At 47.1% G+C, this 115,343-nt stretch carries 96 protein-coding genes and 1 riboswitch (1 of these 97 running past the window's edge); of the genes, 33 read left to right on the plus strand and 63 right to left on the minus strand.

Annotated features, from left to right (window positions below; translation table 11 throughout):
* The coding region (locus BLQ44_RS06135) for an Ig-like domain-containing protein (protein WP_176757445.1) at positions 1–693 on the plus strand (693 nt) is incomplete at its 5' end.
* A 76-nt stretch (positions 694–769) separates the two neighbouring features.
* Here the strand turns inward: BLQ44_RS06135 and BLQ44_RS06140 are convergent.
* The 6 genes from BLQ44_RS06140 to BLQ44_RS06165 all read right to left on the minus strand — a co-directional run bounded on the left by BLQ44_RS06140 (position 770) and on the right by BLQ44_RS06165 (position 9,375).
* Positions 770–1,141 (minus strand): hypothetical protein, encoded by a 372-nt coding sequence (locus tag BLQ44_RS06140; protein WP_093193006.1) that lies wholly within the window; start codon positions 1,139–1,141, stop codon positions 770–772.
* A gap of 166 nt (positions 1,142–1,307) precedes the next feature.
* Entirely contained in the window at positions 1,308–2,771 is a 1,464-nt protein-coding gene (locus BLQ44_RS06145; protein ID WP_093193007.1) for a Na+/H+ antiporter NhaC family protein, read from the minus strand.
* A 1-nt stretch (position 2,772) separates the two neighbouring features.
* Positions 2,773–4,209, minus strand: coding sequence for an O-antigen ligase family protein (locus BLQ44_RS06150; RefSeq protein ID WP_093193008.1), 1,437 nt, complete (start codon positions 4,207–4,209; stop codon positions 2,773–2,775).
* A 167-nt stretch (positions 4,210–4,376) separates the two neighbouring features.
* Positions 4,377–7,064, minus strand: coding sequence for a phosphodiester glycosidase family protein (locus tag BLQ44_RS06155; protein ID WP_093193009.1), 2,688 nt, complete (start codon positions 7,062–7,064; stop codon positions 4,377–4,379).
* A gap of 199 nt (positions 7,065–7,263) precedes the next feature.
* Positions 7,264–8,847 carry a DUF4855 domain-containing protein gene (locus tag BLQ44_RS06160; protein WP_093193010.1) on the minus strand — a complete coding sequence of 528 codons (1,584 nt, stop codon included), beginning with the start codon at positions 8,845–8,847 and terminating at the stop codon, positions 7,264–7,266.
* 90 nt (positions 8,848–8,937) lie between these two features.
* Positions 8,938–9,375, minus strand: coding sequence for an RrF2 family transcriptional regulator (locus BLQ44_RS06165; protein WP_093193011.1), 438 nt, complete (start codon positions 9,373–9,375; stop codon positions 8,938–8,940).
* 153 nt (positions 9,376–9,528) lie between these two features.
* Here BLQ44_RS06165 and hmpA point away from each other — a divergent pair, with 153 nt between their 5' ends.
* From hmpA to BLQ44_RS06210, 9 genes are all read left to right on the plus strand, one after another.
* Positions 9,529–10,716, plus strand: a complete 1,188-nt coding sequence (gene hmpA, locus BLQ44_RS06170; RefSeq protein ID WP_093193012.1) for an NO-inducible flavohemoprotein — start codon at positions 9,529–9,531, stop codon at positions 10,714–10,716.
* A 350-nt stretch (positions 10,717–11,066) separates the two neighbouring features.
* The gene (locus BLQ44_RS06175; RefSeq protein ID WP_093193013.1) at positions 11,067–12,443 is read left to right on the plus strand and encodes a S8 family peptidase; all 1,377 of its coding nucleotides are present in this window, start codon (positions 11,067–11,069) and stop codon (positions 12,441–12,443) included.
* Positions 12,444–12,467: 24 nt separating this feature from the next.
* Positions 12,468–14,201: a hypothetical protein gene (locus BLQ44_RS06180; protein ID WP_093193014.1), complete on the plus strand. Its 1,734-nt coding sequence runs from the start codon at positions 12,468–12,470 to the stop codon at positions 14,199–14,201.
* Positions 14,202–14,498: 297 nt separating this feature from the next.
* Positions 14,499–15,323 (plus strand): glutamine ABC transporter substrate-binding protein, encoded by an 825-nt coding sequence (locus BLQ44_RS06185; protein ID WP_093193015.1) that lies wholly within the window; start codon positions 14,499–14,501, stop codon positions 15,321–15,323.
* A gap of 79 nt (positions 15,324–15,402) precedes the next feature.
* Complete coding sequence (locus BLQ44_RS06190) at positions 15,403–16,059, plus strand: amino acid ABC transporter permease (RefSeq protein WP_093193016.1); 657 nt, start codon at positions 15,403–15,405, stop codon at positions 16,057–16,059.
* A gap of 5 nt (positions 16,060–16,064) precedes the next feature.
* Complete coding sequence (locus BLQ44_RS06195) at positions 16,065–16,787, plus strand: amino acid ABC transporter ATP-binding protein (protein WP_093193217.1); 723 nt, start codon at positions 16,065–16,067, stop codon at positions 16,785–16,787.
* A 190-nt stretch (positions 16,788–16,977) separates the two neighbouring features.
* Positions 16,978–17,958 carry a GMP reductase gene (gene guaC / locus BLQ44_RS06200; RefSeq protein ID WP_093193017.1) on the plus strand — a complete coding sequence of 327 codons (981 nt, stop codon included), beginning with the start codon at positions 16,978–16,980 and terminating at the stop codon, positions 17,956–17,958.
* Positions 17,952–18,053, plus strand: a riboswitch (purine riboswitch). It overlaps the preceding gene by 7 nt.
* A gap of 74 nt (positions 18,054–18,127) precedes the next feature.
* Entirely contained in the window at positions 18,128–18,715 is a 588-nt protein-coding gene (locus BLQ44_RS06205) for a xanthine phosphoribosyltransferase (protein ID WP_093193018.1), read from the plus strand.
* Positions 18,712–20,004 carry a nucleobase:cation symporter-2 family protein gene (locus BLQ44_RS06210; protein WP_093193019.1) on the plus strand — a complete coding sequence of 431 codons (1,293 nt, stop codon included), beginning with the start codon at positions 18,712–18,714 and terminating at the stop codon, positions 20,002–20,004. Before BLQ44_RS06205 ends, BLQ44_RS06210 begins: the two co-directional genes overlap by 4 nt.
* A gap of 44 nt (positions 20,005–20,048) precedes the next feature.
* Here BLQ44_RS06210 and BLQ44_RS06215 read toward each other — a convergent pair whose 3' ends face one another.
* On the minus strand, positions 20,049–20,837 hold the full coding sequence (locus BLQ44_RS06215) for an Ig-like domain-containing protein (RefSeq protein WP_093193020.1): 789 nt from the start codon (positions 20,835–20,837) through the stop codon (positions 20,049–20,051).
* A gap of 133 nt (positions 20,838–20,970) precedes the next feature.
* On the minus strand, positions 20,971–21,381 hold the full coding sequence (locus tag BLQ44_RS06220; RefSeq protein WP_093193021.1) for a VanZ family protein: 411 nt from the start codon (positions 21,379–21,381) through the stop codon (positions 20,971–20,973).
* A gap of 61 nt (positions 21,382–21,442) precedes the next feature.
* Between BLQ44_RS06220 and BLQ44_RS06225 the strand changes: the two genes are divergently transcribed.
* On the plus strand, positions 21,443–22,342 hold the full coding sequence (locus BLQ44_RS06225; RefSeq protein ID WP_093193022.1) for an acetamidase/formamidase family protein: 900 nt from the start codon (positions 21,443–21,445) through the stop codon (positions 22,340–22,342).
* Between the two features lie 35 nt (positions 22,343–22,377).
* Here BLQ44_RS06225 and BLQ44_RS06230 read toward each other — a convergent pair whose 3' ends face one another.
* A complete protein-coding gene (locus tag BLQ44_RS06230; protein WP_093193023.1) occupies positions 22,378–23,019 on the minus strand; it encodes a YczE/YyaS/YitT family protein in 642 nt (213 codons plus the stop codon).
* A gap of 349 nt (positions 23,020–23,368) precedes the next feature.
* Here BLQ44_RS06230 and BLQ44_RS06235 point away from each other — a divergent pair, with 349 nt between their 5' ends.
* Positions 23,369–24,877 (plus strand): BCCT family transporter, encoded by a 1,509-nt coding sequence (locus tag BLQ44_RS06235; protein WP_093193024.1) that lies wholly within the window; start codon positions 23,369–23,371, stop codon positions 24,875–24,877.
* A 66-nt stretch (positions 24,878–24,943) separates the two neighbouring features.
* Here BLQ44_RS06235 and BLQ44_RS06240 read toward each other — a convergent pair whose 3' ends face one another.
* The 3 genes from BLQ44_RS06240 to BLQ44_RS06250 all read right to left on the minus strand — a co-directional run bounded on the left by BLQ44_RS06240 (position 24,944) and on the right by BLQ44_RS06250 (position 29,049).
* Positions 24,944–26,212: an aspartate aminotransferase family protein gene (locus tag BLQ44_RS06240; RefSeq protein ID WP_093193025.1), complete on the minus strand. Its 1,269-nt coding sequence runs from the start codon at positions 26,210–26,212 to the stop codon at positions 24,944–24,946.
* A 15-nt stretch (positions 26,213–26,227) separates the two neighbouring features.
* On the minus strand, positions 26,228–27,613 hold the full coding sequence (locus BLQ44_RS06245) for a YjiH family protein (RefSeq protein WP_093193026.1): 1,386 nt from the start codon (positions 27,611–27,613) through the stop codon (positions 26,228–26,230).
* 143 nt (positions 27,614–27,756) lie between these two features.
* Positions 27,757–29,049, minus strand: a complete 1,293-nt coding sequence (locus tag BLQ44_RS06250; protein ID WP_093193027.1) for an acetamidase/formamidase family protein — start codon at positions 29,047–29,049, stop codon at positions 27,757–27,759.
* Between the two features lie 119 nt (positions 29,050–29,168).
* Between BLQ44_RS06250 and BLQ44_RS06255 the strand changes: the two genes are divergently transcribed.
* Positions 29,169–29,618: a hypothetical protein gene (locus BLQ44_RS06255; protein WP_143004703.1), complete on the plus strand. Its 450-nt coding sequence runs from the start codon at positions 29,169–29,171 to the stop codon at positions 29,616–29,618.
* Between the two features lie 29 nt (positions 29,619–29,647).
* Here BLQ44_RS06255 and BLQ44_RS06260 read toward each other — a convergent pair whose 3' ends face one another.
* The 6 genes from BLQ44_RS06260 to BLQ44_RS06285 all read right to left on the minus strand — a co-directional run bounded on the left by BLQ44_RS06260 (position 29,648) and on the right by BLQ44_RS06285 (position 34,986).
* Positions 29,648–30,145 (minus strand): PepSY domain-containing protein, encoded by a 498-nt coding sequence (locus BLQ44_RS06260; protein ID WP_176757446.1) that lies wholly within the window; start codon positions 30,143–30,145, stop codon positions 29,648–29,650.
* 94 nt (positions 30,146–30,239) lie between these two features.
* Positions 30,240–30,752: a PepSY domain-containing protein gene (locus tag BLQ44_RS06265; protein WP_093193030.1), complete on the minus strand. Its 513-nt coding sequence runs from the start codon at positions 30,750–30,752 to the stop codon at positions 30,240–30,242.
* A gap of 45 nt (positions 30,753–30,797) precedes the next feature.
* The gene (locus tag BLQ44_RS06270; RefSeq protein ID WP_093193031.1) at positions 30,798–32,144 is read right to left on the minus strand and encodes a sensor histidine kinase; all 1,347 of its coding nucleotides are present in this window, start codon (positions 32,142–32,144) and stop codon (positions 30,798–30,800) included.
* On the minus strand, positions 32,141–32,812 hold the full coding sequence (locus BLQ44_RS06275) for a response regulator transcription factor (protein WP_093193032.1): 672 nt from the start codon (positions 32,810–32,812) through the stop codon (positions 32,141–32,143). The genes BLQ44_RS06270 and BLQ44_RS06275 overlap by 4 nt, the downstream gene beginning before the upstream one ends.
* Positions 32,813–32,923: 111 nt before the next feature.
* A complete protein-coding gene (locus BLQ44_RS06280) occupies positions 32,924–33,565 on the minus strand; it encodes a hypothetical protein (protein ID WP_093193033.1) in 642 nt (213 codons plus the stop codon).
* An 83-nt stretch (positions 33,566–33,648) separates the two neighbouring features.
* On the minus strand, positions 33,649–34,986 hold the full coding sequence (locus BLQ44_RS06285; protein ID WP_093193034.1) for a DUF2252 domain-containing protein: 1,338 nt from the start codon (positions 34,984–34,986) through the stop codon (positions 33,649–33,651).
* Positions 34,987–35,194: 208 nt separating this feature from the next.
* Here BLQ44_RS06285 and BLQ44_RS06290 point away from each other — a divergent pair, with 208 nt between their 5' ends.
* Positions 35,195–37,573 carry a sensor domain-containing protein gene (locus tag BLQ44_RS06290; protein WP_093193035.1) on the plus strand — a complete coding sequence of 793 codons (2,379 nt, stop codon included), beginning with the start codon at positions 35,195–35,197 and terminating at the stop codon, positions 37,571–37,573.
* Positions 37,574–37,647: 74 nt separating this feature from the next.
* Here BLQ44_RS06290 and BLQ44_RS06295 read toward each other — a convergent pair whose 3' ends face one another.
* A complete protein-coding gene (locus BLQ44_RS06295; RefSeq protein WP_093193036.1) occupies positions 37,648–38,637 on the minus strand; it encodes a CAP domain-containing protein in 990 nt (329 codons plus the stop codon).
* A gap of 437 nt (positions 38,638–39,074) precedes the next feature.
* Here BLQ44_RS06295 and BLQ44_RS06305 point away from each other — a divergent pair, with 437 nt between their 5' ends.
* The 7 genes from BLQ44_RS06305 (at position 39,075) to BLQ44_RS06335 (ending at position 50,140) form a co-directional block, all read left to right on the plus strand.
* On the plus strand, positions 39,075–40,796 hold the full coding sequence (locus BLQ44_RS06305; protein WP_093193038.1) for a polysaccharide deacetylase family protein: 1,722 nt from the start codon (positions 39,075–39,077) through the stop codon (positions 40,794–40,796).
* Entirely contained in the window at positions 40,789–42,078 is a 1,290-nt protein-coding gene (locus BLQ44_RS06310) for a glycosyltransferase family 2 protein (RefSeq protein WP_093193039.1), read from the plus strand. Before BLQ44_RS06305 ends, BLQ44_RS06310 begins: the two co-directional genes overlap by 8 nt.
* Positions 42,079–42,089: 11 nt before the next feature.
* Entirely contained in the window at positions 42,090–43,172 is a 1,083-nt protein-coding gene (locus BLQ44_RS06315) for a hypothetical protein (RefSeq protein ID WP_093193040.1), read from the plus strand.
* Between the two features lie 119 nt (positions 43,173–43,291).
* Positions 43,292–45,511, plus strand: coding sequence for an EAL domain-containing protein (locus BLQ44_RS06320; RefSeq protein ID WP_093193041.1), 2,220 nt, complete (start codon positions 43,292–43,294; stop codon positions 45,509–45,511).
* A gap of 362 nt (positions 45,512–45,873) precedes the next feature.
* A complete protein-coding gene (locus BLQ44_RS06325; RefSeq protein WP_093193042.1) occupies positions 45,874–48,102 on the plus strand; it encodes an EAL domain-containing protein in 2,229 nt (742 codons plus the stop codon).
* A 13-nt stretch (positions 48,103–48,115) separates the two neighbouring features.
* Entirely contained in the window at positions 48,116–49,750 is a 1,635-nt protein-coding gene (locus BLQ44_RS06330) for a thiamine pyrophosphate-binding protein (protein WP_093193043.1), read from the plus strand.
* 3 nt (positions 49,751–49,753) lie between these two features.
* Positions 49,754–50,140, plus strand: a complete 387-nt coding sequence (locus tag BLQ44_RS06335) for a carboxymuconolactone decarboxylase family protein (RefSeq protein WP_093193044.1) — start codon at positions 49,754–49,756, stop codon at positions 50,138–50,140.
* 58 nt (positions 50,141–50,198) lie between these two features.
* Here BLQ44_RS06335 and BLQ44_RS06340 read toward each other — a convergent pair whose 3' ends face one another.
* From BLQ44_RS06340 to xylA, 7 genes are all read right to left on the minus strand, one after another.
* Positions 50,199–51,257, minus strand: a complete 1,059-nt coding sequence (locus BLQ44_RS06340) for a hypothetical protein (protein WP_093193045.1) — start codon at positions 51,255–51,257, stop codon at positions 50,199–50,201.
* Between the two features lie 84 nt (positions 51,258–51,341).
* Complete coding sequence (locus BLQ44_RS06345; protein ID WP_093193046.1) at positions 51,342–52,490, minus strand: MFS transporter; 1,149 nt, start codon at positions 52,488–52,490, stop codon at positions 51,342–51,344.
* Between the two features lie 121 nt (positions 52,491–52,611).
* On the minus strand, positions 52,612–54,297 hold the full coding sequence (locus BLQ44_RS06350; RefSeq protein WP_093193047.1) for an endo-1,4-beta-xylanase: 1,686 nt from the start codon (positions 54,295–54,297) through the stop codon (positions 52,612–52,614).
* Between the two features lie 114 nt (positions 54,298–54,411).
* Entirely contained in the window at positions 54,412–55,398 is a 987-nt protein-coding gene (locus BLQ44_RS06355; protein ID WP_093193048.1) for an aldose epimerase family protein, read from the minus strand.
* Positions 55,398–56,375 carry an aldo/keto reductase gene (locus BLQ44_RS06360; protein WP_093193049.1) on the minus strand — a complete coding sequence of 326 codons (978 nt, stop codon included), beginning with the start codon at positions 56,373–56,375 and terminating at the stop codon, positions 55,398–55,400. Before BLQ44_RS06360 ends, BLQ44_RS06355 begins: the two co-directional genes overlap by 1 nt.
* Positions 56,376–56,385: 10 nt before the next feature.
* Entirely contained in the window at positions 56,386–57,867 is a 1,482-nt protein-coding gene (xylB, locus tag BLQ44_RS06365) for a xylulokinase (RefSeq protein WP_093193050.1), read from the minus strand.
* Positions 57,868–57,871: 4 nt separating this feature from the next.
* Positions 57,872–59,197: a xylose isomerase gene (gene xylA, locus BLQ44_RS06370; protein ID WP_093193051.1), complete on the minus strand. Its 1,326-nt coding sequence runs from the start codon at positions 59,195–59,197 to the stop codon at positions 57,872–57,874.
* A gap of 102 nt (positions 59,198–59,299) precedes the next feature.
* Here xylA and BLQ44_RS06375 point away from each other — a divergent pair, with 102 nt between their 5' ends.
* A complete protein-coding gene (locus tag BLQ44_RS06375) occupies positions 59,300–59,893 on the plus strand; it encodes a YesL family protein (protein ID WP_176757447.1) in 594 nt (197 codons plus the stop codon).
* Here the strand turns inward: BLQ44_RS06375 and BLQ44_RS06380 are convergent.
* The 3 genes from BLQ44_RS06380 to BLQ44_RS06390 are packed head-to-tail and all read right to left on the minus strand — an operon-like array spanning position 59,890 to position 62,964.
* The gene (locus tag BLQ44_RS06380) at positions 59,890–60,711 is read right to left on the minus strand and encodes a carbohydrate ABC transporter permease (RefSeq protein WP_093193053.1); all 822 of its coding nucleotides are present in this window, start codon (positions 60,709–60,711) and stop codon (positions 59,890–59,892) included. The two genes, BLQ44_RS06375 and BLQ44_RS06380, sit on opposite strands and share 4 nt — an antisense overlap.
* 16 nt (positions 60,712–60,727) lie before the next feature.
* Positions 60,728–61,606, minus strand: coding sequence for a carbohydrate ABC transporter permease (locus BLQ44_RS06385; protein ID WP_093193054.1), 879 nt, complete (start codon positions 61,604–61,606; stop codon positions 60,728–60,730).
* A gap of 59 nt (positions 61,607–61,665) precedes the next feature.
* Positions 61,666–62,964, minus strand: a complete 1,299-nt coding sequence (locus tag BLQ44_RS06390) for an extracellular solute-binding protein (protein WP_093193055.1) — start codon at positions 62,962–62,964, stop codon at positions 61,666–61,668.
* Positions 62,965–63,110: 146 nt separating this feature from the next.
* On the opposite strand from BLQ44_RS06390, the gene BLQ44_RS06395 reads away from it, so the two are divergent.
* The 3 genes from BLQ44_RS06395 to BLQ44_RS06405 all read left to right on the plus strand — a co-directional run bounded on the left by BLQ44_RS06395 (position 63,111) and on the right by BLQ44_RS06405 (position 68,056).
* Positions 63,111–64,295 (plus strand): ROK family transcriptional regulator, encoded by a 1,185-nt coding sequence (locus BLQ44_RS06395; protein WP_093193056.1) that lies wholly within the window; start codon positions 63,111–63,113, stop codon positions 64,293–64,295.
* A gap of 18 nt (positions 64,296–64,313) precedes the next feature.
* Positions 64,314–65,918 (plus strand): glycoside hydrolase family 43 protein, encoded by a 1,605-nt coding sequence (locus BLQ44_RS06400; RefSeq protein WP_093193057.1) that lies wholly within the window; start codon positions 64,314–64,316, stop codon positions 65,916–65,918.
* A gap of 125 nt (positions 65,919–66,043) precedes the next feature.
* A complete protein-coding gene (locus BLQ44_RS06405) occupies positions 66,044–68,056 on the plus strand; it encodes an acyltransferase family protein (protein ID WP_093193058.1) in 2,013 nt (670 codons plus the stop codon).
* Positions 68,057–68,241: 185 nt separating this feature from the next.
* On the opposite strand, the gene BLQ44_RS06410 is transcribed toward BLQ44_RS06405, so the two are convergent.
* The 7 genes from BLQ44_RS06410 to BLQ44_RS06440 form a co-directional block, all read right to left on the minus strand.
* Positions 68,242–69,366 (minus strand): glycerate kinase family protein, encoded by a 1,125-nt coding sequence (locus BLQ44_RS06410; protein WP_093193059.1) that lies wholly within the window; start codon positions 69,364–69,366, stop codon positions 68,242–68,244.
* 77 nt (positions 69,367–69,443) lie between these two features.
* Positions 69,444–70,748, minus strand: coding sequence for an Ig-like domain-containing protein (locus tag BLQ44_RS06415; RefSeq protein ID WP_143004704.1), 1,305 nt, complete (start codon positions 70,746–70,748; stop codon positions 69,444–69,446).
* Positions 70,749–70,764: 16 nt separating this feature from the next.
* On the minus strand, positions 70,765–71,673 hold the full coding sequence (locus BLQ44_RS06420; RefSeq protein WP_093193061.1) for a sensor domain-containing diguanylate cyclase: 909 nt from the start codon (positions 71,671–71,673) through the stop codon (positions 70,765–70,767).
* A 147-nt stretch (positions 71,674–71,820) separates the two neighbouring features.
* Positions 71,821–72,618 (minus strand): TasA family protein, encoded by a 798-nt coding sequence (locus BLQ44_RS06425; RefSeq protein WP_093193062.1) that lies wholly within the window; start codon positions 72,616–72,618, stop codon positions 71,821–71,823.
* A 54-nt stretch (positions 72,619–72,672) separates the two neighbouring features.
* Positions 72,673–73,245 carry a signal peptidase I SipW gene (sipW, locus tag BLQ44_RS06430; protein ID WP_093193063.1) on the minus strand — a complete coding sequence of 191 codons (573 nt, stop codon included), beginning with the start codon at positions 73,243–73,245 and terminating at the stop codon, positions 72,673–72,675.
* Positions 73,214–74,377: a hypothetical protein gene (locus tag BLQ44_RS06435; RefSeq protein ID WP_093193064.1), complete on the minus strand. Its 1,164-nt coding sequence runs from the start codon at positions 74,375–74,377 to the stop codon at positions 73,214–73,216. Before BLQ44_RS06435 ends, sipW begins: the two co-directional genes overlap by 32 nt.
* 372 nt (positions 74,378–74,749) lie before the next feature.
* Positions 74,750–75,913 (minus strand): Ig-like domain-containing protein, encoded by a 1,164-nt coding sequence (locus tag BLQ44_RS06440; protein ID WP_093193065.1) that lies wholly within the window; start codon positions 75,911–75,913, stop codon positions 74,750–74,752.
* A 377-nt stretch (positions 75,914–76,290) separates the two neighbouring features.
* Between BLQ44_RS06440 and BLQ44_RS06445 the strand changes: the two genes are divergently transcribed.
* From BLQ44_RS06445 to BLQ44_RS06465, 5 genes are all read left to right on the plus strand, one after another.
* Entirely contained in the window at positions 76,291–78,411 is a 2,121-nt protein-coding gene (locus tag BLQ44_RS06445; RefSeq protein ID WP_093193066.1) for a BglG family transcription antiterminator, read from the plus strand.
* 2 nt (positions 78,412–78,413) lie between these two features.
* Complete coding sequence (locus tag BLQ44_RS06450) at positions 78,414–78,680, plus strand: PTS sugar transporter subunit IIB (RefSeq protein WP_093193067.1); 267 nt, start codon at positions 78,414–78,416, stop codon at positions 78,678–78,680.
* A 33-nt stretch (positions 78,681–78,713) separates the two neighbouring features.
* Positions 78,714–80,078 carry a PTS ascorbate transporter subunit IIC gene (locus BLQ44_RS06455; protein ID WP_093193068.1) on the plus strand — a complete coding sequence of 455 codons (1,365 nt, stop codon included), beginning with the start codon at positions 78,714–78,716 and terminating at the stop codon, positions 80,076–80,078.
* Positions 80,079–80,291: 213 nt separating this feature from the next.
* Positions 80,292–80,933, plus strand: coding sequence for a nuclease-related domain-containing protein (locus BLQ44_RS06460; RefSeq protein ID WP_176757448.1), 642 nt, complete (start codon positions 80,292–80,294; stop codon positions 80,931–80,933).
* Between the two features lie 423 nt (positions 80,934–81,356).
* Positions 81,357–82,409, plus strand: coding sequence for a hypothetical protein (locus tag BLQ44_RS06465; RefSeq protein WP_093193070.1), 1,053 nt, complete (start codon positions 81,357–81,359; stop codon positions 82,407–82,409).
* Between the two features lie 221 nt (positions 82,410–82,630).
* On the opposite strand, the gene cudC is transcribed toward BLQ44_RS06465, so the two are convergent.
* From cudC to betB, 3 genes are all read right to left on the minus strand, one after another.
* Positions 82,631–83,200, minus strand: a complete 570-nt coding sequence (cudC, locus tag BLQ44_RS06470; RefSeq protein ID WP_093193071.1) for a choline uptake/conversion transcriptional regulator CudC — start codon at positions 83,198–83,200, stop codon at positions 82,631–82,633.
* Positions 83,201–83,284: 84 nt separating this feature from the next.
* Complete coding sequence (gene betA / locus BLQ44_RS06475) at positions 83,285–84,970, minus strand: choline dehydrogenase (RefSeq protein ID WP_093193072.1); 1,686 nt, start codon at positions 84,968–84,970, stop codon at positions 83,285–83,287.
* 29 nt (positions 84,971–84,999) lie between these two features.
* Positions 85,000–86,466, minus strand: a complete 1,467-nt coding sequence (gene betB / locus BLQ44_RS06480) for a betaine-aldehyde dehydrogenase (RefSeq protein WP_093193073.1) — start codon at positions 86,464–86,466, stop codon at positions 85,000–85,002.
* A 583-nt stretch (positions 86,467–87,049) separates the two neighbouring features.
* On the opposite strand from betB, the gene BLQ44_RS06485 reads away from it, so the two are divergent.
* Positions 87,050–88,708: a sodium:solute symporter family protein gene (locus BLQ44_RS06485; RefSeq protein WP_093193074.1), complete on the plus strand. Its 1,659-nt coding sequence runs from the start codon at positions 87,050–87,052 to the stop codon at positions 88,706–88,708.
* Between the two features lie 231 nt (positions 88,709–88,939).
* Here the strand turns inward: BLQ44_RS06485 and BLQ44_RS06490 are convergent, their stop codons facing one another.
* Genes BLQ44_RS06490 through BLQ44_RS06515 form a run of 6 tightly spaced genes read right to left on the minus strand, consistent with a single transcriptional unit; the run spans position 88,940 to position 95,289 of the window.
* Positions 88,940–89,830 (minus strand): ROK family protein, encoded by an 891-nt coding sequence (locus BLQ44_RS06490; protein WP_093193075.1) that lies wholly within the window; start codon positions 89,828–89,830, stop codon positions 88,940–88,942.
* A gap of 10 nt (positions 89,831–89,840) precedes the next feature.
* On the minus strand, positions 89,841–90,662 hold the full coding sequence (locus BLQ44_RS06495; RefSeq protein ID WP_093193076.1) for a MurR/RpiR family transcriptional regulator: 822 nt from the start codon (positions 90,660–90,662) through the stop codon (positions 89,841–89,843).
* On the minus strand, positions 90,655–92,232 hold the full coding sequence (locus tag BLQ44_RS06500; RefSeq protein ID WP_322787518.1) for an FAD-dependent oxidoreductase: 1,578 nt from the start codon (positions 92,230–92,232) through the stop codon (positions 90,655–90,657). The genes BLQ44_RS06495 and BLQ44_RS06500 overlap by 8 nt, the downstream gene beginning before the upstream one ends.
* On the minus strand, positions 92,232–93,212 hold the full coding sequence (locus tag BLQ44_RS06505; RefSeq protein ID WP_093193078.1) for a zinc-dependent alcohol dehydrogenase: 981 nt from the start codon (positions 93,210–93,212) through the stop codon (positions 92,232–92,234). Before BLQ44_RS06505 ends, BLQ44_RS06500 begins: the two co-directional genes overlap by 1 nt.
* Positions 93,209–94,273, minus strand: a complete 1,065-nt coding sequence (locus tag BLQ44_RS06510; protein ID WP_093193079.1) for a dihydrodipicolinate synthase family protein — start codon at positions 94,271–94,273, stop codon at positions 93,209–93,211. Before BLQ44_RS06510 ends, BLQ44_RS06505 begins: the two co-directional genes overlap by 4 nt.
* Entirely contained in the window at positions 94,273–95,289 is a 1,017-nt protein-coding gene (locus tag BLQ44_RS06515) for an NAD-dependent epimerase/dehydratase family protein (RefSeq protein WP_093193080.1), read from the minus strand. The genes BLQ44_RS06510 and BLQ44_RS06515 overlap by 1 nt, the downstream gene beginning before the upstream one ends.
* Positions 95,290–95,382: 93 nt before the next feature.
* Here BLQ44_RS06515 and BLQ44_RS06520 point away from each other — a divergent pair, with 93 nt between their 5' ends.
* The gene (locus BLQ44_RS06520; RefSeq protein ID WP_093193081.1) at positions 95,383–96,732 is read left to right on the plus strand and encodes a GTP cyclohydrolase IIa; all 1,350 of its coding nucleotides are present in this window, start codon (positions 95,383–95,385) and stop codon (positions 96,730–96,732) included.
* On the opposite strand, the gene BLQ44_RS06525 is transcribed toward BLQ44_RS06520, so the two are convergent.
* The 3 genes from BLQ44_RS06525 to BLQ44_RS06535 all read right to left on the minus strand — a co-directional run bounded on the left by BLQ44_RS06525 (position 96,725) and on the right by BLQ44_RS06535 (position 100,015).
* The gene (locus tag BLQ44_RS06525) at positions 96,725–97,528 is read right to left on the minus strand and encodes a carbohydrate ABC transporter permease (protein WP_093193082.1); all 804 of its coding nucleotides are present in this window, start codon (positions 97,526–97,528) and stop codon (positions 96,725–96,727) included. The two genes, BLQ44_RS06520 and BLQ44_RS06525, sit on opposite strands and share 8 nt — an antisense overlap.
* Before the next feature lie 24 nt (positions 97,529–97,552).
* Positions 97,553–98,431: a carbohydrate ABC transporter permease gene (locus BLQ44_RS06530; RefSeq protein ID WP_245688123.1), complete on the minus strand. Its 879-nt coding sequence runs from the start codon at positions 98,429–98,431 to the stop codon at positions 97,553–97,555.
* A 318-nt stretch (positions 98,432–98,749) separates the two neighbouring features.
* Entirely contained in the window at positions 98,750–100,015 is a 1,266-nt protein-coding gene (locus BLQ44_RS06535) for a sugar ABC transporter substrate-binding protein (protein WP_245688112.1), read from the minus strand.
* A 249-nt stretch (positions 100,016–100,264) separates the two neighbouring features.
* Here BLQ44_RS06535 and BLQ44_RS06540 point away from each other — a divergent pair, with 249 nt between their 5' ends.
* Entirely contained in the window at positions 100,265–100,882 is a 618-nt protein-coding gene (locus BLQ44_RS06540; RefSeq protein ID WP_176757449.1) for a YesL family protein, read from the plus strand.
* A 2-nt stretch (positions 100,883–100,884) separates the two neighbouring features.
* Here the strand turns inward: BLQ44_RS06540 and BLQ44_RS06545 are convergent, their stop codons facing one another.
* The 15 genes from BLQ44_RS06545 to BLQ44_RS06615 form a co-directional block, all read right to left on the minus strand.
* Positions 100,885–102,285: a hypothetical protein gene (locus BLQ44_RS06545; RefSeq protein WP_093193085.1), complete on the minus strand. Its 1,401-nt coding sequence runs from the start codon at positions 102,283–102,285 to the stop codon at positions 100,885–100,887.
* Positions 102,282–104,096 (minus strand): glycoside hydrolase family protein, encoded by a 1,815-nt coding sequence (locus BLQ44_RS06550; RefSeq protein ID WP_093193086.1) that lies wholly within the window; start codon positions 104,094–104,096, stop codon positions 102,282–102,284. The genes BLQ44_RS06545 and BLQ44_RS06550 overlap by 4 nt, the downstream gene beginning before the upstream one ends.
* Complete coding sequence (locus BLQ44_RS06555; RefSeq protein ID WP_093193087.1) at positions 104,093–104,800, minus strand: N-acetylmannosamine-6-phosphate 2-epimerase; 708 nt, start codon at positions 104,798–104,800, stop codon at positions 104,093–104,095. Before BLQ44_RS06555 ends, BLQ44_RS06550 begins: the two co-directional genes overlap by 4 nt.
* Positions 104,801–105,074: 274 nt before the next feature.
* On the minus strand, positions 105,075–105,689 hold the full coding sequence (gene hxlA, locus BLQ44_RS06560) for a 3-hexulose-6-phosphate synthase (RefSeq protein WP_093193088.1): 615 nt from the start codon (positions 105,687–105,689) through the stop codon (positions 105,075–105,077).
* Between the two features lie 4 nt (positions 105,690–105,693).
* Positions 105,694–106,644, minus strand: coding sequence for a sugar kinase (locus BLQ44_RS06565; protein ID WP_093193089.1), 951 nt, complete (start codon positions 106,642–106,644; stop codon positions 105,694–105,696).
* Positions 106,641–107,288: a ribose-5-phosphate isomerase RpiA gene (gene rpiA / locus BLQ44_RS06570; RefSeq protein ID WP_093193090.1), complete on the minus strand. Its 648-nt coding sequence runs from the start codon at positions 107,286–107,288 to the stop codon at positions 106,641–106,643. Before rpiA ends, BLQ44_RS06565 begins: the two co-directional genes overlap by 4 nt.
* Positions 107,285–108,586: a TRAP transporter large permease gene (locus BLQ44_RS06575; protein WP_093193091.1), complete on the minus strand. Its 1,302-nt coding sequence runs from the start codon at positions 108,584–108,586 to the stop codon at positions 107,285–107,287. Before BLQ44_RS06575 ends, rpiA begins: the two co-directional genes overlap by 4 nt.
* Complete coding sequence (locus tag BLQ44_RS06580) at positions 108,571–109,068, minus strand: TRAP transporter small permease (RefSeq protein WP_093193092.1); 498 nt, start codon at positions 109,066–109,068, stop codon at positions 108,571–108,573. The genes BLQ44_RS06575 and BLQ44_RS06580 overlap by 16 nt, the downstream gene beginning before the upstream one ends.
* Positions 109,069–109,116: 48 nt before the next feature.
* Positions 109,117–110,151, minus strand: a complete 1,035-nt coding sequence (locus BLQ44_RS06585; RefSeq protein ID WP_093193093.1) for a TRAP transporter substrate-binding protein — start codon at positions 110,149–110,151, stop codon at positions 109,117–109,119.
* A 20-nt stretch (positions 110,152–110,171) separates the two neighbouring features.
* Complete coding sequence (locus BLQ44_RS06590; protein ID WP_093193094.1) at positions 110,172–110,795, minus strand: bifunctional 4-hydroxy-2-oxoglutarate aldolase/2-dehydro-3-deoxy-phosphogluconate aldolase; 624 nt, start codon at positions 110,793–110,795, stop codon at positions 110,172–110,174.
* Positions 110,796–110,806: 11 nt separating this feature from the next.
* The gene (hxlB, locus tag BLQ44_RS06595) at positions 110,807–111,358 is read right to left on the minus strand and encodes a 6-phospho-3-hexuloisomerase (RefSeq protein ID WP_093193095.1); all 552 of its coding nucleotides are present in this window, start codon (positions 111,356–111,358) and stop codon (positions 110,807–110,809) included.
* Between the two features lie 14 nt (positions 111,359–111,372).
* Positions 111,373–112,377 (minus strand): LacI family DNA-binding transcriptional regulator, encoded by a 1,005-nt coding sequence (locus BLQ44_RS06600; protein ID WP_245688113.1) that lies wholly within the window; start codon positions 112,375–112,377, stop codon positions 111,373–111,375.
* Between the two features lie 178 nt (positions 112,378–112,555).
* Positions 112,556–114,073 (minus strand): xylulokinase, encoded by a 1,518-nt coding sequence (xylB, locus tag BLQ44_RS06605; RefSeq protein WP_093193096.1) that lies wholly within the window; start codon positions 114,071–114,073, stop codon positions 112,556–112,558.
* Between the two features lie 21 nt (positions 114,074–114,094).
* Positions 114,095–114,826: a sugar isomerase domain-containing protein gene (locus BLQ44_RS06610; protein ID WP_176757450.1), complete on the minus strand. Its 732-nt coding sequence runs from the start codon at positions 114,824–114,826 to the stop codon at positions 114,095–114,097.
* Between the two features lie 11 nt (positions 114,827–114,837).
* A protein-coding gene (locus tag BLQ44_RS06615; protein WP_093193098.1) for an MBL fold metallo-hydrolase crosses the window boundary here: on the minus strand, positions 114,838–115,343 show its 3' portion. 235 nt of this gene lie beyond the right edge of the window; the window shows 506 of its 741 coding nt (coding positions 236–741); its start codon lies beyond the right edge, outside the window; it ends in the stop codon at positions 114,838–114,840.

Consider the following 115,343-nt stretch of genomic DNA (forward strand, 5'->3'; position numbering starts at 1 on the left):
GCTGACGATGAGGACGATGCCGAAGACGAAGAATCTGATGCTGACGATGAAGACGATTCCGAAGATGAAGAATCTGATGCTGACGATGAGGACGAGGATTCTGTAGTATCTGAAGAAGAGGAAGAACAGGAAGAGGAAGAACTCGACCGTATGGACGATGGAGTCAATAGCCTTTCCGGAAAACTTGGTGCTCAGGAAAACAAACTGGGAGCTGTAGAAAATCAGCTTAGCGCCCTTAAGGATTGGGTCAATAAAAAAATCGGTTCAGAAACGGAGCTTGAGTTCATGACGGAGCTTGAAGAAGAACTCACAGAAAAACGTCAGGACGTCAAAGAATTACAAGAGCTTTTAAAAGAAAATGAGCAAGAAGTGAAAGAAAATGTAGAGCAGGAAGAGAAAAAAGAGATAGATGAAAAAGAAACGACCGATGAACATAAAGCATGGAGTGTTCAATTCAGCACAGCTATGAGCCAGGAAAAAGTCGATGCACTGAACTTCTTCGTGTTCGATAAAAATATGGAACTGGTCAGTGTCGATGCCGTTTATAACGCTGAAGAAGATGTCGTAAATGTTGTTCCGGATCAGCCTTATACTAAAGGAGAGCAATACACGCTTGTAATTGCACAATCCTTTGATCAGCAGGAAAACGTGAACTTGAAACAAGCTGTCCAGATGAACTTTACGATCAAATAAAATAGCAGTTCCAAAAAGGAAGCAGCACCGCACATAGCGCGGTGCTGCTTTCTATTTCGAACTCAAGTTCTAAACATCAGCTGATGTCTTTTTCTACTACTCCTAAACTCAAGAGCAATGTCTTTGCATCATTATTCAAATATCCTCTCGTTTCTGATTTCAAGAAAAGCTTTTCCTTGCCTTTCAGGAACATCTTGAGCGCCCTTACATCGAATCTACGGGCATAGGTATTAACGACTTGAATCTCTCCGATCTCCTCTCTAGTTAAAGATTCTTCCCCTTTTTCTCTCTGATTCAAAATGTGTTCTAAAATTCCCCGTGCATTCCTGCTCAGTTTATGTTTTTGGTCTGTCACTTCGGTCAGATTTACTTCGATATATTTTCTGGCAGAAGAAAAATCAAGTTCTTCCGTCTTCTCATTGATTGTTTCTATTACATTTTTCTTCATTCTCTTCATCCCTTCTACGGTACGAGGTCTTCATTTAAGTATATAATACCACTCCAAAAGTCATTGAAACTCGATATATAAATCAATTTACTCTAACACGGTTCTTATCGACTGATTCCTTATAACTATTTAGTGGAAAAGAAAAATTCCTGTCGATAGACAGGAATTAATCAGGTTTCACTTCTTCTCCATGTTTTCCTTTATAACGGAGTCCCCAACCAGTCCATGCAGCGACGAACATGACAATCAGTAGCCCCCACCCCTGGAATACAAATGGGAAGACCTCTACTGGTGAAACAACGGGAACAAATTCATAGTTCTCCGCTGCACTCTGGATCGTCGTCCAAGCGATGAGTACTCCTGCACTCCACGGGAAGATATAACCAAGTGCCGATGTAACCGTATCAAGGAAATTCGCGCGGCGATAAGGGTGGATATTCATCTCTTCCCCTATTTTCCTTACAAACGGCGCTGCCGCAATCTCAGCAGCTGTATTGATTGTTATGAACATATTGAGGAAAGCGACAATCCCAAACATCGTAAGTTCCGCTCGACGCGCAACGTTTTTGATGATGCCGAGAAAGAAGTCTTTGATTTTATCCATCGTACCTGCCGCTTCCATCAGATGAGCAGCAGCCATGATGAATAGAATCAGAATCGCCATGTTGAAGTATCCACTGATTCCTTCAATCAAAGCACCTTCGATGACAGCATCACCGGATGCATTCTGGTAAATGTGCAGCACGTCCGTCAGTGGAATGTCCATAAACAGAATAAATACAATGACTGCAAGGATTCCCCATGTGAGGGACGTAATCAGATGCTGGCCGCTCAGCGCAAGGTAAAGAACGAGAGCGAACGGGATCAGCATAAGCAGCCCGCTTGCAGTAACTTCATTTTCAAGCTGGTTGATAAGGGCGGCATCTCCCATATCTCCGCCTCCACCTGTGAGGAAAAACAGGATGACGGCAGGAATCGCAGCAGTCACCGAATACTTGAAACGGGATCGTACAACTCCGGGTACATCTGCATCCTGTGTCGTCGCAGAAACGATCGTCGTATCAGACACTGGAGCCAGGTTATCACCGAACACAGCCCCACTCAATATCGCAGCGAGCAGGATGACGGGGTCAGCCCCGAGTACGATACCAGCGGGATACATCAGTATACCGAATGTAGCAACCGTCCCGTACCCGGTACCGACAGCCGTCGAAAATAAAGAAGCCAGAAGGAAGGTGATTGCTACATAAGCTCCTCCCTCAAGACCTGTCTGAAAACCGAACCAGATCAGTCCGTCGACCAGTCCCCCTGCAGATAGCAGTGTTGCAAACATACCAGCCCAGAACCAGGCGATGATGGCAACAATCCCTACCGGTTGTGCCATACCGTTGATAAGCGCTTGTGCGTAATCCGCCCATTTGGACTTTGTGAAAAATAGACCAATGGCGACTCCAATGACGATTCCGAGAATCAGTGCCTGTTCGGTAACCAGATTCGTCAGGCTGAGCGTGATCGCCCATATAATGAAAAAGACGAGGGGGATGGTGGCAGCGAATACCCCGCCACGGAAATCCAGCCGCTTCACTTCGCGGTCCCCTGTCGCTTCATTGATTGTATCCTGATCAGACATCTTACTCCCCTCCTCTATTCAGCAATGGCCATTTCGATTTGAACCTAGTGAACACATAGCCAAACAGCAAGAAATACATCGTAGAGAATGCTTTATCTTCCCATAGATTATACACAAGAGAACTAACGTATACCCCGAGGAGGAGCGCCAGAACCAGTGGTGCTTCTTTCACATCTTTTCTGGCTTTCCACAACACTGTAAGCATTCCAAGGAGGAATACAGCAAAAGCAATTACCCCGAGAACCCCGGTTTGGGCGATGATCTGAATATACTGGTTATCCGAATAAGTATCGCGAGGAATACCGTAATCTTCATACAGCGGAGATACATAGCTTTTCGTAGCGGAATCTCCGAATGTCCCAAACCCTGAGCCGGCTACAGGGTAGTCTCTGAATATCTCAAAACCTTTCATAACGATGAATAGTCTTCCGGAAGTCATACTTAATTCCAACGTACTCCGGTCGAACGTTTCTTTTAACCGGTCAGAATCGGAATCATCTTCAGCCTTACGATCCACCTGTCCGCGATCCGTCGTAGCTACCCAGTCTGCAACGGTATTCGTCGGCAGAACGACAAGAACATAGGCTATAATCATTGCTCCCGCCAGATATGCGATTCCCTTCCAGTGTCTTGTAAGAACAAAGTAGACGACAACTCCTACGCCGATCCCTATAAAGGTTCCACGTGAATAAGTCATGATCCATGCACCAGCCATAAGGACGAGAGCAATACCGATAAGTACTTTGAGAGCTGTCTTATGTTGCTTGAATAACAATCCGACCGTAACAAGCAGACCGAACGTCAGGAAAGTCGCCAGTACGTTCGGGTTGTCCATCAATCCATAAATACGGGAACTGTTCGTCGGAGAAAGGAACCTTTCCACCCACGCTTCCGGCATAAGCAGCGTTCGAGTCGACATCTTTTCGATGATCCCCTGAATACTCAAAAGAAGTGCCGAGAAAAAGGTGACCCACATCAAGCGTGTTTTGTCCCCTTCTTTTACACCGATCAGACGTACGATATAAAAGACGAAGTATGTGATCATAAACGCGCGGACTTGAAATACCAGAGCGACTGGAGAGACTCCCGTCAGGAACCCTGCTCCGAATCCGATTATCAGAAAAGCGAAAAATCCGTATTCAAACGGGTGAAAGGAAAACCAACGTTTCCATTCTTTCCTCGTATCCCACAACACGCGGGCAAGCGCGGCCAGAATCATAAGATCCCCGGTAAGGCGTAATGCCGGCGTCAATTCCTTCAAAAAGGATCGCGTAGCAAAATAGGGAATCAGCGCCAGCAAACTCTCCCGCGGCTTCAAAAACGAGAGTACGACGGCCGCTAACGTTACAGCGTATCCGACCATCGGAACCGGTATAATAACTCCTATCAGAAACAGGGCGACAAATACAAGCACCCATTTGTAATCCATCCATTTCATGTTTAAAACCCTCTCTAAAAAACTTTGCTTCTTCTATCTACTTTTGCAGACGAAACATCAACCTTTCGTCTGCAAAGAAAATACCAGACTTCATTATAAATCATTTAGTCTGTGTTATCAGCAAAAAATTAAGGTCAGGTTCCTTTTCAGGAGACCTGACCCTTCACTTACTGTAAGGCACGGTACAGAAACACACTGAATTCTGTTCGAGTCAACGGTTCAGACGGACGATAAGTCCCATCATTGAACCCCTGGGTGATGTTATTTGCTGCCAGAGCCCTGATCGCATCATAAGCGAAACTGTTACTGTTATTGTCTGAGAAGTACGATTCCCCGTCACTCTCCAGATTGAAAGCCCGTTGCATGATCACTGCCATCTCTGCTCTGGTCAAAAGACCGGTACGATCATAAATCTCACCGCCCTGCTTCCCTTGAATGATTCCGGCTTCGTAGGCAGCTGCGATGTAATCATAAAAACGATAGCTCTCAGGCACATCAGAGAATCCCGGAGACGCCACATCTTCTGTATCAAGATCCAATGCTCTTGTCAGAAGAATTGCCGCCTGCAGGCGATCGAGCGGACGATTCGGCTTGAACGTTCCGTCCGGATACCCACTGATGACACCCTGATTTACAAGGGTCGAAACTTCTGTTTCCGCCCAGAAAGAAAGTCCCGTATCTTTATACGAAGCTTCTTTATAGTCCATATCGTAAATAGCTTTCACATCATCGAGATACACATGACCTTCCTGGGATCCTGAAAGGTTCAGGGAATCTATAGAAATCGGGAGATCCATCGATTCCGGAAGCGTAGCTTCTACGTACTTCCAGCCATTCCAGTTTACATTCTCGGTCAACGTAATCTCGGCTGTTTCTCCGTCTGTATCTTCGAATACCGCAGAAAGCGTTTCTCCCTGAGCATTTCCGAATACGCGGAGACCCAGTTTTTTCACAGGGCCACTGAGGCGATAGTTATCTGCGAAAGAGATTGCAGCTGTACCGTCCGCAGTATCATAACTCCATTTCACGGAATAATTTCCTTCGTAAGAGAACTCTTTCTCTGATAGAGAGAGTGTCGAGTCTGCATCTCCTTCTATGAATTTCAATGTTTCCATATTATGAAGATTACTTGCTTCCCCACCGACTTTCACCGGGATCCTTTTTGTAATATTTCCGTAGGAAGCGACGATTTCACCTTCCGCCGGGTAATTAACAGCCTCAAAAGTCCCATTCTGGATGGATCCGATATCACCTTTGGTAGTCCATTCAATTGAACTTGCTCCGGTAACCACTTCGGAACCGTCCTTGGCTGTAGCACTCACCTGAAGCATTTCAGTCTGCCCGGGAGCTACATTCAAGGCAGAAGGAGCGACGGTGAGCGATTGCAGCTCGTCGACGACCTCAACACCAAACTCCCGAACCGCTTCACGGTAGGTGGCTGTAATCGAACCCTGACCTGTTGTTTGGGCTGTAAACGTGTTCCCGTTAAAGTTCCCTTCGATTCCACTCACGTCGTAATCAAGTTCACTGATATTGAAATCAAGCGGATTCCCATATTCATCCATCACGTAATGAGGGGTAAAAGAAAGGCTGCTTCCTTTCAGCATCTTCTTCGTATGGGACGGAGTGATGACCAAGTTCTCCGCATCGCCTTCAGGTGCAGTCGATACTCCCATCAGAATCGTGGATACGTATCTCTCCTGCCCATCCGACGGACTGTTAGATACAACAACATTCTCTTTGCCGAGCTGACGGATGGCCATAGTTGTCGAACCGCCACCGTCCATATTGAGTGCCGCTTCAGCTCCTAATTCATTTGCGATATAATCCGCAAACTGGGAAAGATTCATCCCGTTGCTGTGGGATTGGCGTCCATCGACGGTGACAAAGTATACTTCTCCTCCGTCCTCATCCACAGCTACTGCCGACCGTGGAGCAACTTCTCTGGCACGGGAGCTTCCCGGATCTATCGAGAGATCCACTCGCCCGTCTTTTACAAGCTGAGGTCCTCCGGCAAGCATGAAGGACGATTCTTCCCATTTCTCATCGATATCCACGGAAAGCTCGATCTCATCACCCATGGCCAAAGGGCGTAAACCTACCAGACCCTGACCGTGAGCAGAAAGGACGAAGCCATTTTCAGGAATCGTAGCCGACTGCGTCGTGCCGTAATCCCGGAAGCCGACAACTTCCGCTTCGATGGTAGAGCCGAATTCAAGATCCATTTCTTCTCCTTCCGTCACTTCAAACACAACTTCTTTTCCGTAAGGGTTCGTTTCTGTTGTGCTTGACGGATTGCTCGGAGTGAACATGATCAGGCTATTGTCCGAACGCTGTTTGTTTGTACTTGTAATTGTATATGTTTCTTCATTGAAATCGAAGGAAAGGTCGAGATCGTAATGGTCGATCATCCCCTCCCCGTTTCTGTCTATACCGAATGCAATCGGTTCATTTACATACTGATCGCGACCGGAAGCCACAATACCTGCATTTACAAGTCGATTCTTATACGAAATCAGATACATAGGCAAAAGATCCGTATTGAAAAATGAACCGTTCATCGCTGAAACTACCTGCCTCTGTGGCTGTATGTATGAATTCGCGTGATCCGATGTCCGCTGTAACCTGTCTAAAGGATTCGGAATACCGACATGAACCTCTGTAAAGGGATCCGTAATATCCATCGTCGAAATCTGCACTGCATCTCCAGAATACCTGTCCTTCGTGAACGTTACTCCGTCACTGATAGATACCGTCGAAGCTTCAGCAACCCCTGTACCAGCAAGCGGGAGAATAGCTAAAACTACAAGCAGCATCCATCGCAACATGACTCTTCTTTGTTGTCTTTCTCTCACACGTTTGTCCTCCTTTGATAATTGACGACTATAATAGACGTTTTTCCTATTAAATTATAAACCTATCTCCAGATAAATCCAATAGGTCGAAAGCCGATTCCTTGAAGATCATTCAGGACTTCATGCATGTGTCCTTATAATGTAGAGGATTCTATCGTCTTCCAGACAAAAAATAGAAGCTGCCTCATAGGGCACGCTTCTATTTCAAGGTTTCATATAATTTTTGGTAAAGCTCCCGATATCCCGGGTAGGAATCTTTGGCTAAACGATAAATTTGCTGGAAATCCTGATACACAAGGGTAGATTGATCGTTCACTTCATAGTTCTCGAGAAAGTCGAGATACCTATTGAAATTATCGACTCCCTCCTCATATTCGGCAGGTTTATGAGAAGGTATTTCTATATTGATATTCGTTCCATACATCTGCACCATTTGCATGATTTCGTGAAGTTTCATAGCAGATGCTTTCCCATGTTCTCTAAAAGCGTTCGGTTGTAAGTATGCGCCGTCAAACCCATATAATTCCCACTCTTTCAGATTAGTGGTTTTCGCATGCGGGGAATAGATGAAAGAATGACCACGAGCTTCTAGCTCCGCACTTACATCCATGACCAGAAGTTCGTCCTCTGCGGAAATGACCGTTTCGTTCGCCCAATAAAAACCTTTAAGTTCAAGGTTGTCGTAACCGGTTTTCTCCCACATACTTTCTGCTTTCTTCACATACCAGTCTACCCAGGATGCCCTGGCAGTTCTCGTGTTCGTGATGCGTTCATTGTTTTCTCCTATGATAACCCCCTCATCTTTCGGATAAGGAATCATCAGGTACACCTCTCTCGATTCGCCCAATGCACCGGCTGCCCGGTTAAGAGAACCCAGCATGGAAGTTGAGAATGCCTGATTCAGAAACACCTGCCAATCCCTATAGTTCAGGTCATTCGAATCCTCTTCCAAATATCCTTTCTGAGCATCGTTGTATCGATCCAGGACGATAAATGTATCGAAGAAATCGCCGGCGTAGCTTCCATCCTCTTCCTGATAGTTGATGTAAGGCTTCAATTGCTCCGGCGTGTAGTTCCCTTCATATAATAAGACACCTTCATCAAAAGGAGCAGAAACTTGTGCCAGAGCTCCCGCTTTCATATCAGGACGCACAATCGCACCTTCCTGATCAGAGGCAGCATCAATGGCTTCCTGACGAGTTTCGAATGTTCCCGCAGATTTTCCTTCCTTGAACACTTCATATTCAAAAGGTGTCTGGAAAACTCGCGTCATAAACGTAGCAAATTGTGCACGATTCACCGGAACTTCCGGCTTGAATTCTCCATCGCCGTATCCTTGAGTAATAGCGAACGTATTCATGGCATCCACATACTTGTAATAAGGGTGTTTTTCAGATACATCGGGAAAATGGCTGTGAGCGTTGCCTTCGATGTTGTAAGCTTTAGCCAGCGCACGAGCCATGTCTTTCCTTTTCAACGCTTCATATGGACGGAATGCGGAATACGGTTCGTGAAATAAATTTTCATCCAATACGGCGCGGACCGGGTCTCCCTCATAACCGAGAGCCCGCTTCAGCATAATAGCTGCCTGTTTTCTCGTTATGTATGCCCTCGGCTTGAAATCTCCTGTACTATATCCATTGATGATCCCTTTTCCTGATAGGAACTCGATTTCATCATGAGCCCAGTGATGGAAATCTACATCCGTAAAAGATTCTTTCGCAGATACCGGACCAGTGCCAAGCAATATCCCGGTCAGTACCAGCATAATTATTTTTTTCATATCTATCCCCCCTCCACTATTTATCGTATGAAAGATGTAAAAATGAAGACATCCCGCTTCAAATAATCATCAAAAAAGGATCGACTATAATCAGTCGATCCCCATCAAATCTTTCAGTTCATCTTTGTTTTCAAGGATATCTGCTAGTGTATAAGCATCCAGGACCCTCAAGAATTCACGAAGGGCCTTCCCGACGACGCGCTTCAGCTTACAGGCGGGTGAAATGACACAATAATCCGTTTCACAGCTGAAACACTCGAACATCTGAAAATCATCTTCCATCAAGCGTACGACAGCGCCGATATTTATATCTTCCGGATCTTTGGCGAGACGGATCCCTCCACTTCTCCCGCGTACCGTTTCAACATAGCCTTCCTTTTGAAGTTCATGCACGATTTTTGCAAGGTGGTTCAAAGATATATGGAAAACTTCGGAGATTTCCTTCTTGCTGGAGAGTTCCTCCCCCGGTTTCGATGCTGTATAAATGAGCACGCGTAAGGCGTAATCGGTATATTTTTTCAGTCGCATGGCACATTCCTCATTTTTTCTTCATTTTATCATATCCGCCATTTAAGCGTTAACAAAATAGTCATAAAAGATGTATTTTGAATATTGCTTTTATAATGACCATCCTCTACCATTAAATATACATTGAAAATATATCTTTTAGGAGGATATGTCATGACTACAACAGTTACAAGCAAATTGGATGAAAGAACAAGGGATATTGTAAAATCTACCGTTCCGGTTCTTGCGGAACACGGCGAAGCGATTACGACACATTTTTATAAAAGGTTACTCGAAGACCATCCTGAATTGAAAAACGTCTTCAACATGACTCACCAGAAAGAAGGGAAACAACCGAGAGCTCTGGCCAATGCAGTCAATGCGGCAGCTCAGAACATCGATGATTTGACCGCGATCGCTCCGGCAGCGGACACGATTGCAGAGAAACATGTCAGCCTCAACATTCAGCCTGAGCATTATCCGATTGTCGGCGAATACCTTCTGAAGGCTATCAAAGAAGTCCTCGGAGATGCTGTGAATGAAGAAGTTCTTGAAGCCTGGGGAGCAGCTTACGGGGAAATCGCTGATGTATTCATTGGAATGGAAGAGAAGAAATACGAAGCAAGTGCCTGGACTGGCTACAGAAACTTCACCGTTGAAAAAAAAGTAAAAGAAAGTGAAGAAATCACTTCCTTTTACCTTCAACCGGAAGATGGCGGGAGTATCCCTTTCTATCGTCCCGGGCAATATATCGGATTGAAAGCTGATATTCCGGACTATCCCCATACCCAACTTCGTCAGTACAGTCTGTCCGACGAACCTGGAAAAGGATATTTACGGATCAGTGTAAAACGGGAAGATGGAACGGACGAACTTCCGGCTGGCCTCGTATCCACCTGGTTACACAAGGATGTTCAGGAAGGGGACGTGCTTCCGGTCAGTGCCCCGGCCGGTGATTTCTACCTGGACGAATCCAGTAACCGCCCGATCGTTCTGCTCAGTGGTGGCGTCGGACTTACTCCTTTGATGAGTATGTACAACAAAGTTCGGAATGAAAAAGAAGTGTATTTCATCCATGCTGCCAGAAACGGAGGCGTACACGGATTGAAAGAGGAAATGGCCGGGAAACAGTCCTACGTCGTTTATGAAACACCATCAGAAGAAGACAAAACGCTGGGTGTTTATTACAAAGCGGGATATGTAGACCTCGACTGGCTCCGCACTGTCGTACCGAAAGATGCGGATTTCTACTTCTGTGGTCCGGAAGGGTTCATGCGTGCCGTGAACGGAGCCCTTCATGAATGGGGAGTCCCTGCAGGACAGATCAACTATGAATTCTTCGGACCAAAAGGAACGCTGTAATAGAAAATTGGAGAGACATCGTCCCCGGGACGATGTCTTTTTTTGATGATGCGTTTTCCGGAACGTCTATACCTGTTTCACGGTGCTGAGCGGTTCATTTCTTTTGAATTGAACCATTAAGCACTAGTGAAAACTCGTCGAACTGTCCGTTTACATATTAATGGACCGTTCACACTTGTTGCGTGGTGCCGAACGGTTCATTTCTTTCGTAATGGACCCTTCACCGCCGACATGACCCTCCCACAAATTCACAGAATGTCGCCGCTTTTCCTACGACGAAATCCCTATTTCTACTCAGTTGTTCTTTGCCGATAATAGAAGGAACATCCAAGAGAAGGGAGACAACTTTGATGAGAATTTCATTGTTATTATTCATCTATTTTTTACTTATACCTGCTCACCTTATGGCAGAAGAGACCATCCATATGCCCGAGGATCCTGGGGATAACCCCCAAAACCTCCCCGCTGATGCGGAATATCTGTCGGAACTTAATATGTGGATCACTTCTGAGAAAGCTTCACAAAGCGACGTCATCTCTGAAGAAAGTGTGACCCGCAGACATTCAGATATTGCCTTGAATGATCCCTATACATATCGGCAATGGCCGTTGGATACCTACTCCTTTGAAGAAGCCTTTCCTTATGAGAAAGAAGCTTCCAACACCGTAACAGTAGCTGTGATCGACAGCGGTGTTTCTGCCGTTCATCCGGACCTCAAAGGAAAAGTGAGGTCTGACGGCTATAATTTCATCGACGACAATACGAACACTAGAGATACGAATGGCCATGGGACCCGTGTAGCAGGAGTGATCGCTGCCAACTCAGGCAACGGCATCGGAGTCACTGGCTATACCGGAAATTATGACATAGATATTCTCCCCATTAAAATTATGGATAAAGAAGGGAAAGGAACAAGCTCTGATATCATCCGGGCCGTAAATTTCGCTCTTGAAAACAATGCGGATATCCTTCATCTGAGTCTCGGGTCGGATACATATTCGAGGGCCGAAGAAAGGACGATGGAACTCGCGGCGGATCAAGGGGCAATCGTAATCGCTTCAGCGGGAAACGAAGGAAATTCTTCCCGCATGTACCCCGCTTCCCATGACTCCGTTTTTTCTGTCGGGTCGCTGAACGACAACCTTACCCATTCTGATTTTTCTAATTACAACTCTTCAGTCGATTTTGCAGCTCCGGGCGAATACATTTTTACAACCGATCCCGGTGGCACCTACAGTTATCAGAGCGGTACTTCTTTTTCCGCGCCTTTGTTCACGAGCATCGCTGCTATGGTTGCAAGCATCGATCCCGACCTTTCCATGGAAGAGGTAGAAGATATCATGAAGGAGGCAGCCGTTGATCTCGGGACCCCCGGCAAAGATGTCTACTACGGCTATGGCACTGTATTTCCCGCAGTTGCTGTAAGAGAAGCACTCTTCGAACGTTTCAGCGAAGCGATGACAGTAGAAGAAGATAAAACATGGACAGTAACGTTCAACCAACCCGTCGCCCCCTCTTCTTTGGAAGGGAATGTTTATGTCACGGATCAAAAGGGTAATAAGGAGAGGATTAGTATCTCCTATGCGGATGAATTCATACGAGTGGCTCCTCCCTTTTTCGGCTATGAACGAAACCGATCGTACACTCTTTACGTAGAAGATGATATACGGACGGAAAGCGGAGAAACCATCAATACGGCCGTTCAACAAGAGTTTGTTATCCGCTAAGAATAATAAGAATGAGGTGAATGAATGAACTGGAGAATTACAGCTATTATTCTATTTCTATTTCTTTCGTTTCCGGTAATCATCAACGCTGAGGATACGTGGAGTGTCACCCCTGACAAAACCTGGACGATCGATTTCAACAAAAATATGGATACGGATCGCCAGCCTTTTCTCGAAGCAGCCCGGGAGCATGTTTACGTCAAGGACTCTGAAGGTTACGAGCATCCCGTGAACATTTCCGTACCTGACCTCGACCGTCTCAAAGTAGCACCTCAGGAGAGTTATACAGTAGGAGAGTCTTACACACTAGTCGTACAAAAAACACTCCGGGACAGCAACGGACGTGAATTGGTCAGTCGTGCTTCCAGAACTTTTGATGTACATCCATATGGAGAGCACCTTGGATCTTTCACATCGGATAAACCCTTACCTTCATACGCCAAAAACACGACGATTGATGCACTCCACTCCCTTCCTTACTGGGAATGGGTGGAAAAGGACCGTACTTACCTGAAACAGGAGATTTCAAAGCAACAGCTCTTTGGAGAGATGGAACAACTGCAGGAAGAACTCGAAGAAGTTAGCAGTAATTATCTTGAAGTCAATGGCTTTCATTTTTACACTTCAGCTATCCATTCCAAATTGGATGCCCTGAAACGTGCTATGAAAGCAAGATATAACCTGCTTTACTTCAACCAGTATAACTATCCGGCTACTTCGGTGACGTATAACGAAGAACAAGCTACTCTGGAAGCGGATGATAGGAACGAAGGCTCTTTTGAGGTGGATAGAAAAATATACAATGCATTGCTGGACTACCCATATGATACGTCCTACACGGATAACATCACGGTAGTAAGCACTCCTTTCACTTTTGAAGGAATCAATGGCTTCGCCAAAAGTTCGGACAGTACAATTTATCTCTCTGCTCTTCAGGAGGATCCGGTGAAAACCTTTTATCACGAGCTTGGACATATGTTCGATTACTTTTTCGAACCGCCAAGACAGAGATACGAAGAGATACGTAATTACTCCTCCTTTGATGATACCTACGAGAACTCTTACACAGAGAGCTTCGCCGAAGACTTCAAAGTCGTCCGCTATCCTTATGAAGGAGTCCTTGCAAACCTGAATGACATAGGAACACCAAAGGAAGAGACAAGGGTAGAACTGGAATCCTTTTTCAAAGAACAGGAACAAAAGGAAGATCCGGAAGTACCTTCCCTTCTCATCAACGGCACCCCTATTTACAGCGACATTCAGGTGGCACAATCGGAAACGGTGACGTTCTCCGGAGAGAATTTATACGGAAGTATCCAGGTAGAAACACCAGCGGGTGAACAGGACAGTGTGGAATTAGGAGATACCTTCACCTTTTCAGAGGAAGGTGTTTATACATTCAGTACACCTATCGGGAAGGTTCTCTTCCTTTTTGACAAGGACGGTGTCTGGTCGCCAAACGAAGAAGGACCCCTCCAACGCGTTACAATGGGGCAACTCACTGGTGAAGTTTATGAATGGGCATCAGCTCTCGAGTTTGAGCCGGGAATCTTCAAATATAATCGTGACTATTCTATCTTAATGATTAATGCTGGGTATTATCAGCCGTTTCAGATAACGGATAAAACGATCACTTCAGACGAAATCAGACTGGAACTGGCAAAAGGACAAGAAGATTATTATATTTTTGCTCTACCTGAATCGATGCAGGATAAATCGGTGATTATCGAAAACAATTTCCTCAATATCCCAGGTTAGTACTATCAGGGATAACAGACCTCTCAGCAAAGTTTCCTGAAATTTTAACAACGAGCTTTCTCTAACTGAAGAGAAGTTCGTTGTTATTTTTTCTTCCTTCTCTCCTTTTATCAGTCAAATCACTATCATTATGTAGTAATACGTAGTTATCCTTCGCATTTCAAACAAAACTGCTTAATTTTCTTCTCTAACCTGTTGATAAGCTAGATTTTACTTGATTTTTAAATTATTCAGAATATTTACATTATTGCTAAAGTTTGTGATAATAGTAGGTATCTTAGTTAAGGGGGAACAGAAATGAAGAAATGGTTGGGTCTTTTCACATTATTTTTACTTGTTACGCTGCTTGCTGCATGCGGATCATCCGAAGAAGGTGGATCTGATACCAGTGGTGAAGGCGGCGACTCTGGCGAGGGAAGTAGCGGAGATACATATACCGTCGCTACGGATAATAACTTTGTACCATTTGAATTCCTGAATGAAGAAACCGGAGAAATGGAAGGGTTCGATATGGATCTTATCCGCGCTGTCGCTGATGAAGCCGGATTTGAAGTGGATATTGAATCGATGAAATTCGACGGGGTAGTCGCCGGAATGCAGACGGGTCGTTATGACATCGGTATCGCCGGTATGACGATTACGGAGGAACGTGCGGAAACAATCGACTTCTCCGACCCTTATTATGATGCCGGACTTATCATTGCGGTACAGGAAGGAAATGAAGACATCCAATCCGAAGACGACCTTGCTGGTAAAAAAGTAGGTACACGCTCCGGAACGACAAGTGAAACGTATTTGTCGGAAAATCACCCGGAAGCGGAAATCGTGACATTCCCAGGAATCGTAGAAGCTTACATGGATCTCCAGGCAGGCCGTGTGGATGCAGTTATGTATGATGTACCGAACGTACAATACTATGTAAATAACGACGCTAAAGGCGAACTGAAAACCGTCGGTGACATCCTTCAGGGGGAACAGTACGGGATCGCTTTCCCACAGGATTCCGAACTTGTAGAGCCTGTAAACGAAGCACTTCAGACATTGATCGATAACGGCACCTATGATGATATTTATGAAGAATGGTTCGGTGAGCGTAAATACGGCACGGAATCTTCGGAATAACACAGAAAGCGTAACAGTTCTCTGTTGCGCTTTCTCCCTATCACTTAAAATTCAGTCATAATGAAGGAGCGACGTACACATGGAAGCGATTATGGATTCCCACTACATACGGGTCCTCCCCTTTCTATTCGAAGGGTTGGTCTGGACCCTCATCATCACAGGGGTCGGCCTTTTCTTCGGCTTCATTCTCGGGGCGATTTTCGGCCTGGCCCGTCTTTCAAAAAATAAACTGATTTATATCATATCTTCTATCTATGTAGAAGCTCTGCGCGGGACGCCGATCCTGGCTCAGATTCTATTCATCTACTTCGGTTTGCCGGATCTCATAGGGTTCAACATCGATAAGATCACTGCCTCTATCATTGCGATTGCACTGAACGCAGGGGCTTATATTGCGGAGATTGTCCGTGGTGCCGTTTATTCTATCGATAAAGGACAGAACGAAGCCGGCCGATCTATCGGTCTGACGAGAGGACAGACGATGAGATACATTATCTGGCCCCAGGCATTCAAACGAATGATCCCTCCACTCGGAAACCAATTCGTCATCAGTCTGAAAGATACTTCCCTCTTCTCTGTCATCGCCGTCGGAGAACTCCTTTACATGGGTCAGCAATATTACGGTACAACGTTTGCCGCTTTCGAGGCACTTACGATGGTCTGCCTCATGTATCTGGCAATCACAGTACCTACTGCCCTGTACCTGCGTAAAGTGGAAAGGAGACTCGATGTATGAGTAAAATGATTACGGTCAAAGACTTGCATAAATCTTTCGGAAAAAACGAGGTCCTGAAAGGCATCGACTTGGAAGTTCACGAGCAGGAAGTCGTATGTGTCATCGGTCCTTCGGGATCAGGGAAAAGTACCCTTCTCCGCTGCCTGAACCTTTTGGAGGAAGTGACGTCCGGAGATGTATATATCGAAGGGGATAATCTTACAGACAAAAACGTCAACATCAATGAAGTACGGACTCGTGTAGGGATGGTATTCCAGCACTTCAACCTCTTTCCCCACATGACAGTCATGGACAACATCACGCTCGGTCCGATGAAAATCAAAGGGGTATCAAAGGATCAAGCACGTAAAGATGCTATCCCGATTTTACAGAAAGTCGGCCTGGAGGAAAAAGCGGATGTGTATCCCGAGAGTTTGTCCGGTGGTCAGAAACAACGTGTCGCCATCGCACGTTCCCTCGCGATGAATCCGAAAATCATGCTGTTCGACGAACCCACATCCGCTCTCGACCCGGAACTTGTCGGCGATGTTCTCGAAGTTATGAAAGACCTTGCCAAAGAAGGGATGACGATGGTCGTCGTTACTCACGAAATGGGTTTCGCCAGAGAGATGGGTGACCGCGTTATTTTCATGGATGAAGGTATTATCATGGAAGAAGACGAGCCGGAGAATCTCTTCGGTAATCCTCAGAACCCGAGGACCCAGGAGTTTCTCAGCAAAGTTTTATAATAATTCAAGGAAGGCGTCCATAATCGGGCGTCTTTTTCATGTTTCACTCTAAAAGACGAACAATAAAATAAAAAACCTAAAAAACAATCGTTTTTCACTTTGACAAATACTTCATTTTCCTTTACATTAATCATTGTACGAACATTAAACATCACATAATAAATATTATTCGTTTTTAGAGGTGAACCATGTGGAAAATGTTTTTGATTATGAAGATATCCAGTTAGTCCCTTCCAAATGTATTGTAGAAAGCAGATCCGAATGCGATACATCCGTAACGCTCGGCAAGCATACGTTCAAACTTCCCGTCGTCCCTGCAAATATGCAGACGGTCGTGGATGAAGAGCTTTCCAGAAAACTTGCAGCTAATCAGTATTTCTATATCATGCACCGTTTCGAACCTGAGAAACGCAAGAGTTTCATTAAAGCAATGAAAGATGAGAATCTCATCTCCTCTATCAGTGTAGGGGTAAAAGATGAAGAGTATAAATTTCTGGAATCGTTGGTCGAAGAAGCACTGACCCCTGATTACATGACGATTGACATTGCACATGGACATTCCCAGGCCGTCATCGATATGATCCGCTTTATTAAACAGCATATGCCTGAAACGTTCGTGATTGCCGGAAATGTCGGCACACCGGAAGCAGTACGTGAACTTGAAAATGCGGGAGCGGACGCTACCAAAGTCGGGATTGGACCCGGAAAAGTTTGCATCACGAAAATCAAAACAGGTTTCGGCACCGGAGGCTGGCAACTGGCAGCTGTTCGCTGGTGTGCGAAAGCAGCGAGCAAACCTGTCATTGCAGACGGCGGAATCCGTACCCATGGCGACATCGCGAAATCTATCCGTTTCGGTGCATCCATGGTGATGGTCGGCTCCCTTTTCGCAGGCCACGAAGAATCTCCCGGCGAAACGAAGGATATCGACGGAAAGCTCTATAAAGAGTACTTCGGCTCCGCATCCGAGTATCAAAAAGGCGAGAAGAAAAACGTGGAAGGCAAAAAGATCGTCGTCGAACATAAAGGAAGCGTCAAAGACACGCTTCAGGAAATGGAACAGGATCTTCAGTCCGCCATTTCCTACTCAGGTGGCAACTCTCTCGAGGGGTTACGTCACGTGGATTACGTTGTTGTGAAAAACTCCATATTCAACGGAGACAGAATTTAAAAAATCTACTTTTTCATATAATAGCGGGGATAAGGCCTGCGAGTTTCTACCGGTTTACCGTAAATGAACCGACTATGAAAAAGCATTGATGTGTGTGAATGGGACACGTCTGCTTTTTCATAGCAGGCGTGTCTTTTTTATTTCTTTTTACATATTGGAGGTTCGAATTATGGAAGCATTGAAACGAAAAATCCGAGAAGAAGGTACCATCCTCTCCCCTTCTGTCATAAAAGTGGATGCTTTTCTGAACCATTGCATTGAGCCATCGTTCATGCAAGAAATAGGAGAGGTCTTTGCAGACAAGTTCAACAATGAACCTGTAACCAAAATCATTACACTCGAGTCTTCAGGGATCGCACCTGCGACGATGACCGGTCTAATACTTGGCGTCCCTGTCATCTTCCTGAGAAAACAGAAGTCCCTCACGATGCAGAATAACTTGTTGACCGCAACCGTCTATTCCTACACGAAGCAGACGGAAAACACCATCAGTATCGCTGAAAAATATCTTTCAGAAAAGGATCATGTTCTTATCATCGATGACCTTCTTGCAAATGGAGAAGCGCTGCAGGGCATGGTCGATATCGTTCAAAAAAGTGACGCAAGCCTTGCCGGATGCGGCGTAGTGATCGAAAAAGCCTTTCAAGCCGGAGGAAAATCATTAAGGCAGAGAAACATCCGCGTGGAAGCTCTTGCTTCTATCGCTTCGCTCGAGAATGACACCATTACATTTACAGAACAGGAGGCGACACATTGAAAACAGCAGCACTCGGCTTTCAGCATCTTTTAGCTATGTATACAGGAGCGGTTCTGATTCCTCTTATCGTCGGAGGAGCACTCGGACTTACATCGGAACAACTCACTTACCTTGTAGCCATCGATATTCTTATGTGCGGCGTAGCCACCATTCTTCAGGTGTTACGTACGAAATGGTTCGGAATCGGACTCCCGGTCGTCCTCGGATGTACGTTTACGGCGATTGGTCCGATGATTGCCATCGGCGGGCAATACGGCGTGTCCGGCATTTATGGTTCAATCATCGTCTCCGGACTTCTCGTCGTTGTACTCGCCCGCTTCTTCGGAAGTCTCGTCCGCTTTTTCCCTACAGTGGTAACAGGAACGGTGGTTACCGTAATCGGGATCACTCTGATTCCTGCGGCCATCAAGAATATGGGTGGCGGGGAAGGAGCAGAAGACTTCGGTTCCGGTGCCAATCTTCTACTCGCTTTCGGGACACTTTTATTCATCATTCTTCTTTACCGGTTCGCTTCCGGATTCGCCAAGTCCATCGCTATTATGCTTGGTCTCGTCGCTGGTACCATCGTCGCTTCGTTTTTCGGAAAAGTCGATTTTTCTGCCGTAGGAGAAGCGAATATCTTTCATATGGTAGAACCTTTCTATTTCGGCATGCCTACCTTCCACTGGTCCGCGATTCTCACCATGACGCTGGTCGCTATGGTTTCTGTAGTAGAATCCACTGGTGTCTATTTTGCCGTGAGTGATATGAGAGATGAGAAACTGGATGAAAAAGACCTGGCCCGCGGCTATCGTGCAGAAGGGTTGGCAATCGTTCTCGGAGGAATCTTCAATGCGTTCCCTTACACCGCTTTCTCTCAAAACGTCGGACTGATGAACATGACTGGAGTCAAATCGAGAAAAGTGATCCTTACTACCGGCGTAATGCTTATAACTCTAGGCTTCATTCCTAAGATTGCCGCTATTACAACCATCATCCCCACCCCGGTTCTCGGTGGTGCGATGCTCGCTATGTTCGGAATGGTCATTGCGCAAGGAATCAAGATGCTCAGTCCTGTCATTCAGAATTCAGCGGAGAATTCGATGATCGTCGCCTGCTCTGTCGGTATGGGGCTCGGCGTAACAGCAGTACCTGAACTGTTCGCAAGTCTTCCGGAAGGTGTGCAGATTCTCACGAGTAATGGTATTGTAGCCGGGAGTCTGACCGCTATCGTCCTTAATATTGTATTCCACGCTTCTCCCCGCAGGAAAAGTCACGCACAGAACCTGGAAACCAGAAAAGCTTCCTGAATGATAAAAACCCGCTCACCTTTTAGATGAGCGGGTTTCTTGTATTATAAATAGTCAACCAAACCTACAGCAGTAACAGATCCATCGATACCATTGCCTTCATACGTAACGACTAGTTGATACTCACCTACCAGGTAAACTGCGGCTGTCTGATTTTCTTCTTCCCTATACTGGGTGATCATTTCATTTCCGAACATTTCCTCTACATCACTACGATCATACGTATCAGCCGGAAGCTGTTTGATGATCGCTTTCAACCCTTCTTCTTCTGCATTCGGATCCCAGCCAAAAGCATAATCTGTGTAATACTTAAATTGAAAACCGAGCAGTTCCTGATTTTCGTAGTTCGTGCCGATTTGTTCATCCGGTGCATTGATAGAATTACCAAGAGACAAAGGAGCACCTTTCAACTTCCCTTTAGCAAGACCTTCTTCTAGCTCTGCATCAAAATAACTGCCTTCGTTTCCACTTGAATCATCCGTCTGAATCGTAAAAGGCATAATCAAGTTATTCTGATACATCTTGCCATTTTCAAAAGCCAGCTCCTCTGTAATATGTAACTCGTAGCTCTGGCCCGCTTCATAGAGATTATTTGCGTAAATGGTCGCTTTCTTGCCATCCAGGGAAACCCCGTTTTCCAGAACTTCTCCACTTTCCGTTTGCACAAAAATGAAGTTTTTGTTTTCTGTCGTGTCCTCAAGTGGAACGTTGAATTCCACTGTCCAATTCTTATCGGCATCCACTCCGTTTTTCTCTTCCCACTGAATTTCTTCAGCCGAGGCAACGAATGGAATAGCGATAACTAACAATACTGCTAAAACCAATGTTCTCATTCACTTGTCCTCCTTAACCTCAGTACTATTACCCATGTTATCACGGTTTCTGTAAGAATTCCCTCAAAGTCGGCACAACTAAACCGTACAATACCTTCTACCAGTGAAAAATGCCGTGCAGTCTCCCCTGTAATCATTCAGAAGAGGCACTCTGCTTTTTTCTATAGAAGACTGCAAAAGTGAACACTCCCAGTATGACCCCCAAACTATCTATACCTACATCACTGATTTGCCCGCTCCTCCCAGGAATAAACTTCTGATGAAACTCATCACTCATCGCATAGATTACGGAGATCACCAAAGCCACATACCATTTCCGTGAAGCTGAATAAAAAAGAATAGCCAGCAGGAAATAAGCAAACACGTGCGCCCCTTTTCGCACCAGGTAATGCAACTGATCTTCCGGCAGAGGTATCACGGAAAAAACAGCTGCAACTATCGAACTCAGCTCTCCAGATTCCTCTCCCGGCTGATGAGATAAATAAAAAATGGTCGCCATCCATCCGATAGCGAGAATCCATGGAATATTCAGACTCTTTGACATGACCCGATCCGTCCTTTCCTATATAATAATACCTAATAATGGGAAAGGAGTCGATGATTCTATGAAACAACTCGAAAAAGAAAAATTCGTCTACGCCATGGATAAAGAAAATGAACCCGCTTTTCACATTTCCTCCGGAGAACAGGTGGTCGTCCATACATACGACTGTTTTGAAAACCAGATCCAGAAGGAATCTATTGAAATGGATACACTGGACTGGAATCGCATCAACCCGGCGACAGGCCCGATCCATGTCGAAGGAGCACAACCAGAGGATGTGTTGAAAGTTCGCATCGACAACATTGACCTCGGAGACCAGGGAGTTATGCTGACAGGACCGAACCTTGGAGTCATGGGACATCGTATGGAAGATTTCCAAGTGAAAGTTCTCCCGATCGAGAATGGAAAAGTCGTGTTTGATGATAAACTATCTCTTCCGTTGAACCCGATGATAGGGGTGATAGGAGTAGCTCCTGAAGGCGAAGGAGTGAACTGTGGCACACCGGATGCTCACGGAGGAAACATGGACACGAAACGGATCACTACTGGTGCGACTCTCTACTTCCCTGTTTTTCAACCAGGGGCATTGTTGGCTCTCGGGGACTTGCACGCAGCCATGGGAGACGGGGAGATTAGTGTGTCAGGAGTTGAAATCCCAGCAGAGGTGACGCTTACCGCAGAAGTCTTGAAAGCGGAGTCGCTCGCTTATCCGATGCTTGAAGACGATGAAGGGGTGGCGACAATCGTTTCCAAAGAAACGCTCGATGAAGCGGTGGATACAGCAGTCGAAATGATGATCGACCGTATCCTCCCTCATGTGGACATGACGACTTCAGAGCTTACGATGCTTATGAGTGCTGCAGGCCAGGTGGAAGTCAGCCAGGTCGTGGATCCACTGAAAACGGCGCGTTTCTTCGTACCTCGCTACATCCTCGACGCTTATGATATTCATCTTTTCTGATATACAAAAAGCTGCCCTTCGTCGGGCAGCTTTTTTTAAAGCATTTCTTCTTCGAGCTCTTTGCCGATTGACGGATGGTAACGATAATACAGCGTGTAGCTTCTGGTATAGAACCACTGGATCCATGGACCGAGCATAATCATCGGTGCCAGTGTGCCAAGACCGACAGGACCACCGATAATGAAGGCGAGAGCAGTCATGGTTGCCGCTACCGCCGTCTGACCTACCTGCAGGCTTAAATTGAAACGATGACTCACGGCAAGAAACAGTTGGTCCACCGGCGCCCGTGGGAATTGCGGCAGAATATACACAGCGACACCAAGACCGATGATCATCACTGCTACCAGTAAGATGGCCAGTTGAACGGCAAACGGATACACAGCAAAGTTCACAGAGGCGAATACAATCTCCAGCCAAAAGTCGAGGATCAGACTTTCCATTACGATAGGGATAACTGCTCTGATTTCAGGCGCCTGTTTCATAAGCAAGGCGTTCACGAACACAATCAGAAACTGGAATACCCCGTACCAGAAACCCACAGTAAATCCGAGATGGTCTGAGACCCCAATGAAAAAGGCGGTCCAGAATCCAGCTCCAAGTGCAGCGTTGATTAACAATGCCACCCCGAAAAAATTGATAAGCATGCCGAGGACGTACACACCGGAACGGTACAGCATGACTCTCCCTCCTTTCTTTCTCTACATTCATTCTTCGGTCATTCTAATAGAAGATATAGAAAGATACAAGGAGAAAAACTTAGATATATCTATCATTTATGATTGAAAACGTTATATTTACGTACAAATCGCCTTATATTTATTTTTTCGAGGAAAAATGACTACATTTTCGTAAATTCATCCCCTTGAACCTATTTGTGTTTTGTCAGGAATTACGTATAATGACAAAGGTGAAATACTTTCAGTAGAGCTTCTCATGTTCTTACTAGACGAACAATCCAGCTTTACGAAAGTATTTTTTATTTGTGTTCATTTGTTGTCATCACGCCATAATTTTTTAGGAGGAACCATGAAAAGCGTATCCAGAGTTTTTTTCATTACACTTGCATTAGTTGTTACCACCGTTATATTCGGGGCTTTGTTTCCTGATCAGTTCGAAGAAATAACGGGGACCATTAAATCTTATGTCGCTACGACATTCGGCTGGTATTACCTGCTACTTATGTCCGCCCTCGTCATCGTAGCCATTTCCATCTCCATCAGCCCCTGGGGGAAAATACGTCTCGGGAAAGACGGAGAAAAACCTGAGTTTTCTTTACCTACCTGGACAGCGATGCTGTTTTCAGCAGGGATGGGGATCGGCCTGGTATTCTACGGAGCTGCTGAACCTCTTTTCCACTATATGTCGGATTCACCTACAGCGGAAACAGGAAGCGGCAAAGCTTTCAAAGAAGCCCTTGTCTACTCTTACTACCACTGGGGTATCCATATTTGGGCTATGTACGGCGTCACAGCGCTCGCTTTAGCCTTCTTCCAGTTCAGAAAAGGGGAGCCCGGCCTCATCTCCACGACCCTGAAACCGTTGTTCGGAGAAAAGATGAACGGTCCACTCGGTACCCTGATCGACGTCCTGGCTGTCTTCGCAACCGTATTCGGTGTGGCTACTTCTCTTGGTTTCGGGGCAGTCCAGATTAACGCAGGGCTCTCCCATCTATTCGGTTTCGAAGTCGGTTTCACTTCCCAGTTCATCATCATAGTCGTGGTCACGCTGCTATTTCTGATTTCGGCCTGGACGGGATTAAGCAAAGGGATCAAATACTTATCCAATACAAACCTGGTGCTTTCTGTCACCCTGCTGGTACTTGTGCTGATTCTCGGTCCGACGATACTGATTCTGAATATGTTCACTGAAACATTCGGTATGTATATCCAGAACTTCATTGAAATAAGTTTCCGGACAGCTCCTCTTGAAAGCGACAATCGCAGCTGGCTGGACAGTTGGACCATCTTCTATTGGGCATGGTGGATTTCGTGGGCCCCGTTTGTCGGTATGTTCATTGCCCGGGTCTCCCGCGGACGCACGATTCGTCAATTTCTCACCGGCGTCCTGACGATTCCGTCATTACTCATCTCCATCTGGTTCGCTGTCTTCGGGACGACTTCCGGAGATCTTCAAAATAAGGGGTCCGAACTTACACAGTATGCAACGGAACTTGTATTGTTCAATATGTTCGATCAACTCCCGTTGTCGCTATTGCTATCGTTGATAGCTATATTACTTATCGGCTCGTTCTTCATTACGTCCGCCGATTCTGCCACTTTCGTACTTGGTATGCAATCGATGCACGGCTCACTTGTACCTGCGAACAGAATCAAAATCATATGGGGAATCGCTCAATCGTCGGTAGCCCTGATTCTTCTTTATGTGGGGGGACTCCAGGCCATTCAGAATACGATCATCGCCGCGGCCCTCCCTTTCTCCTTTGTCATGATTCTCATGGTTATTGGTCTCTTTAAAGCACTGAACCAGGAGTACAAACAAATGGAAGAGCAAAAGAACAGAAATCAGAATCTATAGACATACGAAAAGCCAGTCTGCTTCAATGAAAAGCAGACTGGCTTTATTTATCAGGAGATCATGACTCTACTTGCTGTTTCTCCGTTCGATCAATGTCTCCTCGAATAAATTGAGACCCTGGTCGATTTCTTCTTTAGTTATCGTAAGCGGAGGAATCATCCGCATGATTTCCGTCTGATTCCCTCCGAAATAGAACAGCACCCCTTTTTCAAGAGCACGGTCGAGACATTCAAAAAGAACGTCACTGCTCGGTTCTCCCGTTTCAGGATCGACCATTTCGATGCCGATCATCAGACCGAGCGCGCGGACACGTCCGATTTCCGGATACTTCTCTTTCATATAAAGAAGTCGGTCGTAGGCGTAATTCCCCTGTTCCTTCGTATTCGCTAAAAGGTTCTCTTCTTCAATGACATCAAGGACCGCATTCGCGGCGTGACAGGCGATCGGGTTGCCCCCAAATGTCGTCGCATGACTCCCGAGCGGCCATTTCTGCATCAGCTCTCTCGAAGCGACAGTTGCACTTAACGGCAGGCCGCTGGCAATTCCTTTAGCAATCGCCATGACATCCGGCGTGACACCGAACGTATGAGAAGCGAACCATTCTCCGGTACGCCCGAAGCCGGTCTGCACTTCATCGAAAATAAGAAGAATGCCGTGTTCATCACACAATTCACGTACCCGCTTCAGCCAGGCTTCTGGTGGTACGACATAGCCGCCTTCTCCAAGTACAGGTTCCACAATGAAGGCAGCCACCTCTTCAGGAGCGACCTGGTATTTGAATAGCTGTTCCGCATGATGGTTAAGCTCTGCCGCCGGATCTTCTGCATCCGGATCCGCATAAGGGAGCTGATACGTTCCATTCACCGGCTGATATTTACGGTATTTGCTTTTCGAAGTGGAAACACTGAGCGCTCCCATCGAACGGCCGTGGAATCCTCCAAGAAAAGAAACGACATACGGCCGATCCGTTACGTGACGGGCGAGCTTCAATGCGCCTTCCACAGCTTCCGCTCCACTATTTCCGTAAAAGAAACAGTCGAGGTCCCCGGGAAGAATTTCTGCAAGGCGTTTCGATAACTCAAGGATTGAATCATACATGATGACGCCCGAAGGACCATGGGTGAGCTCGTCCGCTCCCTGTTTGATCGCTTCAACGACTTTTGGATGCCTGTGACCGACGTTTGTCGTCGCAATCCCTGATGTGAAGTCCAAATATTTCTTGCCATCTTTTCCATAGTAGTAGTGCCCTTCTTCCTTATCGACCGGAAGATTCGGGTGATCTTTCGCCATACTGGGCGCAAGGTGTTTGTCTACCAGATCTTTGATTTCATCCATAATTGATACCCTCTCTTAGAAGAAAAATAAGTGAGCCATTGCTGCGGCAATCGGCAGCGTGACGACTGTACGCTGCAGAAAGATGATGAACAGTTCGAACAGATTGATCGGGATATTCGACTTGATGAGAAGTACACCGATTTCTGACATATAAATGAGCTGGGTGAGTGCCATCACTCCGATCACGAAACGGGTGATTTCCGCTTCGATTCCACTCCCTATGACTGCAGGAAGAAACATATCTGCAAATCCTACAATCATTGCAGGTGCTGCCGCTTCTGCTTCAGGAAGCTGTAGCAGATTCAAAATAGGAATGAAAGGATAGGATAAATACGTGAAAATCGGTGTGAATTCAGCGATTACAAGGGCGATAGTTCCGAGGGCCATCACAAGCGGAATGAGCCCGAGCCAGATGTCAGCCACGTGGAATAACCCTTTCTTCACGACTTGTCCGGCACCTTTCACCTGATCCGCCTTTTTCACAGCACGGTCCACGCCCCACCGGAATGTCGACCATCCCTCGGGTACATCTTCCTGAATCTGACGCCCGACCGGCGCATGATACGTCGTCTTCTTATTCGACAACGGCGGAATTCTCGGAATGACGATCGCCGCTATAATTCCGCACACAATCACTGTAGCATAAAATTGAACAAACAAGTGGTCGATGGATAGAAATCTTGCGATAACGAGACTGAAAGCGATGGATGCAATCGAAAAGTTCGTTGCGATGATCGAGGCTTCCTTTTTCGTATAGTACCCCTGTTCATACTGTTGGGTGGTCAAAAGTACTCCTACCGTCCCACTTCCCATCCACGATGCCATCGCATCTACAGATGAACGACCAGGCAGCTGGAATAATGGGTTCATCACCTTCCTCACCATCGCTCCGATGAAGTCCATAAGACCGAACTCGAGAAGAAGCGGCATGAACAGACTCGCGAATAAAAACCATACCATCAGTACAGGGACGAGATCGTACAGAACCACCACTCCGGTAAGGTCGGACCAGATCACTTCCGGTCCTACACTGAATAACGTCATCAGTGCAAAGATGGCACCAATGAAACGTAGCGTAATCCAGAACGCCCCGACGTCAAAAATAGCGGTCACGAACGCATTATTCTGATACGTGCTAGATGGAAAGAATTTGACTGCCAGACTTCCGACAGCAGAAATCCATAACACCAATGTCATGAATGCCGGAATGTAAGGGCCGAGAGCAGCCTGAAGCCCATCTGCCATAACTCCCAGACCGATTGTCACCGTGTCATTAACAGATATAGGAACAAGGAAAAGGAGAACACCGATGATGGAAGGGATAAGAAATTTGGATAATTGCTTCGGTGTGTATTTACCTGTATTCATTTCGTTTTCATTTTTCAATTGTTGTGCGTCCATAAGGTTCGCCTCCATTCGACTTTGGTTCGTTAATGACTAATAATACATTCTCATGTATCTTTATGCAATAGTTTTTTCGAAAGAAACTTATCTTTAGGTCAAAATGAAAACACCCGTGAAAGATCACGGGTGTTAGAGTACATTCAGTTGTAATGCTCTTCTACGATTCTTTCCAGGTTCTTCTTCTCAAGGTAGTGCTTCGGTGCCAAGAATGTCACCGTCACCATGCCGGGATGACGACCGATTTCGATAGACCCGGTGATAGTAGAGCGGTTCATCACTTCCGGAACGTCTATCCCGAAGGCTTTAGCTGCTCGCTCCATGCCTACTGTCGTGGCTTCGTTCAAGTCGGCTCCTGAGCCTATAAAAGATACAGGTAAGGAATCTTCGAACTCTTCTACGCCCCACTGCTTTCCGAGCGCTTTCGCCTGCTCTTTTTCTTTTTCAGAGAAAGGTTTGGCAAGATAAGGGAGGTCTTTTTCGACTGGTAAAAGGATCGGTCCTTCGATATCTATTTCTTTCAAGACTTCCACCTGCAGACTTACGATTCCGGAAACGTCTGTCGTATGACCTGCTATTTCACCATCTCCCTGCATCGCGTGCATATCCCCGAGGTAGACCCCTCCGCCTTCGACTTTCACCGGACAAATAAGTATCGCTCCTTCCCGCACCCTGTTGATATCCAGATGTCCATCTGTACGGTCTTCGAGTTCTTCTTTCGTGAGCCCGTATTGGTGAGGAGCATCAATCAGGAACTGACCGAAATCGCCGGCATTGTGCGAATCAGGAATCGGACGTGACGGTGTGGTACCGAGTTGTCCAAGGAATGGTCGCAAGCGTGCCATAGCCCCGACGATATCATGAGGAGCGAATGTCACAACCGGGTTCTGGATCGATTCCTCGGGCGTTCCCATGTAATGCTTCGCGTCTCTTGCCGCCTTCTCAGCCGCAGATTTATTCAGCGTAAGACCGATATTTTTCTGCTGGTTGAAAGCGATCGTATAAGCATTGGTGAACACGAACGGCGTCACGTCCTCTCCGCATTCCTTACAGCGGATCGACTGCTGGCCAATGCCTTCGATGTATGTCTCTGGATTTTCCGTCCCGCAGCTTGGACACTTCCCGTCCACAAACGGGTCTCCCGTGAACCTTCCTTCTACAGGCTGGTCGTTGCCTGAAGCCGTAGCCATCGAAGTCACTTCGATCGACTGGATACGGATAGCGATAGCATCTCCTACTTCTGCTCCTTCTACGTACACGGGCCTGGTCACTTCATGTCCGCCTTTCAGTGCCGGGGTGATCATCGGCCCCCAACATCCCGGAGTCGTGTTGGCGACGATGTGCCCGCCGTCCCTGACCCTGTATTCCATCTCTTTCCCAGGATCAAGTACACCATCCGTGAACTTGTTGACATATACCGTCTGTTTCGCTTCCATGTGCTCCACTCCTTCGCAGTAATTATCTCAATATTAAGATAAATGAAAGCGTTTTACAATTAAACTGACTTTTCACAAATATCTGTTCGGGGTATGAGGAGGGAGAGAGGAAGGTGCTTATGCTTGAGTTATTGATTACACACATCCCTTCAACGATGCTCCATATATTGACCGGCATGCTCGTCGCAGATGTCTTATTCCGAGGGCCTGCTTTTCCCTATAGAGGAACGAGGCTGATTCTTCTGGGAGCAGTCGCCTTTCTTGTACTCATCCCGGATATTCCGAAACTATTCGGTGTGCTGTACGGTCATTCTCTCATTACTGTACCTCTGATCGCGATTGTTTTCGCTATTCTGATGAGGACGATGCTCTCTATGACTTTATGGGGAATCTGGTGGCGTCTTTCCCTCGTCCTCATTGTCAGCTCTCTCGGAATCGATTATCTCGGAAACGGCGTTCATCTCTTTTACCCGGTGAGCACAGATACGTACGGGGTTTCTATCATCAAATATGAATTCTTTTACATTCTTCCAGTCAGCCTGCTTCTATTTCTACAACTGAGAAAGTGAATAGGAAAACCTCAGCTCTTCAGCTGAGGTCATTTCTCTTCCTGTTCGAACTCGAGGACTTCACCGGTCTGCCCATGGATAGTAAGCTCATACTCTGTATTCCCGTCCTTCACTTCCACTTCATAGTGACCGTCATCGATCTCAAATTCTGTGATGGAGCCTGATGCTTCTTCTTTGGCGATCGTTTTGGCTTCTTCTTCGCTCAACGTTCTTTCACCGGTATATTCTTTGTCTTCTCCATCGTGATCCATTTCCGTAATGGACCCTTCATTCGCATCAATGTCTACGTCAAGCTGCTTTCCTTCTTCAGTCGTTCCTTTCACTTCATAGACCGCCCGGCCATCATCGTCGTCTCTCTTCACACTATCCACGGTAAAACCCTGCATTTCTTCCTGTACGATCTTCGTCGCTTCCTCTTCAGATAGATCCACCGGACCGCTATTTTCATTGGTGAGTGCATTCACGCTGAAGGCCCCGCCACCTATAAGAACCGCTGTTCCTAAACCGATCAACCATTTATTTCTCATTGTCGTCATCCTTTCTTTATTTGGTCATCTTCATCATATCTTCCGAATATGAAAAGAAAAGGAGAGAAACATGAGAATCTGATGAGAATGTCGATCAGTCGTCCCAGGTGATGGACATCACTTCTCCGTTAATCGCATGAATCTGAACTGTCGCTTCCCGCTCATCAGAACGTTCGATTTCTACAAGATAATAAGGGATATCCCCCTCTTGTTCGTAATCAATATCATCGATGGTTCCTGCCACCTCTTCTTGAGCGTTGATCCCGGCTTCTTCCTCTGTCAACAACCGTAGCGGCTCTTCCTCTGTTTCAGAAGGTGCCTCAGATTCTTTTTCGATAGCATTCTCCTCAAGACGCCTGACGTCTTCCACCGTAGCACTTTCTCTATCTATCGTAATAGCATACACTCCGGTATCCCGTTCAACAGTAGCGATAAAGCGCTCTTCATCTTCTTTCCATTCGAGAATCGAACCCTGATAGTGAGAAGTGACCAGATCACGTGCTTCTTCAGAATCAAGCGCTTCCTCCTGCCACGCCCCCATTACAAACCAGGAGATAACTCCGAACACGAGAAGTACAAGCATGACACCTATTATCTTCCTGGACATGATCACTCCTCCTTTTCTATCATTATAATGGGGAAAAATGAGAATTCACTGAGAAACAGGGAGGGAGAGACGTACCGTTGTCCCATTTCCTTTCACGCTATCTATTTCCATCGTTCCTTCCAATACACGGGCAAGTTCTTTCGCAAGGGACATCCCGAGACCGAAGCCATCCGTCCTTGCTTCATCAGCCTGATAGAAACGATCGAAGACACGAGCGATCTGTTCCTGTGTCATTCCTATCCCATAGTCCGTAACTTCAATGAGTGCTCGATCCCCACTTCTGTGCACCTTGACTTCAATGGCGTCTTCACTATATTTACGCGCGTTATCAAGTAGAATAAAAACAATCTGTTTCACTTTCTGTTCATCGGTTTCGAGGATGATCTTTTCATCAGCGGGATGAAAATCGATCCTTCTGTTGTACCCTTTTTCAAAAACTCCTGCCGACTTCTTCAAAAGTTCATTCAGTTCCACGCTTTCAAAGTCTACCTTCAGCTGGTCCTCATGCCTTGCCAGCAACAACAACTGCTGCGTCAATTCATACATCCGTCCAGCCTCCTCATGAATCGCATCGACCGATTCCCGGAAGAGCTCTTCACCCTCAAGGCCGCGTCTTTTCAATAAACCGGCGTAAGAATCAATGACCGTCAAAGGAGTTTTCAATTCGTGAGAGGCGTTAGCTACGAACTGTTCCTGCTTCTCATAGTTGTCTTTCAGACGTTCCATCATGGAATTGAATGTTTCTGCCATTTCCTGAAGTTCATCTTTGCTCTTCCCTTTTGTCTCAATCAGCTCAAATCTTCCGCTATGTCGTATTCGACGCATCGTTTGAATCAAAGAAGTGATCGGGCGTACAATCACTCTTCCTATCCATTTCGCTGAAAAATAGAGCGGGATCAGGGCCGATACAGAAACGATCACGAGAACCACTGCGAGTGTACTCAAATTCTCAGCGACAGACGATAAACGTTCATAGCGCTCCAGAACTACAACTTCTCCTCCCGTCCATATAATCGGTATGGAAGCTTTCGCATGAGGCTCCCCATCAATATCTATGACTTCAGAAGCAGACTCCCTGGAGAACTCTGCATTCTCTTCCCTAAGATAATCGACCTCTCCGGAAGCAACACTCACTTCTACACGATTATCAGGGAGGACGACGCGAAGCATACCGTTCACCGGCACATAGGCTCGAAAAAGGGACTCCGCTTCTGCCTGATTCTGGACACTGTCGACCTCTCTGGCGGTTCTTTCCAAGTCATTTCTCGCCTCTTCAAGTTGACTATTATAAGTCAGACGACTAAAGGAAAAGTAGATCGCCAGGCTGAATACAATCAGCAACACCGTAAACAATACCGTCGTAAACAGATGAATCTTCGTTGTAAGTCTCATGTCGGTTCCTTCATGACATAACCGACGCCACGGATTGTTTGAATCAAGGGTGTTCCGAATGGTTTATCCACTTTGTTACGCACGTATCTGATATAAACATCGACGATATTCGTATCTCCATAATAATCGTAGCCCCACACGTTTACGAGCAATTGCTCCCTGCTCATAACCTGGCGTTTGTGTTTCAGCAGATAAGCAAGCAGAGAAAATTCTTTCGCCGTCAAATCAATGAGTTTACCGTCTCTTTTCACTTCATGGGTTACTTCATTCACTTCGAGATCCAGAATCCTCATGGCCTCCGAGCCATTCTTAGGACGGAGATTTGCCCGAATCCGCGCAAACAGTTCTTCCATATCAAACGGTTTGGTTACGTAGTCATTCGCCCCGAGATCCAACCCTTCCACTTTGTCTTTCACTTCCCCCATGGCGGTGAGCATGATTACAGGCGTCTCCTCGTCTCCTGAACGGATACGTCGAAGTACGTCCCTGCCACTCATTTCGGGTAACATGATATCAAGCAGGATAAGATCCCACTCCTGTTCTCTATATAACCTTAATCCCTCTAATCCATCATAAGCTTTCGAGACTTCATACCCTTCGTGGGTCAATTCGAGTTCCAGGACCCTGGCTATTTTCTGTTCATCTTCTATGATAAGAATCCGTGTCATCCCTTATCCTCTCCCTGTGTCCAATATGTAAATAGGATGAAAGGCTGCTTGTAAATAAAAACCCCGGAGTAATCATCCAGGGTTGATCCATCTGTTATTGAAAAATACCTGTCAGCCCGACTGCTCCACTTCTCCCATTTCCTCAAAGGCTTCCGGCAATCGGATTGTTTCGAATTCCTCTCCGGAAGCTTCATCAACGATGTGTATAACCGTGCTGTAACTCTCGGGATCCGCCCCATCGAAAAGCTGATAATACGAACCGAGTACTCCGACACCGAAAATGGCGAACCCGTCAAAACTTTCTTCGTATTTCTTCCGTTCCACAACCATCGTGAACTCCGAATAGTCCTTATTCGCTGTAATATCGTTGATGGAAACATAATCGCCGCTTTCCCGTATGTCTGTCATTGCGGTTTCAATTTCCTGCTCCATTTCGCTCATCATTTCCTCATGCTTCGATTTCGACATCTTGTAAGTGATGGTTCCGTCTCCATTATTGACGACTTCTCCCACGCCTTCTTCCTCCGCACTGGCTTTCACTTCTTCGAAATCCGTCTCATCCATCTCGAACAGCGCCATCGGCATCGTCACTTCCACGTTGAATACCCCTTTATCGACAGCAATCGAGTCCTGTTCCTGCTGGGACGTTTCTTCCGTTTGAGGGCTCTCCTTCTCTTCTTCGGGTTCCGGCTCCGCCTCCTGCGTTGAACAACCAGCTACAAGGATCAGCCCCACAATCAGCAGTTTTTTCATCGGGCAGCCTCCTCCCTCTTTTCCTTTATTATACTATGTTTCCCTCAGAAGAGCACCTCCATAGATAAGTCCCAGTCATGCTTTTACCGACGTTCAAAATCTTCCTTCAGCCAATCCTTGAACAGTTCGAAATCTTCTTCCACCCGTTCCTTATAAAATTTGGACCATAGCTGCATCTCTTCGATGAACCCTTCCTTCTCACCCTTCAGCACTTTCATTATTTCCGATTCACTATGATAATCGAGAATATCATGCTCCAGGTCGACGTCCGCACGGGCGTGGATTTTCGCAGCTACTTTTGCCATGACAGCGACCGTCTGCTTTACAGATTTGAACTTCTTCAAATGCTTTTCTTTCAGGTCTTTTTCAAAAGGTGAACGTTCCCTCACATAGAAATCGCTCCCTCCCGCATGCAAATAACCGAGATATGGGTCAGACATATGGTGCATCGCCTGCTGGGTGGTTATGACCCGCTCCCCCTGATGATCATGCATGACCCAGAATTCTTCATCGTACGGAAAGAAGTAGGCGGGGATAGGGGTGCGCGCTTCTTTCACTTCAAGGATAATGTCGTCCTCATGCGCATCGTCATGTTTACCTTCAATCAATACATAGAATCGTTTGAGCCCCGTGGAACCTATACCGGCTCCCTTCTTCTTAACGATATCCTTGATCTCGTAGTGTGATTCTCCCCGGTACGTTTCTTCTGCAAGGGAATCGAGGTATTGCGGCCATGCTTCATGGATCCGTTTCCAGTCCGCATTCGACACACTTTTAAGTTTGGATTTCTCCCGGTCGAAGTGACGATTCCCCTGTCCGTCTGTTTCCGTCTGTTTTTCGAGCTCGTGCGTCGCCTCACGCTCTTCCAATTTTTCCAGAGCTTTTTTGATAGCGCTCTTCGTGTTATCAACGGTGAATTCCGTGGTCACCGGGTCTTCCTTCCCTTCATCGAACTTCTTCATCTGTTTCCGATACTTTTTGCAGAAATGAGCGACGAACGCATCACGCTCATCTTCAGAAAACCCTTGCCCTTCAGCAAACAGACGAATACTCACAACCATACGAAGGACGTCGTACAGGTAAGAACCGAGAAACCCTTCATCGAAATCGTCCACATCGAACACAATGTTTCCTGCTTCGTTACGGAAGGCACTGAAGTTATCCATATGCATGTCTCCCATGATCCATGTAGGGTTCTCCCGCGGTGTGTGATATTTAAAAGGGATATTCACTACGTCATAGAAAAATAGATAGGCACTACCCCGGAAGAAACTGTAAGGGTCCTGTTTCATCTTCCTGTACTTCGCTCGGCGATCCGTCTTCGTCAGGTTCATCAGTTTCCCATCGAATTCTTCCAAAATCGTGTGTAACGTCTGCTTTCGGAGGTAACGCTTCGTCTCCTTGACATCATCTTTGATCATCCCGTTCACTCCTCTGTTCAGTAATTCGTTCTACCTTTCCTTAACTACATGATTTAACATACTTGTCTAGTTCCCTTATTCCCACGTATCTATGTCGAAGATTTTGGATATCTCCCTTCGAATGGTTCGAAAGTTGTAGAATAGATACCTTTTTCCTGATAAACTGAAATTGACAGATAATGAGATCACAGAAGGGGGCGGAGACGAGTTGGACAAGTTCACCTGGACAAGAGAAGACCTTATCAAAATCATTCACAGCACAGATAATGGAATTTTCCTGAGCGACCCGGAGCATGACCGGTTCATCGATATCAACAGCACAGTACTTTCCAAGCTCGGCTACACGAAAGACGAATTCATGACTATCCTTCCTTCTGAATTTCTCGGCCCCTTTTCGGCGGAGAAGAAGGAAGAAATCCACTATACTAAGTATGGTTATGAATTGCCTGCGGAAGTAAGAAGTCATCCTATTACGCTTTCAGATGGACATACATACATGCTTACGGTAGCGTCAGATATTACCAAAAGTAAAGATATCGAATATAAATTCAAGCGAACCAACGAGGAATTCCAGTCCTTATTCCTTTATCACCCGGATATTATTTTCACTATAGATATGAATGGTATTTACAAGACGATAAACCCTGCAGCCGAAGAGGTTTTCGGATATACGACAGAAGAGATCACAGGCACGCCCTACCTCGATTATTTGACACCGGAAGCCGGAAAAAATACGATACCCTATTTTTATAAGGTGATGAGAGGAGAAACAGTGCGATTCGAAACGATCATCGTCTCACGTGATAATCGTCACCATATCATGGATGTGACCGCCGTCCCCCTCGTCCTTGATGACAAAATTACAGGTGTTATCGGCATTGCCCGGGATAGAACGGATAAAAGAGAAACGGAAAAGCGTCTTCACGAAAGCGAACAAAGATATCGGGCGCTTTTCGATTACAATATAGATGCAGTCATGACTTTTGATACCAATGGAAAATTCACTCACGTAAATAGCAGAACAGAGGAGATTACAGGTGCCGCTTCTGAAGACCTGGTAGGGCGTTCTTTTCTTCCGTTTGTCGTCCCCGAACAGAGAGAAGAAACGATGAGACAGTTCACTATTTCTCTCGACGGCGCACCCCACCAGTATGAAACGACGATCCACAGTATGATGGGGGAACGCCTCGACATTCATATAACACTCATCCCTATTTACGTAGATGAAGAGATTACAGGCATCCACTGTATCGGAAAAGACATCACGGAGTGGAAGCGAGTACAGACGAGGATGAACCACCTCGCCTATCACGATACATTGACAGGTCTTCCTAACCAGCGGCATTTCACTGAAAGTATCGCGGAAGTCCTTCAGGAAGCAGAAGAACACGACGAAGAATTCTCCATCTTCTTTCTTGATGTCGACCGCTTCAAATTCATCAACGACTATCTCGGTCACCACATGGGAGATACCCTGCTTCAAATGATGGCGACCCGCCTCGAGATAACCCTTGGTCATAGAGGGACATTATTCAGGTACGGAGGAGATGAATTCATCATTCTCGCCCATCCGTCCGACGAAGAGAAGACAAAGGAAATCGCTGAGGACCTGATCAAAGAAACGGCGAAAACCTACGATTTGAAAGGGTTCGAATCAGTTTCCACGGTCAGCGTCGGTATAAGTATGTATCCCGCCCATGGTACGAGTACGGAAACACTGATACGACGTGCCGATAATGCTATGTACCACGCGAAGAATTCCGGTAAAAATAATTACCAGTTTTACAGTCCTAAAGTTCAGAAACCTTCTGCCAGCCTTAAGACAGAATCTTTTTTGTACAAGGCTTTGAAAAAGGAGGAATTCCACCTGGTTTACCAACCGCAAGTAGCCGGTAATGAAGAGGAAGTCATAGGAATCGAAGCCCTTCTCCGCTGGAATAACGAAGAGCTGGGTACGGTTTCCCCCGGTGAATTCATCCCTATCGCAGAAGAAACAGGGCTTATCGTCCCCATCGGTGAATGGGTATTAGAAGAAGCATGCAGGCAGAACAAAGCGTGGCAAGACCAGGGATTTCCACCATTGACCGTATCTGTGAACCTATCCATGCGGCAGTTTTATCACACGAACCTTGTCTCTACCATCGCTGAAATCCTCTATAAGACCGGTCTCAGTGCCAGGTGGCTGGAACTTGAGATTACAGAATCGATGGCGATCCACGCAGACGAAGCTGTAGCGATCCTCAAAGATTTGAAAGACATCGGTGTCAAAATTGCCATAGATGATTTCGGCACCGGCTATAGCTCTCTAAGTTACCTGAAGAAATTCTCCATCGATCAGCTCAAAATCGATCAATCTTTTGTTAGGGATATCAATAGTGACAGTGATGACAATGACATCATCACCACAATCATCTCGCTTGGCCATAACCTGGGCCTTGAAGTGATTGCAGAAGGAGTAGAAACGAAAGAACAGCTCGAATTCTTGAAGAAACACGGATGCCACAAATACCAGGGATATTACTTTGGAAAGCCGGCAGAAGCTGAAATCATCTCTCCAATGATCCGGAAGCAGGAAATCTATGAATAGATGAAAAACGGTAGAAATCGCCCCTGAATAATGAGGTGATTTCTACCTTTATGTGTGGAAAGCGGATGAAGCCGTCAGCGCCCTGTATAGAATAGGACCGTAAAGTAAGGAGCTCCTTCATCGTTCACGTCAATACCGATAGCTACTTCCTCGTAGTGGGGATTCAGGATGTTCTCTCTGTGTCCTTTGGAATCCATAAGTCCTTCATGGGCATACACAGCATTACTCTGACCGTAAGCAAGGTTCTCTCCGATCATACGGAAGGAAATCCCCGCTTCCTTCGCTCTATCGGCAGGTCCTTCCCCGTCGGGATTCGTGTGGGAGAAATAGTCCCGTCTGTTCATGTCTTTGCTGTGTGCTTCTGCCACCGGTACAAGTTCTTCCCTCCATGTAAGGGGGTTCAACCCGCGTGATACTCTATCTTTGTTGATGAGGCCGAACATGATTTGTGCCTGATCTTCATCCACCCAGTTTTCCGCTTGTGCGTAATATCGGTTCATTCCCGTGGCCTGTCCTTGGGATACGACATAGATGGATTTGACGATGTTCCCTTCATGACGGTCATAGAATACCGTTATTTCTTTATCATCTCGTACGTAAATATCGTAATGATCGGCAGGAAAAGAAACATTCGTCATTCCCCGCCTCACCGATTCCTCAGGTTCCCCCCAGGCTTCGGCAACAGAAGAAGCAGATGCCCCGACGTTCACTTCCCCAAACCCTTCTTCCGGTTTCCAGATATATTTTCCGGTACCTTCTTCATCTCCGAATACCACATTTCCATTTCCTATTTCGGAAAGAACCCAGCTCGTTCCGTAAATGGTACGGACAGATTCTCCTTGTAATTTCTCATCAGGAAGAGCCTCAGTCGGTTCTTTTGATGATTGTTCTTGATCCGGAGAAGTAGTAGCACCTTCCAGTCCTTCTCCTCTCTCCCACTGATCGACCGTTTCGATAAATGTGTCTATTTCCTTGCGGATCGTTTCCCATTCTCCGCTGACTGTTACAATCGTCCACGTAAATAACACGATTAAAAAAAGAAAAGCGATGCCTCTTCTCATCATACTCACCTCCTACACACCCTCTTTTTCGTTCTTTATAATGAAACATAATTCGATAAATATTTTTGAAACCCTTGAATTTCGTTAGATAGTATTGTATATTCTTTTTAGAGAACAAAATTTTATTTTATCGGAATAAGGAGGATTAATAATGGTAAAGAATTCACTGGGTATGTTTTTCATCTTGGTACTGTCCATTATGTTTTTAGTTACTACTCCTGCGGTCGCTTCACAAGTACAAGGATTCGATCCGTTCTTCCTATTGATGGAATATGAATTTATGTTGGTCGGTCTACTTTTAGGAGGATTTATGATAATTTTATCTTATTTCTTTATTAGAAGACATATGAGGGAAAGCTAGGAAGGGCATGTTCCTCTTTTTTTTATCTTTAAGTTCTTTATTAAGAACGTAAAAACTCACAAAAGAAAGGACGAATACCATGAAGGTTCCATCACTGAAGATTCTGGTCATTTCCCTCCTCCTACTGGCTTTATCTCCTGTAGCCTACGCAGAAACGGGAGACACTGAAGCAAGTGTTCTCATTGTTTATTCTGATAAAGATAAACAGGTCAATTATAACCAGCGATACCTTGATATGCTCATCTCTCATTTTACCACCGATATCGAGTTTGTTCATGAATCAGAATTCTCCCCAAGATTGCTTGAGGGGAAAACTCATCTATTTTATCAAGGAATCATTCACAGTTCTGTTTCCTCTGAATTTCAAGAAGCGATTCAGAGGTTCGGAGGTACTGCCGTAGCTCTAGGTTCCAACGTAGAAAAACTCGGAGCAAGATTTTCATTCGTTGAACCACTTGATGAAGTACCTTTCAACGAAATATTTTTGACCTCCGCTCCACAAAAAAGAATCTCCCTCGACATGGAAGTGATGAACGTAGAAACGGGTGCTGAGGTTCTTGCCAAAGCTGCAAACCATAACAAAGAGTATCCACTGATCACAAAGGAAAATAATTCTTATTATATCGGAAATACGTACATCGAATCGAAGTTCAGTATTTTGGTAGGAGAGATTTTGCACGAAGTTTTCGACGAACCTCACTTGGATGAATCGAAGCGTGGGTACATCCGACTTGAGGATGTGCACCCCAAAGTGGATCACGAAAGTTTGAAACAAGTCGCGGACCTTTTGATTGAACGTGATCTCCCATTTATGATAGCCGTCATTCCAGTATATACAGATCCAGAAACAGGCGAAGAATATCATATGGCCGACCATCCCAAAGTTCTCGAAGTATTAAAATATATGCAGGATAACGGTGGTTCTGTCGTCATGCATGGCTATACGCACCAATATCGCTCCTCGGAAACCGGGGAAGGCTTCGAATTCTGGGATGTGGAGAATGACACCCCTATCTACAAAGCGGCTGATGATAAGTCAAGACTGAAAAAAGAGGGAGACTTTTCCGATCCGGCAGCTTATGAAGAATATAAGAAAGAAATCACTGCCTTTGAGACCAGCTATATCAAAGATCGATTGGAAACAGGGATCAACGAACTGAACGGGTTCGGATTGAAGCCACTAGCATTCGAAGCACCTCACTATACTATTTCTCAAAACGGCTACCGGGTAGTTTCCGACCACTTCTCTTCTTATGTGGGACAGGCTCAAACTACAGATGATAACTGGGAAGTCATGGGAGCTCCACCTTATATGTCCAAGCCGACGTTTATGCATGGAATGACAATGTACCCAGAAACGCTGGGATACGTACATCCGGATAACGAAGATGCTGTCGATGAAATCATAGAGAGAGCGGAAGAATATTTGACCCTCCGGGACGGAATGACTGCCTTGTTCTACCATCCATATCTAGGTCCGGAGCGCTTCGAAGAATTGCTGAATCGATTGGAAGAATTTCCTTCCATCGATTGGATCGATCTGAAAGAAGAAAACACAAAGACAGAGTCATCGGAGGTCATCATCAGCACTGCTGAAGGAAAAGTACACTTAGATGGAACACCATTCTCTTCCGTATCCAGTTCTTCCATCACATTCAACCATTTCCTTAAAGGACTGGCGGATAAGGCGACCTGGCTTATGGTAGGGACGAGTTCACTCGCGGTAGTTTTCTTCTCAGGATATACGCTGCTTTCCAGAAGAAGAACAGAAAACGAAGAACGGAGTGAGGACATTGGCTAATCTCTTCCTATATATATCTCTTTTTCTCATATGGTTTATGCTGTTTTACCACATGTTTCTTATGCAAGGAGGGTACATCTTTTCACAAAACTATAAAAAGACGGCGGATAAATGGCGGGAGAAACCCCATCGTTTCCCTACCGTCAGCATTCTCATTCCGGCTCATAATGAAGAAGTGGTTATCGAAAAAACATTACAGTCCATGGTTCGCCTGGAATACCCGAAGAATAAGCTGGAAGTCATCGTCATCAATGACAACTCGAGCGATCGTACCGGGGAACTCGTCGAAGAATATGCCCAGCGCTTCCCATTCATAAAGCCTGTACACACAAAACCTCCTTCTGGTGGAAAAGGTAAATCGGGGGCATTGAATAATGGACTGAAAGAAGCTACCGGAGAAATGATTGTCGTTTATGACGCGGACAACACTCCGGAGCCTAATGCCATCCAGTACTTGGCACTTGGACTTGAGAATGATCCGGATGCTGGTGCTGTCGTCGGTAAATTCCGCGTAACCAACAGTCAAAAGAACTTGTTGACACGCCTGATCAACATTGAAACCATAACCTTCCAATGGCTGGCACAGGCAGGTCGATGGTTCTGGTTCCGGATGACTACCATACCCGGTACGAACTTTGCTATTCGCAGATCCATTCTCGAACGACTGGGAGGATGGGATGAGAAAGCTCTATCAGAAGATACAGAACTCAGTTTCCGTGTTTATGAACTCGGCTACCATATCCGTTTTTTTCCGATGGCCGTCACTTGGGAGCAGGAACCGGAGAAATTGAAAGTCTGGTGGAAACAGCGGACACGTTGGGCCCGTGGCAACGAATATGTCATCTTCAAATACCTTTTCCGCTTCCATAAGTTGAAACGGAAAAAGATGGCGGTCGATCTCCTGTATTTCCTATTTACGTATCTCCTTTTCTTCAGTGGGATCCTGATTTCTCATTCCATTTTCGTTTTGAACCTATTCTTCGATTTGAATATCACGATCGGCTTCGTATCTTATGTGCTATTGATACTCGGTTTCCTTCTCTTTGTGACAGAAGTGACACTCGCTCTTAGCTTCGAACGCGGACAGCTTACTTGGAAGAACTTCTTCACCGTTCTTCTCATGTACATCACATACTCTCAAATGTGGCTGGTGCTAGTAGTCTATGCCAGTTGGCTGGAACTCAAACGCATACTCTTCAAACAAGAAGTGACCTGGTACAAAACTCAGCGGTTTGAAGGTGGGAGCAGCAAAACTGATGTAGATAAAGTGAAGGCGCGTTAGGAGTGAAAAAAATGACGATCACCATCATCGTTCTGGCTGTTTTTATGAGTTTCCCTTTTCTTCGCGCTCTCACAGGATCTTCAACGAATGAAGACACGTATCATTTTATCGATCAGAACATGAGGAACCCTAATGGAACGTTTGCGACCTACCTGAAAGAAGATACAGAAGAAGATGCGGACGAAGTGCGAGGAAAGGAGACCCTTTCTGAAACAGTCGGTCTTTGGATGGAATACGCTCTCGTCACTGAAGACCGGGATGGTTTTGAAGAAGCTTACCGACAGCTTAATCGCTTTTTCCTCGATTCAGGAGGGTTCGTCTACTGGAAACTGTCCGAGGAAGGAGAATACAGGGAATATATCAATGCCCTGATTGATGACGTCAGAATCATAAAAGCACTATGGGGAGCTTATGAACTATGGGGAGAAGACAAATTCAAAAAAACAGCCGACTTCATCGGAGAATCTGTCGGAGAGAATAATGTGTATGAATCGGTTATGATCGACTTTTACGATAAATCAATCGATTACCAGTCCGATTTCCTCACGACTTCTTACATCAGTATTGAAGATCTCGATTTGATGCTCGAGAAAGGGTATATCACTACGAGAACCCATGCCGAAACGTTCCGGGTGCTAAATGATCTCCCGCAAACCAATGGATTTTATCCAAAAACATATGATGTCGCTAGGGAGGAGATGAAATATGATAAAAAAATCAACTTGATCGACCAGTTGATCGTCGCCATCAACACTCCAGGGCCTTCAGAAGAACTGGAGTCCTTCATAAAAAAAGAGATAAGCGATCGTGGCGTACTTCATGGGATTTACAGCCTGAAAACAAAAGAATCTCTCGTCGACTATGAATCACCCGCCATCTATTCTCTGGTAATCACCTATGCGATCGGCAACAATGACAAAGAACTCGCAATGAAAACTTATAAACGTCTCATCAAATTCCGCGAGTCAGGGGCGAAGTATCGTGGCGCCTACTCTATAGGAGAAGATGAAAACACACATATTTTTGATAATCTGTTGCCGATGATTGCGATTGAGAGACTTAAAAACAAAGGATGGCTTAAAGCCGACGCTTAAAAATTCCGATCCTCGTAAAAATTCGACGGGGATCGTTTTTTCTGAAAATTTCCACTAAAGGTATTGCTCCCCTTTTTAATTGAGTATATAGTGAGTCTAAAGACCTTAGGAGGAAAACGATGACTTATACCACGCCGCACTACATCACCCGTTCCAATGAGCGATGTTCAGAAATCGGCATGGATCCTCATTCCATTCCTTATCCGAAAACGGTGTTGTCGGAAGTAGAGCTCGGAAATCGCAGACAAGAATATCAGGAAATTCTCGACGTTGTCCGGTTCTTTTTCGACAAGCTCCTCCATTCTCTGAAAGGTACCCCCATTCTCGTAGGTGTCGCCGATGCGGAAGGATACCTGCTGGAAATCGAAGGGGATGCGACGATCAAATCCATGATTGACCAATTCGGCATCGCTCCCGGCAGCAGGTTTTCCCAGGACGATACAGGCACGAACGTCATCAGCCTCTCCCTTGAACAGAAGGAAGCGATAAGTCTGGTCGGTACAGATCATTATCATACGTTTCTACATGAAGTCGCCTGCTACGGGGCATCCTTCCACTACATTGATGAGGATGACTTACTTGGAAGCCTATCGATCATGATGCCGATCCATTTCAAGAATGAACTTTTTTTGACGATGATCACTCAAGTCGTCGATTCCATCGAAAGGGAACTTCTCCTAAGGAAAAGGAACCGTCAGCTTAATATCATGAACCAGATCATGCTCGATCGCACTCAGAATGGCATCGTCATCACTGATGAAGAAGGAAAGACGCTAGAATTCAACAAATTCGCGGAGCAACTCTCCGGGTTCAAAAAAGAAGAAGTCCTTGGTCAGGACATCCGCGTTTCCCCCATAACAGGGAAATATTTCGAGAGTGTGCTTGAAGAAGAAAAAATCATCACCAATGAAGTTCTTCCCTTCTCCAACCAGAACGATGAATTTCTCGTTTGCCTGTTCGATGCTCAACCCATGTATGAAAAAGGCAGGATGATCGGAGCTTTCGGGCAGTTCAGAGACATTTCAGAACAGTATTCTCTGCAAAAGAAATACAATTACCTTGCCTTTCATGATGATTTGACCGAGCTTCCCAACCGGCGATACTTTATGGAAGAGATGGAAACGGTCATCCAGGAAATTGATGAAGGCAAAAATATCAGCGCTTCTCTTATTTTCATCGACTTGGATCGTTTCAAGATCATCAACGATAACTTCGGTCATTCCAATGGTGACAGGCTATTGGTGGAAGTCAGCAGAAGGTTGAAAGACTGTGTCGGTCCGGAAGACTTCGTAGCACGCATGGGAGGCGATGAGTTCATCATCCTTATGAAAAACTTCCAGCAGGACAGCTACGCTACGTCGATAGCGGAGCGCTTTCTTCAAAAGCTTCATGATCCGTTTCTCGTTGAAGGGAATGAATTCCACACCACCGCAAGTGTAGGGATCGTCTACTACCCTGATACTCCGATAACGGCAGAGACCTTTATGGTATTTGCCGATAATGCGATGTACGAAGCGAAAGAAAAAGGAAAGAATACTTACGTCGTATACAATGAAGGGTTATTGGATGAAGCAATGCAGGAATATAAACTCGAAGCAGACCTTCGTAACGCCATCGATCATAAAGAGTTCGTCCTCCATTATCAGCCACAGATCGACAACCAGACCGGGGAACTTGCAGGTCTCGAGGCGCTGATTCGGTGGGAACATCCTAAGCTCGGACTGCTGCCGCCGGGAGCATTCATCCGATTAGCGGAACAGAACGGTCTTATCACTCAAATCGGGGAATGGGTCATTGAAGAAGCTTGCCGCCAACAAAGAGAATGGCACGACCAGGGACGCAAAAATGTTACAGTCTCCGTCAATCTATCGACGCAGCAGTTTTTGAATCGAAATCTCACGAACTTCATCGAACAAACGTTACAGTCCCACGGTGGCTCGCCTGATTGGCTCGGGGTGGAAATCACCGAATATATGGCCATGGAGTATGAACAATCCGTCCAGGTGTTGGAAGAATTGAAAGCACTGGGAGTAGGTCTCAGCATTGATGATTTCGGGACAGGCTACAGCTCTCTTAACCATTTGAAGAATTTCCAGATCGATTTCATCAAAATCGATAAATCTTTCATCCAGGAAGTTACAGGTGATCACAATGATGCCATCATCGTTGAAGCTATCATCACCCTTGCTCATAACCTGGAAATGAAGATTATTGCGGAAGGAGTCGAAACAGCTGATCAACTCGGCTTCCTTGCGCACCATCACTGTGACATAAGTCAGGGATACCTCTTCAGCCGCCCTCTTCCCCCGAAAGAAATTACGAAAGAATGGTTGAAATGAATCTTCCTCTCTCCTTAACCAGATAGAAGTCGCCTGAATACAATCAGGAGGCTTCTATCTTTTTTGGTTGATCCGTTTTATATGCAAGAATCGGAATGTGAGTCATTATTACAGTCTCTCCATTATTCCGAGTTCTTTTGACAGGTATAATTGAAGAGGTATATAGTTAAGGTACACCATCTGCTCCTCTCTTTTGATTTTTCATTACTCTGAAATGAATGAAATCGAGGAAAAAGATTGCTGCTTTTATACGTTCATCCTGTGCATGTCCAAGCCGGATCGCTTCTTTCCCTACTCCATCAAATCACTAACATTACAAAACTTACTCATCATTTTCTCTAAAACGTTTAAAGGAGCTGCTTATGACACAAAAAGAACCTGCATTTATTCAGGAATCTAAAAGGTTATGTGAAGCAGCCGGTATGAATCCGGAGGAAATCCCCCGGCCTAACACGATCCTTAACGATTCGGAACTTGAAGAAAAACGAAAATCCTACCAGGAGATCCTGGCAGTGGTACGCTTCTTCTCAAATAAATTGCTTCATTCTTTGAAAGGAACGCCCATACTTGTAGCGGTTGCCGATGCTGAGGGATATCTCCTTGAAATTGAAGGTGATGAAACGATCCGTTCTACCATTGAACAATTCGGTATCTTCCCCGGTAGTCTTTTCAAGCAGGAAGACACTGGTACGAATGTAATCAGCCTTTCCCTTGAGCAGGAACGTCCCATCAGCCTGATCGGTACGAATCATTATCATTCCTTTCTCCAGGGCAGTGCCTGTTACGGAGCCACCTTCCGCTACACAGATAACAATAATCTTCTGGGAAGTCTGTCTCTCATGATGCCGATTGAATATAAAAACCCGCTGTTTTTGACCATGCTCTCCCAGGTCGTCGACTCCATTGAGCGGGAACTTCTCTTACGCAAGCAGAACAGACAATTGAACATCATGAACCAGATTATGCTGAGCCGTACAAGAAACGGCATTGTGATCACCGATGAAACTGGGCGTACGACGGAATTCAATGAATTCGCCCAACAGATTTCCGGCAATACAAGAGAATCGGTGATAGGGCGTAATATTCAGGATTCTCCTATTACCGGCGATTATTTCAAACAGGTATTAGAGGAAGAGAAAACATTTACGAACGAGATTCTGAAGTTCACCGGAGACGATGATCATCTCATCGTTTGTCTCTTCGATGCTCAGCCCATCTATGAAGGTGATGAACTGGCTGGGGCCTTTGGACAATTCCGTGACATTACAGATAGGTACAATCTTCAAGAGCAGTACAATTACCTGGCTTTCCACGATGATCTGACGGGGCTTCCTAACCGCCGATACATCCGAAGAGAAATCAAGAAATCCATTGATTCGATATGTCAGGGGCATTCACCGAATCTTGCCCTGTTATTCATAGATCTCGATCGCTTCAAAATCATCAACGACAATTTCGGGCATTCCTGCGGTGATAGTCTGCTTGCGGAAGTGGCCAAGCGTCTGGAGAAGAGTCTCGGACCGGATGACATCCTCGCACGGATGGGCGGAGATGAATTCATCTTTCTTCTGAGGGATTTCCAGGAAGAGGCCTATGCGACCGAGAAAGCTGAGATGATTCTTGAATCTCTGCACCACCCTTTCACCGTACAAGGAGACGAATTGTATACGACGGCAAGTATCGGAATCGTCCACTATCCGGATACCCACATATCAGCGGAAACACTTATGATTCATGCAGACAATGCGATGTATCAGGCGAAATCCGATGGCAAAGACAGATACGTCGTTTACACACCGGATTCCCTTGAAAATATGATGGAAGAATACAGGTTAGAAGCGGACTTGAGAGGTGCCCTTGAGAATAAGGAATTCGTTCTGCACTATCAGCCTCAAATTAAAAACGAAACGGGAGAAGTGATAGGAGTCGAAGCGCTGATTCGTTGGAACCACCCGAAATTCGGCCTTCTCTCCCCTGCTAAATTCATATCTCTTGCGGAGAAGAACGGACTGATCACCCAGATCGGTGAATGGGTACTCGAGGAAGCCTGCATACAGAATAAGAAATGGCAGGAAGCTGGCGGCAAACCGATTAAAGTATCTGTCAATATGTCTACCCAGCAGTTTCTCACCCATAATACCGTCTCCCTTGTCGAGCAGGTCCTGCACCGTACTGGCCTGGATCCACAGTATCTCGTTCTCGAAATCACTGAATATATGGCCATGGAACATGATAATTCTTTTCATGTTCTGGAAGAGCTGCGTGAATTGGGGATAGGCATCAGCATCGATGATTTTGGTACCGGTTACAGCTCACTGAATTATTTGAAAGACTTTCGCATCGATTACATCAAGATCGACAAATCTTTTGTCCACGAAGTCCTCCATGACGAAAACGATGCGATTATTGTGAATGCGATCATCAGCCTTGCCCATAATCTCGGGATGCAAGTCATCGCCGAAGGCGTAGAAACGGCTGAACAGCTCGCATTCCTGATCAGGCAAGACTGCGATATGACACAAGGGTATTTCTTCAGTAAACCCTTGACCGCAGAAGGAATCGAAAAATCGTATGTTCGCTTAAAGGACTAGGAGGACAAAAATAATGAAGAAAGTTGCAACTCTATTGACCGACCATTTTGAACACTGGGGACTCACTCACGTATTCGGAATCCCGGGAAAAGCGATTTCCCCCATTTTGTTTGAACTGCTTGAAACAGATATCGAGTTCGTGTTGAGTAAACACGAAGCTGCCTCAGGGTTTGAAGCTTCCGGCTATGCGATGATGAAAGATACCCCGGCTGTCGCTATCGGAACTTCAGGTCCTGGTGGTACGAACCTTTTGACCGCTGCAGGTCAGGCTAAAGCATTTCATGCCCCTCTCCTTATCATTACTGGGCATCCGTCTATGAAAGACACCGGGAAGAGTCAGGGGCAGGATTCCAGCATGTTCGGCACCGATTTGTGCCGGATGTTCGAACCGGTGACGAAATTCAGTGCGAGAGTCGAGAATAGCGAAAGGCTTGAGCCGCTTCTTTGTCATGCCCTTGAAAAAGCCGTCACCGGCGTGAAAGGTCCCGTGCATCTCTCCATTCCGTTCGATGTTCTCATTGACGAAACCGAACCGTTTCTTCTGGATATACCGGATGCACTGCCGATGGTTTCCCCTGAAATACATAAAATCATCCCTTTGCTTGAAAAAGCTGAACGACCAATCCTATTTCTAGGAAAAGGGGTACACGCCAGTAACGCCTACGAAGAAGTGCAAGCAGTCGCTGAACAGTGGCAGGTTCCGGTCATCACAACTCCCGGAGGGAAAGGTACATTCCGTTCGGATCATGAATTGTCTCTCGGCGCTTTCGGTCTCGGAGGTACCACAGAAGCAAAAGATTATTTAAAAGAAAAAACGGACCTCATGCTCGTCCTCGGAACGAGACTGAGTGACATGAGTATCCCAGGCTTCACAGAGGACATGCTGCCGGACCATATCGTTCATTTCGATTATGAACCCACTTTTATATGCAAATCCCTGAAAGCTCCGACAACAGCGATTCTCGGAGATCTGAAAACGAACCTTCAAGCTCTTTTATCCCACGCCTCGGGAACGGAAAAAGTACACCGGCAACTTCCTCAAAAAAATGAGGAACTTTTGAACATACCTTCTACCACGAGGATGTCTGCCGTATCAGTGATCAGGGAAATGCGCAAAGCTTTGCCCGATGAAGCAGTCGTTTTCGGAGATGATGGGAGTCATTCGTTTTACGGGATCCGTCATTTTGACATCCACAAGCCGGGAACTTATTTCTTCGATGACATTTTCGGCGCGATGGGTAACGGCATCGGCTTTTCTATCGGCGCTGCTCTTGCCGCTCCTGAAACGCCAGTCGTTTGTCTGACTGGTGATGGTTGCATGTTCATGCACGGCACAGAGATTTCGACCGCTTACAACTATGATGCGCCCGTATTGTTCATTTTGATGAACAACGAACGTCTGGACATGGTCGAGAAGGGGATGCGTAAGATGATCGGTACGTCCATCGGTGGGGTGTACGAAACTCCGCTAGACGGGGAACAGTTCGCAACTTCTATGGGACTCGAAGCCTTCAAATGTCATACGCCACAAGAAATATCCGAAGCTATACAGAAAGCATTACGTATCATCAAAGAGACTCGTAAACCGGTTGTCGTTGAGGCAATCGTGGACGGAGACGAAATTCCACCGACGATGGGGAGGCAATAACTTATGGATAACGCGCGATTCGAAGCAGGAAAGAAAGCGATGGAAGAACTATTCTCCCAGGAAGTACGAAAGGGAATGGAAGGAATGAAAGACATATCCCCCGATTTATGGGATATGATCGTTTCTTTCGGGTTCGGAGACCTCTACTCCAGAGACTCGCTTTCTTTATCACAAAGAGAGATTGTCACACTTACAACATTGATCACACAGGGAGCCTTCGACCAACTGAGGGTTCACCTTCAGGCTGCCTTGAATGTAGGACTGTCGAAGGAGGAGATTATCGAGGTGATCATCCATTGTGCCGGCTACGTCGGTTTTCCGAAAGCGGTACAGGCGATGGGGATTGCTGGAGAAGTGTTCAAAGAAGATTCTCAGAATCATTCAAAGTAAGTACAAAAGGAAGACGAATCCTTCTCGTCTTCCTTTTGTATCGTCTATATTAGTCGAATCATCCAGTAGAAAATGTATCACTTATTCGTTCCACTATAGGTGCAAATTCTTCTTGTCTTGCTGCATCATAGGTCAGCTCAAACGTATTGAATGTCCCACCGTTCATGAGAAACTTTTTATAGACAATATCGGTTCCTTCTTCATAACTGACAACATACCAACCGTTTGCCTGTTTTTTATAAGCTACATTCTGATGCTGGGCTAATTCTTCCATGTAGAACTCTTCTATGGATCTCTCTTCTATCGCATGCCCTCCAAAAGCTTTCAGGTGAAAGCCGCTTCCCTTCATCGATATGCCATCTCCATTCGTAGGAGGAGCGTCTTTTTTCAGGAACGTCGGATATTCAAAGGAAAAACCGAAACGTCCATTCACATATGTATCATAACTCCAACCTTCTATCTTCTTTTCCTCTACAACAGGGACTTCGCTTGTTTCAGAAGCTACAGGCGAAGAACTCCTCTCAGCTACTTCCGCCTCTGCAAGGCGTCGCTCTTCTTCTCTCTGCTGCTGTTTTTCTTCAGCTTCTCTTATACCCTCAACGGTTCTTGTAACTTCAGGCACATAAGAAGAAAGCTCCGTATATGTATCCGTAGCTATCTGGGCTGTTTTCGCTTCCTCTTTCGCTTTTGAGATGCTCCCTGCTGTGAGATGTTGTTCAGCTTTGTTCAAAGCCTCTTCGATTTCCTTACCGAAAGCAAGCCATGTTTCTGTATTTTCTCTGGCTGTTCTCGCATCAGATCTGATCGTTTCAGAGCCGCCATTTTCTCCCAAAACGAGATTCAGTTGAGCCAAAGTTTCTTCATACCGCTCCGATTCATAAGCTTTCATGGCATTGTTCATATCCGACGTTTGCTTGAAGTATGCCTCTGCTTCCTCACTTTCCCCTTCCTGCATCGCACGCTCAAAGTAAATAGCCGCCTGGACATAGTCTTTAGATGCGATGTGATCCACACCCTTTTCCATATAATCAGTCGTATTTCCAGCCGAAAATTCGGCCGAGCAACCACCAAGAAGAAGAACAGCCAAAAGACCCAACATCCACTTCATTCCTCTCATCTCTATCCCTCCATATTTCTTATTAGTTTAACACAAAAAGGAAAAGGTGAGGTCAGCCATTATATCCTTCTGACTGAACATTCCCTACTCCTCCTCTCTGATTCTCGTCTTTACAGAACCGAACAGATAAATCGCTCCTGTGAGCCAAAATACACTCGACACACTTACTACTTGTGCCACAGCTCCGAACAATAAAGGGGAAGTCACTTGAACAAAACGGTTGGCAGTGATCCGTACACCGAGTCCCTGACTTATGACATTCTTCGGCAAAGCATAAAGCGCTGTAGAAATGGACAAGGGCTGTCCCAAACCTACGCCTAACCCAAGAATGAATGCTACGACTCCTATAGCGTATACGTAATCGAAAAAAGGAAGCACGAGAAACATCAATCCTGAAGATAGTACAGAAGTAAGAACGACAGTACTCCGTGAAAATCGGGCTAAAAAGAAAGTCATCCCCCAGCGCACCAGCAAACCTGCAAGTGCGTTAGCCGATACAATCAGACCGATTTGGGTACCCGTAAGACCGAGCTCCACACCTAAAAGGGGAAAGAAGGAAGTAAATGCATCCTTCCCGGTAAGAACCATAGTGCTGATATAAATGGCACGTCGGAAATTCACGATACCAACCAGTTCCCCGATCGGTGCTTTGCGCTTACCCTCCTGTTCTTCAGGATTATTATCGGGTTCTTTCGTCAACCAGAACGTCATTACAACAGCAATCAGTCCAATCATACTGAGCACGAGAAATGCGGCAGGCGTACTGATGGCATCCGCTACACTACCACCGATTGCAGGTCCGAGAAATGTCCCGGTAGCCGCTCCGATGCTGAATTTCATCACGTGGTGGTCCCGTTTCGCTCCGTCTCTTGACTGCCCAACGTAACTTTGTGCTGCAATAATGAACGCCGTGTGGAATCCCCCAGCGATGATTTGTGAAACGATCAGACCGGGTAGTGTCGTCCAGAAGAACGGCAGTGATAGTGCCATCATTGCCGAAGTAGCACTGATCAGAAGTGGACCCTTACTCCCCTGGACGTTGATGAAACGTCCAATATATACAGATAGAAACAGTGGCAGGAGCGGAAAGAGAGCGATGATGATACCTATCTCAAGAGAGGAAGCTCCAAGTTCGTTTCCGAGAATAGAAACTAGCGGACGTGTGCCCATTCCTGCCGTCATGAAAAATATAGATAGGACTGCAAGTAGCGTATAATCCTTTTCTTTCACCATAAGAAAAAACCTTCCATCCCGAATAATTTCCTATAGTATACTACAGTGCAGAGAGATGTGACGAGTAAGGAGATCCAAAGAAAAACGGTTCCGGACAAACCGGAACCGCTCTCTTTATTGCTTATTGTTGCCATGCATTATACAACATCGCTGCAAAATCCATACGCTTGATATCATCTCCCACACCGAACGAACCATCTTCATAACCGCTTGCTACACCGGCATGAATGACTTTGTCTATATACGGGGCAAGTGACGTTCCATTTCTATCCGTAACTTCAGCTTCAGGAACTTCTTCTCCTTCAGCAAGGTCAAAAGCTTCAGTGAGAACTTTTGCCATCTGTTCCCGGGTCATGTTTTCGTAAGGGTTGAAATTCCCTTCCTCGTCCCCTGCAAAAATTCCGGCTTCCGTCACATTATCAACCGTTTCCTCATAAGAAGGGGCTACGTCCGCCATTCCATGATTTACTTCTCCATCAAAAGATAACCCCATAATTCTCTCAAGCATCAATGCCGCTTGGATACGGGTCAACGATTCCCCGGGACCGAAAAGTTCGTCTGTGAACCCGTTGATTACGCCTTCCCTGTACAAAGCATCAATCGCCTCGTAGTGGGTCATATCTTCCGTAACATCTGAGAACATGGCTGCCGCTCCCTCATTGTCATCCATAATCGCCCAGTATGCAGGTTTCGTCGTATAGCGATCAGAGAAGACGAAAGGCGCATCCTTTCCAATTCCATCATCACTGTATTCTGAAGCCCGGTCATCCAGCCATGTGTGATTGTCCGCAATTCCCCAGAATGTCACATTCGAAATAGATGTGTCCATTTCTTCATAAAGACGGAATAACTCATCGTATTTATCTGCCTGCGCCTCTAAAACTTCTTCAGGAATTTCTTCGTAAGTATTATACTCTCCGCTCGGAGGCCAACCGTAAATGCTTACGTCCAGTTCCGTAATCTGATTATCAAGACCGAGATCTGCGAACATCTGTAACGATTTTCTTGTCTCCTCAATTGTCGGCCACCCGATCTGGATATGTGCCTGATGCCCTACCCCATCGATGGAAACTCCGTCTTCCAGAAGACCTTCCACAAGGTTATACAAATGAGTACGTTTCGGTTCCACTTCCGTATTGTAATCATTGATGAACAGTTTCGCGTCTTCTCCAGCTACACGTCTCGTCGTTTCAAATGCCTTTTTGATATACTCGTCTCCAGTAATTTGATACCAGGGAGATTCCCGGAGACCACGTTCATTCGAAGCATTCGGATCAATCGTTTCATTCACGACATCCCAGGCATCGACATCATCTTTATAACGCTCCACTACCGTTTCGATATGATTCTCGATCCGGTCAAGTAGGAGTTGTTTGTTCTCTTCCCGTTTTTCCGGGTCTTCTTCATCTACCATAGGGTCGCCATTTTCATCCTGAAAGAACCAATCAGGAACCTGGCTGTGCCATACCAGCGTATGAAAACGCAGGTCCATGTCATTCTCTTTAGCGAATTCGACAATCTGATCCGCTTCTTCAAAATTGAATTCGCCTTCTTCCGGCTGAATGTTGATCGGTTTCATTACATTCTCGGCTACTACGCTACTGTAGTGTTTCTTAAGAATTTCAGCACGGATGGGATCTTCCAAATGTTCAGGTTCGACGGCTGCTCCGATTTCAAAAGAGTCTTCATACTTCTCTTCTATCGAAGGGACTTCCAGCGCACTTTTCTGTGGTGAATCAGCGTACACCATAGCTCCTGGTACCGCCAGTGAAAAAGCCACGCCAGCTGTAATTATACTTTTTTTCATTCTGATTCGTTCTCCCCTTTACTTTTATAATGAGTAAAGCACCCTTTGACTTTTGGTCAGAACGACTTATGCAATTACAGACGATTGAAGAAAATCATCACCCCCTGGGAATTTTCAGGAAAACATGAAACGAGTCCTCTTATGATAGGGAACTTCCGGTGTAACAATCACTGATGGATACCCTTCCTGTTCAAGGGACACCGGATGATTATGTGTCTCCAGACATACACCGCCGAACGTACGACATTCCTTCTGATAAAGATCGAATTGCTCAGAGAGGTTGTGACCCGTAAACAATTGCAACCCTGCCTGGTCTGTACAGATCTCCATGATTCTCCCTTCGAGTTCCAGAGCACATTTGGGGCTATCCAGAAAGAAGTAATGATCATATCCCCCGCTCATCGATCCTCTTCCGGAATTTTCATCCGCAAACCCTTCTCGGAAAGAAAGACCTCCACGAAAATCGAAGGAACCGGAGACATCCATTTTCCGCCCTGTAGGTATCAATTCTTCATCCAGCTCCAAATAAGAGGAGGATGGAAGAGTCAAACGGTGACGGGAAATGTCTTCATCACCGAGATTGAAATATGTATGATTCGTCAGCGCCACTGGCCTAGCTTCGGTAACTTCTGCATAATAATCGATGGCAAATTCATTGTCATCGCTCAAGCTATAAGTAACCGTCACTTCCACTGTTCCAGGGTATCCATCCCCCGAACACGTCGTCTTCAATATTGCTCGATTTTCTTCTTCCATTTCCACCTTCCAAAGATTTCGATGCAGGCCGGCTTCTCCCCCATGCAAATGGTGGCGCCCTTCATTCTTAGATAAATCATAGCGCTCTCCGTCAAACTCATACCTTCCTTCTTTGATCCTTCCGGCCACAGGACCGATAAGTGCACCCAAATACAAAGGGTTCTCTTCATAATCGTGAAGGTTCTCATAACGGAGCACCACGTCCTGACCATCAGGAGGAACGATTGAAGTAATCGCTCCACCGATGTTCAGAAAAGAGACGGTCATTCCTCTTCTGTTTCTTAACGTATAGTGATTCCAGCCGGGTTTTCCGGCTACCTTTTCTACTTGTACTGAGCCTTCCATCAATATTTCCCCCGGATATTCGGAGCGACCTCTGTTTCATAGAAGTCTTTCAGATCACTCAACTCATCTTCCCCGAAATCTGGAACATTAAGAGCTGCCAGGTTATCCTCCACCTGATTTACATTCCGGAACCCGGGGATGACAGCTGTAATACCGGGTTGCTGAAGGATCCATTTCAGGGCGGCACGCGTTCTGGATCCGCGCCCGTTTTCGATCCAGTAGATCTCGTCGCTGAGCTCGACGCCTTTATTGAATTCCAGACCCGCGAACGTTTCTCCGACGTTGAAGGCTTCTCCTTCTTTATTGAAATGACGATGATCTTCTTTATCGAATGTATGATTCTTCTCATATTTTCCGGTCAGTAACCCACTCGCCAGGGGCACCCGGGCCAGAATGCCGACTTGTTTGTCGATAGCCATCGGAAGCAAATCCTCCAGAGGTTTCTGACGGAAGATATTGAAAATGATCTGCAGAACATCCGCCTTCGTATGTTCCATCACATAGATGCCTTCTTCTACTGATTCGACGCTTACCCCATAAGCACGGATGAGCCCTTCTGCCTTCAATTTCTCCAGGACGTTGAATACGTCCCCCTGTTTGAGAATCGACAAAGGCGGGCAATGAATCTGATACAAGTCTACGTATTCCCTGTCCAGACGACGCAGGCTATCCTCCAGATACGCACGTACCTGCTCTTCCGAATACGTCGCAGGATCCTCGATATCCCCCTGACGACAGAATTTCGTCGCAAGGTAGATGTCTTTCCCCTTGGTAGTCTCTCCCAGAAGTTCTTCGCTGTGTCCCATGCCATACACGTCTGCTGTATCGAAGAAATTCACTCCGGCATCCATCGCTTTCCGGAGTCCGGCTTTTGCTTCTTCGTCATTCGTGTTGCCCCAACTTCCTCCGATCGCCCACGTTCCGAAACTGAGCTCACTGATGTGCATTCCTGTCTTGCCAAGCTCACGATAATTCATTCCATTCCTCCTAGCCTCTAAATGTTTTCAGCTCTTCGTTCATACCCTTTGTTTGTCGATAAACTTTTTGATAGATACAGAAGAGATGACGATACGTTTCTACCCTGTCCTGATCAGGCTCAAACCGCTCTGCCTCTTCCAGAAACTCAGCAGCACACGATTCAAGTGAAATGAACCAGCCACATCCATAAGCTGCAATCATGGCTGCTCCCATACCGGGCCCCTGCTCGCTTCTCAATTTCACGACAGTAGCGTCGAAGACATCGGCTTGCATCTGGAGCCATTCCTCATTCTTCGCACCACCACCGATGGATACGATCGTATCAATATTCTTTCCGCTCTTACGGAACATTTCAATCGATTCATTCAGAGAAAAGGTTATGCCTTCCATCACGGCTCTCACAAAATCTTTTCGTCGATGAGACGCGTCCATTCCTATAAATGACCCACGAATATCAGCATCGGCATGAGGCGTACGTTCTCCCTGGATATAAGGGGTGAACAAGAGACCACGAGAGCCGGCAGGAACTTCACCCACTTCTTTCACGAACTCGTCAAAATCTTCTCCTTCGGCAAAAACATCTTTAAACCAGCGAAGACTATCCCCTGCGGCTAATGTGACCCCCATCGTATATAGAGCTTCTGGAGCCGCATGGTAAAAGTAGTGGGCGTCCCCTCCGAAATCTTTATAGGCATCCGCTTCGTACGAAAGGACCACACCTGATGTTCCGATGCTGCAAAGTGTCTTTCCTTCGGATAGAATACCAGCTCCGACTGCTCCGCAGGCGTTATCCGCGCCACCGGCAAACACTTTCGTTTCATTCGTAAGACCGGTTCTCTCTTCCGTAATCGTTCCTGTCTGATCCGTAGAGGCAACCAGTGGAGGACAAAAAGAAACAGGAAGACCCACAGCTTCACAAATGTCGCTGCTCCACGTCTTCTTCTCTATATCAAGAAGCAGCGTGCCCGCCGCATCGGAATATTCCATCGCCAGTTTTCCAGTCAGACGGTAGCGGAGATAATCTTTCGGCAGGACGAATGTCGCAGCCCTCCCGAAATTCTCCGGCTCTTCTTCTTTGACCCACAAAATCTTGGGTAGAGTGAATCCCTCAAGAGCAGGGTTCTTTGTAACCGACAGCAGCTTCTCTTCTCCCACTTGGTCATAAATATCCCGGCATTGTTTCGTCGTACGCGTATCATTCCATAGGATCGCCGGGCGAAGGACCTTGTGATGTTCATCCAGAAGGACGAGCCCGTGCATCTGACCGGAGAAACTCAAACCTCCAATCTCTTCATCGGCCCGGTCCGTCAATTCTTTCAACGCATCGATCGTCTGTGTCACCCACTCTTCAGGATCCTGTTCACTCCATCCGCTTTTGGGCTGAGATAACGACAACGGTCGTGAAACTTCATCCTTGATCTCGCCATCCCGGGTGACGAGCAGCACTTTCACCGCGCTCGTCCCGAGATCGACTCCCACTGCATAAGTCATGAAATCACTCTCCTGCGTAAGCTCTGAGCAAGTATTGGTTCATCGTCGCTTTGATCAATTCCAGACGACCTGATTTATGTTGGATATCTTTGAGTCCAAGGGCATGTTCTTCCAATGCTTTAAAGTCCGTCTTACCATCGACGATATCTTTACCGATGCCACTCTCATAGCTGCTGTAACGATCATTGATGATATCTTCAAGCACCCCATCCTCATACATTTGATGAGCCACTTTCAATCCGACGGCGAAACTATCCATGCCAGCTACGTGAGCGTGTACGAGATCTTCCTGTTCGAAGGAACCGCGACGCACTTTCGCATCGAAGTTCAGACCACCGCTGCCGAGACCGCCGTTTTTCACGATTTCATACATGGCGAGTGTCGTTGCATAGAGGTCTGTCGGGAATTCGTCCGTATCCCAGCCAAGGAGCGGGTGACCCTGGTTCGCATCTACAGAACCGAGCAGTCCATTCACACGAGCATAGTGAAGTTCATGTTCGAACGTATGGCCCGCAAGTGTCGCGTGGTTCGCTTCGATATTGAATTTGAAATGGTCGGTGAGATCATACTTCTGCAGGAACGCATATCCCGATGCTACATCGAAATCATATTGATGACTCGTCGGCTCTTTCGGTTTCGGCTCGATCAGGAACTGGGCATCGAAGCCGATTTCCTTCGCATAGTCGACCGCCATATGGAAGAAGCGGCCCAGGTTATCAAGTTCGATCCCCATATCTGTATTAAGAAGTGTTTCGTAACCTTCTCGCCCTCCCCAGAATACGAAGTTCTCGCCACCGAGTTCTTTGCCGATTTCCAACTGCTTTTTCACTTTTGCAGCAGCATACGCGAATACGTCCGCATTGTTCGAGGAAGCAGCTCCATGGATAAAGCGTGGATGCGTGAAGTTATTCGCCGTGTTCCACAGGAGCTTCGTTTTGCTATCTTTCATGTAATCTTTGATCATAGAAACAATGGTATCGAGATTCTTGTTCGTTTCCGCTAATGTTTCGCCCTCCGGAGCAATGTCGACATCGTGGAAACAGAAATACGGGACGCCCAGCTTTTCGAAAAATTCGAATGCCGCTTCCACTCGCGCTTTCGCAAGGTCCATCCCGTCCAGATGATCCCAGTTACGTACGGCAGTACCGACACCGAACGGATCGGATAAGTCTTCCGTGAACGTATGCCAGTAAGCGACACCGAAGCGGAGATAGTCCTCCATCGTTTTGCCGCCGATTTTCTCTTCCGGGTTGTAAAATTTGAATGCGTATGGATTCGATGATGTTGCACCTTCATAGTTGATTGTTGGAATGTTGTCGAAATAAGTCATTTTACTTCCTCCCATTTCTATGGTTATGATTAATGCTGGATGAAACGAAAGCCAGAAGTGTCACAAGCACCGTCAAACTTCAGCCCTCCAGGAGGTCCTATCATGCAGACATTTTCAGGAAAACTATACGAAGCAATGGAATGGATTACCAAATTCGCCTATCTCCAGTTGTTATGGATTCTCGGCTCTCTTGCAGGCTTTGTCATCCTCGGCATATACCCTGCAACAGCAGCCGCCTTCAGCGTGGTCCGTCAGTGGCTGAATGGAAACCAGAGCGAAAAACTTTTGCCTCTATTCATCAGCTACTACCGTCAGGATTTCGTGAAAACAAATCTACTGGGACTATGGGTCACTTTTCTACTATTGCTGATCTACCTGGATATCTTTTACCTGCAACAGAACGCCAGTCTGTTAGCCATTCCATTTTTCGCGTTTATGTTTATCATTTCCCTGTACCTTTTGTATGTTTTTCCTGTGTACGCCCACTTCGAATATTCTGTAGCGCAAATCATAAAGAATTCGTTTCTATTACCTTTGGTAAGTCCTGCAGCCACCGTCTCGCAAGTTATTTCTACAGGGTTGCTCGTCGTGATTTACGTGTTTTTTCCAGCTTTAGCCGTCATTTTCGGCATGAGCCTATTCGCTTTTCTGACGACTTGGAATGCACGGTTCGCTTTTCACAAACTGGAAAGTTAGCCCTTGACTGCGCTTGAAGAAATGCCTTCCACAACTTTATTACTGAAGAAGATGAACGCAATCAGGATCGGTAAAAGGCTGATGATCAACGTGGCACCAATGGCTCCCCAGTCCGTCATGTACTGACCGATGAAGTTCTGGATGCCGACCGTCAACGTCTTGTATTGATCGGAACTGATGAACGTATTCACGAACACGAATTCGTTCCAGTTATAAATCATATTGATGATGACAATAGTCGAAAGTACCGGCGTCGTCATCGGCAAAATGATCCGGAAAAACAACCTGTGGATAGAACAGCCATCCATGATAGCGGCTTCCTCAATTTCCCTCGGCAGTGTGTAATAGAACCCTAGAAGAATCATCATGGTGATCGGCAGGTTGTAGGCCGTATAAGTAAGTACAATAGAAATCGGGTTGTCGATCAGGTTCACGTTCAAAAACATGCTGAATAGCGGGATGATTGCCGAGTGGATCGGAATCATCAGCCCGACCATGAACAATCCGAGAACCAGCTTATCGAGCTTCCAGTGCATCCGAGTTATAGCGAATGTCGCCATGCTTGCAAATAGTGCTGTCAGAATAATCGCTACAACCGTGATCCACACACTGTTGAAAAAGTAAAGCCCGATCCCGCCTTCCCATACCTTCGCGTAATTTTCCCAAAGCCATTCTCTCGGAAGGGCGAAGGGATTCCCGCCGAAAATCTCTCTATTGCTTTTCAAGGAAAACAGGAACAGCCAAATAATCGGAAGCAACTGGAATACCGCGACGATCCCGAGACAGATGTAAAGCAGGATATAGGACAGTTTCTTCATCATATCTCTCCTCTGTTTAATACTGGATATTTTCTTTATCTTCTGTAAGCTTACGGACAATCACCGTCACGATAAGAGTGATGATCAGTAGCAAAAAGCCGATCGCACTCCCGTAACCGAACTCGTTCGTCGAGAAAGCGAGTTTATACATATAAGATGCCATTACTTCACTAGCCCCGTTCGGTCCGCCGTTGGTCATAACATAAATCAGATCGAAATACTTCAGGGACCCTACAATTGCAAGGACCACCGTCACTTTCACGATCCCTTTGATCAGCGGCAGTTTGATTCTGTACGCTATCTGAATCGGTGTCGCTCCATCAATCTTTGCTGCCTCGATCAGAGACTCCGGTATATTCTTCAGTGCTGCATAATAAATAAGAATATAGAACCCGGCATATTGCCATAAGATCGGAACGAAAATGGCGTACAGGACGATATCAGGATTAGCGAGCCATGCAGGTGGGTTTTCCACTCCGAGCCACATCAACGCACGGTTCAGCATTCCGTTTGCCGGGTTGAATACTTTGATCCACAGTTGCGCAATCGCAACGGAAGATAAAAGCATCGGAATCAGGTAGATCTTCCTCAAGATGTCTGCCCCTTTAATTTTGGAAGCGAGAATCATGGAGATTGCAAGATACACAATCAGACTCAAGGTGGAGAACACAGCCAGTAGAAAGGAGTGCAGCGCACTATCCCAAAAAGCGGCATCCTGGATAGCCGTTATGTAGTTTTCCATTCCGATGAATTCCATTGCACCGATTCCGTCCCACTCCATCAAACCATAGTAGGCACTTAATCCGAGAGGAATGAAGATCAGAAACGCTACCATCAAAAGAGCGGGCATGATATAAAACGCGATCATCCATTTGTTGGACATGACTTTGTTCATTGCTGGTTTCACTCCTTATAAGGAGGAAGAAAGGGGGACCCCCTTTCTTCCTGAATGCTTTATTCCTGTGACAAGGCTTCCTGATGGGCTTCTGCAAATTCTTTCGGTGTAACATTACCTCCGAACAGTGCCTGGATCTGGCTCAGATGAACTTCAGCCGCTTCAGGGCTCATCTGTACATCAGCAAAAAGCGTAAGGTTCGTTGCATTGTTCAGATCGTCCAGAACGTCTACATACATCTGAGGGAGATCAAGAGACTCTGCATCCACTTTCGTTGCAGGGATGACTCCGGCTTCCGTGACGGACTTCTCTCCCCACTGCTCTGCGAAGAACTTGACGAAATCCTTCGATTCTTCTTTAACATCAGAATTCTCAGCTACAAACAGACCTACACCAGGGCCACCTACAAAACTTTCACGGTCGCCTTCGCCGTTCACGGTAGGGAATTTGAAGTAACCGACGGAATCACGGAACTCCTGCGGAACATCTTCGTTCGTCGTATAGTTCGGGAGATCCCAGGTCGCAATAAGGTACATTGCCGCCTGTTCGTTCATGAACATACTCTTCGCTTCCTGATCGGACAGGCCATTGAATCCGTTTACGAAAGCGTCGCTTTGTGCCAGCTGTTGAGTCTTGTCAGCAGCTTCGATCAGAGCAGGATCTTCAAAAGAAGTGTCCTGGTTGATCGCTTCGGTCAATAAGTCCGTTCCACCGATACGATCAGCCATATACATATACCACATCGAACCTGTCCAACGGTCTTTGTTACCGAGAGCGATCGGTGCTACATCATTTTCTTTCAGTGTGTCTACTACATTCTGGAACTCTTCATATGTTTCCGGCTTCTCCAGCCCATACTCATCAAAGATTGCCTGGTTGTAGAAAACTGTCGCAACGTTCAGTTCAAGCGGAAGTCCATACGTGCTTCCATCCACTTCGTACGCACTAGTTGTACCAGCTACGAAAGAATCACCGAATTCACCTTCAAGTGTGTCATCCAGCGGAGCGAACTTTTCTGCTTCTACATATGGTTCAAGATACCCGGCGGGCCACGTCATACCGACATCCGGAAGCTCATCAGAAGTGGAGAGTACTTTGATTTTATCCTTATATTGCTCATTGCTTAGAACTTCGATGTTGACACTGACTCCTTCATTTTCACTTTCATAATCATCCACGATTTCCTGGACGATCCGATTATGCTCAGCAGAACTTCCTTCTGGCCAAAGGTGCATGAAGTCGATCACCTTATCATCGCCATTGCTTGCTTCACCATCACCGCTGCCTCCACTGCAGGCAGCAAGAATCATAGAAACCGAGAACAACAGAACGAGTAATGAGAACGCTTTCTTTTTCATGTAAAAAAAATCCCCCTTGCTTTGTTTTTCCACCGCTTCGGTGAAGTTGAGTTAAGATTATCAAAGAAAACTTAGTTTGTCCAGTGGATGAACGAAGTTTTTTGTGTTAGACTGAAATCAACTACTAGATAGATAGGTTGGTGGGTATGGCAGATCAAACTTGGAATCAGTATACGATCAAGAATAGAAACAAACAGTTAGTGCTCAACACGATTTTGAAAAACAAGTGCCTCTCCCGGGCAGATATTGCAACGAAAACGGGGCTTAACAAAGGAACCGTCAGTTCCCAGGTGAATGAATTGCTTCAGGAAGAGCTGATTTACGAACAGGGTCCGGGCGAATCCAGCGGCGGACGTCGTCCTGTCATGCTTCTATTCAATCAAACAGCCGGCTACTCCATTGGTATTGATATCGGAGTCAACTACATTCTCGGTGTCCTTACTGATCTCGAAGGAAACGTACACCTGGAGAAATCCGTGTCCCTTCATCAATTAGGCTACGATTATGTCATGAGCAATTTATATGAAGTGATCGATCATCTCATCGAACATACGCCGGACAGTCGTTACCACATTACAGGCATCGGGATCGGTGTACCAGGGACCGTCAGCAAAACCGGAGAAATCCTTCTTGCTCCGAACTTGAAATGGAAAAACGTATCGATCAAAGAAGACCTGGAAGAACGGTATCATTGCCCGATTCTGATAGAAAACGAAGCGAATGCCGGGGCATACGGAGAATTGAAGTTCGGATACGGCAAAAATCATGAAGATATCATCTACGTCAGCGTGGGCGTCGGTATCGGCATAGGTATGATTCTGAACGGCAAGCTTTACAGCGGAAATAATGGATTCGCCGGTGAAATGGGACATATGACCATCCATTACGATGGTCCTTCCTGCAATTGTGGAAACCGGGGATGTTGGGAATTATATGCCTCCGAACAATTCCTTGAGCGGGAAATGAAGGATGCGGGACTATCAGGGGGCAGCCTGGAAGATGTTCTTGAGAGAGCTTCCGGGAATGACATGCCGAGCATTCAGATGTTCCAGACGCTCGGAGACTATCTGGGTACGGGCCTTATCAACATCATCAACACATTCAATCCAAACCAGATTGTCATCGGCAACCGTATTACGCTTGCCAAGCAGTGGATCGAACAGCCCCTGCTTCAGAAAGTGAAATCGAATACGCTCTGGTTTCAGCAGGATGATTTGAAGATCAGCTTCTCCGATCTCGCCTTCCGCTCGACTGCTCTCGGAGCTTCGGCATTCGCCTATGAAAAGTTTTTGAAAGCGAATCTACAAACGTCCGCCTCTCAGGCGAAATAAACGAAAGGTGGTTTTTTCATGAAAATCGAAAATCCTATTCTTACCGGGTTCAATCCCGATCCTTCTATATGTCGTGCTGGAGAAGACTATTACATTGCCGTATCTACATTCGAGTGGTTTCCCGGTGTAGGGATCTATCATTCGCGTGACTTGAAGAACTGGCGGCTCATTTCACGACCCCTGAACCGGTTAAGTCAACTCAATATGAAAGGAAACCCCGATTCGGGTGGTGTGTGGGCACCCGCTCTCTCTTACGCAGACGGACAATTCTGGCTTATTTATACGGACGTCAAAGTGGTGGACGGGCAATGGAAGGATTGTCATAACTATCTTGTGACCTGTGACACGATTGACGGAGAGTGGTCAGATCCGGTTTACCTGAACAGCGCCGGCTTCGACCCTTCTCTATTCCATGACGAGGACGGTCGAAAATATCTTCTCAATATGGTGTGGGATCCTCGTACGGAGAACCATCCATTTTACGGGATTTCTCTTCAGGAATACGATGTTGAAGCAGGTGAGTTAACAGGAAATCCGGAAATCATTTTCACCGGAACGGATATTAAACTGACTGAGGCTCCTCACTTGTATAAAGTGAACGGCTATTATTATCTGCTGACAGCGGAAGGCGGAACCACCTTCGATCATCAGGAAACGGTGGCGCGAGCAGAATCTTTATTCGGCCCATATGAGGTGCATCCCGACAATCCGCTTATTACCTCCTGGCACAAGCCGAGAATCGAGCTTCAGAAAGCAGGTCATGCCTCGATGGTACATACGCATACCGACGAGTGGTTCCTTGTCCATCTGACCGGACGTACATTACCTAAAGAAAACGAACCGCTTCTGGATCCGCGCGGGTACTGCCCATTGGGGCGGGAGACGGCGATTCAGCGTATTAATTGGGAAAACGGATGGCCCTATGTAGAAGGCGGTAACCACCCTTCTGCAGTTATTGAGGGACCGGATATGGAAGAAGTGACATGGGAAGAGGAATTTCCCGTCAAGGATGACTTTGATTCTTCGGAACTGAACCCGCACTTCCAGACATTGAGGATTCCGCTTGAAGAAGCCATGTCGCTTGCGGAAAACCCCGGACACCTTAGACTTCATGGAAGAGAATCTCTTACGTCTCCTTTTACTCAAAGTTATGTAGCCCGTCGCTGGCAGGACTTTTCTTTTACCGCAGAAACGAAAGTGAAATTCCAGCCGGAGAACTTCATGCAGGCCGCCGGTCTCGTCCATTACTATAATACGAGGAACTGGACAGCCTGTCAGATTACAAGAGATGAAGAAAAAGGAAAAGTGCTCGATATTATGGTATGCGATAACTTTTCATTCAGCCAGCCTTTAGAGGAGAGAATCAGTCTTCCTGAAGCTTCTGAATATGTCTATCTCCGTACCGAAACAAAAGTGGCGACCTATAGCTACTCTTACTCTCTTGATGGGAAGAATTGGACGGCCATTCCAATTGATTTCCCTTCTTACAAGCTATCGGATGATTACGTAGATGGTGGAGGGTTCTTCACCGGTGCTTTCGTCGGTATGCAATGTCAGGATACTTCTGGTAGAGGAGCCTATGCTGACTTCGATTACTTCATATATGATAACCGTAACGAATAACAACCAAAAGGCTATCGTCCCAACTAGGGGTGATAGCCTTTTACTTAGTAAGTTTAGTTGTATCCCTCCTCTCCTACCTATTACAATAGTGTATAGTAGATTGAATTTCCTGGGAGGTACAAGCAATGAATAAAGACCGGCACTACCGGCTGGAGCTGGAGGGACTTCGAGCCGTGGCGGCCCTGCTGGTCGCGATGTATCATATATGGTTCAACCGTGTTTCTGGCGGCGTCGATGTATTCTTCGTCGTTTCAGGGTTTCTGATTACGACTTCTCTCTTCTTTATGTATAAACGGGAAGGTACGATCCATCCCTTTTCTTATATCGTTAAATTACTGAAACGTCTCATTCCGACAGCGTGGACCATAGGGATTCTCACATTCGTTATGAGCCTGGTGATCCTGCCACTTTACACACGTCAGCAGAACCTGGTCGAGTTCGTAGCGTCCCTCTTCTATATTCAAAACTGGCAGCTCGGCTTTAGTGCGAACGATTACTTGGCCCAAAACAGCGAAGCGTCTCCCTTTCAACATTTCTGGGCCTTGAGTATCCAATTCCAGTTTTATCTTATCTGGCTCCTTTTGTTCGGAATAGCTGTGATAATTGTACGTAAAACCAGACTTAAAGATATCCGCCCCTCACTGACGATCATGTTCGGCCTGCTTATCTTTTCTTCTCTTACATATTCTATTTACCTGACAGAGGTGAACCAGCCGTTCGCTTATTATCATACTTTCACGAGGGTGTGGGAATTCGGAGTTGGAGGAGCACTGGCACTCCTCATCCATAAAATAAAAATCAACCAAACACTCGCCCGGAGTTTCAGCTGGGTTGGACTTTTCGGGTTGATCAGTGGCGGCCTTCTCTTTCAGGTCTCTGACGTTTTCCCGGGATACGCCGCTCTCTGGCCGGTCTTATCTGCTGTTCTAATCATCGTTTCCGGTCAGCAGGCAGGACCCTCCAGTGCTACCGGGCTCCTGCGAACAAAACCGCTCGTATGGTTCGGCGGCATTTCGTATGCATTCTACCTGTGGCACTGGCCGTTATTGATCGGATATTATGAGCTTACGGGAACAGAAACCGTCTCCGTTGCCCACGGCTTCTCAATCATTCTAGTGGCAACGGCGCTTTCCTATATTACGATCAGATTTATCGAAACGCCGATTCGTATCCGTTCTTTCAATATCGCAAAAACAGCTGCGACCATAGGTGTACTTGCTCTTACCGTGCTTATCTCGGCATTCCTGTACCAGGTGACCTTACAGGGGACCATGGCCCGCTCCGTCGAAGATATCAGTAAATCATTCGAGCTTGATACGCACCCGGGAGCGATGGTCACCACTTATGATGGGACCCTGGAGCCGGATGTCACCTTGCACGAACCGTTCCGCCCGAATCTTCAGAACGCTTATTACGACCGTTCGGTTTTGTATGAAGATAAATGTATTCTCGGTGGCAATGAAACTGAACCGGTGGTCTGCGACTATGGAGAAACGGAGAAGGATACTCATACGATTGCTCTCGTAGGCGGTTCTCACTCAGCCCACTGGTTACCTATGTTGCGGGAAGCACTGAAGGATGAGCCTGTGAAGATCACGACGTATCTGAAAGGTACCTGCCGCTTCACCACAGATCGTATGGAAGAATACCCGGAATGCTACGACTGGTTTAACAGCACGAAGGAACTTCTCGTAGAAAACGATCCCGATCTCATTTTTACGGTAGGAGATGTCGGCGATCACGAAGAAAAGTATGACCGTGTCCAACCAGGCTTTATCGACGCCTGGAAATTCTTTGATGAAGAGAACATTGATCTCCTTCTTGTCCGAGATACGCCGTGGTATAAGGAAAATGTACTGGACTGTATCGAAGAGAACCAGGGGAATGCCAAAGAGGCTTGCCGGGCAGATCGCGACGAAGTCACACGTACCCCGAGCCCTCTCAGCCAGGTGGAAGAAAAACCTGATAACGTGGATACAATCGATGTGAATGACTACTTCTGTGACGACGAGGAATGCCATTATATCGTCGGAAATGTCGTTACCCATTTTGACAGCCACCATATAACGGCTACCTTTTCACGGACCCTGGCACCGATTATGAAACCGCAGGTCATGGAGTCTCTTGGGATAAACTGAATAAAGCTTCTTTCTACCGGTACGTTCGTAGAAAGAAGCTTTTTAATTTTGATATGCGGACTTTGACGTCGATTTTGCGGACCTTCGCCTCATCTTTAAGGGCATTTGCGGACCTTAGGCCGGATTTTGAGGACATTCCGCTCATCTCTGCGGACTTCTCCCTATCACTATCAAAGCGAAGCGCTTCACATAAACAGTCCGACTACCTGCTTAGCTAAAAAAGAAATATTTCGACTAGCATTGTCCGCATCCATGGCTTCTTCCAGGGTTCCAGGCCCATGCTGTATGCTGAAAACAGCGGATAAAGGAGAATAGTCACACTCCGTCTCGACGCTCCCCCCGAAAGCGACAGACGGAATGCCGTACTTTTCTGCCGTTTTCGCAACACCTATAGGTACTTTTCCGTTCATAGACTGGGAATCCAGTTTCCCTTCTCCTGTAAAAACCAGATCTGCTTCCCGCAGTTCTTCCTCAAGCCCTGTCAGATCAGCTACAAGTTCAAATCCCGGTTGCATCTGCCCCTGCAGAAATCCAGCGAGCGCACCTCCAAGTCCGCCGGCGGCTCCTGCACCTGGAACATGAGTGATGTCACTGCCTGTATGTTCTCTGGTGACTTCTGCGAATTGTCGCAACCCGGCATCAAGCTGTTCCACATCAAGAGACGTAGCACCTTTTTGCGGACCGTACACAAAAGCTGCCCCATTCTTGCCATAGAATGGATTGCTCACATCACAGGCAATGGTGAACGTGCACTCCTCGAGCTCCTCAAGTACGCCGCTTCCATCTATGGACGCTACGTCACACAAAACATTCCGATCCATCGACAGTTCTTCCCCCGCTTCGTCTAAAAACCGGTAACCGAGTGCCTGCAACATACCGGTACCTCCATCCGTCGTCGCACTACCTCCGAGCGTTACGACAATGTGCCGGATGCCCTGTTCTACCGCATGAGCTATCTGCTCCCCGAGACCGTACGAATTCAAGAGAAAGGGATCCCGTTCTTTCCGGGGGACAAGGTCGATCCCCGTGCTTGCGGCACATTCGATGACAGCTACGTCTTTTCCTTTATAAGGAAGCGTGATATACGTTGCCTCCACCTTTCGTCCGAGAGGATTTTTAACGTGTACCGTATGCGCGTCTTTTTTATACGCACTTAACGTATCGACCGTGCCTTCTCCGCCGTCAGCCATAGGAACAAGTTTGACAATCGCTTCCGGAGCTCGAGCTTTCACCCCTTCTTCCATCGCTTTTGCAACATCAAACGCAGACAGGGACTCTTTGAACGAGTCAGGAGCTACTACGATTTTCATGTGTTCATCACCCTCACCAGTTTTAAAGTAATGTATTGATTACATTTCCTTCATTTCCAAAGGACAAACACTCGAGTTCAATACCTGCCTATAATCCGAAAAGTCCCGGTCCCCGTCTCAAACTCCACTTTCGTCAAAACAGCTTCATGATTGAAATTGAACGTGTACACCATCGTTTCAAATGTTCCTCCCTCCACCATTTTCCTCTCCATGTCACTCAGCTCAACCGACTGATAGCTGGCCACGTTCTCCGACTTCAAAAAGTCTACCGCTTCCGGCACGACAAGATTCAAATGATGTTCTTTGGTGAAAGGTTGATACTCCACGTCCGTCACTTTCCACGTTGTGGACATTCTCTTTAACGTGTAAAGATAGTAACCTCCCTGATTCCCATCCTGATTCGTTTGAACGGTTTCCACTTTCACCTCATCAGGGTGGTCTTCTATCACTTCTGTTACAAGTTCCCACTTATGATCACCAACATAGTCAGAGTCGTCGACGTAAGCAGCCATTTGACCTTTGGTAAGACCGCTATTTTGTTCAAGAAACACCCCTCCGTCTAAGTTCAGCTTCCAGGAATAAGTGACAGTTCCCCATTTATCTGGATAATAAGGGTGCAGTCTTGCACGAAATACATTATTTTCGTTTAAAGAGATATCCGGGACATTCTCCTCGAATATAATCGAACGACCTATATTGTCAAAACTAGGCGTACTCAGGTTTCCATTTTCGAAGTAACGAAAGGTCATAGAACCGCTTGAAGATGATTCCTTTATCACTTGAAGCAATTCCGTTTGATGTTTATCTTTCAATGAAACTGTTGATAGGTGCCATGATTTGTTCTTCGATCTATTTTCCAAAATTTCATCCGCAATTACATATGCTCCGTCATAAGAAACGAGACGATAGACACTATGGTCGTCTTCTAGTAACCCCGCTGTGTCCTTTAAACTACGACGATACAAACGTGCCGTGTATTCTTTCCCATACACGCCGGTCACCATTTCTTCCTGTACCATTTCGTAAGACGAAAGCGGGTCTTTCACCGTAAACGTTTGATCGACCTCCTCTTTAAGCGGCTCTCCCGCTTCAGAAAGAAGACCTTCTTTTACACTAAGCGAATAGGTTTTCCCAATTATGTATTCTTCCTCCGGGCCCACAAAAAGTTTCTTTCCTTTCTCTCCCGCCTTATAGCCGATCTTATGACGTCTTCCTTCCTCATCTGTAAGAAAAACATGATCCTCTACCCCAGAAAAATCCATCGGAGTATTGAACGCGATCGTCCATATTTTTTCCGGTGGCACCACTTCTTCTGCCTGGACAACCGTTCCCGTTGTAATTGTAAGTATTGCTGTAACTAAAGCTGTTAGTATTAATTTCAATTGTCCCATCCTTCCATTAACGAACCGCTGCATCTTTCTTGCAATTCTTTTCTTCATACATCCGATGATCCGCTTCCTTAAGCATCTTTTCCATGTTCCCTATCGAGGATAGAGGGCCGCTATGCCCAACAGAAAAGGACAGCTCGCCGGCTTCCTCAACAAGTACTTCACACTTTTCTTCTATGTAATTCTGATCCTTTCCTTCCATCAATACGACGAACTCGTCCCCGCCGATACGGGCGATCGTGTCTTCTGAGAAAATCCCCTCCAACAACTGGGACATCTGTTTAATCAACCGATCCCCTTCTTTATGCCCGTGAGTATCATTCATATGCTTCAGTTCATCCAGGTCAAAAAGGAGCACTCCTGCCTCTACTTCTTCCTTTTTCTCATACAGTTCCATCTTTTCTTCAAAAAACTCGCGATTGTACAATCCGGTCAACGGATCGTGAGTGGCACGGTACTCTAAGGCTTGCTGCATCTCTACTTTATCATCAATATTTCTCATGACTCCGGCTATTTCTATCATTACTCCGTCTAAATAAATAGGGCAAGCATATTCCTCGAACCACCGGTATACTCCGTTTTCATCTTTCCATCGCTGAACAAGCACTTTATCATAGTCTGCCTTACCGTAAACCTTATCTGCGAGCACTTCCTCATCTTCCGGATGAATAAATCGAAATGGATGCAATGGGTCTTTATAAGCTCCTTTTACATATCCTTCTCCGAGAAAATAATCCAGCGAAGGACTTATATAAGTGAATTTCTTCTCCGGTTTCACTTGATAATAGTACATGACATCTCTGGAAGACTCGATCAGTTCAAACAACTTCTGCTTCTGGTGATCCTCGCTTTTTCTGACAAGTTTCCAATCCCTCAAAAAGAACAATAGATTCTTCACTTTCCTAAGGAGTCTCTTCACTTCCGTTTCTCCTTCCTATTAAAAATATTAGGTTTATCATATCATACGAAATGACTACAAGGATGGAAAATTCAATACATATACAAATTTATGCATAAGAAAAGACTGCTGAAAGATTCAGCAGTCTTTTCATTTAATTCCTATTTATTAATCATTATCAGTTACGTCATTAGAATGAGTACCACCAGAACCATCAGTTACTGGATCAGGCGTATTTGCCTGCTCATTGTTTATAGCTCCATTCTTATCATCACTATCTACATGAACGCCATCCCACTGCGTCGCTTCAAGATCGAAGTAGAAGTCAACAGAAGCATTCATGTATTTGTTTTGTGCGTATTCTCCGTTACCAAGCTTCGTTTGATCGTCTTTGAACGTGATTTGGATGAACACATCATCGGAATCCTGAGGGTCTAGAGGGATACCACGGTCAGGACCCGCAGCTACGGATGCGAGGTTGATCTTGTTCCCTACCAGGTGAGAGCTATTCACTTTAGAAGTCGTGTTCCCGTGCACAACATCATGAAGGGTCAATGTCTTACCACTCATAACTACATCTTCACGTGGCTCCCATTGATTGGATTCCCCGTCCACTTGCATAAAGTCTATCTCAAATTGCTTAAGGAATCCATTCTTGTTAGAATCTCCATCCAGGTCACTGAATGCTCCTGCAGAACCTTCCATAAGTACGTCTTTAATCGCTAGCGAACCTATGTTATTCAAAGTGAAAATACGCTGCACGTTGTCCCCCGGCTTCATGTTCGTCAAATCAAAGCTGATTGCTTTGTTATGGCTGTCACCTACCTCAAGATTCAATTCTCCCGAAGCGAAATGGTTGTTCACTTTAGCGACATCGTTATACGCCGCGAGTGTTCCGCCACCTACCAAAGATAGTCCCAAAGCACCTGTCATTACTCCTACTGCCAACTTCTTCTTTACGCTCATACATCTTCCTCCTAAGTAAATAATATATTTTTGAACCCCCTGTGGGATTGCAAACTAGTGGACATTCGCTTTCTCTTTTTCTTTCTCATCGACAAATGTACTCAATGCACGCCAGATACTGAATGCAGAGTAGAAGATCATCAGTGCTCCCGGAATGATCAGGAACACGATGGCACCTGTCGGGGAATTTGCGAAATCAATCAACTTACCAAGGTAAGGGACGGTGAATCCCGTATACTCCCCTACGACATTTTCAGCCAGTACCGGCTCTGTATCGGGACCATCATTGTTGTCCCCTTTGGTTGTATATAGAACATTGTCCCCGCTGTTCGTCACATCGATGATGCGGTGGGTGACAAGGGTATCTGCATCTTTCATAAACGTGATGACATCTCCTGCTTCAAAACTTTTCACATCGACATCAGGATTGACCGCTATCACGGAGCCCGTCATGAACTCAGGCTCCATGGATCCAGACAATACTGTCTTCAGCTGGTAGCCCATCACATTCGGTTCCCCGCCCGAGAACTTGGCCGTAGCGACGAGCAAAATCGCTATAACCAGGGCTGTATACAAAACTGTGTTCACTCCGATACTAAGAATCTTCCGGATTCGTTTGTTTTTCATCCGCTTTCTCCTCCGTTTCTTCTGGTGGCTGTTGTTCTTTCTTACCTTTTTCCGGAGTTTTCGATGGTTGTTCTTGAGACTTTTCCTTTTTCTGCTCCGGTTTTTGTTCCGTTTTTTCTTTCTTCTGTGGCTTCGTTTCTTTTACAGCATCTTTCGGTTCTTTCTTCTTAGATCCCGCTGGCGGAGACGGTGTTTCTTTCGGTTTTTCGTCCTTCGATCCTTGCTCCTTCGTTTTCTTCTCTTTGTTCTTTTCTTCTTCAGCTTTCTGTTCCTTACGTTTCTCTTCTTCCGCTTCCTTCTTTGCTTTTTCTGCAGCCCGCTTTTCTTCCTGCTTCTTCTTGATGGCAGTATCTAAGTTCTGTTTTTGCTTCTGCCATGTTTTAAGCTTTGAGGAGACCTTGGAAGAAGAACGTGTCAGGTCGTCCGTGACAGCTGACATTCCTTTTTCCACTTCTTTAGTGAAATTTTTGTCTACAGCACGACTTACTACAGCACCTCGACTGTCCGGAAAAAGGGAGAAAAGATCACGTACCTTTTTCTTCGTCCCTTCGGATAAGTACTCGATCTGTTCCAATTTCTGAGTCAATTGCTCAGGTAGGCCCCCTTTATCGATATCAAGACAGTGCGGATGAAAAGAAGCGCTCGCTCGAATTTCCTGCATCAGTCGAGTGATACTTTGGAGATGATCCAGCACCTCTTTTTCGCTGTCTGAATACTTCTGTTTTTGATCTTGCAGTCTTTTTAATTTCGTTTCATATGTATGTATTCGTGATGCCAGGTCATCAGAGCGTTCTTTCATGCTCTGGAGCGATTTCCCCTTATTTTTTTCATCTGGAAAAGAGATGGATGGACTATTATAATGGAAGAAAGGGGCAAGACTTGCAGCAAAATCGTCCACCTCTGCAATCAATTCCTCAAATTGATTCTCAACGACACCCGGAAATATCTCACAAGCTTCCGCTTTTCCTTTTAACGTCTCCTGATCATTGAAAGCACTGTATGTCGTTCCGCTCATTTGGGAAAAACCGCCTATCGTGAGCGACAAAACAGTCAATCCGACCCCCGTCGATTTCACCATCATTCTTCTGTTTTTCTTTCGCTCATTCCTGAATCTCGTCGTTCTTCGCTCCAACTCGCCACCTCCCGCATCAGTTCTTTGGTTCATTCGTTTTGTTCTTTATTAAGAATTTGTAACCCTAGTATATACGGCCCTCCCTGAATTGCAAAATCCCATATTTGGAAATATTCTTTATATAGAACAAAAATAGTTTCATATGCTTGTTTTTTCTAATTTATTCTTTAAATTACATAATTGTTCTTTTTAAAGAATTAACCACAATAAAACAGGAGGTGCATTCATGCAGCTCCTGTTAACATACCTTTTCTTCATTTATAGAATAGCTTTGTTCCATAAAGGTGAATAACCAAAAAGAATCACGAGATGAAGGTCGTAACCCTCTCTCATGATTCTTTTCTTTCAAGTATATCCTGACGTATTAAACCTCTACCTGAAAATCAGCTCTAAATATTGGATCGGCCTAGACGGATTATCATCGGAAAATCCGACCTGCAATTTTGCACCATTCGCTAATTTGTAATACGTATATAATTCATGCATTTCTGTAGCTCCACTGAAGGTAGGCTGCCCGAGAACCCTCGTCATGTCCTTCATGTAATAATTCTCTAAAGGAGGAAACCTGTATCCGACTGCCAGCAACTTATCAGAAAAAGTATCCGTAGCTAAAATGTAGTTATCGTAGGAATAATACATGGCTCCTGAATAATAGTTTTTATAATTGGCAATGTTTTCGTGAGAAGTGAGATACTCTCCAGGACCGAAATCAACATGCTTCAATCGTTTCTGCTGCAACAATTCAACGAACTCTTCGTCAAAATAGTTATCCTCCGTCACCGTAAAGGACTGGTAAACTCCTTCCTTCAGCGTACTATCCGCAGAATCTCTCACTCCATTTTCTACATAAAGATAGTAATCACCCGGAACATATCCTCCCTCAGGCGGTTGGACTTCAAGCGTATTTCCTTCAGCAATAACCGTCACTCCACTGACTTTCGCATTATGGTCATCCACGACATATACATAGTCTTTTGTGAAACTCCCGGCATCCATCGATGTATTGAATTCGACTGTCCATGTTTTCTCTGGAGAAACGGTTTCCCCTTCAGACCACTCTTTATGTGGAAGGATTTCCATATCATCCAATCCATTCAAGACGGTTTCCATCGACCCTTTGAACTCATTCACCGTCTCTCTTTCGTAGGGTTCGGTCATGTACGTATCATAAGGGTTCATCAATGAAATCATGGAAGTATAAACATACCCTCTCTCCGAGTGGATGACCTGGTGTTTATAGTGGGTTCCGGCTTGTACTTCCTCCTGCCAATCTGCTTCTTTCCATCGCTTCAAATATGTAACCAATACATTATCCCTCTTCACTTTACGATCTGCATAGTAGATGGCCATCTCATTCGCCGACTCGTTGTCGCCTCCGAAAGTCAAGTGGGGTATTACATCTTTCTGTAACTCAAAGCTTATCCCGAGCTCTGGACTTACAAATGTCGCCTTCTCTTCTGCAGAAGCCTCAGTCATGCTTCCACTTACAACGACTAAGACTAGCAATAATGCACCTGCAATATGTTTCAACCTCATACACGTTTCCTCCTTTGCACTTTTAAATTATTAAAGCAAGTGTGCCTGAAAACTTGTCCAGTCCTCCTCTACTTAAGTTATTGATGGCATCATCTTCTTCAGTATCGACTTTTTCCTATATTTTTTAAGAAAATCATGAGTATAAATCCCCATTTCATGTAAAACTAAATGACTCCTACCTTTTCCGAAAACTTATTGGCTTCTCTGCCCAAAGGAAAGCACAACGCCCCGAAAGTATACTTCTGCAAATTTATCACCTACACATCCTGCACATTGAAAACCCTTACAATATTCCGGGAACGGTGCTATATTAAACGCATAAGATAATTATCTGAAAACAACCGTATAACTTTGCAAAGTTAGAAGGAGGATCTGCGATGACACTGGATAACCGGCGCGCCTTCTTGTTATCCATTTTGCGGGATGCTTCGGACCCGATTCCTTCCGAAGAGCTGCAGCAGCGAATGAAAGTTTCAGAACGGACCATCTATTACGATTTGGATCACATCAATCAATGGCTTATTTCGAATCACCTTTCTCCTATAGAAAAAACATATGGAAAAGGATTCGAATTACCTGAAGAGGCCAAGGCTTATTTATTGGAAGACGACACCTTTGAGCAAAAGGACGACTGGCAGTATCACTATACAGAAGAAGAACGACTTCTATTGCTTACCACACTTCTCGTCGCTTCTCCACGTCAGGCATCCATGAAGCGCTTCATGGAATTGACGTTGGTGAGCCGGGGCACCGTAGCGAAGGATTTACGGAAACTGAAAGAAACGTTCCAGAAAAGTGGAATGACGATTTCTCACCAAAGAGGCATAGGCTACCGGACGGAGGGAGAAGAAGCCGTACTTCGCAATCACTTGCTGAACCTTCTCTCTCCCATCCTCACCGAGAATCGCAGTAGTCGCCTGGCCTATGACGTATACTATCTTCTTTATCCTGAAACAAAAGAGGAAGAAAAAGATCTCGATCACTTGAAAGACAACCTCATGACGATCATTTACGAGGCCGAGGAGACCATGAATCTTACGTTCACGGATGCCATGATCACTAGGCTTGCCCTTCACCTGCTCATTCTGGTGAAGCGCCGGGAAGAACAGTTTTCCCTGACCGTGGCGGAAGCTGAGAAAGCGACCATCCGGGACACAGACGCTTACCTCGCCGCAAAGCAGGTAGCTGAGAAATTGGAATACTCCTTCTCCATTAAAGTACCGGAAGATGATACCGTTTCCATCGCCATCATGCTCCTCGGGTCCAAGGTTCTCGATCACCCGGGAGGCATAGGGCCTGAGAAGTTGAGGGAGATTGTACAAAGAATGGTGGAGAACTTCCAGACGCATGCCTGCATACTTTTCGATGATGAGAAAGGGCTTGAAGAGAACCTGCTGGCCCATGTCATCCCGGCCTATTACCGGCTGCTTCACGGAATTGAACTTCCGAATGAATTGTCGGAAGAGCTTCAGGAGACGTACCAGGATCTCTTTCACCTGACTAAACAAGCGGCAGCTCCTCTCGAGTACTTTCTCGGGGAAAAGCTCCCGGATGAAGAGATTTCTTATCTTTCTCTCCATTTCGGGGGATGGCTCCACAAAGAGAAGAAACAGATCAAAACGAAATACCGGGCCATCATCGTCTGTGAAAATGGGATCGGCACGTCGAACATGGTGAAGAGTCAACTCGAGAGTGTGATTGCAGGACTTGAAATCACAGACACCCTTTCGATGAGGGAATACCGTTCGTTCGATGGCGATGCGGATGTCATCTTTTCCACCAACTACCTGAAACCGGATGAGATTCCGGTGATCCACGTCCCGGTCATCATCAACAATGAAGACAAGGAGCGGATCATCGGTCAGGTGAACAATCTATTCGATGAGGAAATCCGTGAAGAAGCGCTTATCGAACAAGTCATGGCGACAATCGACAAGCACGCAACGATTCATCAGCGGACCTTCCTCGAAGAAGAATTGAAAGACTTGTTGAACCAGAACCAGAAGTCCACAGAGAAGGAGTTTGAAAAACCGATGCTGAACGAATTACTGAGAGAAGATACCATCCAATTCAAAGATAGCGTCAGCGGCTGGGAGGAAGCGATCCGACTGGCTTCGGAACCTCTGTTAAAGAAAGAGACGATCCAGCCCGCCTACGTCGATGCGATGATCGAAAGCGTCCACGAACTGGGACCTTATATCGTCATTGCACCGGATATCGCTATCCCACACGCCAGACCGGAAGCAGGAGTGAACCGATTAGGTATGAGTTTTCTTCGCCTGAAGGAACCCGTAGCTTTTTCGGAAAAAGAAAAGCACCAGGCCCGCCTCATCTTTGTACTGGCGGCTATCGATAACAACACTCATTTGAAAGCGCTGGCTCAGCTTACGGAAATTCTTTCTGAAGAGCAGAATATTAAACGCCTGGCAGACACAAACCAAGCACAGGAAGTAATGAAACTGATTGACGAAAATATCACAATGCGAGAGGAGAAATAACAATGAAGAAAATTTTAGTAGTATGCGGAAACGGTCTTGGAAGCAGCATGATGGTGGAGATGAATATCAACTCGATCCTTAAGGATATGGGCAAAGAGGCGGATGTTTCGCACACGGACCTTACAACAGCCAAATCGGAACAGGCCGATCTTTTCCTCGGTTCTGAGGATATCGTCGGCAGTCTCGATGACGGAAGCAAAAACGTCGTCCAGCTGAAAAACCTTATGGACAAAAACGAACTGCGCACAGCACTTGAAAACAACCTGTAATCAGCCCCCATCAATAAAGGAGGAGAACAACCCATGGTAGATCTAATAATGCAGGATATCCTCGGAACGCCCGCCATTCTCGTCGGTTTGTTTGCACTCATCGGTTTATTGGCCCAACGTAAAAATGTCGCCGACGTCATCTCGGGAACGCTAAAAACAGTGATGGGTTTCGTCATCCTGGGGGCAGGGGCTAATGTCCTTGTCCAGTCCCTGGACCAGTTCAGCAGTATGTTCGATGAAGCTTTCGCTGTAGAAGGAGTCATTCCGAACAACGAAGCGATTGTAGCATTGGCTCAGGAAAGTTTCGGAACGGAAACAGCGATGATTATGCTATTCGGGATGTTCGTAAACATTGCACTCGCCCGCTTCACTCCGTTCAAGTACATTTTCCTTACAGGACACCACACCATGTTCATGGCTTGTATGATTGCCGTCATCCTTACAACCGGAGGCATGTCCGGGGTATCGATGGTCATTCTCGGCTCTGTCATTCTAGGTTCTCTAATGGTGCTATCTCCGGCGATGCTTCAGCCGTTCACCCGTAAAATTACGGGATCGGATGATTTCGCCGTCGGTCACTTCGGATCCATCGGCTATTTCGTATCCGCATGGGTCGGGAAACTTGTCGGCAAGAACTCCCGCTCCACCGAAGACATCAAAGTGCCGAAATCGCTCGGGTTCCTTCGTGATACATCCGTATCCGTTTCCCTGACGATGGTTATTCTGTTCTTCGCTGTCGCTTTATTCGCCGGTCCCGGCTTTGTAGAATCAGAGCTGAGCGGCGGTCAGAACTTCCTCGTGTTCGCTTTCATGCAGGGGCTCGTGTTCGCTGCAGGGGTGTACATTATCCTTGCCGGTGTCCGTATGCTTCTTGGTGAAATCGTTCCGGCCTTCAAAGGGTTCGCGGACAAAGTCGTTCCGAACGCGAAGCCGGCTCTCGACTGTCCAGCTGTATTCCCGTTCGCTAGCAACGCAGTGATCATCGGCTTTTTCTTCAGCTTCGTCGCCGGTCTGATCAGCATGTTCCTTCTGCCATTGTTCGGCCTTCGCGTCATTGTGCCAGGTCTTGTGCCGCACTTCTTCACCGGAGCGGCTGCTGGAGTCTTCGGTAACGCCACCGGAGGACGGAAAGGCGCCATTCTCGGTTCCATGACGAACGGTGTCATGATCAGCTTCCTTCCGGCCATGCTATTGCCGGTACTGGGCACGCTCGGTTTCGAAGGTACGACATTCGGAGACGCGGACTTCGGAGCTGTAGGTATCGTTCTTGGTAACGTGATAGCTCTGATCCAGTCGAACATTGTAGCAGCGCTCGTCATTCTGTTAATTCTTGCTGGGTTATTCGCTCTCGGTATGAGAACGAAAGCGAATGCTAAGGATAGTGAAGAAGTAGCATGATTTCAAAGAAGTCACGGCGTTTGTGCCGTGGCTTTCTTTTTGTGCTTGGGGCGGTTTGCGGACCTATGGGGCACTTCTGCGGACCCTGGCCGCTTTTCCGCTGTCATTTGAGGACCTTTCTCGCATTTCTACGGACCTCCTCCACGCAAATCCCGCTTGACTTCCTCATAAGAAAAGACAATAATGAACACTATAAAGAAGGAGGAATGTCTATTGCTCAAGAAACAAGTCATGAAACCTGTATTCCTAGAAAAACTCGAAGCCCTCTCCCGGCGACTATCGGACGCCTCCCCCAAAAAACCCTTCATCGAAGATACGTTGAACCGGCATCAGGCAGGCTTCGTCGGTGAAAAATCCCTACTCTTCCAATTTTCTTACCTTCCAACAGACTGGCTCATCTTCCATGACCTACGCCTGCACGACGGCACCCATTATTTCCAAATCGATTTTCTTATCATAACGAACGACTCCCTGCTCCTTCTTGAAGTAAAAAATCTCGCAGGACGACTTATATTCGATGGTACGAGACAACTGATTCAGGAACGTGAAAACGGCACACGTGGTGCGGACAGTCCCATCGCACAAACCGCCCGTCATGAAAGACAGCTAGAACGATGGCTCACCCTGCATGATTTCCCCCATCTCCCGTTAACCTCTCTCATAGTCCTGGCCAATGCCAATTCCTATTTTGAAACCGATCATCCCGGCGTTCTACGTGCCAGCATGCTACCCGAACACCTTCCAGAAGAAACGGGCCCTCCTATGCCAACTTCCATTCGAACCTCTCTCATGGAAAAATTGCTTCATAGTCATCAACCCGGTCAACCCTATCGAGAAATACGATATCGATCCTGATCATATTCGGAAAGGGGTGGCGTGCTCCGAGTGTCAACGTCTCATGCAACGAGGGCATGGAACGTGGGTTTGCGCCTGCAGTTTAAGGGATAAATACGCCCACCGTTCGGCACTCTATGACTACTCATTACTTATAGACAGGGAAATTTCCGCACAAGAAGCAGCTGATTTCCTTCATCTCGAAAGTGCTGATACAGCCCGGCGCCTACTTACTGAAGAAGGATACCGCAAGACAGGGCATGGCAATTTCACGAAATATGAAATAAGGAGTTATCATGATGCTTTGCGGACTTATAACTGATTTTTGCGGACCTTCAGGATGTTTCTACGGACATTCAGCGCTTTTTCGAGCTCATTTGAGGACTTTTGCCGAAAAGTTGAGGACTTAGATTTTCTGATAAAATATAATGGAGGGGTATAAAAATGTATTATACTTTTCTGCAATGGACGTACGAAGAACCTATCTATAGAAATTATGAGAAATACGTGCAGCATATCTGGAGAGAATTCGTGGAACGGACGCCTTTGGAATCGTCTGAAGTGGATCCAGATCTCTATTCCGTGGCTCTCTCCTATATGGCACAGACCATTTTCCCCGGCCCCGAACGTACCCGTGAAGAGTTTGAAAGAAACGCTTTCGTCAATTCCGATAAACTCTATAAAGCCTTCCTGAACATAAGGCAGACGGTCGGAGATTTATTGGAATGGTACGAGAAGAACCCTCCAGCAGTCTCTTCTCGCTTAGACAAAAAAGAATTAAATTCTTTCAATCAAAAACTGCTGGACACTCCGTTGCTGCCGGAAGGCTTCCAACTTTCCAAACAACAGCAATCAATGTTCGAGGACCTGTCAGCCCGAGTGCCTCACGTGTTTTTCGGTGACCGGCTTAAGGTTCTGGAGAAAATGTATGAGATACATCCCTATCATCCGGCTGTTTATCGTGGAGCCGGCAAACTTGCGGAATACCTGGAAGTATTGGCTCGGAGCGTTGTCAACGCTGAACTTCTCGGAGATATGGATGAACTCATTGAAAGCAAGATAGCCTTTGCCGATGAGTGTCGTTTCACCGAATACCAGCCGCAAGCAATCATGATTTTTCTGGAACTTCTGAGGCTGGACCCTTCAGACTCGAGAAACGTGTGTCTCCGTCTCATCCCCACACTTCTGAAGGAAAAACATACTGCGGCAGCAGAAAGATGGACATCCACCCTTTCGGAGGGCGCAGCGAAAGCTTTTTTCGAGACTGTTATAGCCTTAAGGAAGAACGAATCACCTGAAACGATTTCGAACAAAGCGGACGCCGTCCACCGCTTTAATCCTTATATCAAAGATTTTATTACTCATCGTCACCACCGCCATCTGTATGGAGATCTAAATGCGGGAGCAGGCAGTTCTGAAGAAGCGCTTTTTATCCTAGACGAAATGGAGTTGATGCAGCTCAGTGCTTCCTCGATGAGAGAATATTTGACTAAATGAATGAATGAATGAATAGGACTGCCGGTTTTAAAGGTAGTCTTCTTTTTTTGAGAATATCATTTGCGGACCTATCCGGCTTTTTCGCGGACTTCCAGGAAGTTTTCGCGGACCTGCAGCACTTTTCAGAGCTCATTTGCGGACCTTAGACAAAAAATTACGGACCTACCAAAAAACTTCGCACACAAAAAAGAGCACCTGCACAAGACAGATGCTTTCAAAAATTATTTTTCCTCGTCCACCGGCAAAAAGTCGAAAATCTCACCGGACTCGATCGAATCAGCCAATCGCTCGAGCCACTTACAATACTTCCGATAATCTTCAAGCTGGTCATAATCCATCTTCGCTCTCTCTCGTGTCTCTTCATCCGCTTCTTCATCGTCGATCACCTGCTGAAGCATGCCCTCCGCATAATCGATTGCGGACAAGTTCAACTTGGCCTCACGCTCCCATTTGTTCCCGAAAAAGTGGGAAAAGTAGTTGAAGAAATTCTTCTCCGCCATGAAGGTATCTTTACGGGACCCTTTCTGCCACACTTTTTGGACAATGCTGATTTCCTGAAGATTACGTACAGCGATGCTCATGCTCGGTTTGCTCATGCCGAGGTCGTCTTTCATATCATCAAGCGTCATCGGTTCATGCTTGAAGTACATCCTTGCGAATAATCGACCGGTCGATGGAGTGATGCCATACAGGTCCATCGTTTCAGCAATCGAATTTACGACGGCTCCTTCCGCCTGTTCGATCAGTTCTTCCGACTTTTTTTCCAAAGAGAACCGCCTCCTTTGAAACATTTAATTCGTTCAATATAGTCTAAACTATAACACAAATCGAAATCAGGAGCCTGCATGAAGCCCCTGATTCCGTGTAATTTCCTATTATCCTTTGATTGTACCTGCGTCTGCAGGATGAACGCCGTGCTGGTAATATTCAAGGTGCTCCGGCTCAAGCGGCTTTTCACCTTTGATCATATCTGCCGCTTTCTCAGCAAGCATCAGTACCGGCGCGTGGATGTTTCCATTTGTCACGTATGGCATAGCCGATGCATCGACGACGCGCAGGTTGTCGAGCCCATGGACTTTCATCGTCTTCGGATCGACGACGGCCATCGGATCAGATGCCGGCCCCATTTTCGCTGTACAGCTCGGGTGAAGGGCCGTTTCCGCGTCTTCCGCGACCCAGTCGAGGATTTCCTGTTCGGTCTGAACGGATGGCCCGGGAGAAATTTCTCCGCCGTTGTAAGGTTTCATCGCAGGCTGAGCCATGATTTCACGAGTCACGCGTACAGCTTCAACCCATTCACGCTTGTCCTGTTCGGTGGAAAGGTAGTTGTACACCATGCTCGGGTGCGCTTTAGGATCGTTTGATTGGATTTTCAATGACCCGCGGGCGTCAGAGTACATCGGTCCGATATGAACCTGGAATCCGTGCTCGACCGGTGCTTTCTGTCCGTCGTAACGTACGGCAACCGGAAGGAAATGATACATCAGGTTCGGATAGTCGACATCGGCGTTCGAACGGGCGAAACCGCCACCTTCAAAGTGGTTCGTCGCTGCAGGGCCTTTACGTCCAAGAAGCCACTGAAGACCGATCCAAGGCATTTTCGCCTTGTTCAGGTTCGGCTGCTCGGATACCGGCAGCGGGCACATGTGCTGGATGTAGACTTCCAAGTGATCCTGAAGGTTTTCTCCTACACCAGGAAGGTTCACTTTCGGCTGGACGCCTACCGAGCGAAGGTGTTCCGGATCACCTACACCAGATAGCTGAAGCAGCTGCGGCGTATTGATTGCACCACCTGACAGGATGACCTCTCCAGCTTGTACATAATGTTCTTTCCCGTTACGTTTATATGTCAGACCGCGAGCTTTTTCCCCATCGATGTCTATGTGCTGGACGAAAGCACGTGTTTTGACAGTCAGATTTTTGCGCTTCATTGCAGGGTGCAAGTACGCACGGGATGCGGACATGCGACGCCCTTTGTACACATGTTTGTCAAAAGGACCGAACCCTTCCTGACGAAATCCGTTTACGTCCGGTGTACGGGAATGACCGGCTTCGACGGCCGAGTTGAAAAATGCTTTGAACAACGGATTCGTCGCTGGTCCTTTTTCGAGTTTGATCGGACCGTCGTGGCCGCGATACTCATCATCTTTATCTGTACCTAATGCGTTTTCGAGACGTTTGAAGTATGGGAGGCAGTGAGCAAAGTCCCACGTCTCCATTCCTTCATCCGCACCCCACCGTTCATAGTCTTTCGGGTTTCCCCGCTGATAGATCATTCCGTTGATGGAGCTTGAACCACCAAGAACTTTTCCGCGGGCATGCTTGATGCGACGGCCGTTCATGTAAGGCTCCGGATCGGATTCGTATTTCCAATCGTAAAGAGATTTCCCTGCTGGGAACGGCAGTGCTGCCGGCATCTGGATCAGCAGGTCCCACGCATAATCGCTGCGTCCCACTTCGAGTACCAATACTTTCTTCGTTCCATCTTCACTCAGCCGGTCGCCGAGGATCGATCCCGCACTTCCGGCTCCAACTACGACAATATCGTAAAATTCACTCATGTTCATAACCTCCTGAGAATGTTCTGTATTTACTTGAACCAGTGGATCGGTTCCGGCTTCACGTTACGGAAAATATGTTTCGTTTCTGTATATTCTTCAAGGCCCGGTTTACCCAGTTCACGACCGATACCGGACTGTTTATAGCCACCCCACGGCGCCTGTGCGAAGTACGGATGGAAGTCGTTGATCCAGACGGTACCCATGCGCATTTTCGAAGCCGCACGTTCTGCTTTATCGATGTCCGTCGTGAACACCGCACCGGCAAGTCCATAAATCGAATCGTTCGCGAGCTGCACCGCTTCTTCTTCCGTCTGGAAACGCTCAACGGTAAGGACTGGGCCGAAGACTTCCTCCTGCACGATTCTCATATCAGACGTACACCCCGTGAAAATCGTTGGCAGGTAGAAAAATCCGTCCTGAAGCTCTTCGTCTTGCGGACGAGCGCCTCCGATTAGAAGGTTCGCGCCTTCCTGTTTTCCGATTTCTACATAGCTCTCTACTTTGTCACGGTGCTCCGCGGAAATGAGTGGGCCGGATTGTATATCTTGCTGGAATCCGTCGCCAAGCTTGATGCGTGCTGCACGTGTTTTCAGTTCTTCTACAAATTCGTCATGGATGGAGTCTTCAATGATCAGTCTCGCTCCTGCAGAACAAACCTGTCCCGCATGGAAAAATACGGCGTTCAGTGCCTGATCGACAGCTGTCTCGAAGTCCGCATCGGCGAATACGACGTTCGGGTTCTTCCCGCCGAGTTCGAGTGCGATTTTCTTCACGTTTCCGCTCGCGGTTTGCATGATTTTCTTCCCGGTTTCGATTCCGCCGGTGAAAGAAATTAGATCGACATCGTCGCTTTCTGCAAGTTCGTTCCCTACCGTAGCTCCTGCACCGAGAACGAGGTTGACGACACCTTCTGGAAATCCTGTCTCTTCCATAAGCTCCGTCACTTTTACAGTCGTAAGCGGAGTGATTTCACTCGGCTTCATGACGATCGTGTTCCCTGCAGCGAGCGCCGGCGCGATTTTCCACGCGGCCTGTAGCAGTGGATAGTTCCACGGTGTAATCTGACCGCACACGCCGACCGGTTCGCGGACTACTTTACTTTGACTGTCCGGAATCGGGGATTCGATTACTTCGCCGCCGTCTTTATCCGCAAGACCAGCAAAGTAGCGGAACACCCCTGCGATATCGTCCATGTCCGCGCGGCTTTCTTCCAATGTCTTTCCGGTATCGAGCGTTTCGAGCTCGGCAAGTTCTTCCTTGTCCCGTTCGATGAGCTCAGCGATGCGGAGAACTTTCTGACCGCGTTCTGCTCCCGGCGTGTCTTTCCACTCCCCGTTGTCGAAAGCTTTTCTTGCTGCATCTATGGCTAGCTTCGCATCTTCTACATCGCCTTCAGCAGCTGTCGCTACAACTTTTTGATTGTACGGATTGATGATGTCTCTCGTGTTTCCGGACTGGGCATCCACCCAGGTGTTGTTGATGTACATTTGTTTCATGAATCGTACCTCCTCTTTTTTGTTTAATTTATTTAATTATTTTTAAACGTTTTTAACGATTTTGATAGTATCATAGGGTTTTTATCTTGTAAACAGGGGAAGCTCTAGTCTTTTCTGATCTGGAGGGGGTTTAAAAGAGCCTTTAATGGAAGGAGAAATTCCTGAGTCGGGAAATATGCGATATTATTTTTCATGGTTGCATCAAAATCGCCGCATAACTTTGGTTATTCGGCAGTTTCTGAATAGACTTAGGAGAAACTGTAGGATACTCCGTTTTATCCGACAATATTTCACAACCATCCCCGTCCAAACCATCGCATAACCCAGCCCCAATCATTCAAAACCGTCCACTCATTACACTTTTTGAAAATCCGTCCAGCCCTTGATGCTATAAGTCTGAGCCGCCATTTACCCACCAGGGCAAGTTGACAAACTTCGAATCTACGTTATCGTAATACATGTTATTTGTTTAATAATTATTAAACGTTTTAAATTAATTAACAAGAACCGGTTCTGTTACACAAAAAAGATCTGGCCCACAGACCAGATCGACAAAAAACGATATAAAAAAGGGAGTGATTGTGTGCAACCGCAACCATCTGCAAAGCCAGACAGGAAGCAGGACACTAAGAATGATACCAATTACGAAAAAGCCGGATTATTCGGATTTCTGGGACTACTACTCATCGTAGCCCTATACGTAGGGTTTGCAGGAAATGACGTCAATTGGGGAGCGCTCGTATTCATGTTCATCTCCTATGCGATCATTTTCTACATCGGCTCCATCACCGCCGGGAAAAAATCGGACAGCGCCAAAGATATGATGGTTGCCGGCCGCTCCATGCCACTGTGGGTAGCCATGTTCACGATGACTGCGACATGGGTCGGTGGAGGCTACATAGCCGGAACCGCTGAAACGACCTTCGCTTCAGGCATCGTCTGGGCTCAGGCCCCATGGGGATACGGGCTCAGCCTCATCATCGGTGGTATTTTCTACGCCCGTAAAATGAGAAGGTACGAGTTCACGACGATGCTCGACCCACTCGAAGTACGGTTCGGAAAGAAAGTTGCAGGCGTGCTTTATCTCCCTGCCCTCCTGGGCGAATTGTTCTGGAGTGCCGCGATTCTCGTCGCGCTCGGAACGACATTCGGTCTGATTCTCGGCATCGACTTCACGACATCCATTATCATCTCAGCGGTCATCGCCGTCGCCTATACGTTCGTCGGTGGTATGTGGTCCGTCGCCCTCACCGACGTAGCTCAAATCATCATGATCATCATCGGTATGTTCCTCGTCGTTCCGTTCGCTCTATCAGAAGTCGGCGGACTCGGCCAGGCGTGGGGCGCGTACAAAGAAGGCATGGCCGGATTCACGAACCTCCTTCCACCCCTCGACGGCTGGAATCATCCGGATTGGGGAAATTACTACTGGAACTGGTGGGATTATGCGCTATTGCTGATTTTCGGAGGAATTCCGTGGCAGGTATATTTCCAGCGCGTACTTTCCGCGAAAAATGAAAGAACGGCGATGTGGCTCTCGATTGCAGCAGGGTTCCTTTGCATCATTCTCGCTGTACCGGCCGTCATGATCGGTGTAGCAGGATTTTCTGCCGACTGGGCGAGCTACGGCATCGAAGGCCCTGGCGCCGCTTCCGAAATTCTCGCATATGTCGTAAACTATATGTCCCCTTACCTCATTGCAATTGTCGCGCTCGGTGCGATTGCGGCAGCGGTCATGTCATCGATGGACTCTTCCATTCTTTCCGCGTCCTCTATGGCAGCCTGGAACATTTACCGCCCGCTCGTGAAACCGAAAGCGAACGGCAGAGATATCAAGCGCACCATCCGCGTATCCATCATTCTCATCGGACTCGCAGCAACCATTGTTGCCCTGAACATCGACAGTGTGTACACCCTTTGGTACCTATGTGCTGATCTCGTCTACTGTATGCTGTTCCCTCAGCTGACGACGGCATTGTTTGATAAAAAAGCGAACACGTACGGAGCGATTGCAGGACTTTCCGTTTCCTTCTTCCTTCGTTTCGGCGGAGGGGAGCCGGCTCTTGGATTACCGGCCTTCCTGCCATATCCGATGGTCGAAGATGGAGTAGTGCTCTTCCCATTCCGTACGCTCGCGATGGTATGCGGCCTGCTGACCATCATCATCGTTTCCCGTCTCACGCAGAAGGCCTGCCCACCGCAGCCGCTTACGAAGCTGAAGACGGAAATGAAAGAAGACTAATATAATAGAAGAAACTTGCAGTGGAAGCCTCTACGGCTTTGCTGCAAGTTTTTTTGCTATTTACGGACCATTCACGAGTTTTTGCGGACCTACCCTGCAATTTTACGGACTTTCGACACGATTGGTCGCTCAATTGCGGACCTTACCTCCATTTCTGCGGACCTCCCACTCCTTCTCGCAGGTCAGAAAGCACAAAAAAGCACCTGGACGCGCCAGATGCATACAAAACACTCATTTCAACCAGGCAGCTCCCACAGCCCCCGCCTCGCTACCAAGACGAGCCGGAACTAAACGTAGCGGCAGCACAGCCGGATTCGCCATCTCTTCGTATCTTTCACACAACCTCTCCCACCAAAACTCCGACGTTTCCAAAAGCCCGCCACCGACAACGAACGCTTCAGGATCCACCACATGAGTCAAAGTCACAAGAGCGACAGCCAGATCGTCAACGAATCTCTCCAATGTATCAAGAGCCACGTCATCTCCATCCTTCACCAGCTGAAAAAAATGCTCCCCGTCCCGGCAAACGACAGAGGAATCACTCCGATTGTAGGTGTTCACGAGAGCAGTACCGCTCACATACTGCTCCAGGCAGCCGTTCTGTCCGCAGTTACAAGGGTGACCTCCAGGATAGAGAATCATATGACCCACTTCTCCGGCACTGAAATGAGAGCCTCGCATCAGTTTCCCATTTTCAACGACAGCACCTCCGAGTCCGGTTCCGAGAGTTAGCATCATAAATGATCGGAAGTCTTTTCCGGCACCAAACAAAGCCTCCCCGGCAGCGGCCGCTTTCACGTCATTATCCACGAAAACAGGGACTCCAAAAGCTTCTTCCACCCGCTCTAGGAGCTGTACGCCGGACCAGCCAGGTACATTCGGCGTTGCATAGTGGACAATTCCCTTTTTCACATCGATCCGTCCCGCACTACCTATACCGATGGCCTCCACGTCGCGACAAATCAAAAGTTGTCTGATCAGATCAAGCAAGGAAGTCATCACTGCATCGCTACCCTTGTCCAAAAACGTATCTGTGCTGACCCTGCTAAGCACCGTCCCATGTTCATCAGCGGCGACACCGAGAATTTTCGTTCCACCGATATCCACCCCGATCCGGACCATACGATTCCTCCTAATAAATCTTATTTACGACAGCATCCGCCGTCCTCTCTTTCATTTCTGCTGAGGTCTTCTTATCTTCAAGGGCCACCCCTGTGCAGATCAGATCGATGACGTAAAGCTGGCATATTTTCGCCGTCATCGATCCCCCTTCAAGCGGTGACTCCTGGGCTCCTCCGATCAAAACGACATCGGCGTACTCCGTAATCGGGGACTTGGAAAAATACGTGACGGCAATGACAGATGCCCCGTTTTCCCTGGCAATTTTCACCGTCTCCAATGTGTCTCTCGTACTTCCTGATACGCTGATTGCGATGACGACATCACCCGTGTTCAAAGAGGACGCAGCCATCGCCTGAAAATGTGGATCAGTCCATACTTCCACACTTTTTCCGATGCGAAGGAACCTGCTTTTGGCGTCCATAGCCGTAATGCCGGATGTCCCGACTCCGCATATATGTACATGTTCTGCTTGTAAAACCGCCTGGATCGCCTGTTCCACCTCTTCATTCTCCACCATCGCTGCTGTCTGCTGAAGAGACTCCGTCGTCGTGTGAAGAATATGTTCCTTCAGGCTGACGTCTTCTTTTTCATGTTTCTTTTTCGCCACGTGGCGGGCGATGGCCAGTTTGAATTCCTGGTATCCTATCACGCCCACCTTTTTACAGAACCGGAGAACGGTCGTCTCTCCGACTTCCGCTTCGTCAGCGAGATTATTGACGGAGAAATACATCACTTCCTCCGGGTGGTCCAGTACGTAATCGGCCACTTTCTGTTCCGACATCGTAAGCGAAGGATGATAGCTCCTGATGATTTCTGTGATCGGCTTATCCATGTGTCCCCCTCCTTTCACCGTTGGAATAGAAACGCTCCGGCCATTCCAGCTCGACACCACTTTGCGTAAGGGTCGTTTGAAATTTTTCCAGAAGCGAGCGATTTTCCCGTACCTGCTTCGGCATCACCTGATGAGCGGTGCAGAAAGCAGCCAATTCCCCGGCCGCTTCGCCGATATTCCATTCCACCGGATGAAGCCGGAAACAGCCATTGGTCAAATGCGTCACTCCTACATTTTTTCCTCCGGCCATCATGTTATCAGCGTCTCGTGGCAAAAGAGCTCCGAGCGGAATATGAAAAGGCAGCGCCGGAATATCCAAATACCCATGCCCGCTCATTCGCGGGTGAAGATCGATACTATAGGAACCGATACCGACGACATCCTCATACCACTGGCCGACGCCTTCGTGATACTGAGGGGAGACGTCCTGCTCTACCACCCGGTATTCCGGAATGATCCGCCGGGCCTCCCGGATATAGGGATATTTCGCCAGCCCATCTGCCGTATCGAACATATCCGTGCGCAGTTTCAGTTCCGGATATCCGGTTCCACCGTCATGACGAGGTGCTTCCGTCTGCAACCAGTACAGAAGAGAAAGGCTCAGCTGCTTCGACTGGTACAGATGTTTCTGTTTCTCTTCTTCGGATACTTCATAGACATTCCCGAGAAAATAATCGTTCATCGGCCAGTTCATCAGCGTCACATCACCGGAACCGGACACCCCGGGAAAATTCGTCTTATCAAACGATCGCCGGTATTCCCACAGTGGGAACCCATCCTCTTCCCTGAGCAGGGTATACTTCCTTTTTTCTCCGGTGACCGGATGAGGTGCATGAAAGCTCAAATAGTCATCCGGCCAGAAATCAGGACGGAACTTCTTCCAAAAGTCGTACATCGCCGGCTTCTCGATGACACGGGATTCACCTTCTCTATATTCCAGACCGAGGACGTAGGTGAAGGCCTGGATATCCTTCTCATCCTTTTCTTCCCGTGCATGAGGTTCGCCGGTATCTACCTTCGCCTCCGCGCCGACGACATAATCCATCCCTGCCAGCGGCAGAAGTTCCCCTTCTTCACTCGCGTCTATGATATAGCCGGCACGAATGGTAATCTCTTCGCCGTTTTTCGCGGTAAAGGTGACCGTCTCAACGGTTCTCCCCTGCCTCTCTGCGCGGATCAGCTGTGTTTCCGTAGCAACCGTAAGTTTCCCGGACAGTTCATAAGGAAGAAGCATCTCTTTCAGCACCTGAAGCGTCACTCTCGGGTCATGGCAGAGGTTGCTGACGATACCGTTGCCCGGATTGAAAAGCTCCGCTGTCTCTATGCCGAACATGCGTCTGTACATCTCCCGGACTTGTTCCCGGTACTTCTGATAGCGGGCCGTCCTTCCGAAATCCTCCATCCACTCATGCTCATCCGGCGGGACTCCCTGGGACGTCACCTGGCCGCCGATCCATTCCGTCGGTTCCGCCAGATAAACGTCAAGATTCTGCTCACAGGCTGATAGAGCTGCAGCACAACCTCCGAGTCCGCCTCCGATGATCAAGAGATCCGCTTCCACGCTTCTCACTATCCGTCACTCCTTCCGTATTCGATGACCGCTGCAGAAATCTCCTGATTGCCGAGAGCACCGTAGGTCAAATATGCTTCCTCCATGTTCGTCACTTTACGGGTAAAGCAGGAAATTTCGATTTTACCGGTAGCCAGCAACCGCAGGAATTCTCCCACATTCCTTCCTTCCGTCCACCGTACGTACTCAATCGGATAGTCGATTGCGTCCTGCTCATACGTAACATCGTATCGTCCCGGCCCTCCGGCTCGAGAAATAAGCAGTTCCGCCTCTTTTTTGAATATTTTCGCCCGCGGATATTCCGGCTCGATATCTCCTACGATGACAATTTTCCCCCGATTCCGGATCCAGTCCGGGCTATCCTGGGTAAGTGTCGATTGCTTCCCGCCAGCACAAAGCAGTACGGCGTCCGCTTCTATCCCTTCAAGTTTCTTGGAGCTGCGGAAGGCTTTCAATCCCCCTTTTTCCGCTTCTTTCACCCGTTTCACATTAACGTCGTAACAGATCACATCATAAGCAGCCGCCTCCGCAATCATTGCAATCATCTGTCCGAGGAGGCCAAGACCTGCCACCACGACCCGCTCCCCGAATTGAAGACGTGCCGTGCGTAGGGCATGAATGGCAATCGCTCCGATACCTCCGAACGCAGCTTCTTTCATCAACACGCCCTGCGGGACTTTTGAGCAAAGCGTCACGGGTACCTGAAGACACTCGCCGTGCTTCACGTATGGTGCGCCGTAACAGGCGACACGGTCCCCCTCCCGTAAAGAGGACACCCCTTCTCCAACGGCGGTCACCAGTCCGGCCGCACTATAACCGAGGTCGAGCTTCTGTCCATTGCTGACACCGATCAGTCCCATCTCCGACCCTGGAGAAATAGCGGAATAGGTCGTCCGCACGCGTACATGTCCCGGTCTTAGAGCCGAGTGTTCTTCTGTTCCGATGTAAACTTCCTCGTGTTGTGCGATCAACTTCCTCATATCGTTCTCTCTCCTGTCCGTTTCCATTGATCTACATGTTCCGCTACGAAATCTTCGTCTGAAAGGTGAGGGTAAGCCTGGAGGACGCGGTCGATGTCTTCTTTCTGCCCGGGGCTCAGAGAATCTTTCTCACGGAGGCACCAGTTCCCTTTCAGCAATCCCTGTCTCTTCAACACTTCATTGATGCCGGCAATACTTCCTTTGAACCCATTACGGGCATCAAACAGGGCAGCGTTCCTATCCGTCACTTCCTGCGCAATCGTCATCAGCTCTTCGCTGAAGATTCCCTTCCGCTTCTCTTCCTTGATACGATCGAACAATTCGACCGCTGCCTTCGTTCCGATCGCCCAGTGCCCGAGCAGTCCACCGACAATTTCTTTGCCGACCTTTCCATCCTGGGTATCAAAGACATACGTCGTCATCAGGTCGTGAACGATGGTATCGTCATTCCCTGTGTACAGTGCAACCTCTTCTCTCCTCGAAGATTCACAGACAGCCCGCACCACATCAAGGGTTTGATAACGACTGAACGGAGCAATCTTGATGGCCCGCACATTCGGAATCTCCGCAAATGCTTTCCAGAACTCGTAGGAAAAGTTTCTTCCACCCACGGCCGGCTGCAAGTAGAAACCGAACAACGGAATTTCTCCGGCGACTTTTTTGGCACGGTCCAGAATGTCATCTTCACTCAGGTAATCGAGCCCTCCCATACTCAGAAGTCCGAGGTCATAGCCGATACTTCTCGCAAAAGCCGCTTCCCGCACAGCTTGATCCACCGGACCCGCAAGCCCCGCAACTTTGATGAAATCCTCTTCTCTTCCGGCTTCTCTCACTTCTTCAAGCGCCATACGAAGGACCGGACCATACATATTCTCATCTCTTATTTCAAACTGGGTCGTGTGCACGCCAACGGCAATACCCCCTGCTCCAGCATCGATATAGTACCGGGTAAGTGCACGCTGCCCCGTTTCATCAAGTGTCTTGTCTTCGTTCAGTGCCAGTGGATGAGCGGGAATGACCGCCCCCTGTTTCAGTTTTTCTTCGATTGTCTTATTCATCATCAAAAAGCTCCTTCCCTCTCCTGAAAATGTGTCGGTTTGTCTGAAACCTTTCCTCCTTGCTTCATCCATTCGGCGATCATCTGGATCATATCCTGGGCGGATACGCGTGGATAACCGAACAATCGATGGGCTTTGGCCGCATTGTTCAACAGCGATTCCTCCGCCTCCTCCGAAGCGATAATCGCCGTCGTACCGAATTCTTTCGCAAACTGATGGGCGAGCCAGCGCACCGATAATGTCTCGGGCCCTGTGACGTTCAACACGCGGGCTGGATTATCTGTATGAAGCAGCGAACGGAGCGCATATTCATTGGCATCGCCCTGCCAGATGACATTTACGCTTCCCATCGTTACATCCACCGGTTTCCCTTCGTATACCTGCTTCGCTATTTCAAGCAGGACGCCGTAACGTAAATCGATCGCATAGTTCAGCCGGAACAGCAGCATGTTCGTTCCGTTTACGTGGCAAAAGTGTTCGAGAATCCGTTCCCTGCCGAGGCAGGATTGCGCATACTCTCCGACCGGTCCGACGGGATGCTCTTCGGAACAACCGTTGCTCGCGACTTTCGTCAGCGGATAGACATTCCCCGTGGAAAACGCTACAATATTTGCGTCCCGGAACTTGTCTGCGATCCGTCCGGGGACGTATGCGTTCATCGCCCACGTGAAGGGTTCATTTCCGGTCGTGCCGAATTTGTTCCCTGCCATATAAATGATGTTGGCGGCAAAGGGCAGATGGTCGATCGAGGCTTCATCCATCAGGTCACAGGCGATGGTTTCCACGCCGTGCCTCTCGAGCTCTTCCTTCTTCTCCACAGAAGAGAACCGGGAGACGCCGATGACTTTCCTGTCGTCTCCGAGCTGATTGACGGCCCGCTTTGCCATCTTGGCCAGGGTCGGCCCCATCTTCCCTCCGACTCCGAGAATCATGATATCCCCTTCGGTCTGACCGAGGTCCCGGAGCAGTGCCTCCGACGGTTCTGTCATAAATCGTTCGAGTTCTTCGATCGTCTTCATGAAACCCCTCCCTTTCATTAATTTGACAATTCAAAAAATTGAACTTACATTTAGTAGGACAAGTCCAAAATAAGTCTTTAAAGAGGTGCACCTATGTCTTCTTCCACATCAACCATGCAGTCTGAAATCACGATAGGTATTATCGGTCCGGAACCCCTGGTACGTCAGATGCGCCAGGTCATCAAGTCCTTTCCGAGCTTCCGTCCGATCTTTCGTGTAGAAGAAACGGTCGCTCCGGCTCTTGAAGAAACGAAAGAACTTCGAGAGGAAGCCGATGTGCTCATGTTCCTGGAAAAGCATATCTATACGGCAGCCAAACGATTCTTCCGTTTTTCCATTCCCGTTCATCATATCCCTCTCTCGAGCACCGGTCTGTACCGTTCGCTTCTTCTGCTTGAGAATGATCATTCCGGCAAACCTTTATCCATCGATACCGTGGATAAAGATTATACGGAACAGGTATGGAACGACCTCGGTGTGACCATTCCTCCCACGTTCATCTGGGAAGAACAAATCGACGCCTCCATTCAGCAGATTGCGGATTTCCACACCAACACTTACAGAGAAGAAGGAACAGTCGCTCTTACAGGAATCAAGGCGGTCGCAGATTTCCTTGAAAAGAGGAATGTCCCGCATCGCTACGTCACGCCCACCAACCAGGACATGATCGTATCTCTGGAGCGGGCTCTACTCGCCACCGATATCAGGCGGAACAAAGAGTCTCAGATTGTGCTCAGCCTGATTGATCTCGAGAACTTCAGAGAAGCTACGGAGAAATATGACTCCGAGCATGACATCCAGCTTCTAAAGCTGAAAGTCGAAGAGACCCTGATCGAATACGCCAAGCTTCTGGATGGACACCTCGCCAACCTCGGGAATGAACACTTGCTCGTCACCACCCGTGGAACGTTCGAAAAAGAAACGAGAGGGTACAAGTTCATTCCGATTCTCGAAGATATCAAGAAGCAGACCGGTATTCATCTGAGCATCGGCGTCGGGTTCGGTACTTCTGCAGCGGAAGCCGGTAATCACGCCAGGCTCGCGCTCCGTCAGTCTAAGGAACTGGGAGGAAACGCGTGCTACATCGTACGCGAAGACCGCAGCGTCATCGGTCCGGTCGAAGTATCGTCCACAGACCGCTATGAACAGTACGAGCTGGCCATCACCGATGCTGATCTCTTAGAGCGGGCGAAAAAAGCCGGAATGTCGGCAGGCTACATGACCAAGCTGATGGCCCGTGTCACCCGTCACAAAAAGATCGACTATACCGCCCAGGAACTCGCTTCGACGTTGAACATCACCGTCCGAAGCACTCACCGGATCCTCCTCAAATGGATGGATGCCGGCCTCGTGAAAGTCATCGGGGAAGAGAAGCTCACCCACAAGGGACGGCCGAAACGGATTTACCGCCTGACCTTCGTCGATGAAGAGATGCTCACTTGATCCCCGACAGCTGGATCCCTTCCGTAAAGTAACGCTGGAAGAACAGGAAGATCAGAAACGTCGGAATAAAGGAAATCGTGGAGCCGGCCATTTCGATCCCGAAGTGGCCTTCTTTTCCGAGAATCGAAGCGAGACCGACTGTCACCGGGAACATCTCCTCCTGTGTCATATAGATCAGCGGCTGAAACAGGTCGTTCCAGTTCTGAATGAAAGAGAAAGTGCCGACCGTCGCCACGACCGGAATCGTCAGCGGAAAAATGATCCGCATGAATATTTGAAAATCGGTCGCTCCGTCGATCTTTGCCGCTTCCTCGAAATCGTTCGGAATCCCCTGCAAGTACTGCCTTATGAGAAACACACCCATAATCCCCCATATCTCCGGCACAATGAGAGAGGCATAGTTGTTGATCCAGCCGAAATTGGCGAACATGATGTATTTCGGAATGATGAGCAGCTGCTGCGGAATCATAATGACCGCCATGAACGTCCAGAAATAAATCTCCCGCCCCGGGAACTGCTTCTTCGCGAAAATATAACCGATGACTGTACAGAAGAACATCTGACTGAAGACCGGCACCACGGTAATCACCACCGAGTTGAATATCCAGCGCATGAAAATCCCGTCATCGAGAATGTACGTATAGTTCGACAGCGACAGCTCATCCGAGAACCAGAACGACGGACTGAGAAGCGCGTACTGCATATCCCGGAAGGACCCGACCACCATGATCAGGAAAGGAAGCAGGAAACAGGCAGCGAAGAAGAACAGGCCGATATATGCGATCGTTTTTTTCATAGGCGGGTCTCCCCCTTTCTGTCATCAGTAAATATTGTCGTCCTTGCCGAGGAACTTCCGCTGAATGAGAGAAATGACGAGAACAATCGCAAACAATACGTAGGAAAGGACAGCGGCATAACTCAAATTAAGCGAAGTGAACCCCTGTTCATACAGGTAATACACAATGGTAGTCGTCGAGTTGTTCGGACCGCCTCCGGTCAAAAGGAAAGCGGAATCGAAAATCTGGAATGAACTGATCGTCGTAATGATCAGCACGTAGAAGTGGATCGGCTTCAGAAGCGGGAACGTAATCTGCCAGAACATCCGGAACGCATTCGCCCCGTCGATCTTCGCCGCTTCATATAACTGACCCGGAATCGACTGGAGCCCGGCGAAGTAATAGATCATCGTGCTTCCGCTCACCTTCAGGATACTCAAGCCCGCCAGCACGGCCAGAGCCTGATCGGAATCGGAGAGAAACAGCTGCTGTTCGATTCCGAACCATCCGAGCATCATGTTGATGAGGCCGTCTGCCGTTCCCTGGAACATCCATCCCCAGATTCCGGCTACAATGACGAAAGACGTCACCACCGGAAGGAAGAAGATTCCCTTGAAAAATCCGGCGAAGCGGATGCCCGAGTTGATGATAAGTGCCAGAATCAGTCCGAGGCCCATCGTCGGGATGATGTAGTAAATGGAGAAGACGACGGTGTTCCAGATGGCAAGGTGGGCAAGATCGTCTTGGAAGAACCGGGCCCAGTGTTCGAACCCGACAAACGTCGAATCCCCGATAATCTTCCAGTCCATAAAGGTAAGAACGAAACTGAACGCAAACGGAAACACTTGAAAGATGAGAAAATGGATCATGATCGGAACGAAGAATATATAGATCAGCGAGTATTTGTCCCAGTGCTTTTTCATTCTTGTTTTCAGGGAAGATTTCTTCGGCTGCTTCGGCTGTTTTTCAGGCGGAGTTCTGTACTCTTCTTCTTTCGTCTCTTCCTGACTCAACATGCGCCTCCCCCCCATTTGATAGTTTGATAGTTTTCACTTAAGTATTCTGGACGTCCGGTCCGCAGAAAGTTGCCGCAGGTCCGCCAAAACGCGGTTCAGGTCCGCAAATGGCTGTCGAACCCTGTCGAAAGTCCGCAAAATAGCGATCAAGGTCCGCAAACCACCGACCGGCCACCCCCGTTAAAAGAAGTGCAGAGAGCGACACCCGCTCTCTGCCCCTGTACTTTACTTACCGACCTGCTGCTCAATCGCTTCCGCGGCTGCATCGGCTGCTTCCTGTGGAGACTTATCTCCTTCGAGCATCGCCTGCACTTCGGATTGGATCGGGGACATGATGTCACGTGCGGCCGGGTGGATTACGCCAGGTTTCGTGTACTCGGTGAAACCGGCTAGCTTATCGAGTTTCGGCTCATCCTCGAAAATGTCTTTCGCGGACTCACGCGTCGGAATGTACTTCGTCAGTTCGTTGAACGTACGCTGATTCTCCGCATTCGTCATATACTTCACGAATTCTGCAGCCGCATCAGGATTGCCGCTATTGGAAGGAACGACGAACATTCCAGTCGTGCCGTACGTAGCCTGCTCTTCTTTCTTCAGTGGAGCGGCGATTTCGAAATCCATCTCCCCGGATTTCTGCAGAATCTGCAAGTTGATTCCGGAACCGGTCACCGCAAGCATCTCTCCGCCTTCCCACAGCTCATTGTGGTGCATCGCTGTTACAGAATCCTGCGGAATCCATTCTTTCTCATACATCGTATTGATCAGTTCGAACGCCTCGACGGACTGGTCGCTATTGATACCGACTTCCCCGTCTTTGCTGAGCACGGTTCCGCCCGCCTGCCATATCCATGGATAAAGCGCACCGTTCATGGATCCACCGCCAGGAAAGCTGGTTGCATAATAGCCGTTCTCTTTCGCTTTCGCCGCAAGCGCCTTAAATTCTTCCCAATTCTTCGGAAGATTCTCAGGATCTCCACCGATTTCTTTTACAATATCAAGATTGTAGAAGAGGGTGTACGCTTCCTGCAGAATAGGAAGGCCATAGGTAGAATCATCCCATGTGACGGATTCCATCGCTGAATCGGCGAAGTCATCCATGTTGTTCCCTTCCAGATAAGGGTCGAGTTCCAGGAGCATTCCTTCTTCCGCATATTGCGGCATCTGATCCGGAATCGCATAGAATACGTCCGGGCCGGAGCCCGCCGCAAGCGCCGTCAGAATCTTCTGGTCGCGGTTCGACCACGGAATCTGTTCCATATTGACACTGACGCCGTGTTCTTCTTCAAACGTCGAAGCCATGTTGTTCCACATTTTCTCTTCGTTCTCACTGTCGCCGCTGAATGGCATCGTCCAGACGGTTATTTCCCCTGACAGGTCTCCTTCAGACCCGCCTTCAGATTCGTCTCCGGAAGAACCTTCTCCTTCTGAACTGCAGGCTGCAAGCAATGTACCAAGCATTAAGATAATCAATAAATACCAAACGTTCTTCACTGTAATGGCCCCCTTTTTAAAAATGAACGAACCCCACTCCGCGTCATCAGGAAAGCATTTCCTTCCAATTCAAAGTAAAATTTTCAAAAAAATTAAAATAATTATCCATTCGGTTATTATATTACGGTGTTTTGCTCCAAGAGACAAGTCTATAATATGTCTTTAAATACATCGCAAAAAACGAGCTTTTCAGCCCCCTGAATTTTGTGTATAGTTAGCAGTACATTCACCATGAAAAGGAGGGGTTCCATGAACGGTTGGGAACGCTTCAATACTGCCGCCTACTGGCTCATGAGAGCAGCTTACATAAATATCCTCTGGGCACTATTTACAATTGTCGGTCTCGGCATTTTCGGGTTCTTCCCTGCCACCGTCGCCATGTTTTCCATTTCGAGACAATGGCTCATAAAAAAAGACACCTCGCTCCACGTCTTCAGGGAATTCTGGAGGGTGTACAAACAGGAATTCTTCCCTGCAAACGGGCACGGGGGCATCTTTCTCATACTCGGCTATATCCTTTATATCGATGTGACTTTCCTTCTGATTTCGGAGGGATGGGTCCGTAATATTTGGCCGATCGCTATCATTCTCGGAATCATGTATGTATCCACACTCATCTTCTACTTCCCGATCAAGGCCACGTTCCATCTTGGCTTTTTCGGTTACATTCGTCAAGCATTTTTCGTAGCGCTGGCTTCTCCGCTTCAGCTCTTCATCATCCTGCTTACGTTCGTCGCCATGGCGATTCTTATCTACGTACTCCCAGGACTTCTTCCGATGTTCGGGGGAAGCGTGCCGGCATTCGTCATTACGTACCTGACCGCCCATACACTCGAGAAAGCCCGCAACAAAAAGACAAGCGCCTGAGGTTACAGGCGCTCTTTTTGTACTCTATTTTCGTGAAACGAAAGCAGGGCCTGGAGGTCATCCACGTAGGCAGCGAGCTTCTCGTCCCTTTTTCCTTCCGTGGTAAAAGCAACTTCCCCGACCTTCGCCTGTGCTTCTTCGAGCGATGGCAGAACTTTTGCATCCCCACTATCGACGGCACGTTCCGGAAACAGTGGTATATTCCATCCGCTGAGAGGACTGATCGCCTTCTCCAACATGTGCCACACACCAGAAGTATCTCCTGCAAAACACTCCTCCATGTCCACAGCCTTCCCCCACATCTCACTCGCGGCCACGTAGTTGTTGAGAAGCTGCACCCATTTCCAGTCATAGCTCTCTACAGGAACGTCTCCCATCTTCGGGTGATGACGAGGAACGACCAGATTCAGCACCCCATCCGCTCCAAGTCGTCGGTATGCCTTAAAATCTTTATGTATTCTCCTCGGGAGTGGGGGGAACAGTTCACTCAACAAGAAATGATCGCTATAATACTCGAACACTGTCAACTTGTTCGCCACACCTCTCCAATCCTTGAAGCTCTTCCACGCCCGTTTCTCCTCTTGAAAATTACGGGAGTAATCCCTCCCCCAGAAAGCAAACAGGGTATCAATACTTTCCGGCTGTTTCGTCTCGGACTCTCTCTCGAGCATATGCCAGGCAAGGCCGGCGTTATAAGCGATGTGTTCGACCTCTATGTCCGGCAGCTTACGCTTCAGATACTCCGTGAACTGCAAGTATGCTGAGAGAAAATCGCCTTTCTGAGCAGGAGCGTCCTCCGGCCACAGTGAAATTCTCGTCACAACCGGAATGTCAGCGCAGTAGCCACGGATGACATCGACCACCGGGTCCCATTCTTCTTCTGTTTTCCGGAAAAAATCCATCGCTGCTTCCGGATCCATCCCTGCTTTCTCCATCAGAAACTTCAGGCTGTGTCCGCCCAATGTAACGCTAAAACCGCGTTTCTCAAGCGCCGGAAGAATATCTTCCTTCACTTCGTCCCACAGGAAAAACGTGAAAAAGAATTCGTTCAGTCGATTCTTGGCTCCCCAGTCGATCATAGAGTGTAAAAACGAGCGGTCGTCAATCGTTTCTATGACGTTCCCGCGCCTCTTAAAAACAGGAGCTTCTTTCCATCCGTCAGGGATCCCCTGCGATGGAGCGGTCTGATGCTCTTCAAAATCCAGAAACCGATACCCCTTTCTCTCCGCGCAAGCATAGACACCGTACAGCAATCCCCGGGCCGATCCGCTTCTGATTTCGCCTGGCTTCAGCAGAAATTCCTCTTCTCCGAGAGCATCATCGACGAGGAGTGCCGTATCCTTTTTCCCGCATAACCGGTCCAGTTCCTCGAGGCAGAACCTCATCACTTTTTGCTGATTCATCCACCCACCTCCAACAGACTGTGATTCATCTCCCGCATCATCAACCCAGAAAGGAGCAGGGCATTCGTCCATCCGCTCTCCGAACAATAGGCACCCCATCCAGTATCTCCATTATTTCCAAAATACTCGCCGTACGTATGGCAGAACGCTCTCATCCATGCGCCGTGAAACGTATTATGAGGAGAAACGATTTGAATCGTCCGCACATAGTCCGCCAAGTCCTCGGCCAACTCCTCGTACCTTTCATCTCCCGTCGCAAGAAAAGCTTCCCAGCTGTTCATCAACAGAAAATTATTCGTATACAGCTGATCACTGATGCCCTCACCGTTGTAACGGAACACCCCGGTATCTTCCGCTCCATAGCGGTCCGGATCAGGGTTATCCGCTTCTTCAATGCCACCGTATTTCTGCTGGTGCGAGAGAAGATACGCCGCAATCCGGTCCATCTCTTCTTTGTAGACGTCCTTCCCGGTCAGCTTGTATGCGTAGGAAAGCGCAAGAAGGAAGCGGCTGTAGCCAGCGGTTTTGCTGTACATGAACGTGAGGTCCTTCTCGAGCATCGTATCTATACCCTTCAGCGCAATATCCCGGTATTTTTCCTCGCCATTCACGACATAACCCTGGAAAAAAGCAGCGTGGGCAATCGACTCGAAGTGAGGATTCATACTACAGGAATCAGACTCCCTGAAATACTCCTCCCCTTTCTCCTCCAGCTCATGACGACGAATCGCTTCCATCCTTAAACCAAGACGATTCTGGGTCCGGTACATCGCTTCCAGTGTGAGTAACCCTCTCTCCCTGTAGGCTTCCTTCCCGGTCTCGCGATACAGATAAAGAAGAACGATAGCCATCCAGCTGTTGTCATCCGTGAAGATCTGATCCGGCTTCTCCGTCGGAAAACGGAACCATTTCCAGAAGCCCCGCGTGACAGAATCCTCTTCCGTATCCTGGTACCTCTCTTCAAAGAGGTAAGAAAAAATATTCTCAGAAATACTTTCATACTCCGCATTCCCCGTATACTTCCCGGCCAGATGAAAAAGAAGAGCCGTGTGCGCGTTACAATCCGGTCGGATGTCCTCACTCACATTCCCGCGAAACGCATGGACATTTTCATAGACTCCTTTGCTACCGTCGGACTCCGGCATGATCCCCGATTGAAAAAACCACCCGAGCCCGTCACTGATCGTTTCATTCACTGCACGCTTGCGGACATCGATTTCCTTCTTGAAACGCCCCGCCGGGAAAAGACCACACTCGGCAATACGCTCGAAAAACACAGAAGGCCTGAGCGTCCATAGCTGTTCATTTCCGAGTAGCGGAATCGCAGAAAACAAGGTAGCACCTTTTCCAAGAGGATGATGGATAAGCGCCGGCAGCTCCCCCTCTTCCTCCGTAGCAAGCGTCTCTTTAAAAACACCAATCTCCATCCATACGTCCGCATCAAAAGAAAAGCCCGTCAGAAAAGGACCGTTCCATTCTCCGAGCTGAGCTTCTCCTTCTTCGCTGACCTTCAGTTTCTCGAGTCTCCGATAGGTAACAGGAAAATCCTGCTTGAACCCGAAAAGACGCGAGGAGGGAAAGTCTTCACAATTGATCATTTCCCCGTAAAGCCTTCCGCCTGCTTCGACATAGGTCCAAAGCTTTCCCATCACGTCATAGGATAAAACAGAAGCTTTTTCGTCTTTCCATCCATTAATGACTACCTGGCTATACGTATCGATCATTTCTGTCTCTAAATCTTCAAGTCTGAAATACTCTACGTTCTCTCCTGAAAATTCGAACGACCGGACATCACCGAATACAGCAATCATGCCCGGTCCCCCTTCATCAAGGAAGCGCTTACTTCTTTGGCGAACCGTTTCGTTATTTCCTGAGGTCTCGTAATCGCCGATCCGACGACTACAGCGTGCGCCCCCATTTCCCAACACTCCTTGGCCAGTTCAGGCGTATGCACTTTTCCTTCTGCGACCACAGGAAGCGACGATTCCGCTATCAATGCCTGAAGCAATTCTCCATCGAAACCTGTAATGTGCTCCGTCTCTTCCGTATATCCGGATAACGTCGTAGAAAGCACATCTATCCCCATGCTCTCAGCAATCAACCCCTCTTGAAGCGTAGAGATGTCCGCCATAATCGGCGTATCAGGCAGAGCTTCCCGTAAGGACTGTAAAAACTCTGTCAAAGTCTTCCCACCCGGATGCACGCGATCCGTAGCATCAACCGCAACGATATCCGCGCCCGCTTCCTTAACCTTCCGTGCATCTTCAACCGTAGGCGTGATATAAGCTGGACTGTCCTCGTACTCTTTTTTCCATAGGCCGATCACCGGAAGATTTGTGGAGCGACGGATAGCCTGAATATCTTCAGGAGAGTTCGCCCTGATTCCTCCCGCACCTCCCTCTTCGGCAGCGATCGCCATCCGAGCCATGATGTCCGATCCGTGAAGTGGTTCGTTTTCAAGAGCCTGGCAGGAGACGATGAGCTGTCCTTTCAGTTTTTTTACCAAATCATTCATGACGTCACCTCTTATGTATCAATTTTCTGACTTTATAAGTGAGTGTACCGCAATTTGGATGAAAAATCCATAATCCTTCAACGGAAAGGCGCCTATATCCTACCACTCTATCATTTGAACATAGAGGTCCTTACATCGTCCTTTTATGAACCAAGAGCACTTATTTGTAATCACAAATATTACTTGAAAACCCTCCACCGTGCTTCCCCCAATAGAAAAAGCATCTCCAAGTGTGAAGCTTCCTTCACCACTCAAAGATACTTCTTCAACTTTCCTATGTCATTGCTTCCTTGAACAAGCGAGCCGCTCCCTTCGGATCATCGGCCTTCGTAATACCACTACCGACAATCACGACATCCGGTTTTTCTCCGACAACCTCGTCTATCGTCTTCAGTGACACACCGCCAGCCACTGCGACTTGTACACCTGTTTCGGCTACAACAGAGAACGACTCTGCGGAGATACCGCCGCCTTGTTGCTGGTCTTTCCCTATGTGAAGGCTGACGAAATCGACCCCGATACTCCTGAGACGCTCCACTTTCGACCGTTCCGTCACGCCCAGCAAATCAATCATGACACGACCTTTTCCATGGGCTGCTTCAAGACACGTTTTTATCGTTGCTTCCGATGAAAATGCCATTACCGTCGTAATATCAGCTCCAGCTTCCAAGGCCTGTAGCGTCTCCGCCTTTCCAGCATCACAAGTTTTCATGTCTGCTAGAATCTCATGGTGAGGGTACGACTCTCGTAAATCACGGACGATGTCCATTCCGTACTCTTTGATGACCCCTGTCCCGACTTCGATGATATCGACATAGTCTTTCGTTTCTTCCAAAACCGAATGGCATGCTTCCCTTGACATCCGATCGAGTGCAACCTGCAGTTTCATCGTCTCACCTCTCGATCATTTCTTTTTCGCCGAGTGCTTCCTGGACTTCCGACAAATAAGGGAGCCCTTCGTTATCCCCTACGACACTGACGACCATGGAGCCGATGGTATTTGCGAATCGGAGACATTTCCCTAGGTCCCAACCCTGAAGATAACCATATAAATAGCCGGCATCAAAGCCGTCTCCTGCTCCCACGGTGTCCACCACTTTCTGAGGAGGGCGGGAATCTTCATGATGCCTATCTCCCCCTCTACGCCCGGAAGCTCCGTTGCTCCCATCCTTGATGATGATATCTTTGATGCCAAACCTTTCTGCTCGAGCGAACATTTCCTTTTCATCTTTCGTTTCAAAGATCAGTTCCATTTCTTCTTTACCGGAAAGCAGGATATCCACCTCAGGTAGGAAATCCTTCAGCGTATCTCTCGCTTCTTCTTTGCTCCACAGCTTCAGTCGGATATTCGGATCGAGCGCAACCGTAACCCCGTTCTGTTTCGCAATCGCCACCGCTTCTTTCATATACTCTTTTGCGCCCTCGTGAAGCGCAGGGAAAATGCCGGTAACATGAAGAACACGGGAATTCTTTATATAGTCTTCATTCAGTTCTTCTTTTCGAAGAGCACGCGTCGGTGTCTGACTGCGGTAATAGAATGTTTTACCGCTCCCGTCTTCCCGGATCTCTTTAAAGTTGAGAGAGGTCGGATAATCTTCCGTCCGCTTCACTTCCGACACATCGACACCTTCCCCCCGGGCGAAATTCTGAATAAATGTACCAAACTCATCGTCACCAAGACTGCTTATCCAACCGGTGCTGAGACCTAGTCGCGAACAACCCAGCATAACGTTCAACTCCGCTCCTCCAATATTTCTGTCGAACGAAGGTACGAACTTCAACGGTCCCGTTTTCACGGGATTGAAGACGACCATCGCTTCACCTATGGTAATGACATCCTTCATAGTTTATGTCTCCTTTCTGTTCTCACTGTGTCTCCAGCGAGAATGACAGCATCCGCCAACTCAGGGAACACGCCTGTATCGACTACTCCCGGCAACCGAATCACTTCCTCGTGAAATGCACGTACACCCTGAACTTGATAAACATCCAAAATACGATTACCGTTATCCGTAACAAATGGATCCCCTTTTCCATCACAACGGAGAGAAGAAGCACCTCCTATTTCGTCGATTAATTTCTTTGTTCCCTGAAAAAGAAAAGGAACGACCTCGACCGGAATAGTCTCCCCGTCGAGCGTGTTCCTCCACTTCTCTTCTCCCGCAATAATGATATACTCACGGGCCTGCCGTCCAACGATTTTTTCACGGACAAGCGAGCCTCCTCCACCTTTTACAAGGTTCAGTGACGCATCTATGGCATCTGTACCATCCACCGCTACGTCTATCTCGTCCGTTTCTTTCAGAGGAATTCCGATAGAAGCGGCGAGTTTCTCCGTTTTCCGGGAGCTTGCGACTCCGATAACATCCCTGCCGGCAAGCATATGGATGAATGCTTCTGCCGTGGACCCGGACCCAAGTCCGATCGTCATGCCATCTTTTACGTAGGAAAGGGCTGCTTCCGCCGCTTTCTGTTTATGATTCATCATAGCTGTGTCACTCCGAACAGATCAGGGTTGAGCTGCTTCGGTATATACATCGCTACTTCCGGGAAGAAGGCGACGAAGCCGAGCACCAGAAGAACAATGACGATATAAGGCGTGACTGCTTTAAACGACCGCTCTATCGGTAATTTCCCTATCTTGGCAGCAAGCAACAGACATAATCCGTACGGTGGTGTGACAAGTCCGACGGCAAGCGTCATTACGACAATCAAACCGAGATGGACATCACTGACACCGAACTGCATCGCTGCCGGCATGATTACCGGAACAAACAGTATCATCGCCGGAATCGCATCCATGAACGTACCGATGACAAGGAAGAAAGCAATAGTAATCAGCAAGAACATCCACTTGGCATCAATGAAGTTATCAAAGAAGGATTGAGCGTGCATGCCGAGCTGATAATAACTCATCAATTCACCGAGCGCACTGGCTGCCGCCAAAGCGAACAATGACAAGGAACTAAGAGCCAGTGTGTCGAAGAAGATTTTCGGCAGGTCTTTAACCTTCAACGTCTTGTAGTAGAACATACTCACAAGAAGCGTGTAGACAGATGCGACTGCAGCAGCTTCCGTGGCTGTGAAGAAGCCGGTAACAATCCCCCCGACAATGATGATTGGTGTGACGAGGGCAGGCATCGCATCTCCGAACAGTTTCAAGAACGTTTTCAGACTGGCTCGCTCCTGCCGTTCATAATTATTCTTACGAGCGAGAAAATAAACGAAAATCATCATGGTAAGCGCAATAAGTACGCCAGGAACAATCCCTGCGAGAAATAGGGCCCCAACTGAGACATTCGTAATACCTGCAAATATGATCATCGGAATACTCGGAGGGATGATTACTCCGATTGTGGAAGAAGCTGCTGTCACTCCTACAGCCGTTTCATTGTCATAGCCCTTTTTCTTCATATTGGGAATAAGAATTTTCCCTACCCCAGCCGTATCCGCCTGGGATGCTCCGGAAACGCCGGCAAACAACATCGAAACTAAAATGTTGGACTGAGCAAGCCCACCGCGTATATGCCCGACGATTGCCATCGAGAAATCGACCAGTTTCTGTGAAATCTTCCCGGAGTTCATGAGGTTTGCAGCCAGAATGAAGAGCGGAACGGCCAACAGTACAAATGAATCCAGACCATTCAGCATTTTCATAGGTACAGTCATAGGTGGAATATATTCAATGTTAACGATACCCATAAGAGCGACAATCCCAATTACGAAAGCTATCGGAATGCCAATGAGCATTAATAGAACGAATATAGCTACTAAGAAGACTCCCATGATTCCACCCCCTGTTTCGACACTTTCTGAAATCTGTTGATTAGATGATGAAGCGTATAAATGATCATTGTACCTGCCATAAGCGGAATAGCGATCCATACATAGCCCATTTTCATAAACGAAAGAGCTATCCATTCGTTATTCCAAAATTCACGGACAACCTGTAATCCATAGACGAACAATGCACTGTTGAACACAAGCAGAATGATATCATTCACCGTCAGTAAAACGAGAAGGGATTTCCCTTTCAACTTTTTGACCAGCATATCGAAACTGAAATGTTCCTTCCTATTGACCATAACTGCCGCTCCCATGAACACCGACCAAACGAACGAATAACTGGCCAACTCTTCCGTCCAGATAACAGAAATTCCGAGATGTCGAGTGATAATCTGATACAATAGGACGCCGAAAAATAAAGTCAGGAATGATAGTCCTATAACCGTCTGTATTCTTTCGATAATATGAACAGCCTTAGCCATCTGTCGCACCTCCTACATAGAACAGGGGCACGAGCAGTGCCCCAGTTTTTACTCCTCTGTCGATTCTCCGATTTCTCTTATTTTCTCTAATAGATTCGTTACACCGATTTCTTCAGCAGCTTTATCCTGCAGTGGCTTGGCAAGATCAATGAACGGCTGGCGATCAATTTGATTCACTTCTGCGCCCTCTTCAATCGCCTGCTGTTTATATTCTTCTTCCTGTGAATGAAGAGATTCCCATTCTGCTTCTACAGAAGCCTTGGAAGCTTCTTCGATGATTTCTTTCTGTTCATCAGTTAGTCCATCGTACAAATCTCCACTGGTCAATAGAAAGCGTGTAGTATAGTCATGACCGGTTTCTGTGATGAATTTGCCGTTCGGTGTTTTGTGATGGTCTTGCTGCACGAAGTAAGGGTAAGCGTTTTCAGCTGCATCCACAACATCCTGCTGCAGCGCCTGATACAATTCACCCCATGCTACGGACGTCGGTACAGCTCCTGTCTGTTTCCAGAAATCCGCTACGACACCTGAAGTTTGTGTACGCATTTTCTTCCCATCGATATCAGACATTTGCTGAAGCGGCTCATCGCCATAATAGTGACGTACACCTGCTGTCCAGTACCCTAGCATACGGAAATCGTTGTCCGATTCTTCTTTGATGATCTGAGCCATTTCATCGCCGACTTCGCCTTGAACCGTCTTCTCCCAATGGTCATAACTATTGAACAGGTATGGGAAAGCGAAGAGATCGACCTGATCGATACCGCTAGATGTCATAAATCCCGGGGAAACCAGTACTACATCAGCTGCGCCTGTCTGCAGTTTCTCGACAAGTTCTGTTTCACTCGTACCAAGTGTACCCGCGTGAACTTCCACTTCAATGTCTCCACCTGACTGCTCTTCTACGGATTCTTTAAATGCGAGAAGACCATCCTGATAAGGGTTCTCCGGATCCGTCTGGTTATGAGCAGCAATAATTTTAAGCGGTTCCTCGCCGTCTCCCCCACTTTCACCTGAAGAACTTCCGCAACCACTAAGCACAACGATAAGAATCAATAAAGACAAACCGAATAATTTTTTCATGTGTTATTCCCTCCAGATAATTATTGGACCAAAGCTTTCATACGACCGGCTTTTTCACTTATTTCTCCGAGTGCTTCATCCGTAAGGTTCCTGGCATCTACAAGCTCACTGCCAAGCCCGGCTACAGCGGCACCTGCATCGAAGAACTCTTTCATATTCCCTTCATGAATTCCCCCTGTCACCATAATAGGGATATCCGGAAGCGGGATCCGGATACTTTTTATGTAAGAAGGCCCCATGACGCTTGCCGGGAAAATCTTCACCATATCAGCTCCTAAGTGATAGGCTTCCATCACTTCCGATGGAGTCAGCACACCCGGTATCATCAGACCGTCTCTCCCCTTAACGTATTTCACCACTTCTTCATTCAGCGCAGGTGATACGATGAATGCAGCCCCTGCTTCTAATGCCTCTTTTGCCTCTCGTACCGTATTGACGGTACCTGCTCCTATAAGTACTTCCGAATCTTCAAAGTAATCGACCGCTTTATTGAGAATCTCCGTGAACCCTTTTGTTTCGGCCGTGATTTCCACGGCGTTAACGCCACCTTCCGATAATCGTTCGATGATCGGGATAATGTTATCTGCTGTCGAATTACGGATCACAGCCACAACCTTCCCTTCCATAACCTTCTGAATCGACATAAAATCCCTCCTTACTCTAAATTGGCGTGTTTCCCTTTCCAAGTCTCTTCCTTACCTTCAGCGAAGGTTCGTGTCAGGTAAACGATGAGACTATCAAGCAGCAGATGGGCGCTTTGATCGAACTGGCTACCCAATGGCTGAATGGTAGCTTCTCTTGTATCAACCGCTTTTGTAACAGCAGGTAGGACGAGCACTTTCTCGGCCAATTCTCCCAACTTTGATGTGGCATTGGTCGTTACCGTGTAAACGGTAGCTCCTGCCTCCGCTGCTTTATCCGCCAGATCTACAAGAGATTTCGTGTTCCCTGATCCTGAAATCACCAGGAACGCATCCCCTGCTGTAATGCTCGGCGTAATCGTCTCCCCGGTTACATACACTTCATAACCGACATGCATAAGTCGCATCGCGAACATCTTACCGGCGAGACCAGAGCGACCATTGCCTGCTATGAAAATCCGGTTCGCACTATGAAGTCCTGAAGCAATCTCCCTTGCGTTCTCCTCGGAGACTCTTTCCAGCACTCCTGATACTTCCTTACTGATTGTTCGAATAATCTCTTCCATATCAACTAGCCCTCCTAACATGAACTTCTTGAAATAAGCGTTGCTGGAAAACGTACAATTTCGTCCTGTGTCTGTTTTTGTTTTGCGATTTTGGAAATAAGTAAAGTTGCAGCCTTATGCCCCATTTTCTCTACCGGTTGAGCGATAGTTGTAATCGCCGGATTATAGATAGAGGCGAAGGAAATATCATCAATGCCTATGATGGCAAGATCTTCCGGAATACGAAGGTGGTGATCCCTCGCATAAGTGAGGATTTCCATCAATACTAGATCGTTCCCCGCCACTAGAGCGTCTGGAGGATCTTCTCCTATCATTATCGAATGAATCTTTTCAGTCATATTCTCTAGAGCGACCCCCTGGATGAACTTCTCCTGTACCGGAAGACCATACTTCCGACATGCCTGCTTAAACCCTTCGATCCTCTCCACCCTTGGAGTAACGTTGTACTCTGTGGAGTTGGTGAGAATGCCCAGCATCTCATATCCTTTTTGATAAAGTTCCTGCACCGCGAGACAAGCCGCCTGCTTGTTATCAAGCATAATTGTCGGAACGTCCACCTCTGGAACTGATCTATCTAGAAATACCAAAGGAAAATCCTGAAGATTCAACTCGTTGTATACGTTTACATTTGTGCTTGTCGGAAAGATAATGAGACCGTCCACTTGCTTGGCAAGCAGCATATCGATATATTTTTTCTCTTTTTCAGGCTTATCTTCCGCATTACAGACGATGACGTGATAATCTGCCTGATGGAATTGTGCCTCAATCGCCTGAATGATTCGGGTGGAAAACTCGTGGGATATATTCGCCACAATTACTCCTATGGTCGTTGAAGATTTTTGTTTCAGTGATCTAGCTACCATATTAGGCTGATACCCCAATTTTCCGATTGCTTCTTCGATACGCTTTTTCGTTTTCTCTCCCATGAACTCATAGCGCTGATTCAAATATTGCGACACGGTACTCTTAGAGACTCCCGCTTCTTTCGCAACGTCAGCCATCGTCACTCTTTTCATCATGTAATCCTCTTCCTGTCCCTGCATAGTTGTTTTACTAAATCGGTTTAGTAAATCGATTTAGTTAATAATAATATATATGAAAGCGTTTTACAACACCTTGTTGAAAATTTCTGAAAATAAACCAACAAAAAACACGTGATTCTTCCTTCACGTGTTTTGAAACCTATACTTGTTGTTTTTAACTATACTTGTGATAGTAGTGATTCAAAGATTTATATAGCGTCTGGTACCCTTCGAAAAGGTTTCTGTATTGGTAATGCTTATACACATCAGGAACAAATTCCTCTCCCGCTTTCACCACTTCCGCTAGAGCCTCCTCCACTGATGGAAACCAGGACAACGCCACACCGCCGATAATAGCAGCTCCCATCGTCGATCCATCTGTGGAAATAAGTCTCTTCACTTCCGAATTGGTCACATCGGCGATCATCTGGACCCACACATCATTCCGGCTTCCTCCACCACCGAGGAAAATGTCCGGCTGTTCATCCCGGGAGCCCTGTAGCACGTGTAAATTCTCCTGCAGATTGAATGTAATCCCCTCAAGAATAGAATGAAGAAGGAGAGACTTGCGCTGCCCTATCGTCAGCCCTATCCATGCAGCTCTGTCCTTGGAATCGAAATAAGGAGTGCTGCTTCCCACTAGAAATGGTAGAAAAACAAGCCCCTCACTACCTGGAGGGTACCGTTTCATCTCTTCAGAGAGCTCATCAATTCGTTCGTAATCACCCTTGTTCATTTCCTTCCGGTCGTAAAGGAGTTTATATCCCCATTCCACTCCTAGGCCTCCGGTGAAGACAGTACCCATCGCATACATTGTTCCCATCACAGCTCCTGGGTGGTAGGTAACCTTACCGGATTTTTTTTCGTCTATTTCTTCTGCACTCATCACCACCTGCCCGGAAGTACTTAACGTAATAGCACTAGTACCCGGAAGATAAGCCCCTGTACCAATATGACTACACGCCATATCAGCTCCTCCGGTGACTACTGGTGTACCACGACGTACCATCCCGGTTTCACGGGCAGCTTCATCAGAAACATACCCGAATACAGTCAGGGACTCGTGAATCTCTGGGAAAATCCTGTTCGGTAAACCCACCTTCTGAATCAAGTCCTCATTCCACTTTCTTTCCTTCACATTCAGCAACAGGCTATTTCCGGCGTCTGTAGGATCCGTTCCTATTTCGCCGGTAAGTTTGTAGCGAATGTAATCCTTCGGAAACATTAATTTATCAATTGCTGCAAAAATTTCCGGTTCGTTTTCTTTTACCCACAGTAATTTTGGAGCTGTGAAAGCATTCATAGGCTGATTGCCTGTATGCTTGATGAATTCCTCTTTGTACAGGTCATTCAAATGCTCCGTTTGCCGAGTAGAACGATTATCAGTGATAAGGATACTGGGGCGAAGCACGCTTCCACTGCCATCCACTAGCACTAGCGCACTCATATGCCCCGATAGAGAAATCCCCTCGACTTGTGGTTCTTCAAGCTTCCCGACGCACTTCTTTATAACGTGAGAAACCGCTGTCCACCAGCACTCCGGGCTCTGCTCCACCCACTGGTGGTGCGGTCGTGAAGTGGAATAGCCTTCAGCAGCTTCCGCCACAAGCTCGCCTTTCTTATTCATAGCCACACACTTGGCAGAGGATGTACCTATATCAATGGCCAATAACACTTTATCGGTAGCTGTCACTGTGGAAGGTCCCTCCTAATGTTACAAGTGTTTGATACGATTTTTATATTTCTCAATATGGGCATGGTTGTATTCCATGCCACCTTCGACATTCCCACTCACGAATACAGGAGGATCGATATTCCTATCCTTCAGTTCCTTCACTACCTGCATCATCATTGAATTCATCACATAGGCGCCGATCACCGTAGACCCTGGTCCCATTTTCGTACCGTCTTCTCCTATTTCGACAAGAGCATCTCCATAAGGAATCATGTTGTCTATAACGTAATCCGCTACATCTTCAAGTTTTTTATCGGAAGGATGACGGGACTCCTTGTCTCTGTATGAGGTAGAGGTCAGCGCCACGACAGTCAGTCCTTTCTCTTTCGCTTCCATCGCCATTTCGATAGGAAGACTATTGATACCAGAAGTAGAGATAATGATGATAACTTCTCCTTCTTTCACGCGATAATTCTTAAGTATGTGCTCAGCGTATCCCTGCATCTTTTCAATCTGGGAGCTTTTTACAGCCCCTTCATGCAGCATGGTACTGGTTTCGAACATCGGATTTACCGGCACAAGACCTCCAGCACGGAAAAACACCTCTTCTACAAGCATGTGAGAATGTCCGCATCCGAACAGATGCACCAATCCGTCTTTTTGGATAGAGTCAGCGATTCTTTTCGAAACTTGTCTTATGACGTTCATTTGGTGATGCTCCACGTCACTTAAAAGCTCGTTTATCTTCTTACTGTAGTCCTCCTGCAACACAGCCCTTCCTCCTACTCTATAATGTTTTTCGGAATCCCCATGTTCTCGAATGTTTCCTTCGCTTTCGTGATGTGCGCATTCCCGTTTTTCAGGGCAGGCTGGAAGTGACCCGGAAGCAGCACTTCTACGTCCAGCCGGGATAGCTTGCTTATGCTTTCTGATAAGTCGTGAATGGAGAAATCTTTGGTATAAAGCATAGAAATCTTGCCATCAAACAACACAGTATCTCCACTGAACAGATAATCCGCATTTTCTCCCTGTACGTGGAAAGCCATATCGAACCTGGAATGACCTGGGGTGTCGTAAACCGTTACTTTCAGGGAGCCAATTTGAAACTGGTCTCCTTCTTTCAAAGGCAAAGCCTCACATCCCTCGAAACGATACGTCTCAGGGTAAAATCCGGCTTTTTTCGCCTGCAATAGATCGATGGCTTCCTCATCACCGCTTTTTAGAACAGAGAGAGCCTCTGCATTGGCATATACCTCTGACCCTAGATCTCTTTTCAGCTTGGAAGCCC

The organism is Salimicrobium halophilum (genome assembly GCF_900100295.1).
In the GTDB taxonomy this organism is placed as follows: Bacteria; Bacillota; Bacilli; order Bacillales; family Halobacillaceae; genus Salimicrobium; species Salimicrobium halophilum.

Bases quoted from the DNA above. Each gene is read 5' to 3' on its own strand.
- BLQ44_RS06140 (WP_093193006.1), bottom strand. From the start codon at position 1,141: ATGAAGAAAAATGTAATAGAAACAATCAATGAGAAGACGGAAGAACTT.
- BLQ44_RS06145 (WP_093193007.1), bottom strand. From the start codon at position 2,771: ATGTCTGATCAGGATACAATCAATGAAGCGACAGGGGACCGCGAAGTG.
- BLQ44_RS06150 (WP_093193008.1), bottom strand. From the start codon at position 4,209: ATGAAATGGATGGATTACAAATGGGTGCTTGTATTTGTCGCCCTGTTT.
- BLQ44_RS06160 (WP_093193010.1), bottom strand. From the start codon at position 8,847: ATGAAAAAAATAATTATGCTGGTACTGACCGGGATATTGCTTGGCACT.
- BLQ44_RS06165 (WP_093193011.1), bottom strand. From the start codon at position 9,375: ATGCGACTGAAAAAATATACCGATTACGCCTTACGCGTGCTCATTTAT.
- hmpA (WP_093193012.1), top strand. From the start codon at position 9,529: ATGACTACAACAGTTACAAGCAAATTGGATGAAAGAACAAGGGATATT.
- BLQ44_RS06175 (WP_093193013.1), top strand. From the start codon at position 11,067: ATGAGAATTTCATTGTTATTATTCATCTATTTTTTACTTATACCTGCT.
- BLQ44_RS06180 (WP_093193014.1), top strand. From the start codon at position 12,468: ATGAACTGGAGAATTACAGCTATTATTCTATTTCTATTTCTTTCGTTT.
- BLQ44_RS06185 (WP_093193015.1), top strand. From the start codon at position 14,499: ATGAAGAAATGGTTGGGTCTTTTCACATTATTTTTACTTGTTACGCTG.
- BLQ44_RS06190 (WP_093193016.1), top strand. From the start codon at position 15,403: ATGGAAGCGATTATGGATTCCCACTACATACGGGTCCTCCCCTTTCTA.
- BLQ44_RS06195 (WP_093193217.1), top strand. From the start codon at position 16,065: ATGATTACGGTCAAAGACTTGCATAAATCTTTCGGAAAAAACGAGGTC.
- BLQ44_RS06205 (WP_093193018.1), top strand. From the start codon at position 18,128: ATGGAAGCATTGAAACGAAAAATCCGAGAAGAAGGTACCATCCTCTCC.
- BLQ44_RS06215 (WP_093193020.1), bottom strand. From the start codon at position 20,837: ATGAGAACATTGGTTTTAGCAGTATTGTTAGTTATCGCTATTCCATTC.
- BLQ44_RS06220 (WP_093193021.1), bottom strand. From the start codon at position 21,381: ATGTCAAAGAGTCTGAATATTCCATGGATTCTCGCTATCGGATGGATG.
- BLQ44_RS06225 (WP_093193022.1), top strand. From the start codon at position 21,443: ATGAAACAACTCGAAAAAGAAAAATTCGTCTACGCCATGGATAAAGAA.
- BLQ44_RS06230 (WP_093193023.1), bottom strand. From the start codon at position 23,019: ATGCTGTACCGTTCCGGTGTGTACGTCCTCGGCATGCTTATCAATTTT.
- BLQ44_RS06235 (WP_093193024.1), top strand. From the start codon at position 23,369: ATGAAAAGCGTATCCAGAGTTTTTTTCATTACACTTGCATTAGTTGTT.
- BLQ44_RS06240 (WP_093193025.1), bottom strand. From the start codon at position 26,212: ATGGATGAAATCAAAGATCTGGTAGACAAACACCTTGCGCCCAGTATG.
- BLQ44_RS06245 (WP_093193026.1), bottom strand. From the start codon at position 27,613: ATGGACGCACAACAATTGAAAAATGAAAACGAAATGAATACAGGTAAA.
- BLQ44_RS06250 (WP_093193027.1), bottom strand. From the start codon at position 29,049: ATGGAAGCGAAACAGACGGTATATGTCAACAAGTTCACGGATGGTGTA.
- BLQ44_RS06255 (WP_143004703.1), top strand. From the start codon at position 29,169: ATGCTTGAGTTATTGATTACACACATCCCTTCAACGATGCTCCATATA.
- BLQ44_RS06260 (WP_176757446.1), bottom strand. From the start codon at position 30,145: ATGAGAAATAAATGGTTGATCGGTTTAGGAACAGCGGTTCTTATAGGT.
- BLQ44_RS06265 (WP_093193030.1), bottom strand. From the start codon at position 30,752: ATGTCCAGGAAGATAATAGGTGTCATGCTTGTACTTCTCGTGTTCGGA.
- BLQ44_RS06270 (WP_093193031.1), bottom strand. From the start codon at position 32,144: ATGAGACTTACAACGAAGATTCATCTGTTTACGACGGTATTGTTTACG.
- BLQ44_RS06275 (WP_093193032.1), bottom strand. From the start codon at position 32,812: ATGACACGGATTCTTATCATAGAAGATGAACAGAAAATAGCCAGGGTC.
- BLQ44_RS06280 (WP_093193033.1), bottom strand. From the start codon at position 33,565: ATGAAAAAACTGCTGATTGTGGGGCTGATCCTTGTAGCTGGTTGTTCA.
- BLQ44_RS06285 (WP_093193034.1), bottom strand. From the start codon at position 34,986: ATGATCAAAGATGATGTCAAGGAGACGAAGCGTTACCTCCGAAAGCAG.
- BLQ44_RS06295 (WP_093193036.1), bottom strand. From the start codon at position 38,637: ATGATGAGAAGAGGCATCGCTTTTCTTTTTTTAATCGTGTTATTTACG.
- BLQ44_RS06305 (WP_093193038.1), top strand. From the start codon at position 39,075: ATGAAGGTTCCATCACTGAAGATTCTGGTCATTTCCCTCCTCCTACTG.
- BLQ44_RS06315 (WP_093193040.1), top strand. From the start codon at position 42,090: ATGACGATCACCATCATCGTTCTGGCTGTTTTTATGAGTTTCCCTTTT.
- BLQ44_RS06320 (WP_093193041.1), top strand. From the start codon at position 43,292: ATGACTTATACCACGCCGCACTACATCACCCGTTCCAATGAGCGATGT.
- BLQ44_RS06325 (WP_093193042.1), top strand. From the start codon at position 45,874: ATGACACAAAAAGAACCTGCATTTATTCAGGAATCTAAAAGGTTATGT.
- BLQ44_RS06330 (WP_093193043.1), top strand. From the start codon at position 48,116: ATGAAGAAAGTTGCAACTCTATTGACCGACCATTTTGAACACTGGGGA.
- BLQ44_RS06335 (WP_093193044.1), top strand. From the start codon at position 49,754: ATGGATAACGCGCGATTCGAAGCAGGAAAGAAAGCGATGGAAGAACTA.
- BLQ44_RS06340 (WP_093193045.1), bottom strand. From the start codon at position 51,257: ATGAGAGGAATGAAGTGGATGTTGGGTCTTTTGGCTGTTCTTCTTCTT.
- BLQ44_RS06345 (WP_093193046.1), bottom strand. From the start codon at position 52,490: ATGGTGAAAGAAAAGGATTATACGCTACTTGCAGTCCTATCTATATTT.
- BLQ44_RS06350 (WP_093193047.1), bottom strand. From the start codon at position 54,297: ATGAAAAAAAGTATAATTACAGCTGGCGTGGCTTTTTCACTGGCGGTA.
- BLQ44_RS06355 (WP_093193048.1), bottom strand. From the start codon at position 55,398: ATGGAAGGCTCAGTACAAGTAGAAAAGGTAGCCGGAAAACCCGGCTGG.
- BLQ44_RS06360 (WP_093193049.1), bottom strand. From the start codon at position 56,375: ATGAATTATCGTGAGCTTGGCAAGACAGGAATGCACATCAGTGAGCTC.
- xylB (WP_093193050.1), bottom strand. From the start codon at position 57,867: ATGACTTATGCAGTGGGAGTCGATCTCGGGACGAGCGCGGTGAAAGTG.
- xylA (WP_093193051.1), bottom strand. From the start codon at position 59,197: ATGACTTATTTCGACAACATTCCAACAATCAACTATGAAGGTGCAACA.
- BLQ44_RS06375 (WP_176757447.1), top strand. From the start codon at position 59,300: ATGCAGACATTTTCAGGAAAACTATACGAAGCAATGGAATGGATTACC.
- BLQ44_RS06380 (WP_093193053.1), bottom strand. From the start codon at position 60,711: ATGAAGAAACTGTCCTATATCCTGCTTTACATCTGTCTCGGGATCGTC.
- BLQ44_RS06385 (WP_093193054.1), bottom strand. From the start codon at position 61,606: ATGAACAAAGTCATGTCCAACAAATGGATGATCGCGTTTTATATCATG.
- BLQ44_RS06390 (WP_093193055.1), bottom strand. From the start codon at position 62,964: ATGAAAAAGAAAGCGTTCTCATTACTCGTTCTGTTGTTCTCGGTTTCT.
- BLQ44_RS06395 (WP_093193056.1), top strand. From the start codon at position 63,111: ATGGCAGATCAAACTTGGAATCAGTATACGATCAAGAATAGAAACAAA.
- BLQ44_RS06400 (WP_093193057.1), top strand. From the start codon at position 64,314: ATGAAAATCGAAAATCCTATTCTTACCGGGTTCAATCCCGATCCTTCT.
- BLQ44_RS06405 (WP_093193058.1), top strand. From the start codon at position 66,044: ATGAATAAAGACCGGCACTACCGGCTGGAGCTGGAGGGACTTCGAGCC.
- BLQ44_RS06410 (WP_093193059.1), bottom strand. From the start codon at position 69,366: ATGAAAATCGTAGTAGCTCCTGACTCGTTCAAAGAGTCCCTGTCTGCG.
- BLQ44_RS06425 (WP_093193062.1), bottom strand. From the start codon at position 72,618: ATGAGCGTAAAGAAGAAGTTGGCAGTAGGAGTAATGACAGGTGCTTTG.
- sipW (WP_093193063.1), bottom strand. From the start codon at position 73,245: ATGAAAAACAAACGAATCCGGAAGATTCTTAGTATCGGAGTGAACACA.
- BLQ44_RS06440 (WP_093193065.1), bottom strand. From the start codon at position 75,913: ATGAGGTTGAAACATATTGCAGGTGCATTATTGCTAGTCTTAGTCGTT.
- BLQ44_RS06445 (WP_093193066.1), top strand. From the start codon at position 76,291: ATGACACTGGATAACCGGCGCGCCTTCTTGTTATCCATTTTGCGGGAT.
- BLQ44_RS06450 (WP_093193067.1), top strand. From the start codon at position 78,414: ATGAAGAAAATTTTAGTAGTATGCGGAAACGGTCTTGGAAGCAGCATG.
- BLQ44_RS06455 (WP_093193068.1), top strand. From the start codon at position 78,714: ATGGTAGATCTAATAATGCAGGATATCCTCGGAACGCCCGCCATTCTC.
- BLQ44_RS06465 (WP_093193070.1), top strand. From the start codon at position 81,357: ATGTATTATACTTTTCTGCAATGGACGTACGAAGAACCTATCTATAGA.
- cudC (WP_093193071.1), bottom strand. From the start codon at position 83,200: ATGTTTCAAAGGAGGCGGTTCTCTTTGGAAAAAAAGTCGGAAGAACTG.
- betA (WP_093193072.1), bottom strand. From the start codon at position 84,970: ATGAGTGAATTTTACGATATTGTCGTAGTTGGAGCCGGAAGTGCGGGA.
- betB (WP_093193073.1), bottom strand. From the start codon at position 86,466: ATGAAACAAATGTACATCAACAACACCTGGGTGGATGCCCAGTCCGGA.
- BLQ44_RS06490 (WP_093193075.1), bottom strand. From the start codon at position 89,830: ATGGTCCGGATCGGGGTGGATATCGGTGGAACGAAAATTCTCGGTGTC.
- BLQ44_RS06495 (WP_093193076.1), bottom strand. From the start codon at position 90,662: ATGGATAAGCCGATCACAGAAATCATCAGGAGCTATCATCCTTCGCTT.
- BLQ44_RS06505 (WP_093193078.1), bottom strand. From the start codon at position 93,212: ATGAGGAAGTTGATCGCACAACACGAGGAAGTTTACATCGGAACAGAA.
- BLQ44_RS06510 (WP_093193079.1), bottom strand. From the start codon at position 94,273: ATGATGAATAAGACAATCGAAGAAAAACTGAAACAGGGGGCGGTCATT.
- BLQ44_RS06515 (WP_093193080.1), bottom strand. From the start codon at position 95,289: ATGAAGACGATCGAAGAACTCGAACGATTTATGACAGAACCGTCGGAG.
- BLQ44_RS06520 (WP_093193081.1), top strand. From the start codon at position 95,383: ATGTCTTCTTCCACATCAACCATGCAGTCTGAAATCACGATAGGTATT.
- BLQ44_RS06525 (WP_093193082.1), bottom strand. From the start codon at position 97,528: ATGAAAAAAACGATCGCATATATCGGCCTGTTCTTCTTCGCTGCCTGT.
- BLQ44_RS06530 (WP_245688123.1), bottom strand. From the start codon at position 98,431: ATGAAAAAGCACTGGGACAAATACTCGCTGATCTATATATTCTTCGTT.
- BLQ44_RS06540 (WP_176757449.1), top strand. From the start codon at position 100,265: ATGAACGGTTGGGAACGCTTCAATACTGCCGCCTACTGGCTCATGAGA.
- BLQ44_RS06545 (WP_093193085.1), bottom strand. From the start codon at position 102,285: ATGAATCAGCAAAAAGTGATGAGGTTCTGCCTCGAGGAACTGGACCGG.
- BLQ44_RS06550 (WP_093193086.1), bottom strand. From the start codon at position 104,096: ATGATTGCTGTATTCGGTGATGTCCGGTCGTTCGAATTTTCAGGAGAG.
- BLQ44_RS06555 (WP_093193087.1), bottom strand. From the start codon at position 104,800: ATGAATGATTTGGTAAAAAAACTGAAAGGACAGCTCATCGTCTCCTGC.
- hxlA (WP_093193088.1), bottom strand. From the start codon at position 105,689: ATGAAACTGCAGGTTGCACTCGATCGGATGTCAAGGGAAGCATGCCAT.
- BLQ44_RS06565 (WP_093193089.1), bottom strand. From the start codon at position 106,644: ATGAAGGATGTCATTACCATAGGTGAAGCGATGGTCGTCTTCAATCCC.
- rpiA (WP_093193090.1), bottom strand. From the start codon at position 107,288: ATGATGAATCATAAACAGAAAGCGGCGGAAGCAGCCCTTTCCTACGTA.
- BLQ44_RS06575 (WP_093193091.1), bottom strand. From the start codon at position 108,586: ATGGGAGTCTTCTTAGTAGCTATATTCGTTCTATTAATGCTCATTGGC.
- BLQ44_RS06580 (WP_093193092.1), bottom strand. From the start codon at position 109,068: ATGGCTAAGGCTGTTCATATTATCGAAAGAATACAGACGGTTATAGGA.
- BLQ44_RS06585 (WP_093193093.1), bottom strand. From the start codon at position 110,151: ATGAAAAAATTATTCGGTTTGTCTTTATTGATTCTTATCGTTGTGCTT.
- BLQ44_RS06590 (WP_093193094.1), bottom strand. From the start codon at position 110,795: ATGTCGATTCAGAAGGTTATGGAAGGGAAGGTTGTGGCTGTGATCCGT.
- hxlB (WP_093193095.1), bottom strand. From the start codon at position 111,358: ATGGAAGAGATTATTCGAACAATCAGTAAGGAAGTATCAGGAGTGCTG.
- BLQ44_RS06600 (WP_245688113.1), bottom strand. From the start codon at position 112,377: ATGATGAAAAGAGTGACGATGGCTGACGTTGCGAAAGAAGCGGGAGTC.